Origin of the sequence: Pseudomonas sp. FG-3G, assembly GCF_901007645.1 — a bacterium.
Classification (GTDB): Bacteria; Pseudomonadota; Gammaproteobacteria; order Pseudomonadales; family Pseudomonadaceae; genus Aquipseudomonas; species Aquipseudomonas rhizophila.
Genome location: NZ_CAAKGZ010000008.1, coordinates 55,834 through 166,613, shown reverse-complemented (window position 1 = coordinate 166,613; position 110,780 = coordinate 55,834). Strand labels below are relative to the sequence as shown.

At 60.3% G+C, this 110,780-nt stretch carries 111 protein-coding genes and 1 pseudogene (2 of these 112 only partly in view); 69 read left to right on the top strand and 43 right to left on the bottom strand.

Going from position 1 to position 110,780, the window contains the following annotated elements; genetic code table 11:
* From PSEUDOMOFG3G_RS04670 to acs, 5 genes are all read right to left on the bottom strand, one after another.
* Positions 1–577 carry the 5' portion of an ABC transporter ATP-binding protein gene (locus tag PSEUDOMOFG3G_RS04670; RefSeq protein ID WP_047228787.1) on the bottom strand. It extends 188 nt beyond the left edge of the window, so only the first 577 of its 765 coding nucleotides appear in the window; its start codon is at positions 575–577; its stop codon lies off the left edge, out of view.
* A gap of 56 nt (positions 578–633) precedes the next feature.
* On the bottom strand, positions 634–1,332 hold the full coding sequence (locus PSEUDOMOFG3G_RS04665) for an ABC transporter permease (protein ID WP_047228788.1): 699 nt from the start codon (positions 1,330–1,332) through the stop codon (positions 634–636).
* Positions 1,329–2,018: an ABC transporter permease gene (locus tag PSEUDOMOFG3G_RS04660; RefSeq protein ID WP_047228789.1), complete on the bottom strand. Its 690-nt coding sequence runs from the start codon at positions 2,016–2,018 to the stop codon at positions 1,329–1,331. The genes PSEUDOMOFG3G_RS04665 and PSEUDOMOFG3G_RS04660 overlap by 4 nt, the downstream gene beginning before the upstream one ends.
* A gap of 90 nt (positions 2,019–2,108) precedes the next feature.
* On the bottom strand, positions 2,109–2,882 hold the full coding sequence (locus PSEUDOMOFG3G_RS04655; RefSeq protein WP_047228790.1) for an ABC transporter substrate-binding protein: 774 nt from the start codon (positions 2,880–2,882) through the stop codon (positions 2,109–2,111).
* A gap of 711 nt (positions 2,883–3,593) precedes the next feature.
* Positions 3,594–5,549, bottom strand: coding sequence for an acetate--CoA ligase (gene acs / locus PSEUDOMOFG3G_RS04650; protein WP_047228791.1), 1,956 nt, complete (start codon positions 5,547–5,549; stop codon positions 3,594–3,596).
* A 563-nt stretch (positions 5,550–6,112) separates the two neighbouring features.
* On the opposite strand from acs, the gene PSEUDOMOFG3G_RS04645 reads away from it, so the two are divergent.
* The 4 genes from PSEUDOMOFG3G_RS04645 to PSEUDOMOFG3G_RS04630 all read left to right on the top strand — a co-directional run bounded on the left by PSEUDOMOFG3G_RS04645 (position 6,113) and on the right by PSEUDOMOFG3G_RS04630 (position 9,799).
* Positions 6,113–6,376: a DUF2790 domain-containing protein gene (locus PSEUDOMOFG3G_RS04645; RefSeq protein WP_047228792.1), complete on the top strand. Its 264-nt coding sequence runs from the start codon at positions 6,113–6,115 to the stop codon at positions 6,374–6,376.
* Between the two features lie 29 nt (positions 6,377–6,405).
* Entirely contained in the window at positions 6,406–6,621 is a 216-nt protein-coding gene (locus PSEUDOMOFG3G_RS04640; RefSeq protein ID WP_047228793.1) for a hypothetical protein, read from the top strand.
* 489 nt (positions 6,622–7,110) lie between these two features.
* On the top strand, positions 7,111–8,358 hold the full coding sequence (locus PSEUDOMOFG3G_RS04635) for a ribonucleotide-diphosphate reductase subunit beta (RefSeq protein ID WP_025215114.1): 1,248 nt from the start codon (positions 7,111–7,113) through the stop codon (positions 8,356–8,358).
* A gap of 454 nt (positions 8,359–8,812) precedes the next feature.
* Positions 8,813–9,799: a hypothetical protein gene (locus PSEUDOMOFG3G_RS04630; RefSeq protein WP_139049344.1), complete on the top strand. Its 987-nt coding sequence runs from the start codon at positions 8,813–8,815 to the stop codon at positions 9,797–9,799.
* A 5-nt stretch (positions 9,800–9,804) separates the two neighbouring features.
* On the opposite strand, the gene PSEUDOMOFG3G_RS04625 is transcribed toward PSEUDOMOFG3G_RS04630, so the two are convergent.
* On the bottom strand, positions 9,805–10,617 hold the full coding sequence (locus tag PSEUDOMOFG3G_RS04625; RefSeq protein WP_139049343.1) for a sulfite exporter TauE/SafE family protein: 813 nt from the start codon (positions 10,615–10,617) through the stop codon (positions 9,805–9,807).
* 113 nt (positions 10,618–10,730) lie between these two features.
* Here PSEUDOMOFG3G_RS04625 and PSEUDOMOFG3G_RS04620 point away from each other — a divergent pair, with 113 nt between their 5' ends.
* Both PSEUDOMOFG3G_RS04620 and PSEUDOMOFG3G_RS04615 read left to right on the top strand, forming a co-directional pair.
* Positions 10,731–11,507, top strand: coding sequence for a helix-turn-helix transcriptional regulator (locus PSEUDOMOFG3G_RS04620; RefSeq protein ID WP_047228796.1), 777 nt, complete (start codon positions 10,731–10,733; stop codon positions 11,505–11,507).
* An 83-nt stretch (positions 11,508–11,590) separates the two neighbouring features.
* Positions 11,591–11,908 (top strand): helix-turn-helix transcriptional regulator, encoded by a 318-nt coding sequence (locus PSEUDOMOFG3G_RS04615; RefSeq protein WP_047228797.1) that lies wholly within the window; start codon positions 11,591–11,593, stop codon positions 11,906–11,908.
* Positions 11,909–11,923: 15 nt separating this feature from the next.
* Here the strand turns inward: PSEUDOMOFG3G_RS04615 and PSEUDOMOFG3G_RS04610 are convergent, their stop codons facing one another.
* A complete protein-coding gene (locus tag PSEUDOMOFG3G_RS04610) occupies positions 11,924–12,979 on the bottom strand; it encodes an MBL fold metallo-hydrolase (RefSeq protein ID WP_139049342.1) in 1,056 nt (351 codons plus the stop codon).
* Between the two features lie 186 nt (positions 12,980–13,165).
* Between PSEUDOMOFG3G_RS04610 and PSEUDOMOFG3G_RS04605 the strand changes: the two genes are divergently transcribed.
* Positions 13,166–13,777, top strand: coding sequence for a TetR/AcrR family transcriptional regulator (locus tag PSEUDOMOFG3G_RS04605; protein ID WP_047228799.1), 612 nt, complete (start codon positions 13,166–13,168; stop codon positions 13,775–13,777).
* A 25-nt stretch (positions 13,778–13,802) separates the two neighbouring features.
* Here the strand turns inward: PSEUDOMOFG3G_RS04605 and PSEUDOMOFG3G_RS04600 are convergent, their stop codons facing one another.
* Positions 13,803–14,336 carry a DUF1003 domain-containing protein gene (locus PSEUDOMOFG3G_RS04600; protein WP_047228806.1) on the bottom strand — a complete coding sequence of 178 codons (534 nt, stop codon included), beginning with the start codon at positions 14,334–14,336 and terminating at the stop codon, positions 13,803–13,805.
* Positions 14,337–14,428: 92 nt separating this feature from the next.
* Positions 14,429–15,376: a LysR family transcriptional regulator gene (locus PSEUDOMOFG3G_RS04595; RefSeq protein WP_139049341.1), complete on the bottom strand. Its 948-nt coding sequence runs from the start codon at positions 15,374–15,376 to the stop codon at positions 14,429–14,431.
* A 14-nt stretch (positions 15,377–15,390) separates the two neighbouring features.
* Here PSEUDOMOFG3G_RS04595 and PSEUDOMOFG3G_RS04590 point away from each other — a divergent pair, with 14 nt between their 5' ends.
* Positions 15,391–16,101: a CTP synthase gene (locus PSEUDOMOFG3G_RS04590; RefSeq protein ID WP_139049340.1), complete on the top strand. Its 711-nt coding sequence runs from the start codon at positions 15,391–15,393 to the stop codon at positions 16,099–16,101.
* Positions 16,098–16,412, top strand: a complete 315-nt coding sequence (locus tag PSEUDOMOFG3G_RS04585) for an antibiotic biosynthesis monooxygenase (protein WP_076383730.1) — start codon at positions 16,098–16,100, stop codon at positions 16,410–16,412. The genes PSEUDOMOFG3G_RS04590 and PSEUDOMOFG3G_RS04585 overlap by 4 nt, the downstream gene beginning before the upstream one ends.
* Before the next feature lie 942 nt (positions 16,413–17,354).
* Here the strand turns inward: PSEUDOMOFG3G_RS04585 and PSEUDOMOFG3G_RS04580 are convergent.
* The gene (locus tag PSEUDOMOFG3G_RS04580) at positions 17,355–17,681 is read right to left on the bottom strand and encodes a DUF2025 family protein (protein WP_076383729.1); all 327 of its coding nucleotides are present in this window, start codon (positions 17,679–17,681) and stop codon (positions 17,355–17,357) included.
* A gap of 244 nt (positions 17,682–17,925) precedes the next feature.
* Between PSEUDOMOFG3G_RS04580 and PSEUDOMOFG3G_RS04575 the strand changes: the two genes are divergently transcribed.
* Both PSEUDOMOFG3G_RS04575 and PSEUDOMOFG3G_RS04570 read left to right on the top strand, forming a co-directional pair.
* Positions 17,926–19,053: a glycerophosphodiester phosphodiesterase gene (locus tag PSEUDOMOFG3G_RS04575; RefSeq protein WP_139049339.1), complete on the top strand. Its 1,128-nt coding sequence runs from the start codon at positions 17,926–17,928 to the stop codon at positions 19,051–19,053.
* Positions 19,054–19,134: 81 nt separating this feature from the next.
* Entirely contained in the window at positions 19,135–19,440 is a 306-nt protein-coding gene (locus tag PSEUDOMOFG3G_RS04570; protein ID WP_139049338.1) for a PepSY domain-containing protein, read from the top strand.
* Between the two features lie 77 nt (positions 19,441–19,517).
* Here PSEUDOMOFG3G_RS04570 and PSEUDOMOFG3G_RS04565 read toward each other — a convergent pair whose 3' ends face one another.
* Positions 19,518–21,143 carry a methyl-accepting chemotaxis protein gene (locus tag PSEUDOMOFG3G_RS04565; protein WP_139049337.1) on the bottom strand — a complete coding sequence of 542 codons (1,626 nt, stop codon included), beginning with the start codon at positions 21,141–21,143 and terminating at the stop codon, positions 19,518–19,520.
* A 306-nt stretch (positions 21,144–21,449) separates the two neighbouring features.
* Between PSEUDOMOFG3G_RS04565 and PSEUDOMOFG3G_RS04560 the strand changes: the two genes are divergently transcribed.
* The 3 genes from PSEUDOMOFG3G_RS04560 (at position 21,450) to PSEUDOMOFG3G_RS04550 (ending at position 23,159) form a co-directional block, all read left to right on the top strand.
* Positions 21,450–21,593 carry a hypothetical protein gene (locus PSEUDOMOFG3G_RS04560; RefSeq protein WP_171061326.1) on the top strand — a complete coding sequence of 48 codons (144 nt, stop codon included), beginning with the start codon at positions 21,450–21,452 and terminating at the stop codon, positions 21,591–21,593.
* Between the two features lie 37 nt (positions 21,594–21,630).
* A complete protein-coding gene (locus PSEUDOMOFG3G_RS04555; RefSeq protein WP_076383727.1) occupies positions 21,631–21,876 on the top strand; it encodes a hypothetical protein in 246 nt (81 codons plus the stop codon).
* Between the two features lie 83 nt (positions 21,877–21,959).
* Positions 21,960–23,159 (top strand): MFS transporter, encoded by a 1,200-nt coding sequence (locus PSEUDOMOFG3G_RS04550; protein WP_139049336.1) that lies wholly within the window; start codon positions 21,960–21,962, stop codon positions 23,157–23,159.
* Here PSEUDOMOFG3G_RS04550 and arfB read toward each other — a convergent pair.
* Both arfB and PSEUDOMOFG3G_RS04540 read right to left on the bottom strand, forming a co-directional pair.
* On the bottom strand, positions 23,156–23,569 hold the full coding sequence (arfB, locus tag PSEUDOMOFG3G_RS04545; RefSeq protein WP_047226974.1) for an alternative ribosome rescue aminoacyl-tRNA hydrolase ArfB: 414 nt from the start codon (positions 23,567–23,569) through the stop codon (positions 23,156–23,158). The two genes, PSEUDOMOFG3G_RS04550 and arfB, sit on opposite strands and share 4 nt — an antisense overlap.
* A 222-nt stretch (positions 23,570–23,791) precedes the next feature.
* A complete protein-coding gene (locus PSEUDOMOFG3G_RS04540) occupies positions 23,792–25,213 on the bottom strand; it encodes an amino acid permease (protein ID WP_139049335.1) in 1,422 nt (473 codons plus the stop codon).
* Positions 25,214–25,860: 647 nt separating this feature from the next.
* Here PSEUDOMOFG3G_RS04540 and PSEUDOMOFG3G_RS04535 point away from each other — a divergent pair.
* A complete protein-coding gene (locus tag PSEUDOMOFG3G_RS04535; RefSeq protein WP_003178782.1) occupies positions 25,861–25,998 on the top strand; it encodes a hypothetical protein in 138 nt (45 codons plus the stop codon).
* 90 nt (positions 25,999–26,088) lie between these two features.
* Positions 26,089–27,054 carry a leucyl aminopeptidase gene (locus PSEUDOMOFG3G_RS04530; protein WP_139049334.1) on the top strand — a complete coding sequence of 322 codons (966 nt, stop codon included), beginning with the start codon at positions 26,089–26,091 and terminating at the stop codon, positions 27,052–27,054.
* A gap of 220 nt (positions 27,055–27,274) precedes the next feature.
* Here the strand turns inward: PSEUDOMOFG3G_RS04530 and rluB are convergent, their stop codons facing one another.
* The 6 genes from rluB to PSEUDOMOFG3G_RS04500 all read right to left on the bottom strand — a co-directional run bounded on the left by rluB (position 27,275) and on the right by PSEUDOMOFG3G_RS04500 (position 32,288).
* Complete coding sequence (rluB, locus tag PSEUDOMOFG3G_RS04525) at positions 27,275–28,510, bottom strand: 23S rRNA pseudouridine(2605) synthase RluB (protein WP_047226977.1); 1,236 nt, start codon at positions 28,508–28,510, stop codon at positions 27,275–27,277.
* 142 nt (positions 28,511–28,652) lie between these two features.
* On the bottom strand, positions 28,653–28,844 hold the full coding sequence (locus tag PSEUDOMOFG3G_RS04520; protein ID WP_047226978.1) for a DUF1289 domain-containing protein: 192 nt from the start codon (positions 28,842–28,844) through the stop codon (positions 28,653–28,655).
* Positions 28,845–28,979: 135 nt separating this feature from the next.
* Positions 28,980–29,939: an SMC-Scp complex subunit ScpB gene (gene scpB, locus PSEUDOMOFG3G_RS04515; RefSeq protein ID WP_139049333.1), complete on the bottom strand. Its 960-nt coding sequence runs from the start codon at positions 29,937–29,939 to the stop codon at positions 28,980–28,982.
* An 11-nt stretch (positions 29,940–29,950) separates the two neighbouring features.
* Entirely contained in the window at positions 29,951–30,649 is a 699-nt protein-coding gene (locus PSEUDOMOFG3G_RS04510; protein ID WP_160893268.1) for a ScpA family protein, read from the bottom strand.
* 132 nt (positions 30,650–30,781) lie between these two features.
* Positions 30,782–31,411, bottom strand: a complete 630-nt coding sequence (locus tag PSEUDOMOFG3G_RS04505) for an L-threonylcarbamoyladenylate synthase (RefSeq protein ID WP_047226981.1) — start codon at positions 31,409–31,411, stop codon at positions 30,782–30,784.
* 13 nt (positions 31,412–31,424) lie between these two features.
* Positions 31,425–32,288: a PHP domain-containing protein gene (locus PSEUDOMOFG3G_RS04500; protein WP_139049332.1), complete on the bottom strand. Its 864-nt coding sequence runs from the start codon at positions 32,286–32,288 to the stop codon at positions 31,425–31,427.
* An 87-nt stretch (positions 32,289–32,375) separates the two neighbouring features.
* Here PSEUDOMOFG3G_RS04500 and PSEUDOMOFG3G_RS04495 point away from each other — a divergent pair, with 87 nt between their 5' ends.
* The 11 genes from PSEUDOMOFG3G_RS04495 (at position 32,376) to PSEUDOMOFG3G_RS04445 (ending at position 44,729) form a co-directional block, all read left to right on the top strand.
* Positions 32,376–32,972: a septation protein A gene (locus PSEUDOMOFG3G_RS04495; protein ID WP_047227122.1), complete on the top strand. Its 597-nt coding sequence runs from the start codon at positions 32,376–32,378 to the stop codon at positions 32,970–32,972.
* Position 32,973: 1 nt separating this feature from the next.
* Positions 32,974–33,273 (top strand): YciI family protein, encoded by a 300-nt coding sequence (locus PSEUDOMOFG3G_RS04490; protein ID WP_092393095.1) that lies wholly within the window; start codon positions 32,974–32,976, stop codon positions 33,271–33,273.
* 107 nt (positions 33,274–33,380) lie between these two features.
* On the top strand, positions 33,381–33,791 hold the full coding sequence (locus tag PSEUDOMOFG3G_RS04485; RefSeq protein WP_139049331.1) for a translation initiation factor 2: 411 nt from the start codon (positions 33,381–33,383) through the stop codon (positions 33,789–33,791).
* A gap of 7 nt (positions 33,792–33,798) precedes the next feature.
* A complete protein-coding gene (locus PSEUDOMOFG3G_RS04480) occupies positions 33,799–34,476 on the top strand; it encodes a response regulator transcription factor (RefSeq protein ID WP_047226985.1) in 678 nt (225 codons plus the stop codon).
* Positions 34,477–34,729: 253 nt separating this feature from the next.
* Positions 34,730–35,176 (top strand): Spy/CpxP family protein refolding chaperone, encoded by a 447-nt coding sequence (locus PSEUDOMOFG3G_RS04475; RefSeq protein ID WP_047226986.1) that lies wholly within the window; start codon positions 34,730–34,732, stop codon positions 35,174–35,176.
* A gap of 66 nt (positions 35,177–35,242) precedes the next feature.
* Complete coding sequence (locus PSEUDOMOFG3G_RS04470) at positions 35,243–36,583, top strand: HAMP domain-containing sensor histidine kinase (RefSeq protein WP_139049330.1); 1,341 nt, start codon at positions 35,243–35,245, stop codon at positions 36,581–36,583.
* 202 nt (positions 36,584–36,785) lie between these two features.
* Positions 36,786–38,213, top strand: a complete 1,428-nt coding sequence (locus PSEUDOMOFG3G_RS04465; protein ID WP_139049329.1) for a di-heme oxidoredictase family protein — start codon at positions 36,786–36,788, stop codon at positions 38,211–38,213.
* A 29-nt stretch (positions 38,214–38,242) separates the two neighbouring features.
* Positions 38,243–39,307 carry an imelysin family protein gene (locus tag PSEUDOMOFG3G_RS04460; protein ID WP_047226990.1) on the top strand — a complete coding sequence of 355 codons (1,065 nt, stop codon included), beginning with the start codon at positions 38,243–38,245 and terminating at the stop codon, positions 39,305–39,307.
* A 2-nt stretch (positions 39,308–39,309) separates the two neighbouring features.
* Entirely contained in the window at positions 39,310–40,407 is a 1,098-nt protein-coding gene (locus PSEUDOMOFG3G_RS04455) for a DUF1513 domain-containing protein (RefSeq protein ID WP_047226991.1), read from the top strand.
* 133 nt (positions 40,408–40,540) lie between these two features.
* Positions 40,541–41,689 carry an efflux RND transporter periplasmic adaptor subunit gene (locus tag PSEUDOMOFG3G_RS04450; RefSeq protein ID WP_139049328.1) on the top strand — a complete coding sequence of 383 codons (1,149 nt, stop codon included), beginning with the start codon at positions 40,541–40,543 and terminating at the stop codon, positions 41,687–41,689.
* A 13-nt stretch (positions 41,690–41,702) separates the two neighbouring features.
* Positions 41,703–44,729: a multidrug efflux RND transporter permease subunit gene (locus tag PSEUDOMOFG3G_RS04445; protein WP_139049327.1), complete on the top strand. Its 3,027-nt coding sequence runs from the start codon at positions 41,703–41,705 to the stop codon at positions 44,727–44,729.
* 96 nt (positions 44,730–44,825) lie between these two features.
* Here PSEUDOMOFG3G_RS04445 and PSEUDOMOFG3G_RS04440 read toward each other — a convergent pair whose 3' ends face one another.
* The 5 genes from PSEUDOMOFG3G_RS04440 to colR form a co-directional block, all read right to left on the bottom strand.
* Positions 44,826–45,053: a hypothetical protein gene (locus PSEUDOMOFG3G_RS04440; protein ID WP_076383717.1), complete on the bottom strand. Its 228-nt coding sequence runs from the start codon at positions 45,051–45,053 to the stop codon at positions 44,826–44,828.
* A gap of 2 nt (positions 45,054–45,055) precedes the next feature.
* Entirely contained in the window at positions 45,056–45,760 is a 705-nt protein-coding gene (locus PSEUDOMOFG3G_RS04435) for a lipopolysaccharide kinase InaA family protein (protein WP_139049389.1), read from the bottom strand.
* A gap of 4 nt (positions 45,761–45,764) precedes the next feature.
* On the bottom strand, positions 45,765–46,433 hold the full coding sequence (locus PSEUDOMOFG3G_RS04430) for a class I SAM-dependent methyltransferase (protein WP_139049326.1): 669 nt from the start codon (positions 46,431–46,433) through the stop codon (positions 45,765–45,767).
* A 141-nt stretch (positions 46,434–46,574) separates the two neighbouring features.
* Complete coding sequence (locus tag PSEUDOMOFG3G_RS04425; RefSeq protein ID WP_139049325.1) at positions 46,575–47,852, bottom strand: HAMP domain-containing sensor histidine kinase; 1,278 nt, start codon at positions 47,850–47,852, stop codon at positions 46,575–46,577.
* Positions 47,842–48,525 carry a two-component system response regulator ColR gene (gene colR, locus PSEUDOMOFG3G_RS04420; RefSeq protein ID WP_047226998.1) on the bottom strand — a complete coding sequence of 228 codons (684 nt, stop codon included), beginning with the start codon at positions 48,523–48,525 and terminating at the stop codon, positions 47,842–47,844. The genes PSEUDOMOFG3G_RS04425 and colR overlap by 11 nt, the downstream gene beginning before the upstream one ends.
* A 238-nt stretch (positions 48,526–48,763) precedes the next feature.
* Here colR and PSEUDOMOFG3G_RS04415 point away from each other — a divergent pair, with 238 nt between their 5' ends.
* A complete protein-coding gene (locus PSEUDOMOFG3G_RS04415; RefSeq protein WP_139049324.1) occupies positions 48,764–49,504 on the top strand; it encodes a phosphatase PAP2 family protein in 741 nt (246 codons plus the stop codon).
* 201 nt (positions 49,505–49,705) lie between these two features.
* On the opposite strand, the gene groL is transcribed toward PSEUDOMOFG3G_RS04415, so the two are convergent.
* From groL to PSEUDOMOFG3G_RS04395, 4 genes are all read right to left on the bottom strand, one after another.
* Complete coding sequence (gene groL, locus PSEUDOMOFG3G_RS04410) at positions 49,706–51,349, bottom strand: chaperonin GroEL (RefSeq protein WP_047227000.1); 1,644 nt, start codon at positions 51,347–51,349, stop codon at positions 49,706–49,708.
* 50 nt (positions 51,350–51,399) lie between these two features.
* Entirely contained in the window at positions 51,400–51,693 is a 294-nt protein-coding gene (locus PSEUDOMOFG3G_RS04405; RefSeq protein WP_047227001.1) for a co-chaperone GroES, read from the bottom strand.
* 244 nt (positions 51,694–51,937) lie between these two features.
* Positions 51,938–52,414 (bottom strand): FxsA family protein, encoded by a 477-nt coding sequence (locus tag PSEUDOMOFG3G_RS04400; protein WP_092393136.1) that lies wholly within the window; start codon positions 52,412–52,414, stop codon positions 51,938–51,940.
* 66 nt (positions 52,415–52,480) lie between these two features.
* A complete protein-coding gene (locus PSEUDOMOFG3G_RS04395) occupies positions 52,481–53,212 on the bottom strand; it encodes a HugZ family protein (RefSeq protein WP_076383714.1) in 732 nt (243 codons plus the stop codon).
* A gap of 163 nt (positions 53,213–53,375) precedes the next feature.
* Here PSEUDOMOFG3G_RS04395 and PSEUDOMOFG3G_RS04390 point away from each other — a divergent pair, with 163 nt between their 5' ends.
* Positions 53,376–54,134, top strand: a complete 759-nt coding sequence (locus PSEUDOMOFG3G_RS04390) for an SDR family oxidoreductase (protein WP_047227004.1) — start codon at positions 53,376–53,378, stop codon at positions 54,132–54,134.
* A 128-nt stretch (positions 54,135–54,262) separates the two neighbouring features.
* Here PSEUDOMOFG3G_RS04390 and apbC read toward each other — a convergent pair whose 3' ends face one another.
* Positions 54,263–55,357, bottom strand: coding sequence for an iron-sulfur cluster carrier protein ApbC (gene apbC / locus PSEUDOMOFG3G_RS04385; RefSeq protein WP_139049323.1), 1,095 nt, complete (start codon positions 55,355–55,357; stop codon positions 54,263–54,265).
* A gap of 329 nt (positions 55,358–55,686) precedes the next feature.
* Here apbC and metG point away from each other — a divergent pair, with 329 nt between their 5' ends.
* The 8 genes from metG (at position 55,687) to PSEUDOMOFG3G_RS04345 (ending at position 62,471) form a co-directional block, all read left to right on the top strand.
* The gene (gene metG / locus PSEUDOMOFG3G_RS04380; protein WP_047227006.1) at positions 55,687–57,732 is read left to right on the top strand and encodes a methionine--tRNA ligase; all 2,046 of its coding nucleotides are present in this window, start codon (positions 55,687–55,689) and stop codon (positions 57,730–57,732) included.
* A 130-nt stretch (positions 57,733–57,862) separates the two neighbouring features.
* Positions 57,863–58,435 (top strand): Rnf-Nqr domain containing protein, encoded by a 573-nt coding sequence (locus tag PSEUDOMOFG3G_RS04375; protein ID WP_139049319.1) that lies wholly within the window; start codon positions 57,863–57,865, stop codon positions 58,433–58,435.
* Positions 58,432–59,439 (top strand): electron transport complex subunit RsxB, encoded by a 1,008-nt coding sequence (gene rsxB / locus PSEUDOMOFG3G_RS04370; RefSeq protein WP_139049317.1) that lies wholly within the window; start codon positions 58,432–58,434, stop codon positions 59,437–59,439. Before PSEUDOMOFG3G_RS04375 ends, rsxB begins: the two co-directional genes overlap by 4 nt.
* A complete protein-coding gene (locus PSEUDOMOFG3G_RS04365) occupies positions 59,426–60,412 on the top strand; it encodes an RnfABCDGE type electron transport complex subunit D (protein ID WP_139049315.1) in 987 nt (328 codons plus the stop codon). The genes rsxB and PSEUDOMOFG3G_RS04365 overlap by 14 nt, the downstream gene beginning before the upstream one ends.
* On the top strand, positions 60,409–61,020 hold the full coding sequence (locus PSEUDOMOFG3G_RS04360) for an RnfABCDGE type electron transport complex subunit G (RefSeq protein WP_139049313.1): 612 nt from the start codon (positions 60,409–60,411) through the stop codon (positions 61,018–61,020). Before PSEUDOMOFG3G_RS04365 ends, PSEUDOMOFG3G_RS04360 begins: the two co-directional genes overlap by 4 nt.
* Positions 61,013–61,546: an Rnf-Nqr domain containing protein gene (locus tag PSEUDOMOFG3G_RS04355; protein ID WP_139049311.1), complete on the top strand. Its 534-nt coding sequence runs from the start codon at positions 61,013–61,015 to the stop codon at positions 61,544–61,546. Before PSEUDOMOFG3G_RS04360 ends, PSEUDOMOFG3G_RS04355 begins: the two co-directional genes overlap by 8 nt.
* Positions 61,543–62,181, top strand: a complete 639-nt coding sequence (nth, locus tag PSEUDOMOFG3G_RS04350) for an endonuclease III (protein ID WP_139049309.1) — start codon at positions 61,543–61,545, stop codon at positions 62,179–62,181. Before PSEUDOMOFG3G_RS04355 ends, nth begins: the two co-directional genes overlap by 4 nt.
* 107 nt (positions 62,182–62,288) lie before the next feature.
* Positions 62,289–62,471: a PA3496 family putative envelope integrity protein gene (locus PSEUDOMOFG3G_RS04345; RefSeq protein WP_047227013.1), complete on the top strand. Its 183-nt coding sequence runs from the start codon at positions 62,289–62,291 to the stop codon at positions 62,469–62,471.
* 56 nt (positions 62,472–62,527) lie between these two features.
* Here PSEUDOMOFG3G_RS04345 and PSEUDOMOFG3G_RS04340 read toward each other — a convergent pair whose 3' ends face one another.
* Positions 62,528–63,154, bottom strand: coding sequence for a response regulator transcription factor (locus PSEUDOMOFG3G_RS04340; RefSeq protein ID WP_047227014.1), 627 nt, complete (start codon positions 63,152–63,154; stop codon positions 62,528–62,530).
* 468 nt (positions 63,155–63,622) lie between these two features.
* Between PSEUDOMOFG3G_RS04340 and PSEUDOMOFG3G_RS04335 the strand changes: the two are divergent.
* A pseudogene (locus tag PSEUDOMOFG3G_RS04335) lies at positions 63,623–63,880 on the top strand (hypothetical protein); the annotation flags it as partial.
* Positions 63,881–64,124: 244 nt separating this feature from the next.
* Here PSEUDOMOFG3G_RS04335 and PSEUDOMOFG3G_RS04330 read toward each other — a convergent pair.
* Positions 64,125–65,342, bottom strand: coding sequence for an argininosuccinate synthase (locus tag PSEUDOMOFG3G_RS04330; protein ID WP_139049307.1), 1,218 nt, complete (start codon positions 65,340–65,342; stop codon positions 64,125–64,127).
* A gap of 127 nt (positions 65,343–65,469) precedes the next feature.
* Complete coding sequence (locus PSEUDOMOFG3G_RS04325) at positions 65,470–66,432, bottom strand: OmpA family protein (RefSeq protein WP_047227015.1); 963 nt, start codon at positions 66,430–66,432, stop codon at positions 65,470–65,472.
* A 191-nt stretch (positions 66,433–66,623) separates the two neighbouring features.
* Between PSEUDOMOFG3G_RS04325 and pyrC the strand changes: the two genes are divergently transcribed.
* Together pyrC and rnt are read left to right on the top strand one after the other, a co-directional pair.
* Positions 66,624–67,670 (top strand): dihydroorotase, encoded by a 1,047-nt coding sequence (gene pyrC / locus PSEUDOMOFG3G_RS04320; RefSeq protein ID WP_047227016.1) that lies wholly within the window; start codon positions 66,624–66,626, stop codon positions 67,668–67,670.
* The gene (rnt, locus tag PSEUDOMOFG3G_RS04315) at positions 67,667–68,344 is read left to right on the top strand and encodes a ribonuclease T (RefSeq protein ID WP_047227017.1); all 678 of its coding nucleotides are present in this window, start codon (positions 67,667–67,669) and stop codon (positions 68,342–68,344) included. Before pyrC ends, rnt begins: the two co-directional genes overlap by 4 nt.
* 225 nt (positions 68,345–68,569) lie before the next feature.
* Here rnt and PSEUDOMOFG3G_RS04310 read toward each other — a convergent pair whose 3' ends face one another.
* A complete protein-coding gene (locus PSEUDOMOFG3G_RS04310) occupies positions 68,570–69,172 on the bottom strand; it encodes a peroxiredoxin (protein WP_003204949.1) in 603 nt (200 codons plus the stop codon).
* A 303-nt stretch (positions 69,173–69,475) separates the two neighbouring features.
* Between PSEUDOMOFG3G_RS04310 and PSEUDOMOFG3G_RS04305 the strand changes: the two genes are divergently transcribed.
* Both PSEUDOMOFG3G_RS04305 and bfr read left to right on the top strand, forming a co-directional pair.
* Positions 69,476–69,694, top strand: coding sequence for a bacterioferritin-associated ferredoxin (locus PSEUDOMOFG3G_RS04305; protein WP_047227019.1), 219 nt, complete (start codon positions 69,476–69,478; stop codon positions 69,692–69,694).
* Between the two features lie 199 nt (positions 69,695–69,893).
* Positions 69,894–70,367, top strand: coding sequence for a bacterioferritin (bfr, locus tag PSEUDOMOFG3G_RS04300; RefSeq protein WP_047227020.1), 474 nt, complete (start codon positions 69,894–69,896; stop codon positions 70,365–70,367).
* Between the two features lie 197 nt (positions 70,368–70,564).
* On the opposite strand, the gene grxD is transcribed toward bfr, so the two are convergent.
* The 4 genes from grxD to PSEUDOMOFG3G_RS27980 form a co-directional block, all read right to left on the bottom strand.
* Positions 70,565–70,906: a Grx4 family monothiol glutaredoxin gene (gene grxD, locus PSEUDOMOFG3G_RS04295; protein WP_047227021.1), complete on the bottom strand. Its 342-nt coding sequence runs from the start codon at positions 70,904–70,906 to the stop codon at positions 70,565–70,567.
* A 99-nt stretch (positions 70,907–71,005) separates the two neighbouring features.
* Positions 71,006–73,114: a molybdopterin oxidoreductase family protein gene (locus PSEUDOMOFG3G_RS04290; protein WP_139049305.1), complete on the bottom strand. Its 2,109-nt coding sequence runs from the start codon at positions 73,112–73,114 to the stop codon at positions 71,006–71,008.
* Between the two features lie 131 nt (positions 73,115–73,245).
* Positions 73,246–73,533, bottom strand: a complete 288-nt coding sequence (locus tag PSEUDOMOFG3G_RS04285; protein WP_047227023.1) for a hypothetical protein — start codon at positions 73,531–73,533, stop codon at positions 73,246–73,248.
* Between the two features lie 47 nt (positions 73,534–73,580).
* Entirely contained in the window at positions 73,581–73,706 is a 126-nt protein-coding gene (locus PSEUDOMOFG3G_RS27980; protein ID WP_257220644.1) for a hypothetical protein, read from the bottom strand.
* 194 nt (positions 73,707–73,900) lie between these two features.
* Between PSEUDOMOFG3G_RS27980 and argF the strand changes: the two genes are divergently transcribed.
* Both argF and PSEUDOMOFG3G_RS04275 read left to right on the top strand, forming a co-directional pair.
* A complete protein-coding gene (argF, locus tag PSEUDOMOFG3G_RS04280; protein ID WP_047227024.1) occupies positions 73,901–74,821 on the top strand; it encodes an ornithine carbamoyltransferase in 921 nt (306 codons plus the stop codon).
* The gene (locus PSEUDOMOFG3G_RS04275; RefSeq protein ID WP_047227025.1) at positions 74,818–75,927 is read left to right on the top strand and encodes an ABC transporter ATP-binding protein; all 1,110 of its coding nucleotides are present in this window, start codon (positions 74,818–74,820) and stop codon (positions 75,925–75,927) included. The genes argF and PSEUDOMOFG3G_RS04275 overlap by 4 nt, the downstream gene beginning before the upstream one ends.
* A gap of 105 nt (positions 75,928–76,032) precedes the next feature.
* Here PSEUDOMOFG3G_RS04275 and PSEUDOMOFG3G_RS04270 read toward each other — a convergent pair whose 3' ends face one another.
* Positions 76,033–76,842: a PhzF family phenazine biosynthesis protein gene (locus tag PSEUDOMOFG3G_RS04270; RefSeq protein WP_047227026.1), complete on the bottom strand. Its 810-nt coding sequence runs from the start codon at positions 76,840–76,842 to the stop codon at positions 76,033–76,035.
* 171 nt (positions 76,843–77,013) lie between these two features.
* A complete protein-coding gene (ybaK, locus tag PSEUDOMOFG3G_RS04265; protein ID WP_076383708.1) occupies positions 77,014–77,484 on the bottom strand; it encodes a Cys-tRNA(Pro) deacylase in 471 nt (156 codons plus the stop codon).
* A 320-nt stretch (positions 77,485–77,804) separates the two neighbouring features.
* Between ybaK and PSEUDOMOFG3G_RS04260 the strand changes: the two genes are divergently transcribed.
* The 11 genes from PSEUDOMOFG3G_RS04260 (at position 77,805) to PSEUDOMOFG3G_RS04210 (ending at position 90,404) form a co-directional block, all read left to right on the top strand.
* Complete coding sequence (locus tag PSEUDOMOFG3G_RS04260) at positions 77,805–78,656, top strand: MIP/aquaporin family protein (RefSeq protein ID WP_139049303.1); 852 nt, start codon at positions 77,805–77,807, stop codon at positions 78,654–78,656.
* Positions 78,657–78,732: 76 nt separating this feature from the next.
* Positions 78,733–80,238 (top strand): glycerol kinase GlpK, encoded by a 1,506-nt coding sequence (gene glpK, locus PSEUDOMOFG3G_RS04255; protein ID WP_139049301.1) that lies wholly within the window; start codon positions 78,733–78,735, stop codon positions 80,236–80,238.
* A gap of 96 nt (positions 80,239–80,334) precedes the next feature.
* Positions 80,335–81,090: a DeoR/GlpR family transcriptional regulator gene (locus PSEUDOMOFG3G_RS04250; protein ID WP_139049299.1), complete on the top strand. Its 756-nt coding sequence runs from the start codon at positions 80,335–80,337 to the stop codon at positions 81,088–81,090.
* 329 nt (positions 81,091–81,419) lie between these two features.
* On the top strand, positions 81,420–82,958 hold the full coding sequence (gene glpD / locus PSEUDOMOFG3G_RS04245) for a glycerol-3-phosphate dehydrogenase (RefSeq protein WP_139049298.1): 1,539 nt from the start codon (positions 81,420–81,422) through the stop codon (positions 82,956–82,958).
* 446 nt (positions 82,959–83,404) lie between these two features.
* Complete coding sequence (locus tag PSEUDOMOFG3G_RS04240; protein ID WP_047227033.1) at positions 83,405–84,319, top strand: glutamate/aspartate ABC transporter substrate-binding protein; 915 nt, start codon at positions 83,405–83,407, stop codon at positions 84,317–84,319.
* 193 nt (positions 84,320–84,512) lie between these two features.
* On the top strand, positions 84,513–85,259 hold the full coding sequence (locus tag PSEUDOMOFG3G_RS04235; RefSeq protein WP_047227034.1) for an amino acid ABC transporter permease: 747 nt from the start codon (positions 84,513–84,515) through the stop codon (positions 85,257–85,259).
* Positions 85,259–85,930 (top strand): amino acid ABC transporter permease, encoded by a 672-nt coding sequence (locus PSEUDOMOFG3G_RS04230; protein WP_047227035.1) that lies wholly within the window; start codon positions 85,259–85,261, stop codon positions 85,928–85,930. Before PSEUDOMOFG3G_RS04235 ends, PSEUDOMOFG3G_RS04230 begins: the two co-directional genes overlap by 1 nt.
* Positions 85,927–86,661 carry an amino acid ABC transporter ATP-binding protein gene (locus tag PSEUDOMOFG3G_RS04225; RefSeq protein WP_047227036.1) on the top strand — a complete coding sequence of 245 codons (735 nt, stop codon included), beginning with the start codon at positions 85,927–85,929 and terminating at the stop codon, positions 86,659–86,661. The genes PSEUDOMOFG3G_RS04230 and PSEUDOMOFG3G_RS04225 overlap by 4 nt, the downstream gene beginning before the upstream one ends.
* A 160-nt stretch (positions 86,662–86,821) precedes the next feature.
* Entirely contained in the window at positions 86,822–88,723 is a 1,902-nt protein-coding gene (locus PSEUDOMOFG3G_RS04220) for a sensor histidine kinase (RefSeq protein WP_047227037.1), read from the top strand.
* Positions 88,720–90,048 carry a sigma-54 dependent transcriptional regulator gene (locus tag PSEUDOMOFG3G_RS04215; RefSeq protein WP_047227038.1) on the top strand — a complete coding sequence of 443 codons (1,329 nt, stop codon included), beginning with the start codon at positions 88,720–88,722 and terminating at the stop codon, positions 90,046–90,048. Before PSEUDOMOFG3G_RS04220 ends, PSEUDOMOFG3G_RS04215 begins: the two co-directional genes overlap by 4 nt.
* Before the next feature lie 26 nt (positions 90,049–90,074).
* Positions 90,075–90,404, top strand: a complete 330-nt coding sequence (locus tag PSEUDOMOFG3G_RS04210; RefSeq protein ID WP_171061330.1) for a GlpM family protein — start codon at positions 90,075–90,077, stop codon at positions 90,402–90,404.
* Positions 90,405–90,435: 31 nt separating this feature from the next.
* Here PSEUDOMOFG3G_RS04210 and PSEUDOMOFG3G_RS04205 read toward each other — a convergent pair whose 3' ends face one another.
* Positions 90,436–91,050, bottom strand: coding sequence for an NAD(P)-dependent oxidoreductase (locus tag PSEUDOMOFG3G_RS04205; RefSeq protein WP_047227040.1), 615 nt, complete (start codon positions 91,048–91,050; stop codon positions 90,436–90,438).
* A 96-nt stretch (positions 91,051–91,146) separates the two neighbouring features.
* A complete protein-coding gene (locus PSEUDOMOFG3G_RS04200; RefSeq protein WP_076383705.1) occupies positions 91,147–92,025 on the bottom strand; it encodes an MBL fold metallo-hydrolase in 879 nt (292 codons plus the stop codon).
* A gap of 112 nt (positions 92,026–92,137) precedes the next feature.
* On the opposite strand from PSEUDOMOFG3G_RS04200, the gene PSEUDOMOFG3G_RS04195 reads away from it, so the two are divergent.
* The 8 genes from PSEUDOMOFG3G_RS04195 to PSEUDOMOFG3G_RS04160 all read left to right on the top strand — a co-directional run bounded on the left by PSEUDOMOFG3G_RS04195 (position 92,138) and on the right by PSEUDOMOFG3G_RS04160 (position 102,368).
* Positions 92,138–93,043 carry a LysR family transcriptional regulator gene (locus PSEUDOMOFG3G_RS04195; RefSeq protein ID WP_139049296.1) on the top strand — a complete coding sequence of 302 codons (906 nt, stop codon included), beginning with the start codon at positions 92,138–92,140 and terminating at the stop codon, positions 93,041–93,043.
* A gap of 220 nt (positions 93,044–93,263) precedes the next feature.
* A complete protein-coding gene (locus PSEUDOMOFG3G_RS04190) occupies positions 93,264–94,772 on the top strand; it encodes a sigma-54-dependent transcriptional regulator (protein ID WP_047227043.1) in 1,509 nt (502 codons plus the stop codon).
* 431 nt (positions 94,773–95,203) lie between these two features.
* Complete coding sequence (gene gcvH / locus PSEUDOMOFG3G_RS04185) at positions 95,204–95,587, top strand: glycine cleavage system protein GcvH (RefSeq protein ID WP_139049293.1); 384 nt, start codon at positions 95,204–95,206, stop codon at positions 95,585–95,587.
* Between the two features lie 10 nt (positions 95,588–95,597).
* Positions 95,598–98,447 carry an aminomethyl-transferring glycine dehydrogenase gene (gene gcvP / locus PSEUDOMOFG3G_RS04180; protein ID WP_139049291.1) on the top strand — a complete coding sequence of 950 codons (2,850 nt, stop codon included), beginning with the start codon at positions 95,598–95,600 and terminating at the stop codon, positions 98,445–98,447.
* Positions 98,448–98,633: 186 nt separating this feature from the next.
* Positions 98,634–100,010, top strand: a complete 1,377-nt coding sequence (locus PSEUDOMOFG3G_RS04175) for an L-serine ammonia-lyase (RefSeq protein ID WP_047227046.1) — start codon at positions 98,634–98,636, stop codon at positions 100,008–100,010.
* A gap of 39 nt (positions 100,011–100,049) precedes the next feature.
* Positions 100,050–101,174 carry a glycine cleavage system aminomethyltransferase GcvT gene (gene gcvT / locus PSEUDOMOFG3G_RS04170; RefSeq protein ID WP_139049290.1) on the top strand — a complete coding sequence of 375 codons (1,125 nt, stop codon included), beginning with the start codon at positions 100,050–100,052 and terminating at the stop codon, positions 101,172–101,174.
* Between the two features lie 393 nt (positions 101,175–101,567).
* Entirely contained in the window at positions 101,568–101,780 is a 213-nt protein-coding gene (locus PSEUDOMOFG3G_RS04165) for a cold-shock protein (RefSeq protein WP_139049289.1), read from the top strand.
* A gap of 99 nt (positions 101,781–101,879) precedes the next feature.
* Entirely contained in the window at positions 101,880–102,368 is a 489-nt protein-coding gene (locus PSEUDOMOFG3G_RS04160; protein ID WP_139049288.1) for an RDD family protein, read from the top strand.
* A 49-nt stretch (positions 102,369–102,417) separates the two neighbouring features.
* On the opposite strand, the gene nadA is transcribed toward PSEUDOMOFG3G_RS04160, so the two are convergent.
* Entirely contained in the window at positions 102,418–103,476 is a 1,059-nt protein-coding gene (gene nadA, locus PSEUDOMOFG3G_RS04155; protein WP_047227049.1) for a quinolinate synthase NadA, read from the bottom strand.
* Positions 103,477–103,869: 393 nt separating this feature from the next.
* Here nadA and PSEUDOMOFG3G_RS04150 point away from each other — a divergent pair, with 393 nt between their 5' ends.
* From PSEUDOMOFG3G_RS04150 to PSEUDOMOFG3G_RS04125, 6 genes are all read left to right on the top strand, one after another.
* Positions 103,870–105,603 (top strand): copper resistance system multicopper oxidase, encoded by a 1,734-nt coding sequence (locus tag PSEUDOMOFG3G_RS04150; protein ID WP_139049286.1) that lies wholly within the window; start codon positions 103,870–103,872, stop codon positions 105,601–105,603.
* Between the two features lie 10 nt (positions 105,604–105,613).
* Positions 105,614–106,516 (top strand): copper resistance protein B, encoded by a 903-nt coding sequence (locus tag PSEUDOMOFG3G_RS04145; RefSeq protein WP_139049285.1) that lies wholly within the window; start codon positions 105,614–105,616, stop codon positions 106,514–106,516.
* 59 nt (positions 106,517–106,575) lie between these two features.
* Complete coding sequence (gene copC, locus PSEUDOMOFG3G_RS04140) at positions 106,576–106,962, top strand: copper homeostasis periplasmic binding protein CopC (protein ID WP_047227052.1); 387 nt, start codon at positions 106,576–106,578, stop codon at positions 106,960–106,962.
* 1 nt (position 106,963) lies between these two features.
* On the top strand, positions 106,964–107,890 hold the full coding sequence (gene copD, locus PSEUDOMOFG3G_RS04135) for a copper homeostasis membrane protein CopD (RefSeq protein WP_257220643.1): 927 nt from the start codon (positions 106,964–106,966) through the stop codon (positions 107,888–107,890).
* A gap of 126 nt (positions 107,891–108,016) precedes the next feature.
* A complete protein-coding gene (locus PSEUDOMOFG3G_RS04130; protein ID WP_047227053.1) occupies positions 108,017–109,204 on the top strand; it encodes a cyanate transporter in 1,188 nt (395 codons plus the stop codon).
* A 112-nt stretch (positions 109,205–109,316) separates the two neighbouring features.
* Positions 109,317–110,228, top strand: coding sequence for a DMT family transporter (locus PSEUDOMOFG3G_RS04125; protein WP_139049283.1), 912 nt, complete (start codon positions 109,317–109,319; stop codon positions 110,226–110,228).
* Positions 110,229–110,234: 6 nt separating this feature from the next.
* On the opposite strand, the gene PSEUDOMOFG3G_RS04120 is transcribed toward PSEUDOMOFG3G_RS04125, so the two are convergent.
* A protein-coding gene (locus PSEUDOMOFG3G_RS04120; protein WP_171061325.1) for an amidase crosses the window boundary here: on the bottom strand, positions 110,235–110,780 show its 3' end. It continues 876 nt past the right edge of the window; only the last 546 of its 1,422 coding nucleotides appear in the window; the start codon falls outside the window, past its right edge — the gene reads right to left on this strand; the stop codon is at positions 110,235–110,237.

Genomic DNA, 110,780 nt, shown 5'->3' with positions numbered 1-110,780 from the left:
GCATCACTTTGAGCACATCGCCCACCAGTTCCGGATCAAGGGCCGAAGTCGGCTCGTCGAACAGCATGACTTCCGGTTCCATCGCCAGCGCCCGGGCAATCGCCACGCGCTGCTGTTCGCCGCCGGACATGTGGCCCGGGTAGGCGTCCTTGCGATGCGCCACGCCGACCTTGTTCAGGTAGTGCTCGGCCTTTTCGCGCGCCTCGGCCTTGGCTACGCCCAGCACATGCACCGGCGCTTCCATGATGTTTTCCAGCGCGGTCATGTGGGACCACAGGTTGAAATGCTGGAACACCATCGACAGCCGCGAACGCATGCGCTGCAGTTGCTTGGGGTCGGCGGCCTTCAAGGCGCCATCCTTGCCAGCCACCAGTTTCAGCTCTTCGTTGTTGAGCAGAATCTTGCCGGCATGGGGCTGCTCAAGCAGGTTGATGCAACGCAGGAAGGTACTTTTGCCCGAGCCACTGGAGCCGATGATGCTGATCACATCGCCGGCGGCGGCCTTGAGGGACACACCCTTGAGCACCTCGTGACTGCCATAGCGTTTATGCAGGTCTTGGACTTCGAGCTTGTACATGCGGTCGGTTCTCACAAAACGTCAGTCGTTGAGCAGTCGATCGGATCGATGCGTTATCAGTGCTTGCGCGGGGCCAGGTAACCCAGCCAGCGGCGCTCGGCCAGCTTGAACAGGCGCACCAGGATAAAAGTCAGGCACAGGTAGAAAACGCCGGCCGTGATGTAAGCCTCGAACGGCAAGTAGTACTGCGCATTCACCGTGCGCGCGGCACCGGTGATGTCGATCAGGGTCACGATGGAGGCCAGGCTGGTGGTCTGCAACATCATGATCACTTCGTTGCTGTACTGCGGCAGTGCCCGGCGCAGGGCCGATGGCAGCAGGATCCGGCGATACAACTTGTAGCGTGACATGCCCATGGCCTTGGCCGCCTCGATCTCACCGTTAGGCGTGGCGCGCAGGCTGCCGGCGATGATTTCGGCGGTGTAGGCGCTGGTATTGATGGCAAAGGCCAGGCAGGCACAGAAGGTCGCGCTGGACAGCCACGGCCAGAGGAAGCTCTCGCGTACGGCTTCGAACTGCGCCAATCCGTAGTAGATCAAAAACAGCTGCACCAGCATCGGCGTGCCGCGAATCACATAGGTATAGAGCCAGGCGGTCATGTTGATGACCGGCTGCTTGGACACCCGCATCAGCCCCAGGGGCAACGCCGCCAGCAGACCGAAGAACAGCGACAGGGCCAGCAGCTTCAAGGTGGTCAGCAGGCCGCTGAAGTACAGCGGCAAGGCTTCGTAGATGACGTTGTAGTCGAAGATCATAGATCAGCCGCCCTTATGCCTACCGAGTAGCGCTTCTCGAGTTGACGCAATGCCAGCAGCGAGACACTGGTAATCACCAGATACATTGCCGCCACTGCCAGGAAGAAGGTGAAAGGCTCGCGGGTGGCATCAGCCGCCTGCTTGGCCTTGAACATCATGTCTTGCAGGCCCACCACCGAAATCAGCGCCGTGGCCTTGGTCAACACCAGCCAGTTGTTGGTGAACCCCGGGATCGCCAGGCGAATCATCTGCGGCACCATCACCCGGAAAAACACCTGGAACCCACTCATGCCATACGCCATGCCCGCCTCGGCCTGCCCCTTGGGGATGGCCATGAACGCGCCGCGAAAGGTTTCCGACAGGTACGCACCGAAAATAAACCCCAGGGTACCGATGCCGGCCGCCAGCGGGTTCAGGTCGATGTAATCGTCATAACCGAGCATCGGCGCCACGCGATTGAGCAGGTCCTGGCCGCCATAGAAAATCAGCAGGATCAGCACAAGGTCGGGAATGCCGCGAATGACCGTGGAATACAGGTCACCCAGCCACGCCAGCCAGCGCACTGGCGAGAGGCGCAACGCGACGCCGATCAGCCCCAGGACAATGGCCAGGGCCATGGACGACAAGGCGAGCTCAAGCGTCAACCATGCGCCATCGAGGATGACAGCCCCGTAGCCTTTCAACATGATTCAGGTCCTCGAGAGTGGGATGAAAAAATGGCGCAAACCGCAGAGATCCTGTTGCTTGCGCCATTTCGCACGAGTGGCGGGACGTTGTTACTGGCCGTAGATATCGAAGGCGAAGTACTTGTCCTGGATTTGCTTGTATTTGCCGTTCTCGCGAATGGCGGCAATCGCGCCGTTGATCTTGTCCTTGAGGGCATCACCCTTGCGAACCGCGATGCCTACGCCGTCACCGAAGTATTTGACGTCGGTGAAGGCCGGGCCCACGAACGCAAAGCCCTTGCCGGCGTCGGTCTTGAGGAAACCGTCATCCAACAGGGTAGCGTCTGCCACGGTGCCGTCGAGACGGCCGGCGGACAGGTCCAGGTAGATTTCATTCTGCGAACCGTACGGCTTGATCTCGGCACCCAGCGGGGCCAGGACTTCACGGGCGAAGCGCTCGTGGATCGAACCGCGCTGCACGCCGACGTTCTTGCCCTTGAGCTCGGTCAGGCCCTCGCTGATCTGAGTGCCGGCCTTCATCACCAGACGAGCCGGGGTGTTGTAATACTTGTTGGTGAAATCAACAGACTTCTTGCGATCTTCAGTGATCGACATGGACGACAGAATCGCGTCGATCTTGCGCACCTTGAGCGCCGGGATCAGGCCGTCGAATTCCTGCTCGACCCACACGCACTTGACCTTCATCTCTTCGCACAGTGCATTGCCGATGTCGTAGTCGAAACCGACGATACTGCCGTCCGGGGCCTTCGAGGCGAACGGAGGGTAAGCCGCTTCGATACCGATTTTCAGGGGCTTTTCTGCGGCGAATGTCGACAGGGACAGCACGGACAGTGCCAGGGCGCCAAGCAGCACAAGTTTCTTCATCTTGGGACTCCATCGGGAAAGGGCAAAAACGGCAGAGTGAGCAACAGCCCAATATGCGAATGGGTGGAACGAACTTTAGTGCTGCGTCCTAAGAAAGCGTGCGTCAATTCAACGCAGCTCACGACGAGCGAGTGATCGGCATTCTAACGACAGGCCCGAAGCCGATATTTCTTCAATGCGACAACAAATTACAGAAGCACAGAAAACGCGACCTGAGCGCATTGACAGCCCCGCAAATTCATGCAAGAGCAAAAGAAAGGAAACCGATCTATGCTGCAAATTGCGGGCCCATTATTCGCAAACCCTTCTAATCCGGCAAGCACAGCGTGTCGCCTTGTTTTCCAAGACGCCTGGAACCGCCCTATAACGGGGCTTCGCGTTTCACATCGCCCCGTTGTGGCGCCTTTGGTTACACATTCCGAAACACCGGTAACGTTCAGCCCCCTCCTACTTTAAACGCCGATATTTATTCATCCATCGAACCCGTGGCGAGGGAGCTTGCTCCCGCTGGGCTGCGCAGCAGCCCCAAAGCCAGGCACAGCGGTCGTTCAGTCATACCGCATTGGCCGGTTTACGACTGCTGCGCAGCCGAGCGGGAGCAAGCTCCCTCGCCACAAAGGCACCACACGTCAAACTCTTCTGGCGTTAGCGACCATAAAAAAACCCCGCTCGGCAAAACCGGGCGGGGCTTTTCGGTGTTACGGGCTACCGTCAGGCGACGTTCATGGTCTTGTGCGTCTCGATCAGATGCGCCACCACACCCGGATCAGCCAAGGTAGAGATATCACCCAACCCATCGTATTCCGCCGTGGCGATCTTGCGCAGGATGCGGCGCATGATCTTGCCGGAACGGGTTTTCGGCAGGCCCGGGGCCCACTGGATCACGTCTGGCGAGGCAATCGGACCGATCTCCTTGCGCACCCAGTTCTTCAGTTCCAGACGCAAGGCCTCGCTGGTTTCTTCGCCGGCATTGAGGGTCACGTAGACATAAATGCCCTGTCCCTTGATGTCGTGCGGCACACCCACCACCGCCGCTTCGGCGACTTTCGGGTGGGCAACCATGGCGCTTTCGATCTCGGCCGTGCCCATGCGGTGGCCGGACACGTTGAGCACGTCATCCACCCGACCGGTGATCCAGTAGTAGCCGTCCTCGTCACGACGCGCACCGTCGCCGGTGAAGTACATGCCGCTGAAGGTCTTGAAGTAGGTGTCGACAAAGCGGTCGTGGTCGCCGTACAGCGTGCGCGCCTGGCCTGGCCACGAATCGAGGATCACCAGGTTGCCTTCGGCCGCGCCTTCCACCAGGTTGCCAAGGTTGTCCACCAACGCTGGCACCACGCCGAAGAACGGACGCGTGGCCGAACCCGGCTTCAACGCCGTGGCACCCGGCAATGGGCTGATCAGCACGCCACCGGTTTCGGTCTGCCACCAGGTGTCGACGATCGGGCAACGTTCCTTGCCGACATTCTTGTAGTACCAGTCCCAGGCTTCCGGGTTGATCGGCTCACCCACCGAACCCAGCAGGCGCAGGCTGCTGCCATCGGCACCTTCGACGGCGGCGGTGCCCGAGGCCATCATCGCGCGGATGGCGGTCGGCGCGGTGTAGAGAATATTGACCTTGTGCTTGTCGATGACCTGGGCCACACGGGTGATGTCCGGGTAGTTCGGCACGCCTTCGAACAGCAGCGTGGTCGCGCCATTGGCCAACGGGCCGTAGACGATGTAGCTGTGGCCGGTGACCCAGCCGACGTCGGCGGTGCACCAGTAGACTTCGCCCGGCTTGTAGTCGAACACGCGCTCATGGGTCAGGGCCGCATAGAGCAGGTAGCCGGCGGTGGTGTGCTGCACGCCCTTTGGCTTGCCGGTGGAACCGGAGGTGTAGAGGATGAACAGCGCCTCTTCAGCGCCCATTTCCTTCGGCGCACAAACGGTACCGGCCACTTTCATCAGGTCTTCGTACCAGATGTCACGGTGCTGGTTCCACTTGATGTTGCCAGCCGTGCGCTTGCACACGATGACTTTCTGGATGCTGCTGGTTTCCGGGTTGGTCAACGCATCATCGACGTTGGCCTTGAGCGGGATCTTCTTGCCTGCACGAATACCTTCGTCAGCAGTGATCACCACTTTGGATTTGCAGTCGATAATCCGACCGGCCAGTGCTTCCGGCGAGAAACCGCCGAACACTACCGAGTGAATCGCGCCGATCCGGGTGCAGGCCAGCATGGCGACCACGGCTTCGGGGATCATCGGCATGTAGATCGTCACCACGTCGCCGCGATGCACGTCCTGGCCGCGCAGGGCGTTGGCGAACTTGCAGACTTCTTCATGCAGCTCGCGATAGGTAATATTGCGGCTCTCGGCAGGGTCATCGCCCTCCCAGATGATCGCAATCTGATCGCCGCGCTCGGCCAGATGACGGTCGAGGCAGTTGTAGGAAACGTTCAAGGTGCCATCGGCAAACCACTTGATGTCGACATGGTGATCGTCGAAGGACGTCTGCTTCACCGTGGTGAAAGGCTTGATCCAGTCGAGGCGCTTGGCCTGCTCGCGCCAGAAACCATCCGGGTTGACCACCGACTGCTGGTACATGGCCTTGTAGGTCGCCTCGTCAGTCAGCGTGTTAGCCGCTACCTCGGGACGAACGGGATACAGAGAAGCCGCACTCATCTTTCTTACCTCGGTGACATAGTTGTTTTTGTATGTACCCGTTGTAGCCGGGGCGAGCCTATAGAACCATTCGACGATGGTAGTAACAAGTCCCTACAAAATGTCGGTACTAACATGCAAACCCCTGCCAGCAGGCCTTTTCCTGTGGGAGTGAGCCTGCTAGCGATAGCAGTGTGTCAATCAACAGTGCTACTGGCTGATCTGACGCCATCGCGAGCAAGCTCGCTCCCACAAGGATCTCCAATAAAACGAAAATCCCATACACACCACAGACCCATTGTGGGAGCGAGCTTGCTCGCGATGGCGGCGGCAAATCCAACATAGATGCAACAGACAACACCCGCCACCTGCCGCGATTATTACCAGATCAACCAACAGTGTTTATCAAAACCCGGTCTTTTTGCGATTAACCCCACCCCCTAAAATCCACCTCGCCAACCGGCAAACACGATTAACGCAACACAGCCCCCACGAAGGCCGTTAATCCAACTCCCAAAACCTGTTCCACACGCAGCCCCAAAAAGGTTGCGTGACCCCACTCGACCTCAAAAAAGGTGAAACAGATGAAAGCTTTATGGGTTCTGGTCCTCGCTGGCCTTAGCGTCACCGCGATGGCAGATGAGGCCCCGACCGACGTTGCACAGCAAAAACCAGCCATTGAGGAGTACACCTACTCCACCCACCTGGACATCGCCAAAGTCATCTCCATGAGCGACATCCCGAACGTCTGCGAAGTGGTCCCGGCCAAGATGGAATACGACGACTCCAAAGGCCAGCGCCACATCCTGCGCTACAGCGTCATGGGCACCGGCTGCTCCAACGGCTGATCAACTTAAACGAACCAGGAGCAACCTCCATGAAAACCAAACTGATCCTCGCCTTGACCCTGTCCGTCCTGGCCGCCCAGACCTTTGCCGCCGACGGTTATGACCGCACCGGCTCCGCTGTCGCTGAAGACGGTTACGACCGAACCGGTTCGGCCACCGTTGCCGAGGATGGCTACGACCGCACCGGCTCCGCTACTGTCGCTGAAGATGGCTATGACCACACCGGTTCGGCACATATCGGTTGATCATAAATGGCATTTTCCATAGCCCGATTTTGATCGGGCTTGGTTGTGTCTGTAACCATCAAAAAGCCCTTGCAAACACAACATGTAGTGCAAAACCTCAAAAAACGCTCGTTTTTTGATCAAAAAATACCGTCACCCGACCCATGCAAAAAAAATCTTCAGCGGCCAAAGCCTTGTAAACCCTTGCTCCCACGCGGATATACCGCCCGCGACCTCCTCCGTGGGCTATTTCGCCGCAGCACGTAGGCAAAAAAGTCCTTATAATGCCGCCTTAAACGGGCCTGCAATATTCCCTTACAGGGAGTCAAACCAGCCTGAAGCCCACGCAGAGGCCCATTGCCTCCTCGCGCTCACAGCCGCTTCAGAACGACCCGTACATTTTTCTGTTTATTGCCTGCGTCAGCTGCTGCAACAAACGATTTTCCAAGATCCACCGCGGCCAGTAGGCCTTCAACGGGCATCTGGCCCTCACGCAGGAGACAACACGTCATGCTGAGCTGGGACGAATTCGACAAAGAAGACGGCGAAGTCGCTGTAAAAGGCGCCAACGCCGGCCACGCTTCTGAAGCCAACATGGACCGCCTCGACAGCGCCGGCGGTGCCGCCGCCCTCGAAGCCCGGGCCGTGACGGCCAGCGACTCGGCCGCGATCATTCGCGCCAAGGCCGCCCTCGACAAACTCGACGTCGCCGAAGGCCTCGCCGAACTCGAAGGCGCCTCCGCCCGTGTCGCCGTCGATGAAAAGCGCATGATCAACTGCCGCGCCGACCTCAACCAGCTCGTGCCATTCAAATACGACTGGGCCTGGCAGAAGTACCTGGACGGCTGCGCAAACCACTGGATGCCGCAAGAAGTCAACATGACCGCCGACATCGCCCTCTGGAAAACCCCGGAAGGCCTGACCGACGACGAGCGCCGCATCGTGATGCGCAACCTGGGCTTCTTCTCCACCGCCGACTCCCTGGTTGCCAACAACCTGGTCCTGGCCGTGTACCGCCTGATCACCAACCCCGAATGCCGCCAGTACATCCTGCGCCAGGCGTTCGAAGAGGCGATCCACACCCACGCCTACCAGTACTGCATCGAATCGCTGGCCATGGATGAAGGCGAAATCTTCAACATGTACCACGAGATCCCATCGGTCGCGAAAAAAGCCGCCTGGGGCCTGAAATACACCCGTTCGATCTCCGATCCGAAGTTCGAAACCGGCACCCCGGACACCGACAAAGAGTTGCTGCGCAACCTGATCGCCTACTACTGCGTTCTGGAAGGCATCTTCTTCTACTGCGGCTTCACCCAGATCCTCTCCATGGGCCGCCGCAACAAAATGACCGGCGTCGCCGAGCAGTTCCAATACATCCTGCGCGACGAATCCATGCACCTGAACTTCGGCATCGACGTGATCAACCAGATCAAAATCGAAAACCCGCACTTGTGGGATGCCGAGATGAAGGAAGAAGCGACCCAGATGATCCTGCAAGGGACTCAGCTGGAGATCGAATACGCGCGCGACACCATGCCTCGCGGCGTGCTGGGCATGAACGCGGCGATGATGGAGGACTACCTCAAGTTCATCGCTAACCGTCGCCTGTCGCAGATTGGTCTGAAGGAAGAGTATCCAGGGACGACGAACCCGTTCCCTTGGATGAGCGAGATCATGGACTTGAAGAAAGAGAAGAACTTCTTTGAGACTCGGGTGATTGAGTATCAAACGGGTGGGGCGCTTAGCTGGGATTGATTCGAAAGAAAAATCTTAGGCTGCACGCTTAAATAAAAACCCCGTGAAAACGGGGTTTTTTGTTTTCTATAAGAGCCGATATCGCGTTTAACTTCAGGGCAGCCAAGCAACCTTTGCTCTACGAAAAACTCAGAATCGTTGCGCATTGGTGGCGGAAAGCTTCTCGGATTTTGCGAGGGTTTTGAGATTCCATCAGAAGCCGTCGTCCGTTGTTCAGGCGGCGGTTTTTTGTTGGTGATATGGAATTGGGGCTGCTACGCAGCCAGCGGGAGCAAGCTCCCTCGCCACGGGTTGGTGTCAGGTCACAGGTTATCGGCAGGCTTGATGGCCGGGGGATTTTGGGCATCGCGAGCAGGCTCGCTCCCACAGTTTTTGGTGGTGTGCTGAAACTTTGAGTGCAACCGGCCCTGCCCTTCGCTATTAATACATTTCCCCCTCCTGGACCCGAGCCCCGATGAAATTCGACCTCGCCTACTGCCTCAGCCTCGACGACAAGCTGTCGATCTATGACGTGCGCGATTTGAATTTCGACGAGACAGTGGCGTTCGATTCCGCGAAGGAACAGTTTCAATGCCCCAACGATGCCTGTCGGGCGGCGTTTGATGCGGCGAATGTGTTGGGGACGTTCAACGCCAAGAACGTGAATTACGTGCGCACGCCGCACTTCAAGAACATCCCCAGCACGCGGCATATCGAGGGTTGTCCTTATGTCAGCCTGAAGACTCCGGCGTCAGGCCTGGAGACGGAGGGCGGGGAAACGGATGACGGTCCGGAGGAGCATTTTCCGTCGGAATTATTGCTGACTCGGCGTGAGTATGTGCGCAAGCCATCCAGCCCGACGGTGGTGGCGGACGTTCTGCGCGATGAGCGAGAGCCTTCAGCCGCCAGTCATGTCGAGCACCCGAGCCGTGATTCAGCGCCGGACAAGACCAGCGTCTTCGCCCATCCGGTGGAGTGTTTTGTGTCGAACTTCGCGGACAAGGATCTGCTCAAGCGCATGCCGCTGAAGATTGGCGAGCACACGGCGCCCTATGGATCGTTCTTCAAGAAGATCGAGTACCTGCTGGACAACAAGGGGCTGATTTACTGGGGCAAGATCAAGCAGATCAAGGATTACACCCAGAGCTTTCGCATCGACTTCGAAGCAAAGGTCTGGTTCAAGCAACCGGACGAGGCGAAGAAGAAGCCTTACTCGGTGAACGTTTACCTGAGCAAGAAGCTGATCGACAACTACCGCAAACGCAAAGCGTTTCTGGAAGAGATCAAGCACGCCATCGAGAGTGACGCGCCGTTGTATTGCTTCTTTTATGGCGTGACGCCGGAGCTGAAACAAGTGCCGAGCAAGAAAAACCCCGAGCAGACGTTCGGGGTGTTCAGCGCCAATATCGAGAACCTGGATCACTTCATTATTCGGGAAGCGCCGGGGTTGGCTGGTCAATAGCTACCCTACCCCAGCCACATCCCAACCATCACAAACATCAACAACCCTACATACACCCGCGCATGCAGCCGATCCGGTATCCGCCCGATCCATGGTGTTGCCAGACGGATGCCCAGTAGCGCGCCGAGTGTGAGCACAACAAAGGCCAGCAAGTCTACGAAACCGACAAACCACGGGCCGAAGTCTGTCCCGGTGAAGCAGGCCAAGGCCATGTAGGTGATGGTGCCGGCCAACGCGACGGGCACGCTCAGTGGATTGGCCATCGACGTGGCCTGGGACATGCTCAGGCCACAACGGCGCAGCAGTGGCACGGTCATGACGCTGCCGCCGACGCCCAGCATTGTGGCGATGATTCCGATGGTTGTACCGCCCAATGCGGTCTCCATTGGCGCCAAAGGGCGTAGGACGGCATCGCTGGCGCGTGTCAGAAAACCTCGCCGCAGCAGGCAGTCCAGGATGGTCAGGCCCAGGTAAGCCATGAAGGCGTAGCGGATAATCTCGCCATTGAGCCAAGTGGCGGCCGCTGCGCCGAAGACCGCCCCCAGCGCAATGAAACCGCCGAACGGCCACAGGTAATGACGAATCAGTTGACCGGCACGCTGGTGTTTTCCGGTGGCGACCAGGGCGTTGACGATCATGACGCAGGTCGAGGTGGCGACGGCAATGTGCATGGCCGATTCACCGATGGCGTCACCCGAGTGATGGGCCATCAGCATGCGATACATCAAAGGCACCACGACGAAACCGCCGCCAAAGCCGAACAACACCGCCGTTACGCCACTCAGGCAGCCGAAGCACGCAAGCAATACATAGAACATCGAGGCGAATCCGTGAAATGGGAGGCGCCCCACGTTAGATAAGCGAAGCTTGGCCCGCTCTAGCAAGCAGGCCAATAATGTTTGCGTTTACGCCAATGATGAGTAGCCCCTCGATGCGCAACACTTCGATCGATTTATTGGATGCGATCCCCAGGGCTGTCGTCGCCATTGGCACCGACTACCCCCACGGACATTTACTGCCCTCGCACCATCATCGCCGGGCGCAGTTGCTGTATGGCGCCACTGGTGTGATGCACGTCCGCACCGAAGACGGTAATTGGGTGGTGCCGCCGCAACGGGCGGTATGGATCCCGCCCGGGGTTGCCCATGAGGTGCTGATGCTGGGGGTCAGCACGCGCAGCGTGTACATCGAACCGGCCGCGGTGACGGCCATGGACGCCCGTTGCCAGGTCATCAGCGTGTCGCCCCTGATGCGCCAGTTGCTGCTGGAAGCCGTGGAGCTTGCGCCGGAATACGACGAGGCCGGACGCGACGGCGCGCTGATCAATCTGTTGCTGCACGAACTGTTGCGCAGCACTCATTTGCCGTTGCACCTGCCACTGCCCAAGGACCCACGCCTGCTCGGCCTGTGCCAGGAGTTTCTGAAACGCCCCAACGCCCACGTCTCACCTGTGCAATGGGTGGCGCAGTTGCCTATCAGCCTGCGCTCGTTCAATCGGCTGTTCAGCCGGGAAACCGGGTTGAGTTTCAGCCAATGGCGACAACAGGCCTGTGTGATGTCGGCGCTGTCTCGATTGGTCGTAGGCGATTCGGTAACCCGTATTGCCCTGGATCTGGGCTACGACAGCCCTGCGGCGTTCTCCACCATGTTTCGCCGGGTGCTGGGTCACGCACCGAGTGCCTGGCTGGAAAAGACCACCGGTCATTGATCAAAAAAATGAGATTGATCAGGATTCAAAACAACTGTACAAAAACACAGTATTTTTTGAATCCACAGCTTTGGAGAACTCCCATGGCCTCGCTCGCAATCAAAACCACCCTGGAACGCATCGCTGTCTATCAATTCACCCCTGCCCACAGCGCGCAGGCTCGAGCCATGCTGGGCTGGAGTGTCGAGGAATTGTCACGGCAGTCTGGAGTCTCGACCCAGGCCATCCGGCGCTTCGAAGCGGGGGGCGAGCTACTTGATGTCACCCGCCTGGCCCTGGCCTTTCGGCTGGAAGCCGAAGGCCTGGTGTTCTTCCCGGGCTTTGCGCCTGGGCGCGGCATGAATATCAAAGGCGCCACGCCGGATCCGATGGGGCGGCCAGACTACGCAATGATCGAATGATCGATGCGTCGAGGGTCAGGCCATATCGGGCTGGTCTTGATAAGCCGAGGGTTCCACGTCCAGCCACCAGGCGCGGCCACGTTGCGGTTGCGCGAGGCTGAAGGCTTCACCCATTTGCGGGGTGGCAATGCAGACGTTGCGCTCCCAGGCCAGGGCCAGGATGCGATCGAAGGGTTCGTACCAGGCATGCATCGACAAATCGAACGTGCCGTTGTGGATCGGCAGCAACCAGCGGCCCTTGAGGTCGATATGCGCCTGCAGGGTTTGCTCCGGTTGCATGTGGATGTGCGGCCATTCGACGTTGTAGGCGCCGGTTTCCATCAGCGTCAGGTCGAATGGGCCGTATTGCTGGCCGATGCGTTTGAAACCGTCGAAATAGCCCGTGTCGCCGCTGAAGAAGATTCGGGTGGCGCCATCGATCATCACCCACGAAGCCCATAAAGTGCTGTTGCCGTCGAACAGCCCGCGACCGGAAAAGTGCTGGGAGGGTGTGGCGATGAATTCAATGCCGTCCACTTCGGTGCTCTGCCACCAGTCCAACTGACGCACCTTGCTGGCGTCGATGCCCCATTTGATCAGGGTGTCGCCCACCCCGAGAGGGGCCAGGAAATGCCGTGTCTTGGCGGCAAGTTGGAGGATGGCCTGATGATCGAGATGGTCGTAGTGATCATGGGAAAGAATCACCGCTTCAATTGGCGGCAGCTCTTCCAGGCTGATGGGCGGCTGATGGAAGCGCTTGGGGCCAGCCCATTGCAGGGGGGAAGCGCGCTCGGAAAAAACCGGGTCGGTCAGCCAGAACTTGTCTCGCAGCTTGAGCAGCACCGTGGAATGCCCGAGGCGGAAGACGCTGTTGTTCGGCGCGGCCAGCAGGTCGGCGCGCGTCAGCGGTTGTACCTCGATGGTGCCCGCAGGACGGGTGTTGCGCGGTTTGTGGAAGATCATGTTCCACATGATGCGTAGCATCTGGCCGAGCCCTTGGCGCGGTGTAGGGGCGTGGTTACGGTACTTTCCTTGCTCCTGCTGGGATGAAGGAAGCACCGCAGGGCTGTCAGTCGAAGAAAAAATGGTCATGATGCGAAAACTCCAAGGACGTCGTCGCAATTGCGCTTCGCCGTTGTGGGACGCTAATGGCCGTTGCATGCACGCTCAGCCGCCTGATTGAAAACTACACTACTCGGTGTAGTTTGTAGATTGCAGCAATCCCGAGAGCAAGTAAACTGCCAAGTGTAACTTCCCTTCTCCAGATGATGATTAACCATGACCGTACCGCCGCAGCGCCTCACCGAGCGAAAACGCGAATCCATCCTCCAGGCCGCGATTGCCGAATTCCGTAGCAGCGGTTTCGAGATCACCAGCATGGACAAGATCGCGGCGACGGCGGGTGTGTCAAAGCGCACGGTGTATAACCACTTCCCCAGCAAAGAGGAGTTGTTTGCGGAAATTCTGAATCGATTGTGGAACAGCATTACCGCCGAACAGGACATGGCCTACAGCCCGGAGCAGCCCCTGCGTGAGCAGCTTCGAAAGCTGCTGCAAGCCAAATTGCACATGCTGGCAGACGATAATTTTCTCGATCTGGCGCGCATCGCCATTGCCGCGACGATTCATTCGCCCGAGCGAGCCCAGGATATGGTTGCGCGCATGGGTCAGCGCGAAGAAGGTTTGACCGTGTGGATTCGCCAGGCCCAGGCCGACGGTCGGTTGAAAGCCGTGGAGCCGGCGTTTGCGGCGCAACAGATGCACGGGCTGATCAAGACGTTCGCCTTCTGGCCTCAAATTTCCATGGGCCAGCCGTGCCTGACCCAGGATGAACAGACTCAGGTGGTTGAATCGGCCCTCGACATGTTCCTGGCCCGCTATCAGGTCTGAGTGTCGCTACCACCGCAGAAACGGATTACGGCATCGATGGCTTGCTCACGAATTTCTCGTGCATCTCGGTAGTCAGGCAGTCGATGCGCTCGGTCAATGCCTTGGTCATTTCCGTCAGGCGGGTGTTCTGCTCCAACAACTCGAGCAATTGCGCCGTGTTCTGTGCTGCCTGGGCCTGGCGCTCACTGTTGGCAATGGCCAGTGCTTCGCGATGTTGAGCATCCGCTTCGGCTTGGGCCTTGTCCCGCGCGGCCTGGCGTGTCTGCGCCAGCAGGATCAGCGGGGCGGCGTAGGCCGACTGTAGGCTGAACGCCAGATTCAGCAAGATGAACGGGTAAGCATCGAAATGAACCACACCCAACATGTTCAGGCTTATCCAGATCAACACGATCAAGGTCTGCGCCCCCAGGAACATGGGTGTCCCGAAAAAACGCGCGAATGCCTCCGCGCGTAGCGCAAAGCGGTCATTACCAAAGGTCGGCCCCAAATGCGCGTGGGGACGATGAAAACGCAAGTGATCAACAGGTGCTGTGGAAGTGGGCTGCGACGATTCTGTCATCATGATGTTCTCTGCCTGAGGCTGGGGCTCAAGTCACTATACCGCCGGGAGATCATCCTCGATTGAGCCATCAACGCCCTGTTGGACAAAAGTCAGTGCAAGCGCAGATTGCACCTGAGTTCATCGAACAATGTCACCACTGAGCGCAAGGCGCGACAGTCGGGCCGGGTCAGCAGCCAAAGGGCCGTGTCATACCCCGCCAGCGGTTCGCCAATGGGCGCAAGGCCCTTGTTTTCGCCGATCAGAAAGTCCGGCAACGCCGCCACGCCCAGCCCGGCTCGAACCAACTCGGTGACCGAAAGCATGCTGTTGCAGCGATAGGCCGGCACCACGCCAGGAAGATGCTGACGGCGCCAAGCCACAGTGGGGTGATCGGGGAGAAAGTCATCCGGCGCGATCCAGGTCATGGCGGCCAGATCATCCGTATTTACCGAACGCAGATAGCGGGTGTCGGCACATACCCGATAAACCACATTACCCAGATGCCGCCCGACCAGATGTTCCGGCGGCGTACGGGTCAGTCGCAAGGCGATGTCGGCGTCGCGGCGGCTCAGGTTGGCAAAGTCGTTCGAGGTGCTCAGTTCAAGGGACAGCGCCGGGTAAGCAGGCATGAACCGCGCCAGGGCCGGCAGCAACAATGCTTGCAGGACCGAGTCAGTGCAGGTCAGGCGCACCGTGCCGCTGACGACCTCACCGCCCTGCTCCACCCCGATACGCGCCGCCTCCAACGCCTGTTCGGCGCGCTCGGCCTGCTCAGCCAGCGCCTGGGCCAGGCTCGTGGGCAAATACCCTGCACGGCTTTTTTCGAACAAGGGTTGGCCCAGGGCGGCCTCCAGCCGCCGTACCGAGCGGAAGACCGTGGACACATCCACGTGCAGCAAGCGCGCGGCTCGGGCCAGCGAACCGCCACGGACCAACGCCAGGATCAGGGACAGATCGGGATAGTCCAGACGATAGTGCATCGGTGCATTGATCACTTGGGCAAACGCCAATATTGATTGCGTGAACGCCAATCTATAGTGGCGACCAGGAATCAACAAGCGGCGAGCCTCTCATGGAAAACCAGCGTTCTTTGCACATCGCCCTGGTCGGCGACTATGACCCTCAAATAACGGCCCATCGGGCCATCCCCATCGCACTCGAACTGGCCAGCAAGCAAACCGGTCATCACATTGGTTTTCAATGGCTGGCCACCGATCTCATCACCGACAGCGCCGTCCTGAATGATTTCGACGGAGTCTGGTGCGTGCCAGGCAGCCCTTACCGAAACGAAAATGGCGCGCTGCAAGCCATTCGTTTTGCCCGCGAACAGCGTCGCCCTTTCCTCGGCACCTGCGGCGGTTTTCAGCATGCCGTGCTGGAATACGCGCGCAATGTGATGGGCTGGGCCGACGCAGCCCATGGCGAAACAGCTCCCGAGGCTGAACGGGCACTGCTGACGCCGTTAAGCTGTGCGCTGATCGAAACCATCGACTGTCTTGAGCTTGACGCCGATTCGTTGATTGCCAAGGCCTATGGTCGCCTTAAGGTTTTCGAAGGATATCGGTGCAGCTTTGGGGTCAATCCACAGTTTGAGCGGGACTTGCTGAGTGACCGCTTGCACGCCGTGGCCCGGGATTCGGCTGGCGATTTACGGGCCGTGGAGCTGGCTGATCATCCTTTTTTTGTCGCGACCCTGTTCCAGCCTGAGCGCGCAGCGTTGGAAGGACGTGTGCCGCCGCTGGTCAGTGCGTTTGTCGAGGCTTGCCGGAGGACAGCATCATGAGCGCCCCGTATTACGCGGTGATTTTCACCTCCCTGCGCACTGAGGGGGACCAGGGTTACGCCCAAGCCGCTGAGCGCATGCTGACTCTGGTTCAAGAGCAGCCGGGCTTCCTCGGCGTCGAGTCGGCCCGTGGCGCAGACGGCTTGGGCATCACCGTGTCCTACTGGAGCAGCGAAGCGGCGATCCTGGCCTGGAAACAGCACCCCGAACACCGCGCAATCCGCGAACGCGGTCGCTCGACCTGGTACGCCCATTGCCACACGCGGGTGTGCAAGGTCGAACGGGACTATGCCTTCCAGCGCCAAACCTGATGCCAGCCTACAAAACCTGCTCGCGAAAGCGCTGGGCCAGCTTGCATCCATGCTGAATGTGCCGCCGCCATCGCGGGCAAGCCTTGCTCCCACAGTGGTTTTTCAGGGCTAACCGATTCGGTGTTCACCGCAAATCCCTTGTGGGAGCGAGCCTGCTCGCGATTGCGCTGGGTCAGCTTGCATCCATGCTGAAGGTGCCGCCGTCATCGCGAGCAGGCTCGCTCCCACATTAGTTTTTCAGGGCTACCCGATTCGGTGTCCACTTCAAATCCCTTGTGGGAGCGAGCCTGCTCGCGATTGCGGCAGGTCAGCTTGCATCAGTGTTGAATGTGCCGTCGCCATCGCGGGCAAACCTTGCTCCCACAGTGATTTTTCGTGGCTACCCGATTCGGTGCTCACCGCAAATCCCTTGTGGGAGCGAGCCTGCTAGCGATAGCGGCAGATCAGCTTGCATCAGTGTTGAATGTGCCGCCGCCATCGCGGGCAAGCCTTGCTCCCACAGTGGTTTTTCAGGGCTACCCAATTCGGTGTTCACCGCAAATCCCTTGTGGGAGCGAGCCTGCTCGCGATTGCGGCAGATCAGCTTGCATCAGTGTTGAATGTGCTGCCGCCATCGCGGGCAAGCCTTGCTCCCACAGTGGTTTTTCAGGGTTAACCGATTCGGTGTCCACCTCAGACCCCTTGTGGGAGCGAGCCTGCTCGCGATTGCGGCAGATCAGCTTGCATCAGTGTTGAATGTGCCGCCGCCATCGCGGGCAAGCCTTGCTCCCACAGTGGTTTTTCAGGGCTAACCGATTCGGTGCGCACCGCAAATCCCTTGTGGGAGCGAGCCTGCTCGCGATAGCGCTGGGTCAGCTTGCATCAGTGCTGAATGTGCCGCCGCCATCGCGGGCAAGCCTTGCTCCCACAGTTTTTTTCAGCCCATTCATAGTCGGCGTGGCTTTAGCCTTCCACCAACTGACGCACGGCAACAATCTCCGGCAGGTCGCTACGAGCCATGTAAACCCGCAACGGTTCGGTGAGGTTGATCCGGTCGTCGATGTTCTGGTCCAGCAGCAGCTGGATGCGCTGGCGACTCAGGGCCATGGTGCCGTCTGCCACCGGAGTCCAGACAAATTCGCAGGTGGGGATGATGCCGTCGTCGGCCACGTCCATGCCAAAGGCATCTTCGCTGAAGCGCACGATGTACTGGCCGGTTTTGCGGTTCAGGCCGACAAAACCCTTGAGCTGGTCGGCGGCCTGGCAGATGAATGTCGAAGTGGTGCGCATGGTAAACCTCATGGATGCGTCCCGCAGGACGTCTGATCGATGGTTTACACGCAGGGCAATTGGATGCTGTCTTCGGGTTTCCCTCTGCCGGGGAAACTGGTGCGGCCAAGCGTACTGCAAAGCGACCTGGAAAAGCGTGGGAAAAATCTGCTTTGCGCATTTTTATGTCGGTATAGCGATAGCGCCAGGAACGTTCAGTTGTTAAAAGATAGGTCTTTGCGAAACCCACGAAAGGATCTCGAGCATGCCTGTCACCTTCACCCGTAGTGCCCTGATGCTGAGCCTGCTGCTTGGCTTCGGCCAGACACAGGCCGGCGAAGCCCCGCCCCCCAAGTCCCTAGCGGCCCTTCAGGGCATTCCTCACCCAGCGGTGATCGCCCACCGCGGCGCCTCGTTTGACGCGCCGGAAACCACCGCCGCGGCCTACAAACTGGCCCGCGACCTGGGCGCCGATTACCTGGAGCTGGACCTGCAACGCAGCAAGGACGGCGTACTGTTCGTGCTGCACGACGACAGCCTGCTGCGCACCACCGATGTCGCGACCAAATTCCCCGAGCGCAAGGACAGCACCGCCAACGAATTCACCATGGCGGAACTCAAAGCCCTCGATGCCGGCAGTTGGTTCAACACCGCCTACCCGGACCGCGCCCGCCCATCGTTCGTGGGCCTGAAAATCCTCACCCTCGATGAAGTCATCAACATCGCCGAAGGCAACCCGCTGCACAAACCGGGGCTGTACATCGAAACCAAGGAGCCGAAGCTGTTCCCCGGCATCGAGCGCGACCTGAAGGATAAATTGCAGGACCGCGGCTGGTTGAGCCCGTCGGGCTCCAAGCTCGCCAAACGCGCCACCGGTGTAGGTCAGGGCAAAGGTAAAGTGGTGTTGCAAACCTTCGAAAAGAGCAGCCTCGAACTGCTGCAAAAAGAAATGCCGAACGTGCCAAAAGTCCTGCTGTTGTGGGTGGGCGATGGCTACATTGAGGCCAAGTCGAAGGTGACGTTTGCCGAGTCCGGCGAAACGGACAAGGCGGCCTATTACGCCAAACAGCAGCCCAAGGACAACGCCGAGTTTGAACAATGGGTCCAATTTGCCAAGGCACAAGGCGCTATCGGCACCGGGCCGTCCGCCGCGTTGACTCAAGGCGGCAGCCAGAGTTATTCGGACTTGGTGCAGCCGTGGATGAACCAATACACCCATGACCAGGGTTTGTTGGTGCACGTTTATACGGTGGATGAAGCGGTGGACTTCAAAAAAGTGCTGGAGGCCGGAGTGGATGGCATCTTTACCAACCGCGCCAGCGAACTGCTCAAATACTTGAAGCGTCCCGAAACAGGCAGCGTGGCGCAGGTGCTGGAGAACAACGGTTACTGAATTAAGGGTGAATTAAGTTGCCACAGTTAATCTGAAGCCACTTAAACGACACACCCCTTAATCACAGCAAGGAAAGAACACATGAAAACTTTGACTGCCCTTTTCACCGCCGCAGCCCTGACCCTCACCGCTGGCCTGGCCCAGGCTGATGTTCGAGTCGACCAGATTCCTGAGTTGGTCAAGAACGAAAAAATCAAGCCGCTGGAAGAGATGAACCAAGCAGCCCTGAAGTTGCACCCAGGCGCAACCATCACCGACACCGACCTGGACAACCACTTCAACGGTTACGAATATGAAGTTGAACTGAAAACCACCGATGGCAAAGAGTTTGATGTTGACTTCGACGCCACTACCGGCAAAGTTCTGTCCAACAAACAGGACACTTGATTGAACAACAAAAAAGCCGCGCAACCTTAAGGTTGCGCGGCTTTTTTACGTCTTCGAACAACTGACTCTCACAGTGATCAGGCACTCAACCGCGCCGTCACTTCATTCAACTGCCCCGACAAACCGTGCAGGTTCCGACTCGCGGCTTCGGTGCGCTGCACATTGTCCAGGTTAGTGCTGGCGATGCAGGTGATTTCGGTCAGGTTGCGCGAGATGTCTTCAGCCACCGAGGTCTGCTCTTCTGCGGCAGTGGCGATCTGACGATTCATGTCGCGAATCGCTTCCACGGCCTGGGTAATGCGTTCGAGCATCACACCGGCCTGAGTCACCTGCTCCACGCTCTCTTCACTGCGCGACTGACCGCTCTCGATGGCCTGGGCTGCGTCCACCGCACCGGTTTGCACGGTCTGGATAATGTGGTTGATCTCGATGATGGACGAGGCGGTGCGCTGGGCCAGATTGCGCACCTCATCGGCAACCACCGCGAAACCGCGTCCAGCCTCGCCAGCCCGCGCCGCTTCGATGGCAGCGTTGAGGGCCAACAGATTGGTCTGCTCGGCGATACCGCGGATGACTTCCAGCACCTTGCCAATGCGCCCGCTATCGGTTTCCAACTGGCGGATGACCGTGGCCGTGTTGGCGATTTCACCGCGCATGCGGGTGATGGTGTGAATGGTCCCTTGCATGACCTTCTCGCCCTGCTGCGCCGAGTGATCGGCGTCATCGGCGGCCTGTGCCGCGTCGGCGGCATGGCGGGCGACTTCCTGGGCGGTGGCGGACATTTCGTTCATCGCCGTCGCCACCTGGTCGGTGCGTTCGAATTGCTCGCTGGTGCCTTGGCTCATCAGGCTGGCGATGGCATTAAGCTCGCCACTGGCACTGTCCAGTTCCGTGGCACTGCGCTGCAGACGCGAGAAGGTTTCGGCGAGAAAGTCGCGCAGGGTATTGGCGGCCAGCGCCAGGTCACCCAATTCGTCCTGCCGATTGCTGACTACCCGCTCAGCGAAACGCCCGCGACTCAGTTGGGTCACGTATTCGATCAGGTTGCGGATCGGCTGCACCAGGTTGCGATTGACCAGCCACAGGCTGAACAGCCCGATCAGCAGGCCGGAAACCAGCATGATCACGGTGCCCAGCATAATCGTGCGATCGGCACCGGCACTGATCTGCGCCGATTGTTCGCTGGCAAGCTTGCGCAACTCCACCACCAGCGCACTCATTTGCTCGCTGGCCGCGCGGTCCACACCTTTGACCGCCGCATCACCCGCCGCCGCATCGCCGCCCGCCGTCACAAACGCATCACGGCCCTTCTGGTAGGCCGCACCCAATTGACGGTGTTCGTCTCGCAGACCCTCGATCCGAGTCTTGATGGGTGTCGCAACCCCTTCAAGGGCGATCAACTGGCCAAGAATGCCCTGGACATCATGCTGGCGATCTTCGAACTGCTTCCAGTATTTAGCCAGGTCTGCCGGCTGCTTGCCGCGCAGTAGAACGTTCTTCCATTCCTGGACCTGCACCTTGAATTGCAGGTTGGCCTCATCGATCAACTGCGACGCACGCAACGGGCCATCGATCAGGTTGCGATAGTTCTGGACGCCGTTGGAGAGGAAATGGAAAGACGCCAGGGCAATCAGCAACATCGCCAGCAGGCTGCCACTGAGCAAGGCGAGAATCTGCGCTCTCAGGGATTTTTGTAGAAACATGGAGGGAAATCTCTTGAAAAGAAGAAAGAGCCAAGCTCACGGACGACACGTCCCGACCTCCATGTTCGTGGTTTGCAATGTCGCAACCGAATGCGGGATATGTACAAGCCATCGACCCGCCGGGCGTATTCTTGAGCCTTCGCGACGACCGGTAGCAGGTGTTTGATGATTGGACATGTCCTGTCCAGACAAGCCCTTTTGTCGCCGCAACGGAACTTAAAAGTCTTTTTGTCATTTCTTCTGCTGTATCCTGCCCAAGCTTTGTAAAAGCGCGGATCTACCAACAGACTTTGCGAGGAGCGCGATATGCACGAGATTCCTAATCTCCCCTTCCCTAGCCTGCACGAAACTGAGCAGACGACCCCGCTACAAGCCGGAGGGCAACCAGACGCCCAGCAACCCGAGCCCAAAGAAGCCACTGAACGCCGCCAGGCCGACAGCGAAGACTGATTCACCCGCACGACCAGACCGTGTGGAAAGCGCTAAGATGCGCTTTCCACACTGCCTGAATCCTGAGCCCCCCATGACCGATGACCCTACCTTCAGCGAAGCCCAAGCCAGCGTCCTGATCGGCACCGCCGAAAAGATGGTCGATATCTGGACGCGCCTTTCCCCGGAGAAACAAGCCGCCCTGCTGGCACGTTTCGGCACGGAGGAAAACGCCCTTGCTGCATTGGTCACCACACACCTGGTGGCTGGACAAGACGACACCCCAGCGCCATCCGGCAAATAGTTTTACTTTTCCACGCTTCACGGTCGCAGGCACCGCTATCATAAGCAGCCTATCTATCCTGCTGCTCCGTGGACCCTTTACCCATGCCAGATACACAGCGCCCCTTGGCGGTCACGCTGCAAGTCGTTTCCATCGTTCTGTTCACTTTCATTGGCTACCTGAATATCGGCATTCCCCTCGCCGTGTTGCCCGGGTTCGTCCACGGCGAACTGGGTTTCGGCGCGGTGATCGCCGGGTTGGTAATCAGCGTCCAGTACCTGGCAACCCTCCTCAGTCGTCCTTATGCCGGACGGATCATCGACAACCTGGGGAGCAAGCGCGCGGTCATGTTCGGCCTCGCCGGTTGCGGGCTGAGCGGTGTGTTCATGCTGGCGTCTGCCTGGACGTCAAACCTACCGACGCTGAGCCTGATCAGCCTGCTGATTGGCCGCCTGGTGCTGGGCAGCGCCGAAAGCCTGGTAGGCTCGGGATCGATTGGCTGGGGCATCGGCCGGGTCGGCGCGGCGAATACCGCCAAGGTGATTTCCTGGAACGGTATCGCCAGCTACGGCGCGCTGGCGATTGGCGCGCCGTTGGGGGTGTGGCTGGTGAAATCCCTGGGGCTGTGGAGCATGGGCGTCAGCATTATTTTGCTGGCGTTGCTGGGGCTGGCGCTGGCCTGGCCGAAAACGGCGGCGCCCATTGTCACCGGCGAACGGCTGCCATTCATGCACGTTCTCGGACGCGTCCTGCCCCATGGCTGCGGCCTGGCCCTGGGCTCCATCGGTTTTGGCACCATCGCCACGTTCATCACCCTGTATTACGCTACACAGCAGTGGGACAACGCAGTGCTGTGCCTGAGCCTGTTCGGCGCCAGCTTCATCGGCGCGCGCTTGCTGTTCGGTAATTTGATCAACCGCCTGGGCGGCTTCCGGGTGGCGATTGCCTGCCTGTCGGTGGAAACCCTGGGTTTGTTGTTGCTCTGGCTGGCGCCTGATGCGCACTGGGCCTTGGCCGGCGCGGCATTGAGCGGCTTCGGTTTTTCCCTGGTGTTCCCGGCGCTGGGGGTGGAAGCGGTCAACCTGGTACCCGCCTCCAGCCGTGGCGCGGCGGTGGGCGCCTACTCGTTGTTTATTGACTTGTCCTTGGGGATTACCGGGCCGTTGGCCGGTGCGATTGCCGCAGGTTTCGGTTTTGCTTCGATCTTTTTGTTCGCCGCGCTGGCGGCCTTGGGCGGGTTGTTGCTGAGTCTCTACCTGTACCGCCAGGCGCCGAAGCATCGTCAGGAGCGGGAGAAAAACTAGAAGTCCACCTTGCCGCGCCCGGCCTTGATCGAACCGCGCTTGGTCTTGGATTCCAGGCGACGTTTCTTCGAGCCCAGGGTCGGTTTGGTCGGACGGCGCTTCTTTTCGACCTTGGTGGCGTTGAGGATCAGTTCGGTCAGGCGTTCCAGGGCATCGGCCCGGTTCTGTTCCTGGGTGCGGTATTGCTGGGCCTTGATGATCAACACGCCGTCGCTGGTGATGCGACTGTCGCGCAGCGCCAGCAACCGCTCCTTGTAGAAATCGGGCAAGGACGAGGCCGCAATGTCGAAGCGCAAGTGCACGGCGCTGGACACCTTGTTGACGTTCTGCCCGCCGGCGCCTTGGGCACGGATGGCCGTCAGCTCGATCTCGGCGTCCGGGATGTGCACAGTGTTGGAAATTGCCAGCATGGAAAAAGAGGTCCGGTATCAGGACCCACAGAATACCGCGAATCCCCAAGACAGCGACCAACCCTTGTGGGAGCGAGCCTGCTCGCGATGACGGTGGGTCAGCTTGCATCAATGCTGAATGTGCTGGCGCCATCGCGAGCAGGCTCGCTCCCACAGGGATCAGCATGAGTCTGAATACAACAAACCCGGCCAAGTGCCGGGTTTGTTGTATTTCAAGGATGCTTACTTGGCAGCAGCGGCCACAGCCATGTCCTGCCGGGCACTGCGCTTGTTCTTGATCAGGTAGCACACCCACATGAACACCACCCACACCGGAATCGCGTAGACCGATATCTGGATGCCGGGAATCAGCAGCATTACCCCAAGAATGAACACCACGAACGCCAGGCAGACATAGTTGCCGTACGGATACCACAGCGCCTTGAACAGCGGTTTCTGGCGGGTCTGGTTCATGTGCTGACGGAACTTGAAGTGCGAATAGCTGATCATCGCCCAGTTGATCACCAGGGTCGCGACCACCAGCGACATCAACAACTCCAGCGCATGCTGCGGGATCAGGTAGTTAAGCAGCACCGCCACCAGCGTGACCGCAGCAGAAGCCAGGATCGAACGCACCGGCACGCCACGCTTGTCGATCTTGGCCAGGGCCTTGGGCGCATCGCCCTGTTCGGCCATGCCCAGCAGCATGCGGCTGTTGCAGTAGGTGCCGCTGTTGTACACCGACAGCGCGGCGGTCAGCACTACGAAGTTGAGGATGTGCGCCGCCGTATTACTACCCAGCATCGAGAACACCTGCACGAACGGGCTGCCGCTATAGGCATCGCCGGAGGCATTGAGTGTGTTCAGCAGGCTGTCCCATGGGGTCAGGGACAACAGCACCACCAGGGCACCGATGTAGAAAATCAGGATCCGGTAGATCACCTGGTTGATGGCCTTGGGGATCACGGTTTTCGGTTTGTCGGCCTCGGCAGCGGTGAAGCCGAGCATTTCCAGGCCACCGAAGGAGAACATGATGATCGCCATCGCCATCACCAGACCGCTCACGCCGTTGGGGAAGAATCCACCGTGGGCCCACAGGTTGGTCACCGAAGCTTGTGGGCCACCGTGGCCGCTGACCAGCAGATAGCTACCCAGGGCAATCATGCCGACAATTGCCACGACCTTGATGATCGCGAACCAGAACTCGGCCTCGCCAAAGACTTTGACGTTGGCCAGGTTAATGACGTTGATCAGGACGAAGAATGCTGCCGCCGAAGCCCAGGTCGGGATGTCCGGCGCCCAGTAGTGGATGTACTTGCCGACCGCGGTCAGTTCCGACATGCCCACCAGGATGTAGAGAATCCAGCAGTTCCAGCCCGACAGGAAGCCGGCGAAACCGCCCCAATACTTGTGGGCAAAGTGACTGAAGGAGCCGGCCACTGGCTCTTCGACAATCATCTCGCCCAACTGGCGCATGATCATGAAGGCAATGAAGCCGCAAATGGCGTAACCGAGGATCATCGACGGGCCGGCTGACTTCAGCACCCCCGCCGAGCCGAGGAACAGGCCTGTACCGATCGCGCCGCCGAGGGCGATCAGTTGAATGTGTCGATTTTTCAGGCCGCGTTTCAGCTCGCCTGAATGCGTATTTTCTACAACGGTCATGCGTCACCTATTTGTTTTTATCTGTGACGAAATCGAACCCGACACGCTCGTGGCGTGGCGGAGTGAACAAGGCGGATAACCTTGAAAATGCGTGGGTACGCGAAGGGTCACAGTAAAACGCGGCGCATTGTACACCGCTGCCCCCCTGCGACCAGACACCCGCGCACCCCATACTTCAGGTCTGCCGCGCATCTGACCCGTCCCGCCGGTTTGAAACAAGCGCTGCGAAGTGTCGGAAAACCCGTCAAACCGACCTCTTCGGCAGCTTTTTCTTACAGCGCAGCCAAACACCGGTACCCACCGGCCTGACAGGCAAAAATCGTCAATATTTCTTTACATACCGTAACGCAAACTTTCCATGTAGGAATTTTCTGTAAGCCGACTGCAAATTGACGGTAGCTAGCTACCTAAGCAAAAAACTCCACAGCCAACTGTTTTTGAATAAGTAATTTCCTCGGCAAAAATGGAATAAAAAGTTCAAACAAAAAAATAAAATTATTATTTTGCAATCCAAAAAACCCTCGACTAGGTTTTCAGCGACTTGCCAAGGCGTCGTGCTGGCAAGTTGTGCGGAGCCGATTCCGGTCAGTTTTCATTCGCGGAATCGACCCCGCAGCTTTCCGTAAAAGTCATCTAGGAGATTCACTATGCAAGCACTGGACAAAGACTTGGAAACCGAACTGCAACTGGACGAATGGTTTGAAGCACCGACCCACGAAGCCGCAGTTGAAATGATGCAAGCCGACGCCGTTGTTCCGTTCGGCACGGCGATGTGGCCTCTGTAAGCATCGCCCGGCGGAGGCGATCCGGCCGGTCGGCTCCGCCACTTTGCAGATTTCAGGGAAGCCAAACACCACTGTCAGGGAAGAATAAGCATGGACACGCAACGAGCCATCTCACATTTCCTTTACTACCTTGAACATCATCCCGCCCTGGCCGGCATCCAGCCAGCCAAGGTGTTGCTCGGCCATACCGCCGACTACGAAGCACTGACCGGGGCCATTGCCGAACAGGCTGGCAGCGGTTCACCCTTCCGGTTCAGCACCATGCGCCTGGACCTTGAATCCACGGAGCGACTGTCCAAGGCGATTGCCGACAGCGATCTGTACATTTTCTTCTACGACTCTTCCACCCTGCCCACCCCACGCCCCGACGGCCCGGACTTTGTTCGCGCGCTGCAAGGCGTGATGGCGGACAACTGGAAGAAATCGCTGCTGTTCAAGGACTACGGCGACTATTTCTACGACACCTTCAGCGTGATTCCCCAGCGCATCGCCGGGCTCAACAGTCACCTGATCCGGCGCATGTCCCAAGCAACGACGTTGAGTTTTCAGGATGACCACGGTTCGTATTTCGATACGGCCCTCAACAGCGTCAAGAAATGGACCGACATCAACGGTGTTGGCAACTACGACCTGGCACCCGGCGAAATCGCTACCCACAGCGACACCATTAACGGTCAGGTGAAGTTCGTCGGCACTTTCCTGAGCACCATCCCGTTCGCCCGCAAATACGGCGTACTGCAATCGCCGCTGGAGTTGTGGATCGAAGACTCCACCATTCAGAAAATCGCCAGCGATGTGCCGGGCCTGGAACACGACTTCAATAAATACCTGGACGCCAACCCGTCCAACCGGCGTATCGAGGAACTGGGCATCGGCACCAACGAAGGGGTCAAGAGCCTCTATGCCCGCAATGCCGGTTTCGAGGAGCGCCATTGCGGCCTGCACCTGGGGCTGGGTGGCGGGGCCAAGGGCAGCCATCATCTGGATCTGATTTTCGAGAGCGGTGTGTTGGCGTTGGATAACGAGCCGATGTTTGATGGGCGGTTTGTGCTTTAGGTTGGGATTTCTGTAAGGCTGATGCCGCCATCGCGAGCAAGCTCGCTCCCACGGTTGAGCTTCAGCGAATGGAAGATCTGCGACCGACACCGTCCCAGTGTGGGAGCGAGCTTGCTCGCGATGGCGGACTATCTGTACCGCATCACTAAAACCAAGCCAAAAAGAACGCCAACCACAAGGGGTTGGCGTTTTTTCTTGCAGCTAGAACCTCACAACTGCCTCACTCCGGCTTACGACGCCCAAACCCCGGACGCTGCCCCGAACCCGCTGGGGCACCGCGACGTTTGCCCGATGGCGTGTCGCGGTCGACCAGGACGATGCCCGGGCGCTTTTTCGCTGCGGGTTTGGCCGGACGCTTGGTGTCGGCCGGGCGATCCGCTACCGGCGTACCACGACCGGCCGGAGCACCGCGACCTTCGCCGCGCTCGGTACGACCGTTGGCCGGGCGTGGCGTGCGCGGGCCGCGTTCGCCGTCCTGACGTGGCGCAGGCTTGCGGGCCGGGCGTTCGCCTTCGATCTGCGGCTCGCGCGACGGACGCGGACCTGCGGCCGGGCCATCAGCGGCAGGACGCAGCGTACGCACGCGCTCGGTCTTGCCCATCGGACGCGAGGATTTACGCTGCATGCGCTCCAGCTTGTCCTTGCTCTTGGCGGTCATCTGCGGCATCGCTACCGGCTTGAGGCCGACTTCGGCCGCCAGGATGTCGACTTCGTACTGGCTCATTTCGCGCCAGCGACCCATCGGCAGGTCGGAGTTGAGGAACACCGGGCCGAAACGCACGCGCTTGAGGCGGCTGACCACCAGCCCCTGGGATTCCCACAAGCGCCGTACTTCACGGTTACGGCCTTCCATCACCACGCAGTGGTACCAATGGTTGAAGCCTTCACCACCGGGCGCCTGCTTGATGTCGGTGAAACGCGCCGGGCCGTCTTCCAGCACAACGCCGGCCTTCAGGCGCTCGATCATTTCGTCGTCGACTTCACCACGTACACGCACGGCGTATTCGCGGTCCATCTCGTAGGACGGGTGCATCAAGCGGTTGGCCAGCTCACCGTCGGTGGTGAACATCAGCAAACCGGTGGTGTTGATGTCCAGGCGACCGATGTTGATCCAGCGGCCTTCTTTCGGACGCGGCATTTTGTCGAACACGGTCGGACGGCCTTCCGGGTCGTCACGGGTGCAGATCTCGCCGTCGGGTTTGTTGTACATGATCACGCGGCGCACCGTTTCGGCGGCCTCTTCGCGCTTGATCACCTTGCCATCGATGGTGATGGCGTCATGCATGTCGACACGCAGGCCCAAGGTGGCATCTTTGCCGTTGACCTTGATCCGGCCCTGGGTGATCCAGGTTTCCACGTCGCGGCGCGAGCCGACGCCGATACGGGCGAGGACTTTTTGCAGTTTCTCGCCTGCTGGGCCGATTTCCTGGCTGTCGTTCTGGTCTTGGTCTTTCATTCTGGGCACCTCCCGGTGTGGTCGGGTCAGGCGTGGCCTGACACTTTGAAAACGGGTCTATGACGAAGGGATCGCCAAAGGGTCGCGAATCATACGCTCGTTAAGGCATTTGCGCATCAGAGACTAGCTGATCGACGAACCTTCAGCGCTTTTTCCGCCGACCGGTGGCGCCCAGTTTGATCAGGCGCAAGGCCGCTTCGGCCAACACCGTGCGCTTGTCATCCTTGTCGAGTTTCTTCCAGGCCTTGATCTCGCGCTTGCTGCGGCCACAGCCGATGCAGATGTCGTCGTCGAACTTGCAGAGGCTGATGCAGGGGTCTTTGGTGGAACTCATGGTGCACCGCATGACTTAATGTTGGAGCGAGCCTGCTCGCGATAGCGATTTCACCTTCAAAAATGATGTTGGCTGACAGACCGCCATCGCGAGCAGGCTCGCTCCCACAATGGGGCGGCGCTGTGTCAGCCGTGATCAATCATCGAACTGGCGTCGTTCGTTTTCAATCGCTTCGGCCAGGGCGCGGGCTTCGGCTTCTTCATCGCTGAGCTCAGGCTCGGGTTCGCGTGGTTCGAGGGCGGCGACGGCGGCCAGCAGTTTTTCCCGGGCCGCGGCTACGCCAAGAATGTCTTCTTCTGGTTCGGGGTCAGGTTCGGCCTGAAGTTCAACTTCGCTGCCCGGTTGCGCGGGCTCATCCGTTTCGCCGTCAAGCTCCGTTGCCTCACGCAGCAGATCGTCGAAATCGGTCTTGAGCCCCTCTTCCATGGTGTCCAGTTCCAGCAACAACGAATGGAAACTGGTTTCTTCCTTGGGTTCCTCCGGCTCGGCGCTGGCGTCGGCCAGCTCCTGCAAGCTTTGGGGCACGGGGGCGTCGTCGAACTCCAGCATCGGCTCGGGTTCCAGCTCCCGCAGTTCGGCCAACGGCGGCAGGTCGTCAAGGTTCTTGAGGTTGAAGTGATCGAGAAAGGCCTTGGTGGTGGCAAACATCGCCGGTTTACCCGGCACGTCGCGATAGCCGACGACCCGGATCCACTCGCGCTCAAGCAGCGTCTTGACGATGTGGCTGTTGACCGCCACGCCCCGCACATCTTCGATTTCACCTCGGGTGATCGGTTGGCGATAAGCGATCAATGCCATGGTTTCGAGCATGGCACGGGAATAGCGCTGAGGCCGCTCTTCCCACAGACGCCCGACCCAGGGCGAAAATTTCTCGCGGATCTGCAGGCGGTAGCCGGAAGCCACTTCCTTGAGTTCGAACGCCCGCCCCTCGCAGGACTTACCCAGCAGCACCAGGGCTTTCTTGAACACGGCCGGCTCGGGCCGCTCGCCTTCTTCGAAGAGTTCGAACAAGCGCTCCATCGATTGCGGTTTTCCTGAGGCCAACAGGAAAGCTTCAAGCAACGGCGCCAGCTCGCGGGGTTCAGTCAGATTCATTGATTTGCTCGTTATTCGGCTCGTGCCCGCACGTGGATCGCTGCGAACGGCTCATTCTGCACCAGCTCGACCAAGGATTCCTTGACCAATTCCAGGACCGCCATAAACGTCACCACCACGCCTAGCCGCCCTTCCTCGGCGGTGAACAGCTCGACGAAGGGCACAAAGCCGCCGCCCTTGAGCCGCTCCAGCACATCGCTCATGCGCTCGCGGGTGGACAGTGCTTCGCGGCTGACCTGGTGACTTTCAAACATGTCGCCCCGGCGCAGCACCTCGGCCATGGACATCAGCAACTCTTCGAGGCTGACATCCGGGAGCAATTTACGTGCTCGCGCCTCGGGCGCATCGAGCTTGGGCACCACCACATCGCGCCCGACCCGGCTCAAGCCATCGATGCCTTCGGCCGCCACCTTGAAGCGTTCGTATTCCTGCAGGCGGCGGATCAGTTCGGCGCGCGGATCGTCTTCCTCCTCCTCGATCTCTGCCGAGCGTGGCAGCAGCATTCGCGACTTGATCTCGGCGAGCATGGCCGCCATTACCAGGTATTCGGCCGCCAGTTCCAGGCGCACCGACTGCATCAGCTCGACGTAGCCCATGTACTGGCGGGTGATTTCCGCCACGGGGATGTCGAGGATGTTGATGTTCTGTTTGCGGATCAGGTACAGCAGCAGGTCCAGCGGGCCTTCGAAGGCTTCAAGGAATACCTCCAGCGCATCCGGCGGAATGTACAGGTCCAGGGGCATTTCCATGACCGCCTGGCCATAGACCATGGCGAACGGCAGCTCTTGCTGAGCGCCGGCCTGGCTGTCGGCACTCTTAACGGCGGCTTCCACTGCGGACACTCAGGCCTCGACCAGGAACGGGGCTGGATCGCCGCAACCGATACGCACCACTTGCGGCTCGCCATCGGCCAGGTTGATCACCGTGGACGCCTTCATCCCGCCGAAACCGCCGTCGATGATCAGGTCGACCTGATGCTCGAGCAATTGGCGCATCTCGTAAGGGTCATTCATCGGCTCCGTCTCGCCGGGCATGATCAAGGTCACGCTCATCAGCGGTTCACCCAGCTCGGCCAGCAACGCCAGGGCAATGGGGTGGCTGGGCACCCGCAGGCCGATGGTGCGTTTTTTCGGGTGCAACAACAGCCGCGGGACTTCCCGGGTGGCGTTGAGAATAAAGGTGTAAGGCCCAGGGAGGTGGGCTTTGAGCAGGCGGAAGGTGCCGGTGTCGATCTTGGCGAACAGGCCCAACTGCGACAGGTCGCTGCAGATCAGCGCAAAGTTGTGCTTGTCATCCAGCTGACGCAGGCGTCTTACCCGCTCTACAGCGTTCTTGTCGCCGATCTGACAGCCGATGGCGTAGGAGGAATCGGTGGGATAGACCACCACACCACCGCCCCGAATGATTTCCACCGCCTGTTTGATCAGGCGCGCTTGCGGGTTTTCCGGATGAATCTGGAAAAATTGACTCACGTGTTCTACCTGTTCAGACGGTGGCGGTAACGGGATCATGTTTGAATCTACACCATAGTGGTGGCAGATCTTCCGGCAACGGGCGATATTCGCCTATCTCGGACCAGCCTCCAGGGCCATGAAAATCACTGCCGGCGGTCACCAGCAGGCCGAACTCACGGGCCAGAATCGCCAGGCTGCCGACCTGCTCGGCAGGCTGATGGCCATTGACCACTTCGATGGCGTGGCCCCCTGCTTGAATATAGTCGGCCACCAGGCGGCGGCGCTTGCTGCGGGTGAAATCATAGTGCCACGGATGCGCCAGGCTGACCCAGGCTCCGGCGGATCGCAGGGTTTGGACGGTCTCTTCCAGGGTCGGCCAGTGTTGCTTGACGTCCCCGAGCTTGCCGGCTCCCAGCCATTTGCGAAACGCTTCGGCGCGGTCCTTGACGAAACCTTCGCGCACCATCCAGTCCGCGAAGTGCGGACGGGCCGGGGCGTTGCCACTGTCGCCCAGTTCCTGCTGGATCTGCCGGGCGCCCTCAAGCGCACCAGGCATGCCCTTTAGCGCAAGCTTGCGGCTGATCTCTTCGGCACGCAGCCAGCGGCCGTCGTGCAGTTGCGCAATGGCCTGGACCAGTGACGGCGCATTTACATCAAAACCGTAACCCAGCACGTGAATAGTCGCGCCGCCCCAGGTGCAGGACAACTCGACCCCGTTGACCAGTTGCATGCCCAGCGTCGTCGCCGCGCTACGGGCCTCGTCCAGGCCTTCGAGGGTGTCATGATCGGTCAGGGCCAGGACTCGCACGCCGTGCTCGAACGCCCGCGCCACCAGAACCGCAGGCGCCAGGGCGCCATCGGAGGCCGTGCTATGGCAGTGCAAATCAACATTCACGAGAGTTTGTTACCTCAAATCAGCTGGCCCTATCGCGGCCAAGGATGTTTGTTATTATGCCGCCACATCCTGCTTCTGGCTGCCACTGTGAAACAATTCATCGACTTCATCCCGCTTCTGCTGTTTTTCATCGTCTACAAACTTGACCCACGGACCGTCGACATTGCCGGTCACTCCTTGACTGTAGGCGGTATCTACAGCGCCACCGCGATGCTGATCATCAGTTCGCTGGTGGTCTATGGCGCCCTGTTCGTGGCCCAACGCAAGCTGGAGAAAAGCCAGTGGCTGACCCTGATCGCCTGCCTCGTCTTCGGCAGCCTGACCCTGGCCTTCCACAGCGAAACTTTCCTTAAGTGGAAAGCCCCGGTGGTCAACTGGCTGTTCGCCCTGGCGTTCATCGGCAGTCACTTCGTCGGCGATCGCCTGCTGATCAAGCGCATCATGGGCCACGCCTTGAACCTGCCGGACGTCATCTGGACCCGGCTCAACATCGCCTGGATCGGCTTTTTCCTGTTCTGCGGCGCCGCCAACCTGTTCGTCGCGTTCACCTTCCAGAGCTACTGGGTCGACTTCAAGGTCTTCGGCAGCCTGGGCATGACGCTGCTGTTCCTGATTGGCCAGGGCATCTACCTGTCCCGTCATCTGCACGATGCCGATACCACCACGCCAAAAACCGAGGACTGACATGCTCTACGCAATCATTGCCACCGACGTCGCCAATTCCCTGGAAAAACGCCTGGCCGCTCGCCCTGAACACCTTGAGCGCCTGCAACAGCTCAAGGCCCAAGGCCGCGTCGTACTGGCGGGCCCGCACCCGGCGGTGGACAGCAACGACCCCGGCGCGGCGGGTTTCTCCGGCAGCCTGATCGTCGCCGAATTCGATTCCCTGGCCGCGGCGCAAGCCTGGGCCGAAGCCGATCCGTTCGTGGCCGCCGGTGTCTACGCCAATGTCGTGGTCAAGCCGTTCAAGCAAGTCCTGCCTTAACATCCCGATGCGTGATGAGCCTTCGCGGCTCATTGCGCTCAATCGCTCATTGTTCTCGTTTACCTGCCGACAACCTGTCTAATCTCGATTGGAATTCAGGAGTTGCAATGCGCAAAGGTCCGCTGTGCCTGTTAGGGGTCATGATGGTGATCGGGGCTCCCGCCCATGGGGAAGAAAGCACCGACGGCAGTCATTCGACGCCCTTGTCCTTGAGCGCAGGCAGTCAGATCACCGAATTGCAGCAACGCTTGAAAAACAGCGAACGCATGCGCGAGGAACTGACCCAGCAACTGCAAAACGCCAACAGCGAACGCGAGAGCGCGCTGGTGAGTCGATTGCGCCAGGAGAACCAGCGTCTGAAGCTGCAACTCAAGGAAGCCCAGGCCAGCCCCCTGCCACGCCTGCTGACCGATCAGCAGCAGTGGTTCGTCATTGGTGCCGGGGTAGCGCTATTGGCCCTGCTCTGCGGTATCTTTGCCAGCGGTGGACGTAGACAACGTCGGCAATGGCTAAATTGAGTGAGTCATGAGCGAGCTGTTACTGATTGATGATGACCAGGAGCTGTGTGAGCTCCTCGGCAGTTGGCTGGGTCAGGAAGGTTTTCTGGTCCGGGCCTGTCACGATGGCCATAGCGCCCGCAAGGCCTTGGCCGAAACCGCCCCGGCGGCGGTGGTGCTGGATGTGATGCTGCCCGACGGCAGCGGCCTGGAACTGCTCAAGCAGTTGCGCAACGATCATCCGGAGCTGCCGGTGCTGATGCTCTCGGCCCGTGGCGAACCGCTGGATCGCATCCTGGGCCTGGAACTGGGGGCCGACGATTACCTGGCAAAACCCTGCGATCCACGGGAACTGACCGCCCGCCTGCGCGCGGTCTTGCGCCGCAGTCATCCGACGGCGGTGTCCAGCCAGATCGAACTGGGCGACCTGACCTTCAGCCCGGTGCGAGGCGTGGTCAGCATCGATGAGCAGGAGCAGACCCTCACTGTTTCCGAAAGCCGCCTGCTCGAAGCGCTGCTCAAGCAGCCGGGCGAGCCACTGGACAAGCAGGAACTGGCGCAGATCGCCCTGGGACGCAAGCTGACCCTGTACGACCGTAGCCTCGATATGCACGTAAGCAACCTGCGCAAGAAAATCGGCCCGCACGCCGACGGTCGCCCACGCATCGTGGCTCTGCGTAGCCGGGGTTATTACTACAGCCTTTAAGCGCTGCGCCGCTGGGCTGTGGGCGCAAAGCATCGCTCGCGATGCAGGCGCCTCGGTTCCCTTAGAGACCGCGTTATCTTCATGGCGGGCAAGCCTTGCCCCCACAGGGCTTTGCGCTCGGTCCTGCAGATTTGTCAGGCCTGCATCAAAACGTCTTTACCCAAGCTTTACCCACCCCTGACCGCCGCTGACCTTGATCTGCGTAACCTGCACTCATCCGGAACTGACCGGGAACGAGACAAGGAGATACACCATGCGCAAGACCCTCATCGCTCTGATGTTCGCTGCTGCCCTGCCTACCGTCGCGATGGCCATGCCTGAAGGCGCCGGCCCGATGGGACCAATGGGCCCGATGGATGGCCCGCGTCATGGCGGCCAGATGCACGACAAAGGTCCGTACAGCCAATTGGACCTGAGCCGCGAACAACGCCAGCAGATCCGCAAGATCATGGGCGAACAGCGCCACGAGCGCCGCGAACTGGTAGAAAAGTACCTGGCCAAACTGTCGCCAGCCGATCAGAAAGCCATGAAAGATGAAATGGCGGCCCGGCACGAAAAAGTCGACGCCCAGATCCGTGGGTTGTTGAAGCCTGAGCAGCAAAAAGAGTTTGACGCCATTCAGAAGAAGCAGGCCGAGCGTCGGGCCGAGTGGGCCGAGTTCAAGGCCTGGAAAGCGCAACAACCGCAAAAGGCGCAATAATGCGCTGAAGCACCCCAGCCCAACGGCCAATCGCCGTTGGGCTTTCTTTGTTTTCGAGGATTGATCGTGCGTTCACTGTTTTGGCGCATCCTGGCCAGTTTCTGGCTGGCCATCGCCCTGGTTGCAGGGCTTTCGATTCTGCTGGGCCACATGCTGAACCAGGACGCCTGGATCCTCAGCCGCCATCCGGGCCTCAACACCCTGGCCGAAGAGTGGACGCAAACCTTCGAAAGCCAGGGCGAAGACGCCGCCGAACAGATCCTGCAACAGCGCAAGCATCAGTATCACATCAACGTCCAGGTGCTTAACGAGAGCGGTGCCCCAGTGGTACGCGGCACTTTCCCGCGTCGAGCACAGGCCTTCGAAGCGCGACAGAACGACAACGACCGACGCCTGCCCTGGCGGCGCTTGACCGACGAGTTCACCAGCGCCAAAACCGGCGACACTTACCTGTTCATCTACCGCATACCCCACCCCGAACTGGATGCCTGGCATCGCGGCAGCCTGCTCTGGCCTCTGAGTGCGCTGGGGATCGCGTTGGTGGTGCTGACGTTGTTCAGCCTGTTGGTGACCCTGTCCATTACCCGTCCGTTGAGCCGCCTGCGCGGTGCAGTGCATGATTTGGGGCAGACCACCTACCAGCAAAACAGCCTCGCCAAACTGGCCAATCGCCGGGATGAATTTGGTGTGCTGGCCACCGACTTCAACCGCATGGGCGCGCGCCTGCAAAGCCTGATCGCCAGCCAGCGCCAATTACTGCGGGATGTGTCCCACGAATTGCGCTCGCCCTTGGCCCGACTGCGCATTGCCCTGGCGCTGGCGGAACGGGCCAGCCCCGAGGAGCGGGAAAAGCTCTGGCCGCGCCTGACCCGCGAATGTGATCGCCTGGAAGCGCTGATCAGCGAAATCCTGGTGTTGGCCCGGGTCGATGCCGACAACGCCAGCGCTGAAGAGGTGGACCTCAACGATCTGCTGGTTACCCTGCAAAAAGACACACAGCTGGCCTCTCCAGAACAAAGCGTGCAATTGGACGTTGAACCGAACCTGACCCTCAAAGGTTGGCCGACCATGATTGAACGGGCCCTGGATAACCTGCTGCGCAACGCCCAGCGTTTCAATCCGGTCGGTCAACCGATCGAAGTCCGCGCGCTGCGCCAAGGAGAGCGGATCATGGTCAGCGTGCGCGATCACGGACCGGGGGTGGAGGCCGAACACCTGGGCCAGTTGGGCGAACCGTTCTACCGCGCCCCCGGCCAGACCGCCGCCGGCCATGGCCTGGGCCTGGCCATCGCCCGCCGCGCCGCCGAGCGTCATGGCGGCGCGCTGGTGTTGGCCAATCACCCCGAGGGCGGGTTCATCGCGAGTCTGGAACTGCCGTTGGTGCCGGGGGCGGTCGTTCAGCCCTAAGCCTGCGCATGGTGGGAGCAAGGCTTGCCCGCGATGGACGCGACGCGATGTTTCAGAAATCGACGCGCCTCTATCGCAAGCAAGCTTTGCTCCCACAGACCGAACTGCCCCCGCATCAAACCAAACGATAATTCCTCTTATTCAAACCCCTGCGCCCTGTTAGACTTTGCGCCCTCGTTTCACTCCTCTTCCAGGAAGTCCGATGCCGTCGTTGCCTCTTCGCTTATGCGCTCTGTTCATGGCCCTGGGCCTGAGTGCCTGCGATGACGCCCCGCGTTTTACCCAGGCCGAACCCGGCGAAGCCCGGTCCGGTGGCGCTGCGACGGTACGCAAGAGTGATCAGAACGCCTTTTCCCTGCCCTCGGCCAACCTGCCACCTTCGCGGCGCGTGGACTTCGCCGTGGGCAACAGTTTTTTCCGTAGCCCCTGGGTGATCGCGCCCTCGACCACCACCGCACGGGACGGTCTGGGGCCATTGTTCAATACCAACGCCTGCCAGAACTGTCACGTCAAGGACGGTCGCGGCCATCCGCCGGCACCGGACGCGGCCAGCGCGGTGTCGATGCTGGTGCGCCTGTCGATTCCCGATGCCCCGGCCTACGCCAAGGTCATTGAACAACTGGGGGTGGTGCCGGAGCCGACCTATGGCGGGCAATTGCAGGACATGTCCGTGCCCGGCGTTGTCCCCGAAGGCAAGGTGCGGGTCGATTACACGCCAGTCCCGGTGCGCTTCGACGACGGCACCGTCGTAGAACTGCGCAAGCCGCAACTGCAGATCACCCAACTGGGCTATGGCCCGATGCACCCCGACACACGCTTTTCGGCCCGCGTCGCACCGCCGATGATCGGCCTGGGGCTGCTCGAAGCGATTCCCGATGAAGCTATCCTGGCCAACGCCCAAGCCCAGGCGCGGGAGAACAACGGTATCGTCGGCCGGCCGAACCAGGTCTGGGACGATGTCCAGCAAAAGACCGTATTGGGGCGTTTCGGCTGGAAGGCCGGCCAGCCGAACCTCAATCAGCAGAACGTCCACGCCTTTTCCGGTGACATGGGCCTGACGACAAGCCTGCGCCCCTTCGACGATTGCACCCAGGCCCAGGTCGACTGCAAGCGCGCCCCGAACGGCAACGGCGCCGATGGCGAGCCGGAAGTCAGCGACAACATTCTGCGCCTGGTGCTGTTCTACAGCCGCAACCTCGCCGTACCGGCCCGTCGCGAGGTGAACTCGCCCCAGGTGCTGGCCGGCAAGAATCTGTTTTTCCAGGCCGGCTGCCAGTCGTGCCACACCCCGAAGTACACCACGTCCGCCAACGCTGCCGAACCGGAACTGGCGAATCAGGTCATTCGCCCCTACACCGATCTGCTGTTGCACGACATGGGCGAAGGCCTGGCCGACAACCGCAGCGAATTCAAGGCCAGCGGCCGCGACTGGCGGACCCCACCGCTGTGGGGCATCGGTCTGACCGAAGCCGTCGGTGGTCACACCCAGTTCTTGCACGACGGTCGCGCGCGCAACCTGCTCGAAGCCGTGCTATGGCATGGCGGCGAAGCGCAAGCGGCGCAGCGACAAGTTCTAGCGTTCAATGCCGAGCAACGCGCTGCGTTGCTGGCGTTCCTGAATTCCCTTTAATCGCATTCTCCGAAAAACGGGAGCCCGACATGTTCCGTCCCAAGTTGTTGTTTACCAGCCTCGCCGCCATCGTCCTCGGCGCGTGCTCGCCCCAGGATCCGCAAGCGGTCACCTCAGCGGCCATCGCCAAGCAAGTGATCCTGCCCACCTACAGCCGCTGGGTCGAAGCTGACCGGCAACTGGCAACCAGCGCCCTGGCCTTCTGCCAGGGCAAGGAAAACCTGGAGACCGCCCGCGCCGACTTTCTCAAGGCACAAAAAGCCTGGGCCGAGTTGCAACCACTGCTGATCGGCCCGTTGGCCGAGGGCAATCGCGCCTGGCAGGTGCAGTTCTGGCCGGACAAGAAAAACCTGGTGGGCCGTCAGGTCGAGCAACTGGTCAATAACCAGCCGCAGATCGACGTTGCCGGTCTGGCCAAGTCCAGCGTTGTGGTCCAAGGCCTCTCCGCCTATGAGTACCTGCTGTTCGACGCCAGGATCGACATGGCCGACAGCGCGCAAAAAGCCAAGTACTGCCCGCTGCTGATCGCCATTGGCGAACGTCAGAAGCAATTGGCCGAAGATATCCTGTCGCGCTGGAATACCAACGACGGCATGCTCGCCCAGATGAGCAAGTTTCCGAACGAGCGCTACGCCGATTCCCACGAAGCGATCGCCGATTTGCTGCGGGTCCAGGTCACCGCCCTGGACACCTTGAAAAAGAAACTCGGCACGCCGATGGGCCGCCAGAGCAAGGGCGTACCACAACCGTTCCAGGCCGATGCCTGGCGCAGCCAGTCGTCGCTGCAAGGCCTGCAAGCCAGCCTGAGCGCGGCCAGGACCGTCTGGGTCGGCGTGGACAACAAGGGCCTGCGCAGCCTGTTGCCAAGCGAGCAGAAACCCTTGGCCGACAAGATCGACGCGGCCTACGACACCTCGTTGAAACTGTTCGCCGACAGCCAGCGCTCGCTGGTCGAAATGCTCGCTGACGACGCCGGACGCCAGCAACTCAACGAACTGTACGACAGCCTCAACGTTGTCCATCGCCTGCACGAAGGCGAACTGGCCAAGGCGCTGGGCATTCAATTGGGCTTCAATGCCAACGACGGTGACTGATCATGTTTCGACGTCAGGCTCTGGCACTGGGCAGCCTGCTGCTCGGCGCCGTTACCCTGGGCGGCTGGACGCTGTTCAAGCAACAGGACAAGCATCCGCTCCTGCTTTCGGCACGGGACGATAGCGACGGCAAGCACTACGCCGTGGGCTATCGACTGGACGGCAGCCGGGTGTTCGCCACCCAAGTCAAGCAGCGCTGCCACGACATCATTGACCATCCGACAAAACCGATTGCGCTGTTCGTCGCTCGTCGCCCAGGCACCGAAAGCTACCTGATCGACCTGCGCGACGGTTCGCTGCTGCAGACCCTCACCTCGTTGCCGAACCGGCATTTCTACGGGCACGCGGTGATTCATAAAAGCGGCGAATGGCTGTACGCCACCGAGAACGACACGACCGATCCAGGCCGCGGCCTGCTGGGCGTGTACCGTTTTGAAGGCGAACGGTTGGTGCACAGCGGCGAACTGTCGACTCACGGCATCGGCCCTCACCAAGTGTCGTGGATGCCCGACGGCGAAACGCTGGTGGTCGCCAACGGCGGCATTCGCACCGAGGCCGAAAGCCGCGTCGAGATGAACCTCAATGCCATGGAGCCGAGCCTGGTGCTGATGCAGCGCGATGGCACACTGCTGAGCAAGGAAACCCTCGCCCAATCGATGAACAGCGTGCGCCACATGGGCATCGCCAGCGACGGCACCATCGTTTGCGGCCAGCAATTCATGGGCGATGCCCACGAATCCTCCGAGCTGCTGGCAATCAAGCGTCCGGGCCAGCCGTTCCAGGCATTCCCGGTGGCCGAGCATCAATTGCAGGCCATGGGTCATTACACCGCCAGCGTTGCCGTACACAGCGACCTGCGCCTGGTGGCCCTGACAGCGCCCCGTGGCAACCGCTTTTTTATCTGGGACCTGGACAGCGGCGAAGTACGCCTGGATGCGCCTCTGCCGGACTGCGCCGGTGTGGGTGCGGTGGCCGACGGTTTCGTCGTGACATCGGGTCAGGGCCGTTGCCGCTTTTACGATTGCCGGCAGGCACAACTGGTTGCAAAACCACTGGATCTGCCCGCAGGGCTCTGGGACAACCATTTGCATTTGATCTGACAAGCGGGCGGCGGGCCTTCAGGAAAAATCCTTACACATTACCGATGAACATCGTTTTGAATCGGTCGCGTACTCGGAGTAATGTGCCCGCCTGTCTGTATTTTCTCTCGGCTTATTTCCAAGGAAGTGGAACATGCTGCGACGCCGCATGCTGATCATGTTGGGTGTTGTCCTGCTGGTGGTATTGCTACTGGCCGGCTACAAGGGTTTCTCCGTTTACCAGCAGATCCAGATGTTTTCTGCCCCCAAACCGCCGGTCAGCGTCGCCGTGGCCACGGCTGTCGAGCAGCCTTGGCAAACCCGCCTGCCCACCGTCGGCAGCCTCACCGCACTGCAAGGCGTAGACCTGAGCCTGGAAATTGCCGGGACGGTGCAGAAGGTGCAGTTCCAGTCGGGGCAAAAGGTCAAGGCCGGCCAGCCACTGGTGCAACTGGACAGTGACGTCGAAAGCGCGCTGCTGGAAACCGCCGTGGCCGACCTTAACCTGTCGCAACTGGATTTTGGCCGGGGTCGGCAACTGGTGGGCAGCCAGGCGATCTCCAAGGGCGAATTCGACCGGCTCGCGGCGCAGTTGAAAAAGAACCAGGCCACAGTCAACCAGCTCAAGGCTTCGCTGGCCAAGAAACACATCGTTGCGCCGTTCAGCGGCACCATCGGCATTCGCCAGGTGGACGTCGGCGACTATCTGGCCAGCGGCACGGTGATCGCCACCCTGCAGGACCTGAGCAGCCTGTATGTGGATTTCTACCTCCCCGAGCAAGCGGTACCCAAGCTCGCGGTCGGCCAGGCAGTCAACGTCAGTGTCTCGGCCTATCCCGGCCAGACCTTCGTCGGCGCCATCAGCGCGATCAACCCCAAGATCGAAGACAGCACTCGCAACGTGCTGGTACGCGCTACCCTGGGCAACCCCGACGGCAGGCTGTTGCCCGGCATGTTCGCCAGCCTGCAGGTGATCTTGCCGGACAAGGCCAACGCCATCGTCGTGCCGGAAAGCGCCGTGACCTACACCCTCTACGGCAACTCCATGTACGTCGTGACGCAGAAGAAAGCCGACGACGGCACCGTCGAGAAAGATGACAAGGGCCAGCCGATCCTCATCGCCGAACGGCGATCCGTCGAAACCGGTGAGCGACGCGACGGGCTCGTGCTGGTTTCCAAAGGCGTGCAGAGCGGCGAACAGGTCGTGATCGCCGGCCAGATCAAACTGGATAACGGCACGCCCATCGCCATCAGCGACGACAAGACCCTGACCGAACAGAACAGCCCGCCCCCTGCGGACTGATCAAGGAACCCTCATGGCTTTTACTGATCCGTTCATCCGCCGTCCGGTGCTCGCCACCGTGGTCAGCCTGTTGATCGTGCTGCTGGGTTTCCAGGCCTGGAGCAAGCTGCCCCTGCGCCAGTACCCGCAGATGGAGAACGCCCTGATCACGGTGACCACCGCCTACCCCGGGGCCAACGCCGAGACCATCCAGGGCTATATCACCCAGCCGATGCAACAGAGTCTGGCCAGCGCCGAGGGCATCGACTACATGACCTCGGTCAGCCGTCAGAATTTCTCGGTGATATCGGTCTACGCCCGCATCGGTTCCAACAGCGACCGACTTTTTACCGAGCTGCTGGCCAAGGCCAACGAAGTCAAAAACCAGCTACCCCAAGATGCTGAAGACCCGGTGCTCAGCCGCGAGGCCGCCGATGCCTCGGCACTGATGTACATCAGTTTTTTCAGTAAGGAACTGAACAACCCGCAGATCACCGACTACCTGTCACGGGTGGTCCAGCCCAAGCTGGCGACATTGCCGGGCATGGCCGAAGCGGAGATCCTCGGCAACCAGGTCTTCGCCATGCGCCTGTGGCTGGATCCGGTCAAGCTTGCCGGTTTCGGCCTCACCGCCGCCGACGTGACCGATGCCGTGCGCCAGTACAACTTCCTCTCGGCCGCCGGTGAGGTGAAAGGCGAATACGTGGTCACCAGTATCAACGCCAACACCGAACTCAAGTCCGCCGAGGCCTTCGCGGCGATTCCGCTCAAGACCGATGGCGACAGCCGCGTGCTGTTGCGCGATGTGGCCCGGGTGGAGATGGGCGCCGAGAACTACGACACCATCAGCTCTTTCGGTGGCACGCCCTCGGTGTACATCGGCATCAAGGCCACCCCCGGCGCGAACCCGCTGGACGTGATCAAGGAAGTGCGCAGGATCATGCCGGATCTGGAGGCCCAACTGCCGGCCAACCTCAAGGCCGAGATCGCCTACGACGCCACCCTGTTCATCCAGGCTTCCATCGACGAGGTGGTCAAAACCCTCTTCGAGGCGGTGCTGATTGTCATCGTCGTGGTGTTCCTGTTCTTGGGCGCCCTGCGTTCGGTGGCCATCCCGGTGGTGACCATCCCACTGTCGATGATTGGCGTGATGTTCTTCATGCAGTTGATGGGCTACTCGATGAATCTGCTGACCCTGCTCGCCATGGTGCTGGCAATTGGTCTGGTGGTGGACGACGCGATCGTGGTGGTGGAAAACATCCACCGGCACATCGAGGAAGGCAAAAGCCCATTCGACGCTGCAATTGAAGGTGCCCGGGAGATCGCTATGCCGGTGATCTCGATGACCATCACGCTGGCGGCGGTGTACGCGCCGATCGGTCTGTTGAAGGGGCTCACGGGGGCGCTGTTCAAGGAGTTCGCGCTGACGCTCGCCGGCGCGGTGGTCATTTCCGGGATCGTCGCACTGACCCTCTCGCCCATGATGTGCGCCTTGCTGTTGCGTCACGAAGAGAACCCCTCGGGACTGGCGCATAGACTGGACGTGGTTTTCGAACGTCTTAAAAACCGCTACCAGCGCATGCTTCACGGCATGCTCAATACCCGGCCTGTGGTGCTGGTGTTCGCGGTAATCGTGCTGCTGCTGATTCCGGTGCTGATCATGTTCACCAAGTCCGAGCTGGCCCCCGATGAAGACCAGGGCATCATCTTCATGATGGCCAATGCCCCGCAGCCGACCAACCTCGACTACCTGAACACCTACACCGATCATTTCATCACCATCTTCAAGGAGTTCCCGGAGTACTACTCCTCGTTCCAGATCAACGGATACAACGGCGTGCAATCGGGCATCGGCGGCTTCCTGCTCAAACCCTGGAACGAACGCAGCCGCACCCAGATGGAAATCCTGCCTGAAGTCCAGGCCAAGCTGGAGAACATCCCCGGCCTGCAAATATTCGGTTTCAACCTGCCCTCCCTGCCTGGCACCGGCGAAGGCTTGCCATTTGCGTTCGTCATCAACTCGCCCAAGGACTACGCAACGCTGTTGCAGATTGCCGAGCGGGTCAAAAAGCGCGCACTGGAATCCGGCAAGTTCGCTTTCATGGACGTTGACCTGGCTTTCGACAAACCCGAAGTCGTCGTGGACATCGATCGTGCCAAGGCCGCCCAGATGGGCGTCTCGATGCAAGACCTGGGCGGCACACTCGCCACCCTGCTGGGTGAAGCCGAGATCAACCGTTTTACCATCGAAGGGCGCAGCTACAAGGTCATCGCCCAGGTCGAACGGCCGTTCCGGGACAATCCGGACTGGTTGAACAACTACTACGTAAAAAATACCCAGGGTGAATTGCTGCCGCTGTCGACGCTGATCAAAGTCAGCGATCGGGCGCGACCACGGCAGTTGAATCAGTTCCAGCAACTCAACGCGGTGACGATCTCGGGTTTTCCCATCGTGAGTATGGGCGAGGCCATCGAGACGGTCCGCCAGATTGCCCAAGAAGAGGCTCCGGTAGGGTTCGCTTTCGACTACGCAGGGGCGTCGCGACAGTTCGTTCAGGAAGGCAGCGCGCTGTGGGTCACCTTTGCCCTGGCGCTGGCGATCATCTTCCTGGTGTTGGCCGCCCAGTTCGAAAGCTTCCGGGACCCGCTGGTGATTCTGGTGACGGTACCGCTGTCGATTTGCGGCGCCTTGATTCCGCTGTTCCTCGGCTGGTCGAGCATGAACATTTACACCCAGGTAGGACTGGTGACGCTGATCGGCCTGATCAGCAAGCACGGGATCCTGATCGTTGAGTTCACCAACCAGCTGCGCAGGGAACAGGGGCTAACCCCACGGGAGGCCGTGGAGCAAGCCGCATCGATTCGCTTGCGTCCCGTACTGATGACCACCGCGGCGACGGTATTTGGCATGGTGCCATTGATCCTCGCTACCGGGGCCGGGGCGGTGAGCCGCTTCGACATCGGCTTGGTGATCGCCACCGGGATGTCGATTGGCACGTTGTTCACACTGTTCGTATTGCCCTGCGTGTATACGTTGCTGGCCAAGCCGGACAAAACCTAACGCGCGACCACTGGCCCTGTAGGCGCTGCCGAAGGCTGCAATCGCCAAAAACAAAGGCCTCGCATATGCGAGGCCTTTGTTTGGGCTCTCTGTCCATCAACTCTGGGGCCTCATGCCTTGGGAAAGACTGAACATGAACAGCAACAGATCGTCGTCCGGCCGGATCGCCTCGCTGGCCTTGGCCACACGTGGCAAAGGGCAATGCGCGTCCGGGTGGGAAGCACTGAGGATCTGCGAACGGGGCTGCTCCCATACCGCCACCGCCATAGAGGTAACTGCCAGGGCTCCTACGAGAAATAAACCTCTAGCAATTTCTAATTTCATCGCTATAAACCTTTGATAGCGCTGCCAAACGCCGCTTTGTAAAAGTAGACGAGTTTTTCCCATTCTGAATCGCTGAACGACGAATGGCGTCGCAGTTGTTTCATGTCATGGGACGCTGCGGTCCAGGAAGTCAGACGTTGACGGGACTTTTCCAAATCCAGCAAGGCCACTTCGGCTCGAGCGGACTCACCCTCTCCAGTCACGCGCACAAATACATGCTTGATATAGAGGCAGCCATGCTGCCAACGCCCCTTATGCATGCGAGCCAGGTTCTCTGCCAATGCCTGGAGAATTCGGTCATGCCCCGCTTCGCCATGACGCTCGCGCCCGCCTGCGGCATACCAGTGACCCAACTCCACGAAACCGTCCAGCGCATGAGTCACAAGCAGCGCACGCCACTTGTGAATCGGGTCCCGCTGTGCGCCACAGAAGATGACCTTTGGAACGCTGACGTCGAGTCGGCTCAATGCCAGCAGGGCATCTTGCTCACGTAACACGGTTGGGCGGCCAAACGGATGCAACCAGCTACGGTAAATATGCCCTGTCTGACGCTTGGCATAGAGCAGATCGCCGCCGTTGTTGATCCGCTGCACTCCGCTTTCACCACCACGACGCACATTGGGTTGTTCCACCCATTCACCCTGCTGATTCCAGAAGTGTTCGAAGCCGCAGCGGGGAAACGCAGTTGTCTCTAGTGCCACAACCATGCTGTTACCTCTTGCGTAATACATAAACTCGCCACATGGCATAGAGCGGCAGGAAGTCCAGTCGTTCCTGAATGCGGAAACCAGCCTGTCGAAATTCACCCTCGACTGTAGCGGCCGGTAACACAAATCGATTCTGGTAGCCTTTCTGCCCACGCGTGTGCTCCAGACGCTTACGTCTCCAGGCCTTGAAATTTCCATCGACCCACAATGAAACGATCACGCTATCACGAGTGACACGTTCGAATTCCCGCAGAATCGCCAGTCGATGCGCAGGTTCACCGATGTGGTGGAGCAGGCGCATGCAAAAAATGCTGTCGACGGCGTTATCAGGCAAGGCAATGTCGAACGCAGAAGCGTGCAAGGGTTGTACCCGTTTTACGACATCGGCGGGTTGAGCGTTCAACGCAGTCTTGAGCATGGCTGTGGAATTGTCCGCACCGATGATCACCCGGTTCGGTTTTTCGGCCAGCACAGGCCATAAACGCCCGGCACCACACGGCAAGTCCAGCACCAGGCCAGGGTCACCTGCCAACGCCAAAGCCATGCGTGCCAGTTGTTCATCACGGCGGTGGGAAAGACGCCGGCTCAGACCGGCCTGGTGTTTATGCAGGTATTGGTGGGCGTGCTTTTCGTCATATTTTTCGGAAAAGTCGAGCTTGATAGGGTTGGACATTGACGGGAGCCTCCATGAGGTAATGGCTCCCACGTTAGGGATGGACATGTGCACGCCAAGTCATCCCTTTGTGAAAACTTCATCATGCAGGCACTCGAGGGTTTTCAGGATATGTCCAACATGCAGGCCTTAGCGCCGTGCTCAGTTGCGAGGATGCAACTCAACCTCAAAATGACAGCCATTGGGCTCCATGGTGCTGAGGCTCACGGTCCAGCCCTGGTTCTCGCAAATCCGCTGGACCAATGAAAGCCCCAACCCAAGCCCTTCGCCGCGCTTTTCGTTACCTCGCACGAACGGTTCGAACATCGCCTCGCGTTTTTCTTCGGGAATGCCCACGCCACTGTCCTCGACCACGAAGCCGGTCGGGGACAGCGTGAGGCGAATGAAGCCCTGATCGGTGTAGTGCAAGGCGTTGCGCAGCAAGTTGCCCATGACGGCGGTCAGGAACGTGGCGTTATACGGGGTGTCGGCGGTTTGCCCCGGCTCGAAGATCAGGGTCAGGCCCTTGGCTTCGATCGGCGCACGCCACAGCCCAACGAGGTCCTCGGCCACCTGCCCTAGCGTCAACCGGGGCGACATGCCGCTGTCTTCGCGCTGGGTCCTGGCGAGCATCAGGAAGGTTTGCACCAGCTCGCGCATTTCTTCACTGGCCCGACTGATCCGCTCGACCTGTTTGCGACCGCGCTGATCCAGGGCCGGGTTCTCCAGCAACAGCTCACAGGAGCTGGCCAGGACCATCAACGGCGTGCGTAACTCATGGCTTACGTCGCTGGTGAACAACCGTTCACGCGTCAGGGCCTGGCGCAGTCGCCCCAGCGTAGCGTCGAACGCCACAGCCAGCTCACCCACTTCATCGGCGGCATAGTCAGGGGCCAGCGGCGGGGCCAGCCCGAGGAGCTGGTCGCGATGGCGCACTTGCCGGGCCAGACGCACGACCGGCGCCATCACCCGGCGAGCCAGGACCCAACCCAGGAACACCGCCAGCGCCAGGCTGAGCACGAAACCCACCAGCACCACGGCGAACAGCACCCGTTCGCGCTCTTCGAAATCGCTCTGGTCCTGCAGTAGCACGTAGTGTCGACCGTCAACAATCTCGACCATGGCGTGATACGACAATTGCGCGCGAAAGACCTCGTGGAAACCACGATCCAGGTGACGCAGATCCTTGGGCAAATCGAAGTCACCCGGGCCGCCACTGAAATAGAACAACTGATCAGGTTCCGGACGATGACTCCAGTCCGAAACGCTGTCCATCAGCAGCAGGCGTTGCAGGTCACCCCCAAGCCCGGCGGAAATCAGCCTTTCTTCCACCAAGTGAACCGTCGCCACGATGCCCATGGCGAATGCCCCGGCGACCAACGCGCTCATCAGCGCAAAGGCGATGATGATCCGTTGGGCAAGGCTTTGCTTAAACTCCATCTCGGCCCTCGGCCAGGCGATAACCCACGCCATGCACGGTGTGCAACAGCGGTTTGTCGAACGGTTTGTCGATCACCTGACGTAATTGGTGAACATGGCTGCGCAGACTGTCGCTGTCCGGGCAATCATCGCCCCACAAGGCTTCTTCGAGGATTTCCCGGCGCAGCACGTGGGGGCTTTTCTGCATCAAGACCGCCAGCAGCTTCAGGCCTACAGGGTTGAGCTTCAGCAGTTTGCCTTCGCGGGTGACTTCCAGGGTATCGAGGTCGTAACTCAGGTCACCGACCTGCAAGGCGCGCCGCCCGCCGCCCTGGGCCCGACGCATGACCGCTTCGATCCGCGCCGCCAGCTCCGACAAGGCAAAAGGTTTGACCAGGTAATCATCGGCGCCGGACTTGAACCCTTGCAGGCGATCGTCCAGTTGATCCCGGGCGGTGAGCATGATCACCGGTGTATCACGTCGGGCGTCCTCGCGCAGGCGCTTGCACAAGGTGTAGCCGTCGATGCCCGGCAGCATGATGTCGAGCACGATCAGGTCATAGTGCTCGGTCGCGGCCAGGTGTAACCCCGACAAACCATCCTGGGCACAATCGACGGTATAGCCTTTGAGCCCCAGGTAATCGGCCAGATTGGCCAGGATGTCACGGTTGTCTTCAACCAACAGAATTCGCATGGGCATCTCCTCTGCGCACGTGGACGGTCATCGTGGCCCGCGCAGCTTAAGGCCAAGTGTGAATCACGGCTAGGGTTGTATCGGCGGTCGTAGCGAGCAAGCCCGCTCCCGCAAGGGTCGCGCGTGGATTGCCCGGACATTGACGAGTTTTTCACCCGGCATTCACGCCTCACCCACGGTGCCCGGACCAGACTGCGCGCAACGCGCTGCTCAAGAACACTCCACCAAAGGTACTGCCATGGTTTCCACCACCACCCGTCCCGCCTCCAGGCCGCTGAATTTCCGGGTCGCCCTGGGCCTGCCCGCTGCAATCGCGGTGATCCTGGTGCTGCTGGAACTGACCACGCTGGACATGGATCTGGCCAGGCTGTTCTACGACCCAGCCGACGGGTTCATCGGTCGGCACAGTTTTTTTCTGGAAGACATTCTGCATGACCGGGCCAAACAGGTGGTCATCGCGTTTTCTGTGCTGTCGATTCTCGGGTTCATCTGCACGTTCTTCCTCACCCGACTCAAACCGTTCAAACGCGAACTGGGTTGCCTGGTGCTCTCCCTGGCGCTGGCTACTTCATTCGTCACGCCGATGAAAGCCGTAACGGCAGTGCAATGCCCCTGGAGCCTGAAGGAGTTCGGAGGCAAGCAAACCTACAGCGAACTACTGAGCCCACGCCCGGCAACTGACAAACCCGGCCGATGCTGGCCCGGTGGTCACGCTGCCACCGGGTTTACGCTGTTCGCGTTGTTCTTCGTACTGCGCGACCGCCGCCCTCGCCTGGCCCGCCTGGCCTTCATATTCGCTGCCTCTCTGGGAACGCTGTTCTCCGTGAGCCGCATGATGCAAGGGGCGCATTTCTTTTCCCATAATGCGTGGACAGCGGTGTTCTGTTGGCTGATTTGCCTGGGGTGTTATTACTACGTGCTGTACCGGCCGGCCTCTACAGCGAAGCGAGCGGCGACAACCCAACCCGTCAATGCTTGAACACCAATCTGAATGTGGGAGCGAGCCTGCTCGCGATAGCGTCGGATCAGCAACATTGAGGGTGACTGTTACACCGCTATCGCGAGCAGGCTCGCTCCCACAGGGATTGGTGCAATTTCAATGAGCGGGGTAAACCCGAGGCATTAAAAAACCCCGCCTGCTTTCGCAGACGGGGTTTTTCAGTACAGGGGTAAGGCTGGCTTACATCATGCCGCCCATGCCACCCATGCCGCCCATGTCTGGCATACCGCCGCCAGCTGGAGCGTCTTCCTTGATTTCAGCGATCATCGCCTCGGTGGTGATCATCAGGCTGGCAATCGACGAAGCCGCTTGCAGAGCCGAACGAGTCACTTTGGCTGGGTCCAGGATACCCATTTCGATCATGTCGCCGTATTCGCCGGTCGCAGCGTTGTAACCGTAGTTACCCGAACCCTGCTTGACCTTGTCGACCACAACGCTTGGCTCGTCACCGGAGTTGGCAACGATCTGGCGCAGTGGAGCTTCAACAGCGCGACGCAGCAACTGGATGCCCACGTTCTGGTCATCGTTGTCGCCTTTGAGCTCGCTGATGGCCTGCAGGGCACGAACCAGTGCCACGCCGCCGCCAGGTACCACGCCTTCTTCGACGGCTGCGCGGGTTGCGTGCAGGGCGTCTTCAACGCGGGCTTTCTTCTCTTTCATTTCAACTTCGGAACCGGCGCCAACCTTGATCACTGCAACGCCGCCCGACAGCTTGGCCAGACGCTCTTGCAGTTTTTCACGGTCGTAGTCGGACGAAGTGTCGGCCACTTGTGCGCGGATCTGAGTAACGCGAGCCTGGATATCAGCCTCGACGCCGGCACCGTCGATCACGGTGGTGTTTTCCTTGGACAGGATCACGCGCTTGGCGTTACCCAGGTGCTCCAGGGTGGTGCTTTCCAGGCTCAGGCCGATCTCTTCGGAGATAACGGTACCGCCGGTCAGTACGGCGATGTCCTGCAGCATGGCCTTGCGACGGTCGCCGAAGCCAGGTGCCTTGACGGCAGCGACTTTAACGATACCGCGCATGTTGTTCACAACCAGAGTCGCCAGGGCTTCGCCTTCAACGTCTTCAGCCACGATCAGCAGTGGGCGGCCGGCTTTGGCAACGGCTTCCAGCACTGGCAGCATTTCGCGGATGTTGGAGATTTTCTTGTCGACCAGCAGGATCAGCGGGCTCTCAAGCTCGGCAACCATGGTGTCCGGCTTGTTGACGAAGTACGGCGACAGGTAGCCACGATCGAACTGCATGCCTTCAACAACCGACAGTTCGTTTTCCAGGCCCGAGCCTTCTTCAACGGTGATCACGCCTTCTTTACCGACTTTTTCCATGGCTTCGGCAATGATGTCGCCGATGGAGTTGTCGGAGTTGGCCGAGATGGTGCCGACCTGAGCGATAGCCTTGGTATCAGCGCATGGCTTGGACAGAGCTTTAAGCTCTTTGACGATGGCGATGGTCGCCTTGTCGATGCCGCGCTTGAGGTCCATCGGGTTCATGCCGGCAGCGACAGCCTTGAGGCCTTCGTTGACGATCGATTGAGCCAGTACGGTCGCGGTGGTGGTGCCGTCACCAGCATCATCGTTGGCACGGGAGGCAACGTCTTTGACCAGTTGCGCGCCCATGTTTTCAAAGCGGTCTTTGAGCTCGATTTCCTTGGCTACGGAAACGCCGTCCTTGGTGATGGTCGGAGCGCCGAAGCTCTTCTCGATGATCACGTTACGGCCTTTAGGGCCCAGGGTCGCTTTTACTGCGTCAGCCAGGACGTTGACACCGGCGAGCATTTTCTTGCGGGCGGAATCGCCGAATTTAACTTCTTTAGCAGCCATGATCGATATTCCTTAAATACTTTGTAGTAACGGGAAAATGAGCGGGGGAATCAGTCTTCCAGGACAGCGAGGATTTCGTTCTCGCTCATCACCAGCAGGTCTTCGCCGTCGACTTTCACTGTGTTGCTGCCGGAGTAAGGGCCGAACACAACCTTGTCACCCACTTTCACGGCCAGCGCACGTACTTCACCGTTTTCCAGAGCCTTGCCTGGGCCTACAGCGAGAACTTCACCGTGGTTGGCTTTTTCAGCAGCCGAACCTGGCAGGACGATACCGCCAGCGGTTTTCTTCTCTTCTTCGCTGCGACGGATGACGACGCGGTCATGCAGAGGACGAAGCTTCATTGTCGATCTCTCCTAATTTTGGTTTTCATCGGCCGGTGTAGTCCCGGCGGGTTTAACAAAAGCCGGCGGAGCCGGATGCGGTTCGTCAAGCGAACCGCGGAAGTCTGTCCAGTGTCGCCACCGGAAACCTTGCGGTGACCCATACATAAGGGCGTACAAGCCGATTTCAAGGGTCGGGTAGAAAATTTTTTACTTCACGAAGCCGAAAACGAACACGGCACCCGAAGGTGCCGTGTCGCTGGTTTTACTTGGGATCGCGGTGCTCGAACTCGCCTTCGATCACATCCGGTTCGCGGCCCACAGGTTCTCGTGGAGTCGGCCCGCCACGGGGCTGAAGGTCGTCGGCGAAGGCTCGCTGGCGAATCGCCTGTTCTTCGGCACGCTGGCGCATTTTATTGGCCAGCAACCGACGGGTGAACGGCAGCAGCATGACCAGGCCCAGCACATCGCTGATGAAGCCAGGCAGGATCAACAGACCGCCACCCAAGGCCAGCATCAGGCCTTCGAGCATGGTCTGGGCAGGCAGCTCGCCACGGTTCAGGCTTTCACGGGCACGCAGAGCCGTGGCAAGGCCGGCGATGCGCAGCACGAACACGCCGAGCATCGAGCCGAGAATGACCAGCAGCAGCGCCGGGAAAAACCCGATCGCCCCGCTGACCTTGACGAATACGAACAGCTCCAACACCGGGAACAGCAGAAAGAGCAACAAAAAAGGGCGCATCAAAAGGTTCCTCAACGCAAGAATGCCTTGCTATCAAACCCTAAATGACGTCGCCCTTTCGTGAATTCAAGCGTCAGCCTCAGCATTTTTTGGCCATTGCTCGGCGTGAGCCAGATAAACCAAGGCTTCGCGCACTTGTGTCGGCGTATTGCAAGGCGCTGGAAACGCCAGCCAGTAAAGGGCCTGACCGATCCGCAAGTGCATGCCTTCGCTGTCGATACCGGCCAGTTGCGCAGGTTCGGTGGCGGGCAGACCGGCCAGCTCGACGTAATGCGCGATGGCCTTGGCATGGTCGGCATTCATGTGGTCGATCATGCTGGCTTCGGCCTTGCCGGCGAAGGGGTTGGCCAGGGTGATCTGGTCGATCCAGTGAATGGCCCCAAAGCCACCGATGTAACGATGACGCACCGGGTTGAGCACCCAGAAATCGAAGTCATGGGCCTTGTGGTAGTTCTGCGACTCCGGGAAATAACGGTAGTAACGCTCAGCGGCGGCGTCGATGGCGAGGTTGTCTTCCAGCTTGCGCGCCTCGGCCAGATAAGTCAGGCGCCCTACGGCCTGCACATCCTCGGCCCCCCGCTCACCTACGAGCATTGAACACTTGGGGTCTTTTTGCAGGTTGTGGGTGTGTTGGGCGATACGGCTGATCAGGATCAGTGGACGGCCTTGGTCGTCCAGGCAATATGGCACCACGGAGCCGAACGGGAAACCGGGCATGGATTTGGAATGGGTGGAGAGCACTCCACGGTATTCCTTGAGCAGCAATTCTCGTGCATGCTTGGCAGCTTCAACGCTCAATTTATGACTCCTTTGATCAAATCCGTCTGGAAACGGTCAGGCGACTGGAGCAAAGTACCAGCGCGCCTTTAGGCAGTTCTCGTGTGCAACCGGGCTACGCCGTCGCAGATCGAGAGGCCAGTAAAAGGACATCCTCCAACCGCTCTGCAATCTGGACATGCCAATGCAACTCACCGACAAAGTAATCATTATCACCGGCGGTTGCCAGGGTCTGGGCCGCTCCATGGCCGAGTATTTCGCCGGCAAAGGCGCCAAGCTCGCCCTGGTGGACCTCAATCAGGAAAAACTCGACCAGGCGGTTGCCGCCTGCGTGGCCAAGGGTGTCGAGGCCCGGGCTTATCTGTGCAACGTCGCCAATGAGGAGCAAGTGAGCGACATGGTCGCCCGGGTCGCCGAGGACTTCGGCGCGATCCACGGCTTGATCAACAACGCCGGGATCCTGCGCGACGGCTTGCTGCTCAAGGTCAAGGACGGCGAAATGAGCAAAATGAGCCTGGCCCAGTGGCAGGCGGTGATTGACGTCAACCTAACGGGTGTCTTCCTGTGTACCCGCGAAGTGGCAGCGAAAATGGTCGAGCTGAAGAACAGCGGCGCGATCATCAACATTTCGTCGATCTCGCGTGCCGGCAACGTCGGCCAGACCAACTATTCGGCGGCCAAGGCCGGCGTGGCGGCCGCCACCGTGACCTGGGCCAAGGAACTGGCACGCTACGGCATCCGTGTCGCCGGCATCGCGCCGGGCTTCATCGAAACCGAAATGACCCTGGGCATGAAACCCGAAGCCCTGGAAAAAATGACCTCTGGCATCCCGCTCAAGCGCATGGGCAAACCCGAGGAGATCGCCCATTCGGCGGCGTACATCTTCGAGAACGACTATTACACCGGCCGGATCCTGGAGATGGATGGCGGGTTGCGGATCTAAAAACCGACACACAACCACTGTGGGAGCGAGCCTGCTCGCGATGGCGCCGGGTCAGTCAACTTTGATGTGACTGATACACCGCTATCGCGAGCAGGCTCGCTCCCACAATGGATTGTGTTACGGCTTATTCAATCGTCGCTCATGGTGATGTTCGGCATCGCCGGTGACGCAGCCTCTTGCAGCACGATCCGCGCGCCGACGTGGCGAGCCAGTTCCTGATAGACCATGGCGATCTGGCTATCCGGCTCGGCAATGACCGTGGGTTTGCCGCCGTCGGCCTGCTCGCGAATCAGCATCGACAGCGGCAGCGAGGCCAGCAGTTCGACGCCGTACTGGCTCGCCAGTTTTTCTCCGCCGCCTTCACCGAACAGATGCTCGGCATGTCCGCAGTTCGAGCAGATGTGCACGGCCATGTTTTCCACCACACCCAGTACCGGGATGTTCACTTTGCGGAACATCTCCACACCCTTGCGGGCGTCCAGCAGGGCCAGATCCTGCGGCGTGGTGACGATCACCGCACCGGCCACCGGGACTTTCTGCGCCAAGGTCAGTTGGATATCCCCGGTGCCTGGTGGCATGTCGATCACCAGGTAATCCAGATCGCCCCAGGCGGTCTGCGTCACCAGTTGCAGCAAGGCGCCGGAAACCATCGGCCCGCGCCAGACCATCGGCGTGTTGTCATCGGTCAGGAAGGCCATGGACATGACTTCCACGCCATGAGACTGGATCGGCACGAACCACTTCTGATCCTTGACCTGCGGCCGGGTGCCCTCGGCAACGCCGAACATGATGCCCTGACTCGGGCCGTATATGTCCGCGTCGAGAATCCCGACCTTCGCGCCTTCACGGGCCAGGGCCAGGGCCAGGTTGGCGGCGGTGGTGGACTTACCCACGCCGCCCTTGCCCGAGGCCACGGCGATCACGTTCTTGACGTTCGCCAGCCCCGGCACTTGCGCCTGGGCCTTGTGGGCAGCGATCACGCTGGTGACGTCGACTTTGGCGCTGGCTACACCGTCCAGGGACTCGATCGCCATTTGCAGCATCTGCGCCCAACCGTTCTTGAACAGATCGGCGGCGTAGCCGATTTCCAGCTGGACGCTGACGCGATCGCCCTGGATGTCGATGGTGCGCACGCATCCGGCGCTGACCGGGTCCTGATTCAGGTAAGGGTCGGTGTACTGGCGAAGAACGGCTTCCACCGCTGCGCGATTGACGGCGCTCATGGGCAACTCCGATAGCAAGACTTGAAAAACAGGCCGCTATCCTACGCCCCACGCTGCCGCGTGGCGACTTGATTACTGTCGCGCTAACACCTTTGTGGCGAGGGGATTTATCCCCGTTGGGGCGCGCAGCGGCCCTAAAACCTGCTGCTACAGTGTGTCAGAGTGCTCTATTTTGGACTGCTGCGCAGTCCAGCGGGGATAAATCCCCTCGCCACAGGTTGTGTCCATACCGCCCCCAGCAATGCATCCGGAAACAGGCCAGTGGGGTGAAATATATTTCCCAGCGCTTTATAGTGGCCGACCTCCGTTTCATCAAGTAGCCGAGCCCCATGTCCGAGCCACGCAAGATCCTCGTCACCAGCGCCCTGCCCTATGCCAATGGTTCAATTCACCTCGGCCATATGCTGGAATACATCCAGACCGATATGTGGACGCGCTTCCAGAAACATCGCGGCAACCAGTGCATCTATGTCTGCGCCGACGACGCCCACGGTTCGGCCATCATGCTGCGCGCGGAAAAGGAAGGCATCACCCCGGAGCAACTGATCGCCAACGTCCAGGCCGAACACAGCGCCGACTTTGCCGATTTCCTGGTGGACTTCGACAACTTCCACTCCACTCACGCCGAAGAAAACCGTGAGCTGTCGAGCCAGATCTACCTGAAGCTGCGTGACGCCGGGCACATCGCGACCCGTTCGATCACCCAGTATTTCGACCCGGAAAAGAAAATGTTCCTGGCCGACCGCTTCATCAAAGGCACTTGCCCGAAATGTGGCACCGAGGACCAGTACGGCGATAACTGCGAAAAATGCGGCGCCACCTACGCACCGACCGACCTGAAGGACCCGAAATCGGCGATTTCCGGGGCGACGCCAGTGCTCAAGGACTCCCAGCACTTCTTCTTCAAGCTGCCGGATTTCCAAGAGATGCTGCAAACCTGGACCCGCAGCGGCACGTTGCACGACGCGGTGGCCAATAAGCTCGCCGAATGGCTCGACTCCGGCCTGCAAGAGTGGGACATTTCCCGCGATGCGCCGTACTTCGGCTTCGAAATCCCCGGCGAGCCCGGCAAGTATTTCTACGTATGGCTGGACGCGCCCATCGGCTACATGGCGAGCTTCAAGAACCTTTGCGACCGTACGCCGGAGCTGGACTTCGACGCGTTCTGGGGCAAGGACTCCACGGCCGAGGTGTATCACTTCATCGGCAAGGACATCGTGAACTTCCACGCGCTGTTCTGGCCCGCCATGCTCGAAGGCGCCGGTTTCCGTAAACCGACCGGTATCAACGTCCACGGTTACCTGACCGTCAACGGCCAGAAAATGTCCAAGTCCCGCGGCACCTTCATCAAGGCCCGGACCTACCTGGACCATCTGTCGCCGGAATACCTGCGCTACTACTACGCGGCGAAGCTCGGCCGTGGCGTGGACGACCTGGACCTGAACCTTGAAGACTTCGTGCAGAAGGTCAACTCCGACCTGGTGGGCAAGGTAGTCAACATCGCCAGCCGTTGCGCCGGCTTCATCCACAAAGGCAACGCCGGTGTACTGGTGGCCGGTAACGCCGCGCCGGAACTGACCGAGGCCTTTCTGGCGGCGGCCCCGAGCATCGCCGAAGCCTACGAGGCCCGTGACTTTGCTCGGGCGATGCGCGAGATCATGGCCCTGGCCGACCGCGCCAATGCCTGGATCGCCGACAAGGCGCCGTGGTCACTGAACAAACAGGAAGGCAAGCAGGACGAAGTCCAGGCGATCTGCGCCCTGGGTATCAATCTGTTCCGCCAACTGGTGATCTTCCTCAAGCCGGTGCTGCCGTTGCTGGCCGCCGATGCCGAAGCTTTCCTGAACGTCGCACCGCTGACCTGGGACGATCACCAGACGCTGCTGAGCAACCATCAACTGAACGAGTTCAAGCCGCTGATGACTCGCATCGACGCCACCAAGGTGCAAGCCATGACCGACGCCTCGAAAGAAGACCTGGCCGCCAGCCAGACCGACACCGGTGCCCCGGCCGGCAATGGCGAGCTGACCAAGGACCCGTTGTCGCCGGAGATCGATTTCGACGCCTTTGCCGCCATCGACCTGCGCGTAGCCCTGATCGTCAAGGCTGAAGCCGTGGAAGGCGCCGACAAGCTACTGCGCCTGACGCTGGACATCGGTGATGAGCAGCGCAACGTGTTCTCCGGCATCAAGAGCGCCTATCCAGACCCGGCCAAGCTCGAAGGCCGGCTGACGATGATGATCGCCAACCTCAAGCCGCGCAAAATGCGTTTCGGCATCTCCGAAGGCATGGTGATGGCGGCAGGTCCCGGCGGTGAAGAAATCTACCTGCTGAGCCCCGATAGCGGCGCCAAGCCGGGTCAGCGGATCAAATAACGCGACCACGCGCGGTACCGATCCCACAGTCGCCCGGCAGGCGACTGTGGGATTTTCATATCTGGCCCACCCTGACGGTGTGCCGGATAATGCCTAACCTCTAACGACAGGTTCTCGTTCCAGCACGCCCATGACCGAAATCGTTCTTACACTGTTCAGCGCCGCCCTGATCAACAACCTTGTGTTGCATTGGCCGCTGGGCGTCAATCCGCTGCTGGCGGCCAATGGAAGAAGGCAAGTCCACGCCCTGGGCCTGGCGACGACATGCCTGATGCTGATGGTCGGCACCTTGGGTTATCTGATCGATCGCTGGCTGCTGGTTCCGGCCAATCTGACCTCGCTGCGCCTGTTGGCATGGCTGTCCTTGAGTGTGTTGCTGATTGCACCGTTGCTGCACTGGCTGGGGCGCTGGCTGCCGACGCTGCCGTTCGATGGTTTGTGGCCACTGCTGCTGGGCAATGCCGGCATACTGGGCATCACGCTGATCAACAGCCGGAATGACCACGGCCTGGGCCTCGCCGTCGCCGCGAGCCTGGGCGCCGGCCTGGGTTTCTGGCTGGTGTTGAGCCTGTTCGATGATTTGCGTCAGCGCACCTTCGATAACGATATCCCCAGGCCCTTTCGTGGTCTGCCGATCCAGTTGATCGGCGCAGGGCTCATGGCGGTGGCATTTCTTGGATTGCGCGGGCTGGTCAAAGCATGAGTCTGATTCAACGTATCGACGCCCTGCTGCCGCAGACCCAATGCGGCAAGTGCGGCCACCCCGGGTGCAAGCCCTACGCCGAAGGCATCGCCCAGGGCGAACCGATCAACAAATGTCCGCCCGGTGGCCGTGAAACCATCGCCGCCCTGGCCGAGCTGATGAAAGTGCCCGTGCTTGAGCTCGATACCAGCCGTGGTTCAGCCCCGGCGCAGATCGCCTTTATTCGCGAAGCCGAATGCATCGGCTGCACCAAGTGCATCCAGGCCTGCCCGGTAGACGCGATTGTCGGTGCGGCGAAGTTGATGCACACCGTCCTGGTCGACGAATGCACAGGCTGCGATCTATGCGTGGCGCCCTGCCCGGTCGACTGCATCGAAATGCACCCATTGCCCACGGCAACCGTGGTGCCGGTGGTCGGTGGCCTGGCCTTCAGCGTCGAAGAGCAGCAAGCGCGCACCGCCAAGCGCGACCATGCCCGGCGGCGCTTCGAACAGCGCAACGCACGTCTGCGCCGCGAAGAGGAGCAGCGTCTCGCCGAGCGTCTGGCCCGTACACAGCGCGCCTCACAGCCCCAAATCCAGTCCGTCGACCCCGTGCAAGCGGCACTGGAGCGGGTACGGGCGCAAAAAGCCGCCAACGCCGATGCGGCCTTGAAAAAAGCCAAGGTCGACCTGGCCATGAGCCGGGCGCAGTTGAACAAATCCTTGAAAGCATTCGGCCACCCGCCGACCTTCGAACAACAGTCGCAATTGATCGTGCTACAGCGCCAGTTCGAAGCGGCGCAACAAACCTTGACGCAATTGGAAGGGACGGTCCAGCCCACTGTTTCAACCCCCGCCCCCCCTCAAAGTGCCGAGCTGAAACGGGCCAAGATCCAATTGGCGATGCGTCGCGCCGAACTCAGCAAGGCCAGGGCCGCAGGGGCGTCGGATGAACAAATAGAGCCCCTGGAGCAAGCGGTGAAAGACGCCGAACGCCAGGTGGATGCTCATGTCGCTCCCTGAGCCCATGGACGAACGGCTGCGGCAGGCGATGCTGCGGGTGCTACTGGCGACACTGCCCGGCATTCTGGCGTTGACGTGGTTTTATGGCTGGGGCGTGGTGTTCAACCTGTTGCTGGCGGGCCTTAGCGCACTGGCCGTCGAAGCACTGGCGCTGCGCTTACGGCGCCGGCCGCTCAAACCGGCACTCAACGATGGCAGCGCGCTGGTGAGCGCCACGCTGTTGGCGCTGGCCTTGCCAGCGTATTGCCTCTGGTGGCTGACCGTCACAGCCACGGCTTGCGCCTTGCTGTTCGGCAAGCACCTGTGGGGCGGTGTCGGCAATAACCCGTTCAACCCGGCAATGCTCGGCTACGCCCTGGTGCTGATCGCGTTTCCCCAGCAACTCAATCAATGGCCGGCGCTCCACGGCATGAGCCTGTCCGACGGCCTGCAACAGGTGTTCGCGGTTCACCCTGGGCCTGATGGGTGGGCAGGAGCAACGGCCCTGGACAGCCTGCGAATCAACAAAAGCCTGACCATCGATGAGCTGTTCGCCGCCAACCCGGCGTTCGGACGCTGGGGTGGGCGCGGCGTCGAGTGGGTCAACCTGGCGTTTCTGGCCGGAGGACTGTTCCTGCTGCACCAACGAGTGTTCAGCTGGCACGCGCCGGTGGGCATGCTCGCCGGCCTGTTCATCATCAGCTTGTTGTGCTGGAACGGATCGGGCTCCGACTCCAATGGCTCGCCGTTGTTTCATCTGCTCACGGGCGCGACGCTGCTCGGTGCGTTTTTTATCGTGACCGAACCGGTCTCGGGCGCCAAAGCGCCCCTCGCTCGCCTGCTGTTTGGCGCAAGCGTGGGACTGCTGACTTACCTGATCCGGACTTGGGGTGGTTACCCGGACGGCGTGGCGTTTGCGGTGCTGCTGATGAACCTCGGCGTGCCCGCACTGGAGCGCTTCGCCGAGGCGCGACACAGGTCGCAGCCCCTATGAAAAACTACCGTGGCGTTGCCATCCTGGCTTTGCTGATCGGTCTCGGCATTGGGGCCACTTACCTGACTCAGCTCAGCACCGCAGGGCGCATCAAGGGTCAGCAACAAGACCTTGCGAACAGAACCTTGCTCGACGTGCTGCCGACCGACCGATACGACAATCAGCCATTGGCACAACCTGTCGTAATGGCCCCCGTGACCTTGGCCCATAGCACGCTGCTGGGCGGATACCTGGCGACTCGCGCCGGCCTGCCCAGCGCAGTGTTGTTACGCAGTCAGGTACTGGGCTATGAAGGCAGCATCCAATTGCTGGTCGCTATCGACCCGCAAGGGCGGTTGCTGGGCGTGAAAACTCTGCGCCAGTCGGAAACGCCCGGCCTGGGCGCGGCCATCGCTGACTGGCCAAACCCCTGGCTGCAATCCTTCAGCGGCAAGTCCCTCCAGGCGCCCACCGACAGCGGCTGGGCGTTGAAAAAGGATCAGGGGCAGTTCGATCAACTGGCTGGCGCGACCGTCACCTCCCGATCGGTCCTGCAGGCTGTTCACGATGCACTGCGTTACTTCGACGAGCATCAGGCTCAACTGACCGGAGTGATCATTGATGAATAAGCCATTGCTCCTGACCCGCGGCCTGCTGCTCGTGCCCTTGGTCGGCGCCAGCGATTCGCTGGCAAACGCGCTGGGCTTATGGCTGGCCTGGGTACTGATCAGTGCCGGCCATGGCTTGGCCATGGGGCTGGTACGGTCCTACCTGACAGCGCCTCAGCGACTGCTCGCATCCATTGTGCTGGCCGCCACCCTGACGGCTTGCGCAGGCCTGGTGGCGCAGGCCTGGATGCTGGAAATGTATCAGCCGCTGAGCCTTTACATTGGCTGGATCGCTTTGAGCTGTGTGGCGCTGGAGCATGACGACATCTTCGTCGGCTCACGCCTGCCCGAACATCTCAGGCTGGCAGGCGTGTTCGGCCTGCTGATGATCGGCTTGGGCGCCCTGCGCGAGCTGATTGGCAACGCAATATCACTGGCCTTGCTCGCCCCTGGCGGGTTTATTCTGCTCGGTCTGTTGCTGGCAGCGCACCAGGCCTGGACGGGCGCCAGCCCCCCTTCAACGATCGAGGAAACGCCGCGCCCATGAACGCCGCAAAACGCCTGGAAATATTCCGTCGCTTGCACGAAGACAACCCGGAACCGAAGACCGAACTGGCCTACAGCTCGCCGTTCGAACTGTTGATCGCGGTGATTCTGTCGGCCCAATCCACCGACGTCGGCGTCAACAAGGCCACGGCCAAGCTGTTCCCGGTGGCCAACACGCCGCAGGCGATTCACGCGCTGGGTGTCGAAGGGCTGTCCGAGTACATCAAGACCATCGGCCTGTTCAACAGCAAGGCAAAAAACGTGATCGAGACATGCCGCCTGCTGATCGAGCGCCACAACGGCGAAGTCCCACAGACTCGCGAAGCGCTGGAAGCGCTTCCAGGGGTCGGTCGCAAAACCGCCAATGTGGTGCTCAACACCGCATTTCGCCAACTGACCATGGCCGTCGACACTCACATTTTCCGCGTCAGCAACCGCACCGGGCTGGCGCCGGGCAAAAACGTGGTGGAGGTGGAGAAAAAGCTGATGAAATTCGTACCCAAGGCATTTCTACTCGATTCCCATCACTGGCTCATCCTTCACGGACGTTACGTCTGCCTGGCGCGCAAGCCCCGCTGTGGCAGCTGCCGGATCGAGGACTTATGCGAATACAAGCACAAGACCTCCGACGATTGAGGCGCTATTGCTTTTATTGATTTGTCGATTGAAAAAATCTTTTTTACCCGCCCGTGGTTTATCGATATAAGGAGCGCCAATGGCAGTTTAAGCCTGGAGTCGATCCCATGAGTGCTGACAAAGAACAACTGGATGTAGAAGACGATTTCATCGCCGTTGAGGCCGACGATGTGGAACCTGTGGTCGTCGAAACAGCGAAAACCAATCTGAGCAAACGTCGCACGATTGATAATCTGCTGGAAGAGCGCCGCTTGCAGAAACAACTGGCCGATTACGACTTTGACCTCTGACACGTAAAAGCCTCCCGAATGGAGGCTTTTTACTGAGTACGCGCGGCCGGAAAAACTCACACTAACCCGTTACGCTGCGCCAGTTCGATCAGATCAACCAGCGAGCGGGCATTGAGCTTCAACAACAAGCGTGTCTTGTATGTACTGACGGTCTTGTTGCTCAAGAACATCCCATCGGCAATTTCCTTGTTGGTCTTTCCGCGAGCCAGTTGCTGCAAGACCATCATCTCTCGCCCGGACAGTCGATCGACCATATCGGACTCGCTTGCGTTACCCAGACTCGAACGCACCGTATGCAGCGCCTGATTGGGGAAATAACTGTACCCCGACAGCACCGCCTTGATTGCACTGAGTAACTCGGTGAGGTCCTGCTGCTTGCACACATAACCGGCTGCCCCCGTCTGCATGCAGCGCATCGAAAAATGCCCAGGTGCCTGGGAAGTCAGCACCAGAACTTTCAAAGGTGAAGGGTTGGCGGTCAGGCGTGCGATGACCTCCAGTCCATCCAGTTTCGGAATGCCGATATCCAGAATAACGATATCAGGCATAAGTTCACGGGAAAGTTGCAACGCATCGACGCCATTATCGGTTTCGGCAATAACTTCATATCCATGACGCTCCATTAGCAAACGTACAGCAAGACGAATGACGGGATGATCATCCACGATCAGCACTTTATTCATGGGCAAATCCAACTTCGCTGTTCGAATTTTTAGAGCACGCACAATAGCCTAGTCAATTCTACCTTGGCATGCCGCCCCCCCTGACCGCTCGCACCGAGAGACGCAACCTACAAGCGATACAGAAAAATCCTACAAATCCCCTTGGAAATAATGCGCCATAAATTTGTTTACAGAGGCAAATGGATGCATCAGGGGATCCGCGCCCCTCTAAACAAGCGCCTTTTTCTGCATCCACCCCCGTCCCCCAATAGCAAAAAAACACTCGTCTCATAAAAAGTAACTGAATTATTTACCAACACAACCACATTGGTTTTATTTAAATAAAATTGAATTCACATAAGGAATAAGCGAAATTTATTCAATCCCATTTATGAGGAGACACCACAATCAATACCCTCACCGCAAACTTTAATGACTCACACCTTCCTAATGCAATCACCGAGCCTGAATATGTTATGAGCATCCACCATGAACAAACCGTCGAAAATCATCACCAACCCCATGACGCTAATCGCTATATTCGCAACTTTGTCCGAGACTTCGGCAGCCATCTCCCTGCCTTTCCTCGACGATCAGGACCGTGAGTACTATCTTTGGTTTCTGATCAGCTTTCCGTTCTATCTATTATTTCTTTTTTTCATCACCCTGAACTTTAACTATCGCTCGTTATATTCACCCTCGGATTTTCGCAAGAGCAAACACTTCATGAAAATCATGGATGATTCGAGCTGTCGGCGCGAACGGCTTTTCCGCCGGGCGACCAAGGGCAAAGGATGGCTGATCACTGTTCATCCACAAAAAAAACAGCAACGACTGTTCATTTTGGTTATCCCCCGGCCACCGGAAGGCCTGGCCGAGGCCGATCGATCCAAACGCGCAAAACAGCGCCACAACGAATGAGCAGCACAGGGGAAAGGGTCCCCCAAAAAAAACGGCCTGCACATGGCAGGCCGTTTTCATGGAGCCAGGATCAGAACAGCTTGCGACCCTTGTTCGCCGCGATGCGCATGCGCAGGGCGTTGAGCTTGATGAAGCCAGCAGCGTCGGCCTGGTTGTAAGCGCCGCCGTCCTCTTCGAAAGTCGCGATGTTGGCATCGAACAGGGAGTCGTCAGACTTGCGCCCAGTGACGATGACATTGCCCTTGTACAGTTTCAGGCGCACGACGCCATTCACGTTGACCTGGGAGGCGTCGATCATCTGTTGCAGCATCAGGCGCTCCGGACTCCACCAGTAACCGGTGTAGATCAGGCTGGCGTACTTGGGCATCAACTCGTCTTTGAGGTGAGCCACTTCGCGGTCCAGGGTGATCGACTCGATCGCGCGGTGAGCACGCAGCATGATGGTGCCGCCCGGGGTCTCGTAGCAGCCGCGGGACTTCATGCCGACATAACGGTTCTCGACGATGTCCAGACGACCGATGCCGTGTTCGCCACCAATACGGTTCAGGGTCGCCAGCACGGTGGTCGGGCTCATTTCCACGCCGTCCAGCGCGACGATATCGCCGTTGCGATAGGTCAGCTCCAGGTATTGCGGGGTGTCAGGAGCCTTCTCCGGGGAGACGGTCCAGCGCCACATGTCTTCTTCGTGCTCGGTCCAGGTGTCTTCCAGCACGCCGCCTTCATAGGAGATGTGCAGCAGGTTGGCATCCATCGAGTACGGGGATTTCTTCTTGCCGTGGCGTTCGATCGGGATGGCGTGCTTCTCGGCGTAGTCCATCAGCTTTTCACGGGACAGCAAGTCCCACTCGCGCCACGGCGCGATGACTTTCACGCCGGGCTTGAGGGCATAGGCACCGAGTTCGAAACGCACCTGATCGTTGCCCTTGCCGGTGGCACCGTGGGAAATGGCGTCGGCACCGGTTTCGTTGGCGATTTCGATCAGGCGCTTGGCGATCAACGGACGGGCGATGGAGGTACCCAGCAGGTACTCGCCTTCGTAAACAGTGTTGGCGCGGAACATCGGGAACACGAAGTCACGGACGAACTCTTCGCGCAGGTCATCGATGTAGATCTCTTTGACGCCCATGGCCTGAGCCTTGGCGCGTGCAGGCTCGACTTCTTCGCCCTGCCCCAGGTCAGCGGTGAAGGTCACCACTTCACAGTTATAAGTGTCCTGCAGCCACTTGAGGATCACCGAAGTGTCCAGGCCGCCGGAATACGCCAGAACGACCTTGTTTACGTCCGCCATGCCATCACTCCACGGGTTGTACGGAAAGCCGGGAAGTTTAACGTCCAGCGCGGATAATTTACAGGGGCGCGACAGCTTATGACGACGAAGCGACAGATTATGTCGAGCGCGCGACGATCCTCACGGGTCAGGATGTCCGCGCGGCGGTGGCTGCAGTGGGCTGGGCCGGTGTCGCGGTCGGCGTCGGAGCCTTGGCAGGGGGCGCGGCGGGTGTAGCCTGCGGTGCCGGCGCTTCAGGCACCGCCACACGCTCCAGGCGCACGGCCACACGACGGTTCTTGGCGCGGTTGGCGGCACTGGTGTTGGGCACCAGGGGGTAACGTTCGCCGTGGAACCGCACGGTGATCTGCGACTCTTGAAAGCCGTTGGCCTTGAAGAAGTCCTGGACCGCCAGGGCACGGCGACGAGACAGCTCACGATTGGTCAATCGATTGCCGCTATTGTCGGAGTGACCGTCGAGTTCGACATGGTTGACGGTCGGGTCGGCTTTGATGAAGTCGATCATCACCTGCAACTGAGCCTTGGCCCGGGCATCGAGCTCAACGCCTTCGCCGGGAAAGCCGATCTGGGATTGCTTCACCTGCTCGAAATTCTTCGGCAACAGTTTTGCCACGCAGCCCTGGTAATCACTGAAGGCCTTGTTAAAGCGCACGGGCAGCAGCCGGACTTCCGAAACCCGCCCGTCCCCCGTGTTACGCCGTACCACCGGGCTGCGCCCTTCCATCAGCCCGCTGATCAAGCGGCCCGCCTGGACCTGAGAGCTGTTGAACAGCACATCGCCGCTGCCGAGCCTGACCGAGCCCAGGTTGATGTCGCCCCGTCCCGGCTGCCAAGGCGCGGCGGCCGCCAGCAGGATGGCCGACCCACCACCGAGCATCGGGTTATGGGACTTGAGCCGGAAGATCGCCTGCTCGCCGGCCCGGCGCACGAATTCGCCGCTGCCGAAATCGGTGACCGGCTGACTCAGCCGGCACTCGAACTTGTCGCCTTCGACCGTCCACTCAATGCTCTCCAGACGGGTCTGGAAAGTGAGCGCCATGGCGGGAAGGCTGGCAAACACACTGAGCAAGGCTAAATAACGCTGGCGCACGGGCGGCTCCAATGGCTTTTATACAAAGATCGACACACGTTGAGAGTATGACGCCTGTCCGGGGCGCCTTACGGATTCGTGGCACACCTGTAGGAGCTATCGGTAACTTGCGCCAGAACTTGATAGCGGGTGCCTGAATCGGTCTTTTCCGGTAGCATTCCCCAGAGTTTGACCCGCCTGGAAGCCCCCCAATGTCCGACCGCCTGACCCTGCTGCGTCCCGACGACTGGCATATTCATCTTCGCGATGGTGCTGTGTTGACCCATACCGTCGCCGATGTCGCGCGCACCTTCGGGCGCGCAATCATCATGCCGAACCTGGTTCCGCCAGTGCGCAACGCCATCGAGGCCGACGGCTATCGCCAGCGAATCCTGGCCGCACGCCCGGCCGGCAGCCGTTTCGAACCGCTGATGGTGCTTTACCTCACCGACCGTACGCAGCCCGAAGAAATACGCGAGGCCAAGGCCAGCGGCTTCGTCCATGCCGCCAAGCTGTACCCCGCCGGCGCCACCACCAACTCGGACTCCGGCGTCACCAGCATCGACAAGATTTTCCCGGCGCTGGAGGCCATGGCCGAAGTCGGGATGCCGTTGCTGATCCACGGTGAAGTCACTCGTGGCGACGTCGACGTGTTCGACCGCGAAAAAATCTTCATCGATGAGCACATGCGTCGCGTCGTGGAACGCTTCCCGACGCTCAAGGTGGTGTTCGAACACATCACCACCGGTGATGCCGTGCAGTTCGTCAACGAAGCCCCGGCGAACGTTGGCGCGACCATTACCGCACATCACCTGCTGTACAACCGCAACCATATGCTGGTGGGCGGGATCCGGCCGCACTTCTATTGCCTGCCGATCCTCAAGCGCAACACCCATCAAGAAGCCTTGCTCGACGCTGCCACCAGCGGCAGCGCCAAGTTCTTCCTCGGCACGGACTCGGCGCCCCATGCCCGGCACGCCAAGGAAGCGGCCTGCGGTTGCGCTGGCTGCTACACCGCCTATGCCGCCATCGAGATGTATGCCGAGGCGTTCGAGCAGCGCAATGCGCTGGACAAACTCGAAGGCTTCGCCAGCCTCCACGGCCCGCGCTTCTATGGCCTGCCGGTGAACACTGATCGTATTACCCTGGTTCGCGACGAGTGGACCGCCCCCGCCAGCCTGCCTTTTGGCGAGCTGACTGTTATCCCGCTGCGCGCCGGTGAAAAACTGCGCTGGCGCCTGCTGGAGGAAAGTGTGTGAGTGAAGATCATTTCGACGACGAGCTGGACGGCAACGGTGGTTCGGGCGCTGCCCGTCACCCCATGGCAGCCCGCTTCCGGGGCTACCTGCCGGTCGTGGTCGACGTAGAAACCGGCGGTTTCAACTCCGCCACCGATGCGCTGCTGGAAATCGCTGCGACCACCATTGGCATGGACGAAAAAGGTTTTGTGTTCCCTGATCACACCTATTTCTTCCGCGTCGAACCGTTCGAAGGCGCCAACATCGAGGCGGCAGCCCTGGAGTTCACCGGGATCAAGCTTGATCACCCATTGCGCATGGCGGTGAGTGAAGAGACGGCCCTGACGGACATTTTCCGAGGCGTGCGCAAGGCTTTGAAGGCCAACGGCTGCAAACGGGCGATCCTGGTCGGCCACAACAGCAGCTTCGACCTGGGCTTTCTCAATGCGGCGGTGGCGCGCCTGGACATGAAGCGCAACCCGTTCCATCCGTTTTCCAGCTTCGACACCGCGACCCTTGCCGGCCTGGCATACGGCCAGACCGTGTTGGCCAAGGCCTGCCAGGCGGCCGACATCGACTTTGATGGCCGTGAAGCCCACTCGGCCCGCTACGACACCGAGAAGACCGCCGAGCTGTTCTGCGGCATCGTCAATCGCTGGAAAGAAATGGGTGGCTGGCAGGATTTCGACGACTGACATAAACCAAACTGGCCTCTGTGGCCTCTGTGGCCTCTGTGGCCTCTGTGGCCTCTGTGGCGAGGGAGCTTGCTCCCGCTTGAGTGCGAAGCGCTCACAAAATGTTGGGGGCGGCTGCGCCACCCAGCGGGAGCAAGCTCCCTCGCCACAGGGTCTGTGCTCTGTCTAGAAACGACCATAAAAAAACCGGCCCATCGAGGGCCGGTTTTTTTGTGCCTGTTGCGCTTACAGCTTGTCGCTGTGCTCGCCCAGGTAGGCGGCAACGCCTTCAGGGGATGCGGTCATGCCCTTGTCGCCTTTTTTCCAGTTGGCTGGGCACACTTCGCCGTGCTCTTCGTGGAACTGCAGCGCGTCGACCAGACGGATCAGCTCTTCCATATTACGGCCCAGTGGCAGGTCGTTGATGATCTGCGAACGGACAACGCCCTTGTCGTCGATCAGGAACGCGCCACGGAAGGCCACGCCGCCTTCGGACTCAACGTCATAGGCCTTGGCGATTTCGTGCTTCATGTCGGCAGCCATGGTGTATTTCACCTGGCCGATGCCGCCATTGTTGATCGGGGTGTTGCGCCAGGCGTTGTGGGTGAAGTGCGAGTCGATCGAAACAGCAACCACTTCAACGTTGCGGGCCTTGAAGTCGTCCATGCGGTGATCCAGCGCGATCAGCTCGGATGGGCAGACGAAGGTGAAGTCCAGCGGGTAGAAGAACACCAGGCCGTATTTGCCTTTGATGGCCGAGGACAGGGTGAAGCTGTCGACGATTTCGCCGTTGCCGAGCACGGCCGGGACGGTGAAGTCAGGGGCTTGTTTGCCTACGAGTACGCTCATTGGATATCTCCTGGTGAATAACGTGAAAACAAGGTCCGGGCCAGCCTGCCACCCTCAGGCGACAGCCCTGTGACACGAACCCGCTTGCAAGGGCCGATCATCATACACCGCGAATTTGGACTGTCTTCAACGGTTTTTCGGCGAGTCCAAAAATCCTTTCCCTTGGCATGCCCCCTCATTGGCCCTGGATAAAAAACCGTTCGTCAGCTCTGGCCCAAGGGCTTCAGAAACCACTTTGACAATCATTCTCGTTAACATTAAGATCCATCTCAATTGAGTCACAACCAGCGACGGTTCTTACTTATGTATGTTTGCCTCTGCACTGGCGTCACCGACGGACAAATCCGCGAAGCGATCTATGAAGGCTGCTGCAGCTACCGCGAAGTCCGCCAAGCCACCGGCGTAGCCAGCCAATGCGGCAAATGTGCGTGCCTGGCCAAGGAAGTGGTTCGCGAAACCCTTGCCAAAATGCAAACGGCCCAGGCCTCGATTCCCTATCCGGTAGAATTTACTGCCGCTTAAATCCAGCTTCTTGAAGAACCGGGCTCAATGCCCGGTTTTTTTATGCCTTTAAATCAAGCGCTTAGCCTCTAGACGCGGAACACAAACATTCTTATTCCGATTAATTTTCATTTATTATTCAATAACTTAGGTTTGACACTCGTCAGTGCGCGGCTCAAACTCAGCCCTATACACAGCTATTACAGGGCAGGCCCTCACCATGAAAGGCGACGTTACAGTCATCCAGCATCTCAACAAGATCCTCGCCAATGAGCTGGTCGCGATCAACCAATACTTCCTGCATGCGCGCATGTATGAGGATTGGGGCCTGAACAAGCTGGGCAAGCACGAGTACCACGAGTCCATCGACGAGATGAAACACGCGGACAAGCTGATCAAGCGCATCCTGTTCCTCGAAGGTCTACCGAACGTCCAGGACCTGGGCAAGCTGCACATCGGCGAACACACTCAGGAAATGCTCAAGTGCGATCTGACGATCGAGCGTGCCGGCCACGCCGACCTGAAAGTCGCCATCGCCCATTGCGAGAGCGTTGGCGACTTCGGCAGCCGCGAACTGCTTGAAGACATCCTCGAGTCCGAGGAAGAACACATCGACTGGCTGGAAACCCAACTGGGCCTGATCGACAAAGTGGGTCTTGAGAACTACCTGCAATCGCAGATGGGCGAAGAGTAACTTCCCCAAAAGCAAGCCAATAAAAAGCCCCGCCCTCTTTCCAGAGGCGGGGCTTTTTACTGCCTGGATTTCCAGGCCACAGCGCAAAACCTTTGTGGGAGCGAGCCTGCTCGCGATAGCGGCCTATCAGTCACCAACACGTTGACTGACACGCCCTCATCGCGAGCAGGCTCGCTCCCACATTGTTTGTCCGTGAATCAGGCTTCTGTCTTGTTCGCAGCCGCTTTTTCGGCAGCAGCCTTGATCGTGGCCTGCAAAGAGCCGTCGGCCGCCATCTCGGTCATGATATCGCTACCGCCGATCAGCTCACCGGCCACCCACAGTTGCGGGAAAGTTGGCCAGTTGGCGTACTTGGGCAGGTTGGCGCGGATTTCCGGGTTCTGCAGGATGTCCACGTAGGCAAACTTCTCGCCACACGCCATCACAGCCTGAGCAGCCTTGGCCGAGAAGCCGCACTGTGGCGCATTCGGCGAGCCTTTCATGTAAAGCAGGATGGTGTTGTTGGCAATCTGGTCTTTAATCGTTTCGATGATATCCACGGAGCACCTCGGCTTAAACTTTGCGACTTCAGTTGTCGACACGGTGGCGCATTGTAACGGAAAGCCGAGCACGCTGCTCGGTCTCCCCGAGAGACAAATTCACGCAGCCACCACCTTCACCGGAACCCCATTGAGCGCTGCATTGCCAGACAACTCATCCAGCTGACAGTCATCGGTCAGGTCATTGGCGCTCGAACCGGGCTGGGCGCTGGCAATGGTCATCTGCACGCCTGGCCGGGCATGGCCCCAACCGTGGGGCAGGCTGACCACGCCTTTCATCATGTCCAGGCTACCCTGCACCTCGACTTCAAGCATACCCACCCGCGAACTGACTTTCACCCGCTGCCCGTCGCTCAACCCGCGACTGCTCAGATCCTCCGGGTGCATCAGCAATTGATGACGCGGCTTGCCCTTCACCAGGCGGTGGAAATTGTGCATCCAGGAGTTATTGCTGCGCACATGACGTCGGCCAATCATCAGCAACTCATCCGCCTGTGGTGCCTGCAACCCGGCAAAGCGCGTGAGGTCGGCAAGAATGACCGCCGGTGCAGCCTGCACTCGCTGGTTTTCGGTTTTCAAGCGTGGCGCCAGGTTGGGCTTGAGGGCGCCCAGGTCGATGCCATGGGGATGGTCGAACAACGTCGCCAGGGACAGCTTATGCGGCGAGGCGTCGCCATAGGCGCCGGCACGAAGGCCGAAATCGATCATTTGCGCCGGCGGCATGGTCGGCTTGAGTTCCTTGCCGGTTCTGGCAGCGAAAGCCTTGGCCAGTCCGACGAAAATTTCCCAGTCGTGCAGCGCCCCTTCGGGCTTGGGCAGGATCGCCCGGTTGAAACGGGTCACGTTGCGCACCGCGAACAGGTTGAACGTGGTGTCGTAATGGTCGTTTTCCAGGGCCGAGGTGGATGGCAGGATCAGGTCGGCGTAGCGCGTGGTTTCGTTGATGTACAGATCGACGCTGACCATGAACTCCAACCCGTCCAGCGCCTGCTCCAGTTGCCGTCCGTTGGGAGTGGACAGCACCGGGTTGCCCGCCACGGTGACCAGCGCACGAATCTGGCCTTCGCCCTCGGTGAGCATTTCCTCGGCCAGAGCCGAAACCGGCAACTCGCCCGCGTACTCGGGACGCCCGGACACCCGGCTTTGCCAGCGATTGAAATGCCCTCCCGAGGTGGTCGCAACCAGGTCCACCGCAGGCTCGGTACACAGGGCCCCACCGACCCGGTCAAGATTGCCGGTCACCAGGTTGATCAGCTGAATCAGCCAGTGACACAGCGTGCCGAACGCCTGGGTCGAGACGCCCATCCGTCCATAACAGACCGCTGAAGGCGCGGCAGCGAAGTCCCGGGCCAACTGCCGGATCTGCGTAGCCGGCACAGCACAGAGCGGGCTCATCGCTTCAGCCGTGAAGGTCGCGACGGCCTGGCGCACGTCTTCCAGGCCATCCACCGGCAGGTGGCTGTCACGGGTCAAGCCCTCGCTGAACAGGGTATTGAGCACACCAGACAACAAAGCGGCATCGCCACCCGGGCGCACGAACACATGCTGGTCGGCAATAGCCGCCGTTTCGCTGCGACGCGGATCGACCACCACCACTTTACCGCCACGGGCCTGGATCGCCTTGAGGCGTTTTTCCACGTCCGGCACGGTCATGATGCTGCCATTGGAGGCCAGCGGGTTGCCGCCCAGGATCAACATGAAGTCGGTGTGATCGATGTCCGGTATCGGCAACAACAGGCCGTGACCGTACATCAGGTGACTGGTCAGGTGGTGAGGCAGTTGGTCCACCGAAGTCGCCGAAAACCGGCTGCGCGTCTTCAGCAGGCCCAAAAAATAGTTGCTGTGGGTCATCAGCCCATAGTTATGCACACTGGGATTGCCCTGGTAGACCGCTACCGCGTTCTGACCGTGGCGTTCCTGGATGCCCGCCAGACGTTCGGCCACCAGCGCGAAGGCATCGTCCCAGGCAATAGGCTGCCACTCGCTACCGACCCGCCGCATGGGCTGGCGCAGGCGATCCGGATCGTTCTGGATATCCTGCAGCGCTACCCCCTTGGGGCAGATGTGGCCGCGACTGAAGCTGTCCAGTGGATCGCCCTTGATCGAGGTGATCGCCAGGCCCTGGCCTTCGGTCTCGGTGGTTTCAAGGGTCAAGCCACAGATGGCTTCGCACAGATGGCACGCACGGTGGTGGAGAGTCTTGGTCATGGCCAGCCTCTATTTTATTCGTAACGGGCGCTTTCGGCCGCGGGAACAAAACTATGGCGCGTGATCCCCCCCTGCGCCAGCGACGTTCGTCCTGTGAATTGCCGTGCATCAGGCCCGCCGATGCAGTGAGCTCAAGGCTGCTCGGAAGGCGGCGCCAGCAACTGGATTTCCTCGATGGTTTCCACTTGCTCGTGAGCAATGGGCACGCCCGTCAACTCTCCGATCAATCGCCAATGCTCGTCGAGCCCGCTGCTGATGGTGGCCATGCGATCGATCATGCGTCGACCGGCTGCCTTGGTCACCTCGTCATCGCTGCGCAGCAACTCGAATGACATGGACGTCACCGAGGCGGTCAGGTGAGTCAGGGAGCGCGCTGTCAGCCCCAGTAGTTCCATCAGTTGTTGCTCTTTCGAATCCATTTCGGGGCTCCTGCGTCTGAGGTTCATTTATAACCCAGGCCCTGGCATTAGGAAATATTCACGCCCAGGAACAGGCCGGCCAAATCATTCAATAACGCCCCGGTTTGATTGCCAAGCTGCGCAAGGCCGGTGTACAAATGGGTGGCTGCTGTCAGGAAACCGGCTTCATACATGTCTTCGCCAACCTGCTATGACCTCGCTGAAATCCCCTAAAACTGTAGCCCTATTGGTAAGACGCGACATTTCCTTATAAGATCGCGCCTTCCCCTATTTCGTCGCCCCGTGCGGCTTTTGCCGCAGGTCTCGCCCGTTTTTTCATGAAACAAGGCTTTGAGCATCTGCGATCAGTGACAAAAGGTAGTCAATCATGAGCGCAAGGCACTTTCTCTCCCTGATGGATTTCACGCCCGACGAGTTGCTCGGCGTGATCCGTCGAGGCGTGGAGCTCAAGGACCTGCGTAATCGCGGCGTACTGTTCGAGCCCCTGAAAAACCGTGTGCTGGGGATGATCTTTGAGAAGTCATCGACCCGCACCCGTATTTCTTTCGAAGCCGGCATGATCCAGCTCGGCGGCCAGGCAATCTTCCTGTCGCCCCGCGACACCCAGCTCGGCCGTGGCGAACCGATCGGCGACTGCGCCATCGTCATGTCGAGCATGCTTGATGCGGTGATGATCCGTACCTTCGCCCACAGCACGCTGACTGAGTTTGCGGCGCACTCGCGCGTACCGGTGATCAATGGTCTGTCCGATGACTTGCACCCCTGCCAGTTGCTGGCCGACATGCAGACGTTCCTCGAACACCGCGGCTCGATCCAGGGCAAGACCGTGGCCTGGGTCGGCGATGGCAACAACATGTGCAACAGCTATATAGAAGCCGCGATCCAGTTCGACTTCCAGCTGCGCATCGCCTGTCCGGAAGGCTACGACCCCAGTGCCGAACTGGTGGCCAAGGCCGGGAGCCGGGTGACCATCGTCCGTGATCCGAAACAGGCCGTGGCCGGCGCGCACCTGGTGAGCACTGATGTCTGGACCTCGATGGGCCAGGAAGAAGAAACCGCCAAGCGTCTGAAACTGTTCGCGCCACTTCAGGTCAACCGCGCCCTGCTCGACCTGGCGGACGCTGACGTGCTGTTCATGCACTGCCTGCCGGCCCATCGCGGCGAGGAGATCAGCGTCGACCTGCTGGACGATCCACGCTCCGTGGCATGGGATCAGGCAGAAAATCGCCTTCACGCACAAAAGGCCTTGCTCGAGTTTCTGGTCGAGCCGGCGTACCACCACGCATGAGCCATACCCTGCTACTGAACCTGCAGAACCTGACTTGCGGTTATCAAAACCAGCGCGTCGTCCAGAACCTCAACCTGCACCTCAATGCCGGGGATATCGGTTGCCTGCTCGGCTCGTCCGGGTGTGGCAAGACCACGACGCTGCGAGCCATCGCCGGTTTCGAACCGGTACAGGAAGGTGAGATCCAGCTGGCGGGGGAAACCATCTCCCGCGCCGGTTTCACCCTCGCCCCGGAAAAACGCCGCATCGGCATGGTATTTCAGGACTATGCGCTGTTCCCTCACCTGAGCGTGGCGGAGAACATTGCGTTTGGCATTCGCAAGCATCCGGACAAGGACCGCGTGGTCGAGGAACTGCTGGAGCTGGTCAACCTGAAGAGCCTGGGCAAGCGCTTTCCCCATGAACTGTCCGGGGGTCAGCAACAACGTGTGGCCCTGGCTCGCGCCCTGGCGCCGGAACCGCAATTGCTGCTGCTCGACGAACCGTTCTCCAATCTCGATGGTGAGCTCAGACGCAAGCTCAGCCATGAAGTGCGGGACATCCTCAAGGTCCGCGGCACCAGCGCGATTCTGGTAACCCACGATCAGGAAGAAGCCTTCGCGGTGAGCGACCATGTCGGGGTATTCAAGGAGGGTCGGCTGGAACAGTGGGATACGCCCTACAATCTGTACCATGAACCGCTGACGCCATTTGTCGCCAGCTTCATTGGCCAGGGTTACTTCATTCGCGGCCAGCTCGACAGCCCGGAATCGGTGCAAACCGAGCTGGGTATCCTGCGCGGCAATCGGGCCTACACCTGGCCCATCGGTGGTGCGGTGGATGTGCTGCTGCGCCCGGACGATATCGTCTACGCACCGGACAGTCCGCTCACAGGCAGGATTGTCGGCAAGACGTTCCTGGGGGCTTCAACCCTGTATCGCCTGCAATTGCCGACCGGAGCGCAGCTGGAATCCATTTTCCCGAGCCATGCCGACCATCTGGTGGGGGACAACGTCGGCATCCGCGTAGCGGCTGAACACTTGGTGCTGTTCCAGGCGTCAGGGAGCACGGCGGCCCATATACCCCCCGTGGAAAGCGGCGTGCGGCGCTACAGTACTGCCAGCTAGAAGCAATTGTGGGAGCGAGCCTGCTCGCGATGGCGTAGGCATATTCAGCATCGATGCAAGCTGAACCAACGCTATCGCGAGCAGGCTCGCTCCCACATTTTGACCTCAGAGATTTGAGATGAGGTTACCGGCTCCCCCTAACATCAACGTCCCACTGGCCACCAACGTCGCATTCCCGCCAATCTTCACCCGCTCTCCCTCAAGTCGGCAGAACAGTTCGCCGCCCCTGGCCGAGCACTGATAAGCCGTCAGCCCCAGCTTGCCCAAGCGCCGAGACCAGTAAGGAATCAGGCTGCAATGGGTCGAGCCCGTGACCGGATCTTCATTGATGCCAATCGCCGGGGCGAAATAACGCGAGACAAAATCATGCCGGCTTCCCGGCGCAGTCACGATTGCGCCCGGCCACGGCAGCTTCGCCAGGGCCGCCATGTCCGGCTTGCAATCGAGCACCGCCTGCTCCGACTCCAGCACGACGAACAGTTCGTTGGAGCTCAACACGTCCACCGCTTCCACGCCCAGGGCAGCCTGGACCACCAGGGATGCACCCAACTCGCTGGGGACGATGGCTGGAAAATCCAGCCATAGCCGATCACCTTCGCGAGTGACGCTCAACGCCCCGGATCGACAGATGAAGTCCAGTCGCTCGACGGTTTCGTGATAGACCTCGAACAGCACATGGGCGCTGGCCAAGGTGGCATGCCCGCACAACGGTACCTCAGTGGTGGGCGTGAACCAGCGGATATGCCAATGCTGGCCTTCACGCACCAGAAAGGCCGTTTCAGCCAGGTTATGTTCGGCGGCGATCCTTTGCATCAAGTCATCGGCCAGCCAGGCGTCGAGCCGATAGACCATCGCCGGATTGCCGCCAAACGGCCGATCACTGAACGCATCGACTTGATGAAACGCAAGCTGCATGGCACTTCTCCTTGTTATTGATGCATGAGCATGAGTGCCCAGCTACTGCTTTTCCAGTGACAGATCCGACGAATTTTCACCCTACAGCCCAGGACGAAGGCCCCGGCAGCCACCCAAGCCTAAGCCCGACACCATGATGACAAAGGTACTTGCTCACGCCCTGCGCCGGTTTCAAGCACGCCCGATATCCGCAAACGCCGCCCCGGTATGCTCGGCCAGTACCGCAGGCGCCAGCTCTACCTCCAGCCCGCGCCTTCCGGCACTGACAAAGATGCTGGCGAACGGCTGGGCAGAACTGTCGATAAAGGTGCGAAGACGTTTTTTCTGCCCCAATGGACTGATACCACCGAGCAGATAACCGGTCGAACGCTGGGCGGCCGCGGGGTCGGCCATCTCGACTTTCTTTACGCCGGCGGCATGGGCCAGGGCTTTCAAATCCAGGCTGCCGACCACGGGCACCACCGCCACCAACAACTCGTGTTTTTCGCTGGCCGCCAACAACGTCTTGAAGACCTGCGCCGGATCCAGTCCAAGCTTTTCTGCCGCTTCCAAACCATAGGAGGCTGCCTTGGGATCGTGTTCATAACTGTGAATGCGATGCTCGGCGCGCACCTTTTTAAGCAGATCCAATGCCGGGGTCATGATCGCTCCTGAGGAAATTCGAATAAGCGTGGCCGGATTCTAAGTCATCGTCGGCCAAAAGGCGCTGGAACTGGGCTGCCAACCCCAGTGACTTAGCGTGAGCGAAACAGTCATTCACACCACGAATAGTTTAAATGTGACCAATGGTTCACTTTCGACCTTTGACACCAGCGTTTCTTGTCTATATTTTTTCGAAACTGAAAACAGAAATGCAGGTCTCAACCAACACCCCGAGTTCAGGATGAGGATCCTGCCTCGGCGCTGAACGCGCGATCGGGCTTTACCGGACGCGCCAGACAACAACAAAAACCGAGGTTTGAATGACAATTGCTTTACAACAGCCACCCCTTTCCAGCCAATGCCTGGCCGAATTCCTGGGGACTGCCCTGCTGATTTTCTTCGGCACTGGCTGCGTTGCAGCGCTCAAGGTCGCGGGTGCGAGTTTCGGTCTTTGGGAAATCAGTATCATCTGGGGTGTCGGTGTCAGCATGGCGATCTACCTCAGCGCCGGCGTTTCCGGCGCACACCTGAACCCCGCCGTCAGCATCGCGCTGTGTATTTTCACCGACTTTGAAAAGCGTAAGTTGCCCTTCTACATTATTTGCCAGGTGGCCGGCGCCTTTTGTGGCGCGCTGCTGGTCTACACGCTGTACAGCAATCTATTCTTCGATTTCGAACAGTCCCGGCAAATGATTCGTGGCTCAGAAGCCAGCCTTGAACTGGCCTCGGTGTTTTCCACTTATCCACACCCGGCGCTGTCCACTGGCCAGGCCTTTCTGGTGGAGGTGATCATCACCGCCATTCTGATGGGCGTGATCATGTCCCTGACCGATGACAACAATGGGCTGCCCCGCGGCCCGCTGGCGCCACTGCTGATCGGCCTGCTGATCGCGGTGATTGGCAGCTCGATGGGGCCACTGACGGGCTTCGCGATGAACCCGGCGCGAGACTTCGGCCCTAAACTGATGACTTTCTTCACCGGGTGGGGTGAAATTTCCCTCACGGGTGGACGCGACATCCCGTATTTCCTGGTTCCGATTTTTGCACCGATCGTGGGTGCATGCCTGGGCGCTGCGGCCTATCGCGGGTTGATTGCCCGCCATCTGCCCAGCGCCGCGGCTGTTACAAAGGATGCAAAACCGGCCATTGACGGCAAACCCAGAACATCCTGAAACCATCGGCGCACACTTCTGCCCGCTCAAGCGTGCGCCAGGCCTCACCCCTTATTCACGTCCCAAGGCAATCGACATGACCGACATTCAGAACAAGAACTACATCATTGCCCTCGACCAGGGTACGACCAGCTCGCGGGCGATCATTTTCGACCGCGACGCCAATGTGGTCTGCACCGCCCAGCGCGAATTCGCCCAGCATTACCCCCAGGCCGGCTGGGTCGAACACGACCCGATGGAAATCTTCGCCACCCAGAGCGCGGTGATGGTCGAAGCCCTGGCCCAGGCTGGCCTGCATCATGACCAGGTCGCCGCGATCGGCATCACCAACCAGCGCGAAACCACCGTGGTCTGGGACAAGACCACCGGCCGGCCGATCTATAACGCCATTGTCTGGCAGTGCCGACGTAGCACCGAGATCTGCCAGCAACTCAAGCGTGACGGCCACGAACCGTACATCAGCGAAACCACCGGCCTGGTCACCGACCCGTATTTCTCCGGCACCAAGCTCAAGTGGATCCTGGACAACGTCGAAGGCAGCCGCGAACGCGCACGTAACGGCGAACTGTTGTTTGGCACCGTGGACAGCTGGCTGATCTGGAAATTTACCGGCGGCAAAGTCCACGTCACCGACTACACCAACGCCTCGCGCACCATGCTCTTCAATATTCACTCGCTGGAGTGGGACGCGAAGATGCTCGAGATTCTCGACATCCCTCGCGAAATGTTGCCGCAAGTGAAGTCGTCCTCGGAAATCTATGGCCGCACCAAGAGCGGCATCGCCATCGGTGGCATCGCCGGCGACCAGCAGGCCGCCCTGTTCGGCCAGATGTGCGTGGAGCCAGGTCAGGCGAAAAACACCTATGGCACCGGCTGCTTCCTGTTGATGAACACCGGCGACAAAGCCGTCAAATCCAATCATGGCATGCTCACCACCATCGCCTGCGGTCCCCGCGGCGAAGTGGCCTATGCTCTGGAAGGCGCGGTATTCAACGGTGGTTCCACCGTGCAGTGGCTGCGCGATGAGTTGAAAATCATCAATGACGCCCTCGATACCGAATACTTCGCCAACAAGGTCAAGGACAGCAACGGCGTGTACTTGGTACCGGCCTTCACCGGCCTGGGCGCCCCCTACTGGGACCCCTATGCCCGTGGCGCGCTGTTCGGCCTGACCCGCGGCGTGCGGGTCGACCACATCATTCGTGCAGCGCTGGAGTCGATTGCCTACCAGACCCGCGACGTACTCGACGCCATGCAACAGGATTCGGGCGAACGCCTCAAGGCCCTGCGCGTGGACGGCGGCGCGGTAGCGAACAACTTCCTGATGCAGTTCCAGGCGGACATTCTCGGCACCCGGGTCGAACGCCCTAAAATGCGGGAAACCACGGCTTTGGGCGCCGCGTATCTGGCCGGCCTGGCGTGTGGTTTCTGGGGCAGCCTGGAAGAACTGCGCGGCAAGGCCGTGATCGAGCGCGAATTCGAACCGCAACTGGACGAGCAGGCCAAGGAAAAACTCTACGCCGGGTGGCAGAAAGCGGTCAGCCGCACCCGCGACTGGGAACCTCACGAAGACGCTGAATAAGCCGAAGCTGGGTACGACGAGGGTCGTGAAACTGGTCGGGAGGGGATTCCTGCGGCATCATGGGCAAATTTTGTATGGCAGCCCAAAGGAAGCCCCATGAATCTGCCTCCCCGTCAGCAGCAAATCCTCGAACTGGTCCGCGAACGCGGCTACGTCAGCATCGAGGAAATGGCGCAGCTATTCGTTGTCACCCCGCAGACCATCCGCCGCGACATCAATCAATTGGCGGAACTGAACCTGCTGCGTCGCTACCACGGCGGCGCGGCCTATGATTCGAGCGTTGAAAACACCGCCTACGCCATGCGCGCCGATCAGATGCGCGACGAGAAGCAACGCATCGCCGAAGCCATTGCCGCCCAGATCCCTGACCATGCCTCGCTGTTCATCAACATCGGCACCACCACCGAATCCATCGCCCGGGCGCTGCTCAATCACAACCACCTGAAGGTCATCACCAACAATCTGCACGTAGCTTCGATCCTCAGCACCAAGGACGACTTCGAAGTCCTGATCGCGGGGGGAAATGTCAGACGCGACGGAGGCGTGGTAGGCCAGGCCAGCGTCGACTTCATCAACCAGTTCAAGGTCGACTTCGCCCTGGTGGGCATCAGCGGGATCGATGAAGACGGCAGCCTGCTGGATTTTGACTACCAGGAAGTGCGGGTCTCCCAGGCGATCATCGCCAACGCCCGGCAGGTGCTGCTGGCGGCGGACTCCAGCAAATTCGGGCGCAACGCCATGGTCAGGCTGGGACCGATCAGCCTGATCGATTGCCTGGTGACCGATCAGCAACCCGTGCCGGCCCTGGCGCAATTGCTGAGCCAGCACAAGATTCGGTTGGAAGTGGTCTGAGCTCCCCCCGAAACCCTGTGGCGAGGGGATTTATCCCCGCTTGGGCTGCGCAGCAGCCCCAATACAGTCAACTCAATTTGCCTCATATACCGAGTCGCCTGGCTTTAGGGCTGCTGTGAGCCCAGCGGGGATAAATCCCCTCGCCACAAAAGCATCTCCGACCATATCAGCGACCCGCTTCATGTTCGAAAATTTTCCTTTCAGCTTCCTTTGATCAGTATTTTCAATCGAAGTCTGCTGGCTGTTGCCGAGTTTATGGGCTAGTATTTTCGCAAATGAACATTAATGTTCGAATTCAAATATTTCGAAAAAAAGCCCGAGGCCAGCCGATGCCCACTTCTACCTTGCCTACGCCCCCTCTCGCTGAGGTTTACGACGTCGCCGTCATTGGCGGCGGGATCAACGGCGTGGGGATTGCCGCAGACGCAGCGGGTCGCGGCCTCTCGGTGTTCCTTTGCGAAAAGGACGACCTGGCCAGCCACACCTCCTCGGCCAGCAGCAAGCTGATCCATGGCGGCCTGCGCTACCTCGAACATTACGAATTCCGTCTGGTGCGCGAAGCGCTGGCCGAGCGCGAAGTGCTGTTGACCAAGGCTCCGCACATCGTCAAGCAGATGCGCTTCGTCTTGCCCCACCGCCCGCACTTGCGCCCCGCCTGGATGATTCGCGCCGGCCTGTTCCTCTACGATCACCTGGGCAAGCGCGAACAACTTGCCGGTTCCAAAAGCCTGAAATTCGGCGTCGACAGCGCGCTGAAAAGCGAGATCACCAAAGGCTTTGAATACTCCGACTGCTGGGTCGACGATGCGCGCTTGGTGGTGCTCAACGCCATGGCCGCCCGGGAAAAAGGCGCCCATGTCCACACTCGCACACGCTGCGTGAATGCCCGTCGTAGTAAAGGCTTGTGGCATTTGCATCTGGAACGCGCCGACGGCAGCCTGTGTTCGATCCGCGCCAAGGCGCTGGTGAACGCGGCCGGTCCATGGGTTGCCAAGTTCATTCGCGACGACCTGAAGCTGGAGTCGCCTTACGGCATTCGTCTGATCCAGGGCAGCCACCTGATCGTGCCGAAACTCTACGAAGGCGAGCACGCGCACATTCTTCAGAATGAAGACCAGCGCATCGTCTTCACCATTCCGTATCTGAACCAGTTCACCTTGATCGGCACGACCGACCGCGAATACACCGGCGACCCGGCCAAAGTGGCGATCACCGAGGGCGAAACCGATTATTTGCTCAAAGTGGTCAACGCGCACTTCAAGAAGCAGATCAGCCGCGACGATATCCTGCACAGCTATTCCGGTGTTCGGCCGTTGTGCAACGATGAATCCGACAACCCATCGGCCGTCACCCGGGACTACACCCTGGCGCTGTCGGGCAGTGCGGACGAAGCCCCGCTGCTGTCGGTGTTCGGCGGCAAGCTGACCACCTACCGCAAACTGGCCGAATCGGCCATGGCGCAGTTGGCCCCGTATTTTACCCAGATGCGCCCCAGCTGGACTGCCGTGGCTACCCTCCCCGGCGGCGAAAACATGACCACCCCGCAAGCGCTGTGCTCGGCGATTCGTGACAAATTCGACTGGGTGCCGACCGAGCTTGCCCGTCGCTGGGCCACCACCTATGGCAGCCGCACCTGGCGCATGCTTGAAGGCGTGCACAACCTCGGTGACATGGGCGAATACATCGGCGCGGGCCTCTACACCCGGGAAGTCGACTACCTGTGCAGCGATGAATGGGCCATCGATGCCCACGATATCCTGTGGCGCCGCAGCAAACTTGGCTTGTTCACCACCGCGGCCGAACAGCAGAAGCTGCAGCAATACCTGGACAAGGTGGAGCACAACCGTCGCAAGATCGAAGCGGCCTGATCGGTTAACCGCTTATACGAAAGCCCCTGAATCTGGCGATTCAGGGGCTTTTTGCTATCTGGCATACACCGCCGCCCTCTGTGGGAGCGAGCCTGCTCGCGATGAGGCCATCAACTTCAGCATAAGTCTCGCCAGGCAGACCGCTATCGCGAGCAGGCTCGCTCTCACAAGACATGGAGAGGCCGAAGTGCATTCGGTTTTCCGAACAAGACTCACCAGTCAATTCGGCCAACCGGATAAACAGCCTGTGGAAAAAATCAGAAAAAAGATTAATTACGTTTAAAAACAAATAGTTAATGTTAGCCCACTGGTCTGGCACGACTCATGCTCTACACTCCTTCGAGACGAATGCCTGCATGCCAACACAACAGGAGCTGCCAGGTACTTCGAAGCACTCAGGGCCGACGAACCGGCTGAATAAGAAAAACAATGTCGAGGAAATATCGATGCGCATCGTTCCCCATCTCCTGGGCGCAGCCATTGCTGCCGCTCTGATCAGCACCCCGGTTTTCGCTGCCGAACTGACCGGTACGCTGAAAAAGATCAAAGAGTCCGGCGTCATCACGCTCGGGCATCGCGACGCTTCCATTCCGTTTTCCTATATCGCGGACGCCTCCGGCAAACCGGTCGGCTATTCCCACGACATTCAGCTGAAAGTCGTCGAAGCCCTGAAAAAAGAACTGGACGTGCCGAACCTGCAGGTCAAGTACAACCTGGTGACCTCGCAAACCCGTATCCCACTGGTGCAAAACGGCACCGTCGACCTGGAATGCGGTTCCACCACCAACAACGTCGAGCGTCAACAGCAGGTTGATTTCTCCGTTGGCATCTTCGAGATCGGCACCAAGCTGCTGTCCAAGAAGGACTCCAAGTACAAGGACTTCGACGACCTCAAGGGCAAAAACGTCGTGACCACCGCCGGCACCACGTCCGAGCGCATCCTCAAGTCCATGAATGCCGACAAGCAGATGGGCATGAACGTGATCTCGGCCAAGGACCACGGCGAATCGTTCAACATGCTCGAAGGCGGTCGTGCCGTTGCCTTCATGATGGACGACGCCTTGCTGGCCGGTGAAATGGCCAAGGCCAAGAAACCAGGCGACTGGGCCGTGACCGGCACCCCGCAGTCCTTCGAAATCTACGGTTGCATGATGCGCAAGGGCGACGAGCCGTTCAAAAAAGCCGTCGATGACGCCATCAAGGCCACCTACGCTTCTGGTGAAATCAACAAGATCTACGAAAAATGGTTCATGCAGCCAATTCCGCCAAAAGGCCTGAACCTGAACTTCCCGATGAGCGAAGAGCTCAAGAAACTGATCGCCGAACCGACCGACAAAGCGGCCGACGAAAAGAAATCCTGATTCCTGACTAACCTTGTCCCCTGGAAGTGCTTTTGCGCTTTCAGGGGATGGTCACTCCCTGCTGGCATATCTGGAAACACTCGAACCGGTGGCTGTCGAGCCGATCGTGTGTGCCTGCCCTTCAAGGGTCAGGTGGGAATGGAGCTTCCCCAGGCGGGTATTTGCATATCGATCGATCTGAGGGGAGACCCTAATGAATTACAACTGGGACTGGGGCGTGTTCTTCAAGTCCACCGGCATCGGCAGCGAGATTTATCTCGACTGGTACGTGGCCGGCCTGGGCTGGACCATCGCCATCGCCGTCGCGGCCTGGATCATCGCCCTACTGCTGGGTTCGGTTCTGGGCGTGATGCGCACCGTGCCGAACCGGCTGGTGTCGGGTATCGCCACCGGCTACGTGGAGCTCTTTCGTAACGTACCGCTGCTGGTTCAGCTGTTCATCTGGTACTTCCTGGTGCCCGACTTGCTGCCTGCGGACCTGCAGGAGTGGTACAAGCAGGACCTGAACCCCACGACCTCGGCCTACCTGAGCGTCGTCGTGTGCCTGGGCCTGTTTACCGCCGCGCGGGTCTGCGAACAGGTTCGCACTGGTATTCAGGCGCTGCCGCGCGGCCAGGAATCCGCCGCCCGGGCCATGGGCTTCAAGCTGCCGCAAATCTACTGGAACGTGCTGCTGCCCCAGGCCTACCGGATCATCATTCCGCCGCTTACCTCGGAATTCTTGAACGTCTTCAAGAACTCCTCCGTGGCCTCGCTGATCGGCCTGATGGAATTGCTTGCACAGACCAAACAGACCGCCGAGTTCTCCGCCAACCTGTTCGAAGCCTTCACCCTGGCGACACTGATCTACTTCACCCTGAACATGAGCCTGATGCTGCTCATGCGCATGGTCGAGAAGAAAGTCGCGGTGCCCGGCCTGATTTCCGTGGGGGGTAAATAATGGAACTCGACTTCACTGGCATCATCCCGGCCATTCCCGGTTTGTGGAACGGCATGGTGATGACGCTCAAGCTGATGGCCCTGGGCGTCGTTGGCGGGATCATCCTGGGGACTATCCTGGCGCTGATGCGCCTGTCCCACAACAAGCTGATCTCCAGCATTGCCGGCGCCTACGTCAACTATTTCCGCTCGATCCCGCTGCTGCTGGTCATCACCTGGTTCTATCTGGCGGTGCCGTTCGTTCTGCGCTGGATCACCGGCGAAGACACCCCTATCGGTGCGTTTGGCTCCTGCGTCGTGGCGTTCATGATGTTCGAGGCGGCCTACTTCTGCGAAATCGTGCGGGCCGGCGTGCAGTCGATCCCCAAGGGTCAGATGGGCGCCGCCCAGGCGCTGGGCATGAATTATGGCCAGACCATGCGCCTGATCATCCTGCCCCAGGCGTTTCGCAAGATGACCCCGCTGTTGTTGCAACAAAGCATCATCCTGTTTCAGGACACCTCGCTGGTCTACACCGTCGGTCTGGTGGATTTCCTCAATGCTTCGCGGGCCAATGGCGACATCATCGGCCGCTCCCATGAGTTCCTGATCATCGCAGGTCTCGTGTACTTCACAATCAGCTTTGCCGCCTCGCTGCTGGTCAAGCGTCTGCAAAAAAGGTTCGCCGTATGATCTCTATCAAGAACATCAACAAGTGGTATGGGGACTTCCAGGTACTGACCAATTGCAGCACCGAGGTCAGCAAGGGTGAAGTTGTGGTGGTGTGCGGCCCGTCGGGTTCGGGCAAGTCCACGCTGATCAAATGCGTGAACGCCCTGGAGCCGTTCCAGAAAGGCGACATCGTGGTCGACGGTACGTCCATCGCCGACCCGAAGACCAACCTGCCGAAACTGCGCTCGCGCGTTGGCATGGTGTTCCAGCACTTCGAGCTGTTCCCGCACCTGACCATCACCGAAAACCTGACCATCGCCCAGATCAAGGTACTGGGCCGCAGCAAGGAAGAAGCCACCCAGAAAGGCCTGCAACTGCTTGAGCGGGTCGGTCTGTCGGCCCATGCCCACAAGCACCCGGGCCAGCTCTCCGGCGGCCAACAGCAGCGCGTGGCGATTGCCCGTGCCCTGGCGATGGACCCGATCGTGATGCTGTTCGACGAACCGACCTCGGCCCTTGACCCGGAAATGGTCAACGAAGTGCTCGACGTGATGGTGCAACTGGCCCACGAAGGCATGACCATGATGTGCGTGACCCACGAAATGGGCTTTGCCCGCAAAGTGGCGAACCGGGTGATCTTCATGGACCAGGGCCAGATCATCGAAGACTGCGAGAAGGAAGAGTTCTTCGGCGACATCAGCGCCCGCTCCGAACGTGCGCAGCATTTCCTTGAGAAAATCCTGCAGCACTAAACAACACCGCTCCCCACTGTGGGAGCGAGCTTGCTCGCGATAGCGGACTGCCAGTCACCTTATTGTCGACTGATCAGCAGTCATCGCGAGCAAGCTCGCTCCCACAAGGGAGCAGTGTTGGTTTGTCGATTTGTGTTGTGGTTGACCCAAGGCTTCTGTGATGAAATGCGACCCCACTCTCTATCGCGCCGCGCCGCCATCACTCGCCGTGAAGCCTCGTCTGATTCGCCATCTGTTCCTGCCGCCGCTGATCATTGCCCTGATGATCGGCCTGGGTTACCTCGGCTTCTGGATCAGTGAGCACTACGGCATTCGCAGTCTGGGCGAGAACGGCGAGCGCCAGTTGGAGCTGCACGCCCGTGCGGTCGAGAGCGAGATCAGCAAATACACCTACCTGCCCAGCCTGCTGGAGCTTGAATCCAGCGTATCGCAACTGCTCGACGACCCCACGCCCGAGCATCGCAAGACCGTCAACGAATACCTCGAAGGCCTGAACCGGCGCAGCCGCAGTCGGGCCATTTATGTGATGGACACCACAGGCCGGGTCATGGCGACCAGCAACTGGCGCGACGTCGACAGTTACCTGGGTGAAGACCTGTCCTTTCGCGCCTATTTCCAGAACGCCGTACGCGGTCAGCCCGGGCGCTTCTATGGCATCGGCAGCACCAGCGGCGAGCCTGGTTATTACCTGGCCCATGGCCTGGAACAACAGGGCAAAATTATCGGCGTGGCGGTGGTCAAAGTGCGCCTGGAAGCCATGGAAGAGCGCTGGCAGCGCGCGCGCCTGGAAGCCTTCGTCAGCGACGAGAATGGCATCATCATTTTGTCCAGCGATCCGGCGCGGCGGCTCAAGTCCGTGCGACCGCTGAGCGACGAAACCAAAGAGCGCCTGGCCCGCAGCCTGCAATATTACTGGTTCCCACTGAACGAGCTGGTTCCCCTGGCTCGGGAACGGCTGGCCGAAGGCATGGAAAAACTGACCTTCCCGGCCAATGCCGAACTGGTGTCCGACGAGCGGCCCATCAGCTATCTGTCACAGACCCGCCCCCTGAGCGACACACCCTGGAATTTCACCCTGCTGACGCCACTTGAAGACCTGCGTCGCCAGGCAATCAACCAGGGCATCCTGGTGGCCGTGGCCTTCGCCCTGGTGGCTTTCCTGCTGATCGCCTGGAACGAGCGGCGCAAGGTCATCGCCACTCGCCTCGCTGCCCGGGAGGCCCTGCAGGAAGCCAACAACCAGCTCGAACGTCGGATTACCGAACGCACCACCGACCTGCGGGCCAGCAATGAACGGCTCAAGGGTCAGATCCGCGAACGGCGGCAGGCCGAAGAGACGTTGCGCCGGGCCCAGGACGAACTGGTGCAGGCTGGCAAACTCGCCGCCATTGGCCAGATGTCCACCAGCATCGCCCATGAACTCAACCAGCCGCTGGCCGCGCTGCGTACCCTGTCCGGCAACACCGTGCGCTTTCTTGAGCGGGGCCAGCTGGATATCGCCAGCGCCAACCTCAAGACCATCAACGACCTCATCGACCGCATGGGCCGGATCACCGCCAGCCTGCGCTCCTTCGCCCGGCGCGGGGACGATCAGGGCCGGGCCAGCCTCGGCAAGGCGGTCGAAGCCGCGCTGCAACTGCTGGGCGGCCGCCTCGAAAGCCTGAAGATCCAGGTGCATGCCGGTTACGATGACGTGCAGGTACAGATCGACCAGACGCGTCTTGAACAAATCCTGGTGAACCTGATCGGCAACGCCCTGGACGCCATGCAGAGCCAACCCGAGCCGCGGCTGTGGCTTGAAGGCACTGCCTCGGATGGCAAATATCGCCTGCGGGTGCGGGACAACGGCCATGGCATCGATCCCGAGGCGCGCAAACATTTGTTCGAACCCTTCTTCACCACCAAACCTGGCGAACAGGGCCTGGGCCTGGGCCTGACCCTTTCGGCGAGCCTGGCCGCCGCCGCGGGCGGGCATCTGGAGGTCGAACACCCGGCCGAAGGTGGAACCACGTTTGCCCTCAGTTTACCGTTGGTAAGCCCTTTACCTGCCGAGCAGCCATGAATAACGACCTGAGCGTACTGATCGTCGAAGACGACCCCCATGTCCTGCTGGGTTGCCAGCAGGCCCTGTCCCTGGAAGACATTCCCTGCATCGGCGTGGGCAGCGCCGAAGAGGCCCTGGAGCGGGTCGGCGATGACTTTGCCGGCATCGTCATCAGCGACATTCGCCTGCCGGGCATCGATGGCCTGGAGCTGCTGACCCGCCTCAAGGCCCGGGACCGCAGCCTGCCGGTGGTGCTGATCACCGGCCACGGCGACATCTCCATGGCCGTCGGCGCCATGCAAAAAGGCGCCTATGACTTCATGGAGAAACCCTTCTCCCCCGAACGCCTGGTGGACGTCGCCCGCCGCGCCCTGGAGCAACGCAGCCTGGCCCGGGAGGTTTCATCGCTGCGCCGGCAACTGGCCGAACGCGACTCCCTGGAAGGCCGGATCATCGGCCGTTCACCGGCCATGCAGCACCTGCGAGAACTGATCGCCAACGTAGCCGACACCTCGGCCAACGTGCTGATCGAAGGTGAAACCGGCACCGGCAAGGAACTGGTCGCGCGCTGCCTGCACGACTTCAGCCGACGTCACAGCAAACAATTCGTCGCGCTCAACTGCGGCGGCCTGCCGGAGAACCTGTTCGAAAGCGAGATTTTCGGCCACGAAGCCAACGCCTTTACCGGCGCCGGCAAACGACGGATCGGCAAGATCGAGCACGCCGACGGCGGCACGCTGTTTCTCGATGAAGTGGAAAGCATGCCCCTGCCCTTGCAGATCAAGTTGCTGCGGGTGTTGCAGGAACGCACCCTCGAGCGGCTGGGTTCGAACCAGAGTGTGGCCGTGGATTGCCGGGTCATCGCCGCCACCAAGTCCGACCTGGATGAACTGGGCCGGGCCGGGCAGTTTCGCAGCGACTTGTATTACCGCCTCAACGTGGTGACCCTGGAACTGCCGCCCCTGCGCGAGCGCCGCGAAGACATTCTGCAACTGTTCGAGCATTTCCTGCAGCAGTCGTCCCTGCGTTTCGACCGCACGGTGCCGGAGCTGGACAACCAGACGCTGTCCAACCTGATGAGCCACGACTGGCCGGGCAACGTGCGGGAACTGCGCAACGTCGCCGAGCGCTATGCACTCGGCCTGCCGGCCTTCAAGAAGTCGGGTGCCAGCGGCGCCAGCCAGGGCCTGGCCTTCGCCGAAGCGGTGGAAGCCTTCGAACGCAACCTGCTGGTGGACGCCCTGCAACGCAGCGGTGGCAACCTGACCCAGGCCAGTCTCGAACTGGGCATGGCCAAGACCACGCTGTTCGACAAAGTCAAAAAATATGGCCTGAGCCATTAACCTGGGACAGTAAACCTGTGGACCTGATTTTCAAAGCAACGCTCGGTGCCGCCGTGGTGGTCATTCTGGCGATGCTCGCCAAGACCAAGAACTATTACATCGCCGGGCTGGTGCCACTGTTTCCCACCTTCGCCCTGATCGCCCACTACATTGTCGGCAAGGGCCGCTCGGTGGACGATCTGAAAACCACCATCGTGTTTGGCATGTGGTCGATCATCCCCTACTTCGTCTACCTGGCGACGCTGTATGTGATGGTCGACCGGATGCGCCTGGAGGCTTCGCTGGCCGTGGCGGCGGTGGCGTGGCTGATGGCGGCGACGGTGCTGGTCAGCGTGTGGATGAGACTCCACAGCTGACCCCGTAGGAGCGCCTGTCCTAACCAGTGGCTCAATAACCGACGGTAAAGCGCTGCCGTGAAAACTGCGGCGTCTCCACTTCATCGATCATTGCAATGGCGTAATCGGCAAAGCTGATCCAGCTGCGCCCGGCGGCGTCGAACAGCAGGTGATCCTTGCCGATACGGAACTGACCGGTGCGCTCGGTCTCGACGAACTCCGCCGAGGGCGAGAGGAAGGTCCAGTCCAGGTCCTGTTCCTTGAGCAGCACGTCCAGGAACAATGCTCCGGCGCTGGCTTCGGCGAGGTATTCTTCAGGGAAGCCTTCGCTGTCGATCACACGGCTATTGTCCGGCAGCAGCAACGAACCGGCCCCGCCCACCACCAGCAAGCGCTTGACCCCGGCAGCCTTGATTGGGGCGATGACCTTGTCGGCCGGCACGGTGGCGAAATGGGCGGCGCAGATCACCACATCATGACCGGCTACCGCTGCGATTAAGGCCTCGCTGTCCAATACATCCAACTGCTGGCTGACCACACCGGCCCTCTTACCGATCTTGGCCGTGTTACGGGCAATGGCCGTCACGCTGTGGCCACGACGCAGGGCTTCTTCCAACAACTGGCTGCCGGCCCGACCGGTGGCGCCGATGATTGCGATTTTGCTCATGATGTTCTCCATTGGTTAGCGATGTTGAAATACAGGCTCTTGTGGCGAGGGGATTTATCCCCTCGCCACAACGGTGCTCTGATCAAAGATCGGTATTCACCACTTCATCTCACCCTTGGCCACCTTGGCACTGAGCTCCAGGGAGCTGTCTTCCCCCAGATCGGGGTAGCGCTGCTTCATGGCGGCGATCAGGGCGGCGGAGCCCTTGGCTTTGGCGGTTTCTTCGTCGAAGGCCTTGATGTACTCGGCGGTGAATTTCACCGGAGCCAGAGACCGGGCACTATCACCCAGGTAATGGCCGGGAATCACAGTGTTCGGTTGCAGTTTTTCAATGCCCTCCAGCGTCGCCAGCCAATCCTTGTGGGACTGCGGTGTCTGCGTGTCGGCCATCCAGACGTGAATGTTCTCGGCCACCACGACGCCGCCGACCACCGCCTTGATCGACGGGATCCACACGAAGCTGCGGTCCGGTTGCGGGCCATCAAGACCGATGATCTGCAAGCGCTTGCCCTCCAGGGTCAGGCTGTCGCCCTTGAGTACCTGGGGTACGATCGCTTTGCTCGGCGCATCGCCCTTGAGGATCGGCCCCCAATATTTCAACTTGCCGTCCATGGTGTGCTTGATGTGTTCGACGGTCGGCGCAGAGGCCAGCACCTTGGCATCCGGGAACGCGGCGGTCAGGGTCTCCAGACCAAAATAGTAGTCGGGATCACCGTGGCTGATGTAGATCGTGGTCAATTGCTTGCCGCTGGCGCGGATTTTCTGCACCACCTGTTCGGCCTGGGACTTGCCGAACTGGGCGTCCACCAACACCACTTCTTTTTCCCCACTGACCAATACCGAGGTCACCGGGAAAACGGCCGCCGCGCCAGGGTTGTAGACCTCCAGGGCAAGATCGGCTGCCCAGGTGTTGGCCGCAAAAATCATCGAAGCGCTGGTCAGCAGCAGACGCTTGAATAAGGTGGATCCGGTCATGTTGTGCTCCGTTGTGCATAAGCCCGATTGGGAATGAGCGCAGCTTAGGGACCTGACTCGTTTCAAAAAATGCGATGCTTGGACATAGTTTGTTTCTGAAATCGGGCAAATCATGGATCGTCTACAAGCAATGAAGGTGTTCGTCGCCGTGGTGGAACTGGGCAGTCAGTCGGCGGCAGCCGAACATCTGGACCTGTCACGACCGGTGGTGTCACGGTATCTGGCGGAACTGGAAGACTGGGTTGGTGCCCGACTGATGCACCGCACCACTCGCAAATTGAGCCTGACGGCCGCGGGTTTGGAGATCCTGCCGCGCTGTCGGCAGATGCTGGATCTGTCCGGCGACATGCAGGCCGCCGTCAGTACGTCGGACGACGCGCCACGGGGCATGCTGCGCATCAGCGCCAGCACCTCGTTCGGCCAGGCCCAATTGGCGGCAGCCATGACCGAGTTCGTCGTGCGCTACCCAGGGGTCAGCGTCGACCTGCAAATGCTCGACCGCACCGTGAACCTGGTGGACGAGCGCATCGACCTGGCGATCCGCATGAGCAACGACCTGGACCCGAACCTGATTGCCCGGCGCCTCACAGTCTGTCGCTCGGTGATCTGCGCCTCGCCCGGCTACCTGCGTGAACACCCAACGCCCCAACGGGTCGAGGATTTGAGCCGGCACAACTGCCTGACCCACTCCTACGTCGGCAAGAGCCTGTGGCATTTCGAGCAGGACGGCGAGCAGGTCTCGGTGCCGGTGCAGGGCAACATCAGCGCCAACGAGGCCAGCACATTGCTGCAGGCCACGATAGCCGGTGGGGGCGTGGCGATGCTGCCCAGCTACCAGGCCGGCACGCACATTCAAAGCGGCGAGCTTATCCGCCTGTTGCCCCACGCCGAACCCCGCCGGATGAACATGTACGCGGTGTATGCCTCACGCAAGCACATGCCGTCGGCGCTGCGCAGCTTGCTGGATTTTTTGGTACTCAAATTTCCCGAGAGGCCGGAGTGGGATGTTGGGTTGTAAACGATAGCCGCCTCACCGCCAACCTCCTGTGGGAGCGAGCCTGCTCGCGATAGCGGTGCAACAGCCAATGGAGATGTGGACTGACCCTGCGCTATCGCGAGCAGGCTCGCTCCCACAATAGAGATCGGTGTATATCCTTGACCCTGCACCAGGATTTCACCAATAGCCCGCCCCAAGGCATACTTGCCACCCTCCGTATTCCAGAACCCAGAACCGCCCCATGCGTATCCACGTCAGTTTCATCGACCGCGTCGGCATTACCCAGGAAGTCCTGGCGCTGCTCGGTGGGCGCAATCTCAATCTGGATGCGGTGGAGATGGTGCCGCCCAACGTCTACATCGATGCCCCGACCCTCAGCCCGCAGGTGCTGGACGAATTACGCGAGGCGCTGTTCAGCGTGCGGGGCGTGCAGGCGGTCACCGTGGTGGACATCCTGCCCGGCCAGCGTCGGCATTTGCAGCTCGACGCCCTGCTCGCGGCCATGACCGACCCGGTACTGGCCCTCGACAGCGCCGGCCACGTATTGCTGGCCAACCCGGCGTTGATCGCCCTGTACGGGCGTGAACCGGCCGGGGAAAGCGTTGCCGAGCTGTTCGGTGACGAAGCCCTGTTGGTCGCTCTGCTGGAGAATGGTTTCCGCCTGCCGCTGCGGGAAATCACCCTTAACGGCCAGACCTTACTGCTGGACGCCACGCCCATTACAAACGCCGGTGCGTTGCTGACCCTCTATCAGCCAAACCGCATCGGCGAACGCCTGTCGGCGCTGCACCACGACCACGCCGAAGGGTTTGACGCGTTGCTGGGCGAATCCCCGGCGATCCGCACCCTCAAGGCCCGGGCCCAGCGGGTAGCGGCGTTGGATGCACCGTTGCTGATCCAGGGCGAAACCGGCACGGGCAAAGAGCTGGTGGCCCGGGCCTGCCATGCCATCAGTGCCCGCCACGGCGCGCCGTTCCTGGCCCTGAACTGTGCGGCGCTGCCGGAGAATCTGGCCGAAAGTGAACTGTTCGGCTACGCCCCCGGCGCCTTCACCGGCGCGCAACGGGGTGGCAAGCCGGGGCTGATGGAACTGGCGAACCAGGGCACGGTATTTCTCGATGAAATCGGCGAGATGTCGCCCTACCTGCAAGCCAAGCTGCTGCGGTTCTTGAACGATGGCAGCTTCCGTCGGGTCGGCGGCGACCGGGAAATCAAGGTCAACGTGCGCATTCTTAGCGCGACCCACCGCAACCTGGAAAAAATGGTCAGCGAAGGTTCGTTCCGCGAAGACCTGTTCTATCGCCTGAACGTGCTCAACGTCGAAGTGCCGCCGCTGCGTGAGCGTGGCCAGGACATCTTGCTGCTGGCGCGCTACTTCATGCAGCAGGCCTGTGCGCAAATCCAGCGCCCGGTCTGCCGCTTGGCCCCCGGCACCTACCCGGCGCTGCTGGGCAACCGCTGGCCGGGCAATGTGCGGCAATTGCAGAACGTGATCTTCCGCGCCGCCGCCATTTGTGAAAGCAGCCTGGTGGACATTGGCGACCTGGACATTGCCGGCACGTCCGTGGCGCGCCAGGGTGACGTGGAAGTCGAGAGCCTTGAGCAAGCGGTGGAAGCCTTCGAAAAACACCTGCTCGAAAGCCTCTACGTCAACTACCCCTCGACCCGCCAGCTCGCCAGCCGCCTGCAAACCTCCCATACAGCGATTGCCCATCGATTGCGTAAATACGGGATTTCCGGCAAGCCGTAAGCACGCTGCTGCCCTCTGTGGGAGCGAGCCTGCTCGCGATAGCGATGTATCAGTCAATATCCGTGCTGGCTGACCCACCGCTATCGCGAGCAGGCTCGCTCCCACATTGGGACCTGCGGCGTATCTGGAACCTGGCTCAAAAACGACCTCCACCTGTACTGAAAGCGCTACAGCGGAACGATATCGATACACTTGGCGCTAAGCTGCGCCGCGCAAGGCTTTGATCCCACAACGATTTTTTCCAGGCGTATAGCTGTAGCGTTTTCGCTACAGCCCAATACAATCTGTGTTCGAAAAAACCAAATAAGCCATTGATATATAAGCATTTATTATCATTGGCCGCATTCTTGCTAAGGATATAACCATTCGGCCGGGCCAAGCCCCGCGCCTTTCTTCGCGTCCACCAGACGAATCTGGCCCCAGGAGTTTCCATGAGCGAGTTGCGTTTCACTGAAGATCACGAATGGCTGCGCACTGAAGCCGACGGCAGCGTTACCGTTGGTATTACCGCGTTTGCCCAGAACGCCTTGGGCGATGTGGTCTATGTTCAGTTACCGGAACTGCAAAGCTACGCCAAGGGTGACGAAGCCTCTACCGTGGAATCGGTGAAAGCCGCCAGCGGTGTGTACATGCCGCTGGACGGAGAAGTGCAGGAAGTGAACCCGGCCCTGGAAAGCAATCCGGAACTGGTCAACGAAGATCCGCTGGGCGAAGGCTGGTTTTTCCGATTCAAGCCCGCCGACGCCACCCAAGTTGACCAACTGCTGAATCAGGACGCCTATGACCGCCTGATCAAAGCCAACGCCGAAGCCTGAGGAGCGCAACATGACCGTTAATCTCGGCACCGCCAACGAATTCATCGCCCGCCACATCGGCCCGCGAGCCAGCGACGAGCAAGCCATGCTCGAGCGCCTGGGCTACGACTCCCTGGAAGCGTTGAGCGCCAGCGTCATTCCGGAAAGCATCAAGGGCACCAGCGTGCTGGACATGGGCGACGGCCAGAGCGAAGCCGATGCACTGGCCTCGATCAAGGCCATCGCCAGCAAGAACCAACTGTTCAAGACCTACATCGGCCAGGGCTACTACAACTGCCACACGCCAGCGCCGATCCTGCGCAACCTGCTGGAAAACCCGGCCTGGTACACCGCCTATACCCCCTACCAGCCGGAAATTTCCCAGGGCCGTCTCGAGGCACTGCTGAACTTCCAGACCTTGATCAGCGACCTGACCGGCCTGCCGATCGCCAACGCCTCGTTGCTGGACGAAGCCACCGCCGCCGCCGAGGCCATGACCTTCTGCAAGCGCCTGAGCAAGAACAAGGGCAGCAATGCCTTCTTCGCTTCCCGCCATTGCCACCCGCAAACCCTCGATGTGCTGCGCACCCGTGCCGAGCCCTTGGGCATCGACGTGGTCGTGGGCGACGAACGCGAACTGACCGATGTCGGCAGTTTCTTCGGCGCGCTGTTGCAATACCCAGCCAGCAACGGTGACCTGTTCGATTACCGTGAACTGACCGAACGCTTCCATGCCGCCAACGCCCTGGTCGCTGTCGCCGCAGACCTGCTGGCCCTGACCCTGCTGACGGCACCGGGTGAGTTCGGCGCCGACGTGGCCATCGGCAGCGCCCAGCGCTTCGGCGTGCCATTGGGCTTTGGCGGCCCACACGCGGCGTATTTCTCTACCAAGGATGCCTTCAAGCGCGATATGCCGGGCCGCCTTGTGGGTGTTTCCGTGGACCGTTTCGGCAAGCCGGCCTTGCGCCTGGCGATGCAGACCCGCGAACAACACATCCGTCGCGAGAAAGCCACGAGCAACATTTGCACCGCCCAGGTCTTGCTGGCCAACATCGCCAGCATGTACGCCGTGTATCACGGCCCTAAAGGCCTGACTCAGATCGCCAACCGCATCCATCACCTCACCGCGATCCTCGCCAAGGGCTTGGGCGCATTGGGTCTGGCTGTCGAGCAGGACAGCTTTTTCGACACCCTGACCCTGCGCACCGGCGCGCAAACCACCGCCCTGCACGACAAAGCGCGTGCCCAGCGCATCAACCTGCGCGTGGTGGACGCTGAACGCCTGGGCTTGTCCCTGGACGAAACCACCTGCCAGGCGGACGTCGAAACGCTGTGGAGCCTGTTGGCCGACGGCAAGGCCCTGCCGGACTTCGCCGCCCTGGCCGCCACCGTGCACAGCCGTATCCCGGCCGAGCTGGTGCGCCAGTCGGCGGTCCTCAGCCACCCGGTGTTCAACCGCTATCACTCCGAAACCGAGCTGATGCGCTACCTGCGCAAGCTCGCCGACAAGGACTTGGCCCTGGATCGCACCATGATCCCGCTGGGTTCCTGCACCATGAAACTCAACGCCGCCAGCGAAATGATCCCGGTGACTTGGGCCGAGTTCGGCGCCCTGCACCCGTTCGCCCCCGCCGAACAGAGCGCCGGCTACCAGCAACTGACCGACGAACTGGAAGCCATGCTCTGCGCTGCCACCGGTTACGACGCGGTGTCGTTGCAACCAAACGCCGGTTCCCAGGGTGAATACGCCGGTCTGCTGGCGATCCGCGCCTATCACCAGAGCCGTGGCGAAGACCGTCGCGATATCTGCCTGATCCCATCGTCGGCCCACGGCACCAACCCGGCCACCGCCAACATGGCCGGCATGCGTGTGGTCGTGACCGCCTGCGATGCTCGCGGCAACGTCGACATCGAAGACCTGCGGGCCAAGGCCACCGAGCACCGCGAACACCTCGCGGCGCTGATGATCACCTACCCGTCCACCCACGGTGTGTTCGAGGAAGGCATCCGCGAAATCTGCGGGATCATTCATGACAACGGCGGCCAGGTGTACATCGACGGCGCCAACATGAACGCCATGGTCGGCCTCTGCGCCCCGGGCAAGTTCGGCGGCGACGTGTCGCACCTGAACCTGCACAAGACCTTTTGCATTCCTCACGGCGGTGGCGGCCCGGGTGTCGGCCCGATCGGCGTCAAGTCCCACCTGGCACCGTTCCTGCCGGGCCACGCCAACATGGCGCGCAAGGAAGGCGCGGTGTGCGCGGCGCCATTTGGCAGCGCAAGCATCCTGCCGATCACCTGGATGTACATCCGCATGATGGGCGGCGCGGGCCTCAAGCGTGCCTCGCAGTTGGCAATCCTCAACGCCAACTACATTGCCCGCCGTCTGGAAGAGCATTACCCGGTGCTCTACTCCGGCAGCAACGGCCTGGTGGCCCACGAATGCATCCTCGACCTGCGCCCGCTCAAGGACAGCAGCGGCATCAGCGTCGATGACGTGGCCAAGCGCCTGATCGACTTCGGCTTCCACGCCCCGACCATGTCGTTCCCAGTGGCCGGTACGCTGATGATCGAGCCGACCGAAAGCGAATCCAAGGAAGAACTGGACCGCTTCTGCGACGCCATGATCTGCATCCGCGAAGAAATCCGCGCGGTGGAAAACGGCAGCCTGGACAAAGACGACAACCCACTGAAAAACGCCCCCCACACCGCCGCGGAAATCGTCGGCGAGTGGACCCACCCCTATAGCCGCGAACAAGCGGTGTACCCGGTGGCGTCGTTGATCGACGGCAAATACTGGCCGCCGGTGGGCCGGGTCGACAACGTGTTCGGCGACCGCAACCTGGTCTGCGCCTGCCCGTCGATCGAAAGCTACGCTTGACCTGAGCGGAGGGCGATCTACCAGCCCTCCGAATCCTCTGTGGGAGCGAGCCTGCTCGCGATAGCGGCGTAACAGCCAATAGAGATGTTGCCTGACACTCCGCTATCGCGAGCAGGCTCGCTCCCACAAGGATCTATGCCAGACCTTAAACCGTCGATCCTCATAAAAAGAAACCGGAGAAACACCATGTCGTTAAGCGTGTTCGACCTGTTCAAAATCGGCATCGGCCCCTCCAGTTCCCACACGGTCGGCCCGATGCGTGCCGCTGCCCGTTTCGTCGAAGGGCTGCGTCGTGATGACCTGCTCAACACCACCGCCAGCGTCAAGGTCGAGCTCTACGGCTCACTCGGCGCCACCGGCAAAGGCCACGGCAGTGACAAGGCCGTGCTGCTGGGTCTGGAAGGCGAACACCCGGATACCGTGGACACTGAAACGGTCGACGCCCGCTTGCGAGAGATTCGCAGCAACGGGCGCCTGAACCTGCTGGGTGAACACTGCATTGAATTCAACGAAAAACTGCACCTGGCGATGATTCGCAAGCCGCTGCCTTTTCATCCCAACGGCATGATCTTCCGCGCCTTCGATGCGGCGGGCCTGCAGGTGCGCAGCCGCGAGTATTACTCGGTAGGCGGTGGTTTTGTCGTCGACGAAAGCGCTGCCGGCGCCGACCGTATCGTCGAAGATGCTACCCCCCTGACCTTCCCGTTCAAAAGCGCCAAGGACTTGTTGAGCCACTGCACCACCTATGGCTTGTCCATCAGCCAGGTGATGCTGACCAACGAAAGTGCCTGGCGCCCCGAAGCCGAAACCCGCGCCGGCCTGCTGAAGATCTGGCAGGTGATGCAGGATTGCGTGGCGGCCGGCTGCCGCAACGAAGGCATTCTGCCGGGCGGGCTGAAGGTCAAGCGCCGGGCGGCGGCGCTGCACCGTCAGTTGTGCAAGAACCCGGAAGCTGCCCTGCGCGACCCGCTGTCGGTGCTGGACTGGGTCAACCTGTATGCCCTGGCCGTCAACGAAGAAAACGCCTACGGCGGCCGCGTCGTCACCGCGCCGACCAACGGCGCGGCGGGAATCATCCCGGCCGTACTGCATTACTACATGCGCTTCATCCCTGGGGCCAATGAAGACGGCGTGGTGCGGTTCCTGCTGACCGCCGCCGCCATCGGCATCCTGTACAAGGAAAACGCCTCCATCTCCGGCGCCGAAGTCGGTTGCCAGGGTGAAGTCGGCGTGGCCTGTTCCATGGCCGCCGGCGCCCTGTGCGAAGTGCTCGGCGGCAGCGTGCAGCAAGTGGAAAACGCCGCCGAGATCGGCATGGAACACAACCTCGGCCTGACCTGCGACCCCATCGGCGGCCTGGTGCAAGTGCCGTGCATCGAGCGCAACGCCATGGGCTCCGTGAAAGCCATCAATGCGGTGCGCATGGCCATGCGCGGCGACGGGCATCACTTCGTTTCCCTCGACAAAGTCATCCGCACCATGCGCCAGACCGGCGCCGACATGAAAAGCAAATACAAGGAGACCGCCCGCGGCGGTCTGGCGGTCAACATCATCGAATGCTGATGCGCTTGCCTCACTTCTACATTTTTTCCAGGAGCTGATATGTCCACCGAACCATTGCTGAAGACCCCGTTGCACGCCCTGCACCTCGAACTCGGCGCCCGCATGGTGCCGTTCGCCGGCTATGACATGCCGGTGCAATACCCATTGGGCGTGATGAAAGAACATCAGCACACCCGCGATCAGGCCGGGCTGTTCGACGTGTCCCACATGGGCCAGATCCGCCTGAGCGGCGCAAACGCCGCCAAAGCCTTGGAAACCCTGGTGCCGGTGGACATCATCGACCTGCCGGTGGGCATGCAGCGCTATGCCATGTTCACCAACGAAAACGGCGGCATCCTCGACGACTTGATGGTCGCCAACCTGGGCAACGACGAGCTGTTCCTAGTGGTCAACGCGGCCTGCAAGGAGCAGGACCTGGCCCACCTGCGCGCCCATATCGGCGACCAGTGCAGCATCGAGCCACTGTTCGAAGCCCGCGCCCTGCTCGCCCTGCAAGGCCCGGCCGCCGTCACCGTGCTTGCACGACTGGCGCCAGACGTGGCAAAGATGACCTTCATGCAGTTCCAGCGCGTCACGCTGCTGGGTATGGACTGCTTTGTCAGCCGTTCGGGCTACACCGGTGAAGACGGTTTCGAGATCTCGGTGCCCGCCGCCGAGGCCGAAAAACTGGCCCGCGCCCTACTGGCCGAACCGGAAGTGGCCGCCATCGGTCTGGGCGCTCGCGACTCCCTGCGCCTGGAAGCCGGCCTGTGCCTTTATGGCCACGACATGAACACTGAAACGACCCCGATCGAAGCCAGCCTGCTGTGGGCGATCTCTAAAGCCCGCCGCGCCGATGGCGCCAGGGCCGGTGGTTTCCCGGGCGCTGAAACCGTGTTCGCCCAGCAACAGGGCGGCGTGAAGCGCAAACGCGTCGGCCTGCTGCCCCAGGAACGCACACCCGTGCGCGAAGGTGCAGAGATCGTCGACGAAGCGGGCGAGATTATCGGTACGGTGTGCAGCGGCGGTTTCGGCCCGACCCTGGGCGCTCCGTTGGCGATGGGTTACCTGGACAGCGCCTATGTCGCACTGGATACGCCAGTCTGGGCCATCGTGCGTGGGAAAAAAGTGCCTTTGCTTGTAAGCAAAATGCCATTTGTTCCACAACGCTACTACCGCGGTTGATTGACTGTTTCTATACGTAACGCGGTTGCGTTATACGTGCACTAATGTGTAACGCAACCGCCATAAAAAGGTGCATCTACTCGATATTGAAATTGCACCTATAACGTTGAAAACAATTGAACTAGCCTATCGAATAAGCCCCAGCCCGCAGCCCCTGTAAATACGAGAATGCTGAGCAAATACGGGGCTTTCAGAGGGGGTTGTTTTTTTGTTCATAGTTGGCGTAGAGTTTGGTCACTGTGTTTGCATGGGTCGCTTGGAACCGTGACCTGGGCAGTAGCCTATGAAGTTCGCTACATCCCGCTCGACGTCTCTTACTTTCCTGCAACCCAGCCCCAGTACTCTTTCATGTGAAAGAGGCTGTCATTAATTTAGCGTCAAGGAAATAAGAAAATGTCTGATCGTCAGAGCGGTACCGTCAAGTGGTTCAACGACGAAAAAGGTTTTGGTTTTATCACTCCTGAAAACGGTCCGGATCTGTTCGTGCACTTCCGCGCCATCCAGGGCACCGGCTTCAAAAGCCTGAAGGAAGGCCAGAAAGTCACTTTCGTCGCAGTGCAGGGCCAAAAAGGCATGCAGGCCGACCAAGTGGAACCCCTCCCATAGGTTGTAGCTTTTGCGCATTAAAAAAGCCCCTGATTGATATCAGGGGCTTTTTTATGGGCGTAAATCCGTAAAATGGCCTCTTTTTCGTCCGAGGCCGTCATGCCCAAACACCTGCTCATCCCCCAAGGCGAGTTCCCTCCCGCCACCCTGGGCCGTCGCCTGGCCGCGATGTTCTATGACTTTTTGCTGTGCACGGCCCTGCTGATCGTCACTGGCGGCGTCTACAAGATGATTCAGATGGCGATCATCGGCGAAGAAAAAATGCGCGCCCTCACCGACGCCGGCGCACTGGACGGCGACCCGCTACTGTCCACCGTGCTGCTTTTCGTGCTGTTCGGCTTCTTCGCCAAGTTCTGGACCCACAACGGCCAGACCCTGGGCATGCAGGTGTGGTGCATTCGCGTGCAGAACGCCGATGGCACGGCGATCAGCCTGTGGCAGGCCCTGTTGCGATTTGTCGTGTCGATCGCCTCATTGCTGCCGGGGGGACTGGGCTTCATCTGGTCGCTGTTCGACAAGCGCAAGCGCACCTGGCATGACATCTACTCGGATACGCAGCTGGTGCGAATTCCCAAGAAAAAGAAATAGGTCGCAAGCTGCAAGCTTTGGACTTGCAGCTTGCAACTTGGAGCTACCTTCAGGCATTGCCCGCCAGCTTCATCCGCGCCGCCTGGGTGAAGTCCAGCATGCGCTTGAGCGGGCGAATGGCCTGGGGGATCAGCGCCGGGTCGACGAATATCTCGTTGGTGCCTTCCTGCAGGCTCTTGAGCGTGCGCTCCAGGGTGTTCATCGCCATCCACGGGCAGTGCGCGCAACTGCGGCATGCCGCGCCGTTGCCGGCGGTGGGGGCTTCGATGAAGACCTTGTCGGGGCACAACTGCTGCATCTTGTAGAAGATGCCACGGTCAGTGGCGACGATCAGTGTTTTGTTTGGCAGGCTTTGGGCTGCGGCGATCAACTGGCTGGTGGAGCCCACCGCGTCGGCCAGTTCAATCACCGAAGTTGGCGACTCGGGGTGCACCAGGATCGCGGCGTCCGGGTACAGCGCCTTCATGTCCTCCAACTGCTTGGACTTGAACTCTTCGTGGACGATGCAGGCGCCGTCCCAGAGCAGCATGTCGGCGCCGGTCTTGCGCTGGATATAAGTGCCCAGGTGCTTGTCGGGGCCCCAGATGATCGTCTCGCCGTTGTCCATCAGGCTCTCGACGATTTCCAGTGCGCAACTGGACGTCACCACCCAGTCGGCCCGGGCTTTGACCGCTGCCGACGTGTTGGCGTACACCACCACGGTGCGTTCCGGATGCTGGTCGCAGAACGCCGAGAACTCCTCCACCGGGCAACCCAGGTCCAGGGAGCACGTGGCTTCCAGGGTCGGCATCAATACGCGTTTTTCGGGGTTGAGGATCTTGGCGGTCTCGCCCATGAACTTGACCCCGGCCACCACCACGGTCTTGGCCGGATGGGCGTTGCCGAAGCGGGCCATTTCCAGAGAGTCGGACACACAGCCCCCGGTCTCTTCGGCCAGGGCCTGGATGATCGGGTCGCAGTAGAAGTGCGCGACCAGCACCGCATCCTGAGCCTTGAGCTCGGCGGCGATGGCGGCGCGGTACCAGGCCTCTTGCTCGGCGGTCAGCGGCTTGGGCTGTTTGGCGTCGAGATGGGCCTGAACCAGAAGGCGTTCGGAAATTTGCGTCATGTTCGCAAGACCTGCAGGCGCGTTTTGCGCGAAAGTCGAGTATACACCCGGCTCCGGACCACTCGGGTACCGCCGGGAAAGTGGGTATCAATCAGGCACGGTATAGCGTGAAGCCGGCAAGGCTACAGAATAACCCGCCGTTGCAAAAGATCATTCTGACCTGTGCCCTGTGGCCAGCGCTCTATCTGTGGGAGCAAGGCTTGCCCGCGAAGCTGGCGCCTCGATTTCTGAAAAACCGCATGGCCTTCATCGCGAGCAAGCCTTGCTCTCACAGCCGCGTCAACCTGACTGAAATGTAATCACTTCGCGTTCCCGCCTGTGTCATCTTTCTTTCAACCCTGCACACGGACGCCCCTGTGCTCGCTGCAAATCGACTGACGGACTTCAAACGGCATGCAATCAAATACTTCCCGGCGAACCTTCGTAAAAGGCCTGACTGCCGGCGGCATCCTGGCTGGCCTGGGCTTGTGGCGCGCGCCCGTCTGGGCGGTCACCAGCCCCGGCCAACCCAATGTACTGACGGGCACCGAGTTCGACCTGTTCATCGGTGAAAGCCCGGTCAACTTCACCGGCAATCCGCGCACCGCCCAGACCATCAACGGCGGCATCCCCGGCCCGCTGCTGCGCTGGCGTGAGGGTGACACCGTGACCCTGCGGGTGCGCAACCGTTTGAAAGATCCAACCTCCATCCACTGGCACGGCATTCTGCTGCCGGCCAACATGGACGGCGTGCCGGGGTTGAGCTTCAAGGGCATCGAGCCCGATGGCATGTACGTCTATCAATTCAAGGTCCGGCAAAACGGTACTTACTGGTACCACAGTCATTCCGGCTTCCAGGAACAGTCCGGGGTCTACGGCCCACTGGTGATCGACGCCAAGGAGCCCGAGCCCTTCCAGTACGAGCGCGACTACGTGGTGATGCTCACCGACTGGACCGACGAAGACCCCGCCGATGTCATCCGCAAGCTCAAGAAGCAATCGGACTACTACAACTACAACAAACGCACGGTCGGTGATTTCATTGACGATGTCGGCAAGAACGGCTGGGCCGCCACCGTGGCCGATCGCAAGATGTGGGCCGAAATGAAGATGAACCCCACCGACCTGGCCGACATCAGTGGCGCCACCTACACCTACCTCATGAACGGCCAGACGCCGGACATGAACTGGACCGGTCTGTTCAAACCCGGCGAACGCCTTCGCCTGCGCTTGATCAATGGCTCGTCCATGACCTATTTCGACGTGCGCATCCCCGGCCTGAAAATGACCGTGGTGGCGTCCGACGGACAGTACGTCAAACCGGTGAGCGTCGATGAGCTGCGCATCGCCGTGGCCGAAACCTATGACGTTATCGTCGAGCCAAGCGAGGAAGCCTATACGCTGTTTGCCCAATCGATGGATCGTACCGGCTACGCCTGCGGCACCCTGGCGACCCGTTCCGGTCTTTCGGCAACGGTGCCGCCGCTGGATCCACGGCCACTGGTCACCATGGACGACATGGGCATGGGTGGTATGGATCACGGATCGATGCAAGGCATGGCGGGCATGGATCACAGCCAGATGGCGGGGATGGACCACGGTTCCATGCAAGGCATGGACGCCGGGCTGTCCCATCCAGACTCCGAAAAAGACAATCCGCTGGTGGACATGCAGGCCATGAGCGTCAGCCCCAAGCTCGACGACCCGGGCATGGGCCTGCGCAACAACGGTCGCAAGGTCCTCACCTACTCGGACCTGCGCAGCACGTTCCCCGACCCCGACGGGCGTGAACCGGGCCGCACCCTCGAACTGCACCTGACCGGCCACATGGAGAAATTCAGCTGGTCGTTCAACGGCGTGAAGTTCTCCGATGCCGCACCGCTGCTGCTCAAGTACGGCGAGCGCCTGCGCATCGTGCTGATCAACGACACCATGATGACTCACCCCATCCACCTGCACGGTATGTGGAGCGATCTGGAGGACGAGAATGGCCAGTTCATGGTGCGTAAACACACCATCGATGTGCCGCCGGGCTCCAAACGCAGTTACCGGGTCACCGCCGACGCCCTCGGACGCTGGGCATATCACTGCCACTTGCTGTTCCACATGGAGATGGGGATGTTCCGTGAAGTTCGGGTGCAGGAATGAGGAGCCGACCATGACCACTATTTTTCACTACCCCCTGGCACTTTTTGCCAGCCTCACCCTGGGCGCCACTGGCTCGGCCTGGGCCGCGAGCGATGCCATGCAAGGCATGGATCACAGCCAGATGCAGGGGATGGACCATAGCCAGATGCAAGGCATGGACTCGATGCAGGGTATGGAACCGATGCAATCGGCCCCCACCAGCAGCCGCACGCCGATTCCCGAGCTGACCGACGCCGACCGCGCCGCCGTCTACGAAGACCATGGCGGCCATGCCGTGCATGACAGCGCCATCCATTCATTCTTGCTCATCGACCAATTGGAATGGCAAGACGCCGATGATGGCAGTGCCCTGAGCTGGGACGCCTCGGGCTGGATCGGCGGCGACATCGATCGCTTGTGGCTGCGCTCCGAAGGCGAACGCACCAACGGCAAGACCGAGGAAGCCGAACTCCAGGCCCTGTGGGGGCATGCCGTCAGCCCCTGGTGGGACGTGGTCGCCGGCGTGCGCCAGGATTTCAAGCCGGGCGACCCGCAAACCTGGGCCGCCTTCGGTGTACAGGGCATGGCGCTGTATAACTTTGAAGCCGAGGCCACCGCGTTCATCGGCGAAGGCGGTCAGAGTGCGGTGCGCCTGGAAGGCGACTACGACATCCTGCTGACCAATCGTCTGATCCTGCAACCCACCGCCGAAGCCAACTTTTACGGCAGGAACGATCCCGATCGCGGTGTCGGCTCCGGGCTGTCGGACACTGAAGTGGGTGTGCGGCTGCGCTACGAAATCCGCCGTGAGTTCGCCCCTTATATCGGCGTCACCTGGAACCGCGTCTACGGCAACACTGCCGACTACGCCCGGGAAGAGAACGAAGACCGCAGCGAGGCACGCCTGGTGCTGGGCGTGCGCATGTGGTTCTGAGGGTGTTTGTAATCGCAGTCAACTAAAAAACTAGAAACCTGAGCTGTAGGAGTCCTTGCATGTCATTTATCAGAACCGCTGTAGTCACCGTCGCGCTGTCCACAGGCCTGTTGATCAGTGGCCTGGCCCAAGCGCACCCAAAGCTGCTTTCCTCCACGCCCGCCGAAGGTGCTGAAGGTGCGGCGCCGGCAAAGATCGAACTGCATTTTTCCGAGAACCTGATGACCAAGTTCTCCGGCGCCAAGCTGGTCATGACCGGGATGCCCGGCATGTCGGCGCACTCGCCCATGCCTATGAAGGCCAAGGTCTCCGGCAGCGATGACCCCAAAACCATGGTCATTACCCCGAACGCTCCGCTCACCACCGGCACCTACCAGGTCCAGTGGCGCGCGGTGTCGTCCGATACTCACCCGATCACCGGCAATGTCACGTTCAAGGTGAAGTGACTTGAGCGCCTCGATCAACATTGACCTGCTCAACATTGTTCTGCGCTTGGCCCTGTACCTGGATCTGATGGTGTTGTTCGGCCTGGCCGCGTTCGGTCTGTATAGCTTGCGCGGTCCAGAGCGGATCTCGGGCGTGGTGGTGCACTTCAAAGCACTTGTGCTGACCACAGCGCTGTTTGGCGTGCTGTTGTCGGTGGCCGCCATGCTGTGCATGGCCTGGGCCATGAGCGGCGTCACCGACTGGAACGAGCTGTTGCCGCACATTGAAATGATGGTGTTCGAGACCGACGTGGGTGTGAGCTGGCGTGTTCGGATCGCGGCGCTGTTGCTGGCGACAATTGCTGTGGCCCTGAACCACCCGGCACCGACCGCCAGCTTGTGGCTGGTCACCCTCAGCGGTGCCGTGGCCCTGGCGACACTGGCCTGGGCCGGGCATGGCGCCATGGACGAAGGCCTGCGCCGTAACTGGCACTTCATCACCGATTTTCTGCACCTGTGGGCGGCGGGCGGCTGGGTGGGCGCCCTGACTGCGTTTGCCCTGCTGCTTCGCCAGGCTGAACACCGGCTGCCGGTCCTGGCGCGAACCCTGACCGGGTTTGAAACAGCCGGAGCGGTGATTGTGGTGGTGATCAGTGTGACAGGGGTGGTGAACTATCTGTTCATCGTCGGTCCTCGCGTCGACGGGCTGCTGGATAGCACCTATGGTCAATTGCTGGCGCTGAAAGTCGTGTTGTTCGCGGCGATGCTGGTGTTTGCCGCGCTGAATCGTTTTCATCTGAGCCCGTTGCTGGAACAGGCTCGGCAGACCGGGGAGCACAGCGTGGCGGTCAATTCCCTGCGGCGCAGCATGGCTCTGGAGTTGTCCGTGGCGGTGGTAATACTGGCGTTGGTGGCATGGCTCGGGACGTTGAGTCCGGCGATGGAATAGCACGACTGACTCCGCTGAACAGGGGTTTGGAGTGCACCTGATTTTTAAATACCCTCCACCAGATTTCAGTTTGCCCCACCCCTCACATCCCAGCCTAAATGGAGCTTTATCCAGCAAGGCTCTGTTATGGAAAACGTTCGAACTTCAAGCACCCACGCCGTCTGGCTGATGGTCAGCGTGGTGTTGGTGGCACTGAACCTGCGCCCCTCTATGGCGGCTGTCGGGCCATTGTTATCAGCCATTCGCGGCGAGGTGCCGCTGAGTTTCAGTACCGCTTCGTTACTGACCATGTTGCCGGTCATGGCCATGGGTCTGGCGATGTTCTTGGGCATGCGCATTGCCCTGCGCATCGGTGAGCACCGCACCATCGTGCTGTCGCTGCTGATCATCGGCATCGCCACGGCATCGCGCCTGTACCTGGACAGCGCCGTCGAGCTGATTATCAGCGCGGTGCTGGCGGGGATCGGTATCGCCCTGATCCAAGCCGTGATGCCGGCACTGATCAAATCGCGCTTCGCCGACAATGTCTCGTTGTTCATGGGCCTGTACGTCACATCCATCATGGGCGGCGCGGCGATTGCGGCGTCGTTTTCTCCGTTCGTCCTGGCGCAGACCGGCAGCTGGCGTATCGGCCTGGCGATCTGGGCACTGCTGGCGTTGATCGCCCTGGGCTGCTGGTACGCCCAGCGCGCGGCCGTCACGCCCTTGCCCGCAGCCCCGGCACAGCGCCAGGAATCGTTTTTCAGCAACTCGCGGGCCTGGCTGCTGGCGATCTTCTTCGGCCTCGGCACCGCCTCCTACACTTGCGTGCTGGCGTGGCTGGCGCCGTATTACGTGGAGAAAGGCTGGAGCGAACAGCACGCCGGCCTGCTGCTGGGGTTCCTCACCGCGATGGAAGTATTGTCCGGCCTCGTCACCCCGGCGATTGCCAACCGCAGCCAGGATAAGCGCCTGGTCCTGGCGGTTTTGCTGGCCCTGATCATCGCGGGGTTCTGCGGCCTGATCCTCAGCCCGGACCGCTTCAGCCTGCTGTGGCCTTGCCTGCTGGGGCTGGGCATTGGCGGTCTGTTCCCGATGAGCCTGATCGTATCCCTCGATCACTTGGACAACCCACGTCGGGCCGGTGGTCTGACGGCGTTCGTGCAAGGTATCGGCTACCTGATCGCCGGCCTCTCGCCGTTGATTGCCGGGATGATCCGCGATCAGTTGGGCAGCTTCGAATGGGCCTGGTGGTCGCTCACCGCGGTCATGGCGCTGATGATCGTGATGGTCCTGCGCTTCAATCCCAAACACTACGCGCGACATATCAGCTAGTGACGTCAAAGGGCTGCAGTTGACTGCGGCCCTGTTTTTCACACTCACCATGACAGCCGGCCAATTTGTCCCTCATGACGTTCCGGTATTTGAAAGCAGGAATAGAACCTTGATGAAAAACGTCGGTTTCGCAGCCGCTCACTGGGGCATGCTCATCTGGGCAATCCTGATCGCAGCGTCGTTCTTTGCCGCGGCGCAGGTCAGTCAGTCAATCGATCCGATCCTGCTCACCGGCTTGCGACTGCTGTTTTCCGCCCTGATGTTCCTGCCGCTGTTACTGCTGAAAAACACCTCGCCTGTCTCCGGCAAAGGCCTGCTGGCCCATGCCGTACTTGGCCTGTTGCTGGCAATGTACTTCGGTTCGTTGTTCGAAGCGTTGCGCTACACCTCGGCGGTCAATACCGCGACGCTGTACACGCTGGTGCCGTTGATGACCTTGTTGTTCGAGGTATTTCTGCTGCCCAACCCAAGCCTCAAGACCCGCCTGCTGCCGATGTCGACCGCAGCGATCGGCGCAGTGTTGCTGACCCTCAAGGGGTCGGCTCCGGGACAATTGCCGGCGCTCTATCCCGTGCTGGTTTTCGGCGCCGGTTGCCTGGCGATGGCGCTGTATTCCCCCCTCAGCCAACGGTTCAAGGTCCGCGCGCTGAAAAGCCGCGACCCGGTGACGATGACGTTCTGGAACATGCTGTTCGGGGCGCTGTTTCTGCTGGTGTTTTGCCTGTTCAGCGGCGGCTGGCGCAGCGCTCTGCAGTTGTCGACGCTGGACATCGGCTGGCTGATGTACCTGGCCGTGTTCGGCACCCTCGCCACTTTCTGGCTGTTGCACCGGGCAATTGGGGTAATCGCGCCGTCCACGGTGGTTTCCTATGTCTACCTCAGCACCCTGTTCGTGACCGTACTGCACTGGTTCTGGCTCAGGCAGCAACCGCTGATGATCGAGATCCTCGGTGCTGCCCTGGTGGGTATCGGCATGCTGGCACTGGTGCTCAGCAGCCGAAACACCAGAACCGTCACGGCTTGAGGGCGGTCAGTACGTCGATGCCGGACGGGGCGTAACCGGACTCCAGCGCTCCAGCTCACGCTCCAGGAAAGCAGCCACTGCCAACAACCGTTCTTCCTGCCAATGAGGCCCGACAATCTGGATGCCGATGGGCATCCCGGTAGCCGGGTCCGTTCCGGCGCGGATCACTACTGCCGGGGAACCGCTGAGGCTGAACGGGAACACGAAGGCATACCGGTCGCGATCCTCCAGGGACTCCCCGTGACGGAACGCCACGTCCGGAAATACCGGGCAGATGAACAGGTCATGCTGCTTGAAGAATTTCGCCAACTCATAGCGAAACGTATCGATCATGATCCAGTCGCGTTTGACCTCATCCACGGTCAACTCCACCGCCTCGCTCATGTCCAGCAATTGAGCGATGGCCGGGGTAAAACGTCGCTTGTTCATGGACTCGAACAATTGCCGCCAACCGCGACCGGCGTCAGCGCCGGTGATGAACACCCGCCACAGCACATCACAGGCCTCATCGAGCATCGGCGGCGCGACCGTGCTCACCTCGGCCACCACCGG

Excerpts from the sequence above, each read along its gene's own strand:
- PSEUDOMOFG3G_RS04275 (WP_047227025.1), top strand. The coding sequence starts at position 74,818 with ATGAGCCATACCCTGCTACTGAACCTGCAGAACCTGACTTGCGGTTAT.
- PSEUDOMOFG3G_RS04490 (WP_092393095.1), top strand. The coding sequence starts at position 32,974 with ATGCTCTACGCAATCATTGCCACCGACGTCGCCAATTCCCTGGAAAAA.
- PSEUDOMOFG3G_RS04530 (WP_139049334.1), top strand. The coding sequence starts at position 26,089 with ATGGACACGCAACGAGCCATCTCACATTTCCTTTACTACCTTGAACAT.
- PSEUDOMOFG3G_RS04425 (WP_139049325.1), bottom strand. The coding sequence starts at position 47,852 with ATGGAGTTTAAGCAAAGCCTTGCCCAACGGATCATCATCGCCTTTGCG.
- PSEUDOMOFG3G_RS04225 (WP_047227036.1), top strand. The coding sequence starts at position 85,927 with ATGATCTCTATCAAGAACATCAACAAGTGGTATGGGGACTTCCAGGTA.
- PSEUDOMOFG3G_RS04535 (WP_003178782.1), top strand. The coding sequence starts at position 25,861 with ATGCAAGCACTGGACAAAGACTTGGAAACCGAACTGCAACTGGACGAA.
- PSEUDOMOFG3G_RS04460 (WP_047226990.1), top strand. The coding sequence starts at position 38,243 with ATGTTCCGTCCCAAGTTGTTGTTTACCAGCCTCGCCGCCATCGTCCTC.
- PSEUDOMOFG3G_RS04305 (WP_047227019.1), top strand. The coding sequence starts at position 69,476 with ATGTATGTTTGCCTCTGCACTGGCGTCACCGACGGACAAATCCGCGAA.
- PSEUDOMOFG3G_RS04430 (WP_139049326.1), bottom strand. The coding sequence starts at position 46,433 with ATGTCCAACCCTATCAAGCTCGACTTTTCCGAAAAATATGACGAAAAG.
- PSEUDOMOFG3G_RS04290 (WP_139049305.1), bottom strand. The coding sequence starts at position 73,114 with ATGACCAAGACTCTCCACCACCGTGCGTGCCATCTGTGCGAAGCCATC.
- rluB (WP_047226977.1), bottom strand. The coding sequence starts at position 28,510 with ATGAAAGACCAAGACCAGAACGACAGCCAGGAAATCGGCCCAGCAGGC.
- PSEUDOMOFG3G_RS04440 (WP_076383717.1), bottom strand. The coding sequence starts at position 45,053 with ATGAAATTAGAAATTGCTAGAGGTTTATTTCTCGTAGGAGCCCTGGCA.
- PSEUDOMOFG3G_RS04645 (WP_047228792.1), top strand. The coding sequence starts at position 6,113 with ATGAAAGCTTTATGGGTTCTGGTCCTCGCTGGCCTTAGCGTCACCGCG.
- PSEUDOMOFG3G_RS04175 (WP_047227046.1), top strand. The coding sequence starts at position 98,634 with ATGTCGTTAAGCGTGTTCGACCTGTTCAAAATCGGCATCGGCCCCTCC.
- PSEUDOMOFG3G_RS27980 (WP_257220644.1), bottom strand. The coding sequence starts at position 73,706 with ATGTATGAAGCCGGTTTCCTGACAGCAGCCACCCATTTGTACACCGGC.
- metG (WP_047227006.1), top strand. The coding sequence starts at position 55,687 with ATGTCCGAGCCACGCAAGATCCTCGTCACCAGCGCCCTGCCCTATGCC.
- PSEUDOMOFG3G_RS04630 (WP_139049344.1), top strand. The coding sequence starts at position 8,813 with ATGAAATTCGACCTCGCCTACTGCCTCAGCCTCGACGACAAGCTGTCG.
- argF (WP_047227024.1), top strand. The coding sequence starts at position 73,901 with ATGAGCGCAAGGCACTTTCTCTCCCTGATGGATTTCACGCCCGACGAG.
- PSEUDOMOFG3G_RS04565 (WP_139049337.1), bottom strand. The coding sequence starts at position 21,143 with ATGTTTCTACAAAAATCCCTGAGAGCGCAGATTCTCGCCTTGCTCAGT.
- PSEUDOMOFG3G_RS04450 (WP_139049328.1), top strand. The coding sequence starts at position 40,541 with ATGCTGCGACGCCGCATGCTGATCATGTTGGGTGTTGTCCTGCTGGTG.
- PSEUDOMOFG3G_RS04665 (WP_047228788.1), bottom strand. The coding sequence starts at position 1,332 with ATGATCTTCGACTACAACGTCATCTACGAAGCCTTGCCGCTGTACTTC.
- PSEUDOMOFG3G_RS04435 (WP_139049389.1), bottom strand. The coding sequence starts at position 45,760 with ATGGTTGTGGCACTAGAGACAACTGCGTTTCCCCGCTGCGGCTTCGAA.
- arfB (WP_047226974.1), bottom strand. The coding sequence starts at position 23,569 with ATGCTGGCAATTTCCAACACTGTGCACATCCCGGACGCCGAGATCGAG.
- PSEUDOMOFG3G_RS04145 (WP_139049285.1), top strand. The coding sequence starts at position 105,614 with ATGACCACTATTTTTCACTACCCCCTGGCACTTTTTGCCAGCCTCACC.
- PSEUDOMOFG3G_RS04585 (WP_076383730.1), top strand. The coding sequence starts at position 16,098 with ATGAGCGCCCCGTATTACGCGGTGATTTTCACCTCCCTGCGCACTGAG.
- PSEUDOMOFG3G_RS04285 (WP_047227023.1), bottom strand. The coding sequence starts at position 73,533 with ATGGATTCGAAAGAGCAACAACTGATGGAACTACTGGGGCTGACAGCG.
- PSEUDOMOFG3G_RS04260 (WP_139049303.1), top strand. The coding sequence starts at position 77,805 with ATGACAATTGCTTTACAACAGCCACCCCTTTCCAGCCAATGCCTGGCC.
- PSEUDOMOFG3G_RS04220 (WP_047227037.1), top strand. The coding sequence starts at position 86,822 with ATGAAATGCGACCCCACTCTCTATCGCGCCGCGCCGCCATCACTCGCC.
- bfr (WP_047227020.1), top strand. The coding sequence starts at position 69,894 with ATGAAAGGCGACGTTACAGTCATCCAGCATCTCAACAAGATCCTCGCC.
- gcvP (WP_139049291.1), top strand. The coding sequence starts at position 95,598 with ATGACCGTTAATCTCGGCACCGCCAACGAATTCATCGCCCGCCACATC.
- PSEUDOMOFG3G_RS04575 (WP_139049339.1), top strand. The coding sequence starts at position 17,926 with ATGCCTGTCACCTTCACCCGTAGTGCCCTGATGCTGAGCCTGCTGCTT.
- PSEUDOMOFG3G_RS04620 (WP_047228796.1), top strand. The coding sequence starts at position 10,731 with ATGCGCAACACTTCGATCGATTTATTGGATGCGATCCCCAGGGCTGTC.
- groL (WP_047227000.1), bottom strand. The coding sequence starts at position 51,349 with ATGGCTGCTAAAGAAGTTAAATTCGGCGATTCCGCCCGCAAGAAAATG.
- PSEUDOMOFG3G_RS04590 (WP_139049340.1), top strand. The coding sequence starts at position 15,391 with ATGGAAAACCAGCGTTCTTTGCACATCGCCCTGGTCGGCGACTATGAC.
- PSEUDOMOFG3G_RS04635 (WP_025215114.1), top strand. The coding sequence starts at position 7,111 with ATGCTGAGCTGGGACGAATTCGACAAAGAAGACGGCGAAGTCGCTGTA.
- PSEUDOMOFG3G_RS04330 (WP_139049307.1), bottom strand. The coding sequence starts at position 65,342 with ATGGCGGACGTAAACAAGGTCGTTCTGGCGTATTCCGGCGGCCTGGAC.
- PSEUDOMOFG3G_RS04270 (WP_047227026.1), bottom strand. The coding sequence starts at position 76,842 with ATGCAGCTTGCGTTTCATCAAGTCGATGCGTTCAGTGATCGGCCGTTT.
- gcvT (WP_139049290.1), top strand. The coding sequence starts at position 100,050 with ATGTCCACCGAACCATTGCTGAAGACCCCGTTGCACGCCCTGCACCTC.
- PSEUDOMOFG3G_RS04205 (WP_047227040.1), bottom strand. The coding sequence starts at position 91,050 with ATGAGCAAAATCGCAATCATCGGCGCCACCGGTCGGGCCGGCAGCCAG.
- PSEUDOMOFG3G_RS04600 (WP_047228806.1), bottom strand. The coding sequence starts at position 14,336 with ATGACAGAATCGTCGCAGCCCACTTCCACAGCACCTGTTGATCACTTG.
- PSEUDOMOFG3G_RS04190 (WP_047227043.1), top strand. The coding sequence starts at position 93,264 with ATGCGTATCCACGTCAGTTTCATCGACCGCGTCGGCATTACCCAGGAA.
- PSEUDOMOFG3G_RS04400 (WP_092393136.1), bottom strand. The coding sequence starts at position 52,414 with ATGCGCCCTTTTTTGTTGCTCTTTCTGCTGTTCCCGGTGTTGGAGCTG.
- PSEUDOMOFG3G_RS04340 (WP_047227014.1), bottom strand. The coding sequence starts at position 63,154 with ATGAATAAAGTGCTGATCGTGGATGATCATCCCGTCATTCGTCTTGCT.
- glpK (WP_139049301.1), top strand. The coding sequence starts at position 78,733 with ATGACCGACATTCAGAACAAGAACTACATCATTGCCCTCGACCAGGGT.
- scpB (WP_139049333.1), bottom strand. The coding sequence starts at position 29,939 with ATGAATCTGACTGAACCCCGCGAGCTGGCGCCGTTGCTTGAAGCTTTC.
- PSEUDOMOFG3G_RS04445 (WP_139049327.1), top strand. The coding sequence starts at position 41,703 with ATGGCTTTTACTGATCCGTTCATCCGCCGTCCGGTGCTCGCCACCGTG.
- PSEUDOMOFG3G_RS04125 (WP_139049283.1), top strand. The coding sequence starts at position 109,317 with ATGAAAAACGTCGGTTTCGCAGCCGCTCACTGGGGCATGCTCATCTGG.
- PSEUDOMOFG3G_RS04195 (WP_139049296.1), top strand. The coding sequence starts at position 92,138 with ATGGATCGTCTACAAGCAATGAAGGTGTTCGTCGCCGTGGTGGAACTG.
- PSEUDOMOFG3G_RS04310 (WP_003204949.1), bottom strand. The coding sequence starts at position 69,172 with ATGAGCGTACTCGTAGGCAAACAAGCCCCTGACTTCACCGTCCCGGCC.
- nadA (WP_047227049.1), bottom strand. The coding sequence starts at position 103,476 with ATGACGCAAATTTCCGAACGCCTTCTGGTTCAGGCCCATCTCGACGCC.
- PSEUDOMOFG3G_RS04160 (WP_139049288.1), top strand. The coding sequence starts at position 101,880 with ATGCCCAAACACCTGCTCATCCCCCAAGGCGAGTTCCCTCCCGCCACC.
- gcvH (WP_139049293.1), top strand. The coding sequence starts at position 95,204 with ATGAGCGAGTTGCGTTTCACTGAAGATCACGAATGGCTGCGCACTGAA.
- PSEUDOMOFG3G_RS04655 (WP_047228790.1), bottom strand. The coding sequence starts at position 2,882 with ATGAAGAAACTTGTGCTGCTTGGCGCCCTGGCACTGTCCGTGCTGTCC.
- PSEUDOMOFG3G_RS04240 (WP_047227033.1), top strand. The coding sequence starts at position 83,405 with ATGCGCATCGTTCCCCATCTCCTGGGCGCAGCCATTGCTGCCGCTCTG.
- PSEUDOMOFG3G_RS04365 (WP_139049315.1), top strand. The coding sequence starts at position 59,426 with ATGTCGCTCCCTGAGCCCATGGACGAACGGCTGCGGCAGGCGATGCTG.
- PSEUDOMOFG3G_RS04605 (WP_047228799.1), top strand. The coding sequence starts at position 13,166 with ATGACCGTACCGCCGCAGCGCCTCACCGAGCGAAAACGCGAATCCATC.
- apbC (WP_139049323.1), bottom strand. The coding sequence starts at position 55,357 with ATGAGCGCCGTCAATCGCGCAGCGGTGGAAGCCGTTCTTCGCCAGTAC.
- PSEUDOMOFG3G_RS04455 (WP_047226991.1), top strand. The coding sequence starts at position 39,310 with ATGTTTCGACGTCAGGCTCTGGCACTGGGCAGCCTGCTGCTCGGCGCC.
- PSEUDOMOFG3G_RS04215 (WP_047227038.1), top strand. The coding sequence starts at position 88,720 with ATGAATAACGACCTGAGCGTACTGATCGTCGAAGACGACCCCCATGTC.
- PSEUDOMOFG3G_RS04390 (WP_047227004.1), top strand. The coding sequence starts at position 53,376 with ATGCAACTCACCGACAAAGTAATCATTATCACCGGCGGTTGCCAGGGT.
- PSEUDOMOFG3G_RS04560 (WP_171061326.1), top strand. The coding sequence starts at position 21,450 with ATGCACGAGATTCCTAATCTCCCCTTCCCTAGCCTGCACGAAACTGAG.
- nth (WP_139049309.1), top strand. The coding sequence starts at position 61,543 with ATGAACGCCGCAAAACGCCTGGAAATATTCCGTCGCTTGCACGAAGAC.
- PSEUDOMOFG3G_RS04610 (WP_139049342.1), bottom strand. The coding sequence starts at position 12,979 with ATGACCATTTTTTCTTCGACTGACAGCCCTGCGGTGCTTCCTTCATCC.
- PSEUDOMOFG3G_RS04570 (WP_139049338.1), top strand. The coding sequence starts at position 19,135 with ATGAAAACTTTGACTGCCCTTTTCACCGCCGCAGCCCTGACCCTCACC.
- PSEUDOMOFG3G_RS04375 (WP_139049319.1), top strand. The coding sequence starts at position 57,863 with ATGACCGAAATCGTTCTTACACTGTTCAGCGCCGCCCTGATCAACAAC.
- pyrC (WP_047227016.1), top strand. The coding sequence starts at position 66,624 with ATGTCCGACCGCCTGACCCTGCTGCGTCCCGACGACTGGCATATTCAT.
- copC (WP_047227052.1), top strand. The coding sequence starts at position 106,576 with ATGTCATTTATCAGAACCGCTGTAGTCACCGTCGCGCTGTCCACAGGC.
- PSEUDOMOFG3G_RS04520 (WP_047226978.1), bottom strand. The coding sequence starts at position 28,844 with ATGAGTTCCACCAAAGACCCCTGCATCAGCCTCTGCAAGTTCGACGAC.
- glpD (WP_139049298.1), top strand. The coding sequence starts at position 81,420 with ATGCCCACTTCTACCTTGCCTACGCCCCCTCTCGCTGAGGTTTACGAC.
- PSEUDOMOFG3G_RS04465 (WP_139049329.1), top strand. The coding sequence starts at position 36,786 with ATGCCGTCGTTGCCTCTTCGCTTATGCGCTCTGTTCATGGCCCTGGGC.
- PSEUDOMOFG3G_RS04480 (WP_047226985.1), top strand. The coding sequence starts at position 33,799 with ATGAGCGAGCTGTTACTGATTGATGATGACCAGGAGCTGTGTGAGCTC.
- ybaK (WP_076383708.1), bottom strand. The coding sequence starts at position 77,484 with ATGACCCCGGCATTGGATCTGCTTAAAAAGGTGCGCGCCGAGCATCGC.
- PSEUDOMOFG3G_RS04475 (WP_047226986.1), top strand. The coding sequence starts at position 34,730 with ATGCGCAAGACCCTCATCGCTCTGATGTTCGCTGCTGCCCTGCCTACC.
- PSEUDOMOFG3G_RS04550 (WP_139049336.1), top strand. The coding sequence starts at position 21,960 with ATGCCAGATACACAGCGCCCCTTGGCGGTCACGCTGCAAGTCGTTTCC.
- PSEUDOMOFG3G_RS04660 (WP_047228789.1), bottom strand. The coding sequence starts at position 2,018 with ATGTTGAAAGGCTACGGGGCTGTCATCCTCGATGGCGCATGGTTGACG.
- PSEUDOMOFG3G_RS04615 (WP_047228797.1), top strand. The coding sequence starts at position 11,591 with ATGGCCTCGCTCGCAATCAAAACCACCCTGGAACGCATCGCTGTCTAT.
- PSEUDOMOFG3G_RS04540 (WP_139049335.1), bottom strand. The coding sequence starts at position 25,213 with ATGACCGTTGTAGAAAATACGCATTCAGGCGAGCTGAAACGCGGCCTG.
- PSEUDOMOFG3G_RS04250 (WP_139049299.1), top strand. The coding sequence starts at position 80,335 with ATGAATCTGCCTCCCCGTCAGCAGCAAATCCTCGAACTGGTCCGCGAA.
- PSEUDOMOFG3G_RS04150 (WP_139049286.1), top strand. The coding sequence starts at position 103,870 with ATGCAATCAAATACTTCCCGGCGAACCTTCGTAAAAGGCCTGACTGCC.
- PSEUDOMOFG3G_RS04415 (WP_139049324.1), top strand. The coding sequence starts at position 48,764 with ATGGTTTCCACCACCACCCGTCCCGCCTCCAGGCCGCTGAATTTCCGG.
- PSEUDOMOFG3G_RS04345 (WP_047227013.1), top strand. The coding sequence starts at position 62,289 with ATGAGTGCTGACAAAGAACAACTGGATGTAGAAGACGATTTCATCGCC.
- PSEUDOMOFG3G_RS04485 (WP_139049331.1), top strand. The coding sequence starts at position 33,381 with ATGCGCAAAGGTCCGCTGTGCCTGTTAGGGGTCATGATGGTGATCGGG.
- PSEUDOMOFG3G_RS04580 (WP_076383729.1), bottom strand. The coding sequence starts at position 17,681 with ATGCGCACCACTTCGACATTCATCTGCCAGGCCGCCGACCAGCTCAAG.
- PSEUDOMOFG3G_RS04130 (WP_047227053.1), top strand. The coding sequence starts at position 108,017 with ATGGAAAACGTTCGAACTTCAAGCACCCACGCCGTCTGGCTGATGGTC.
- PSEUDOMOFG3G_RS04235 (WP_047227034.1), top strand. The coding sequence starts at position 84,513 with ATGAATTACAACTGGGACTGGGGCGTGTTCTTCAAGTCCACCGGCATC.
- colR (WP_047226998.1), bottom strand. The coding sequence starts at position 48,525 with ATGCGAATTCTGTTGGTTGAAGACAACCGTGACATCCTGGCCAATCTG.
- PSEUDOMOFG3G_RS04405 (WP_047227001.1), bottom strand. The coding sequence starts at position 51,693 with ATGAAGCTTCGTCCTCTGCATGACCGCGTCGTCATCCGTCGCAGCGAA.
- PSEUDOMOFG3G_RS04355 (WP_139049311.1), top strand. The coding sequence starts at position 61,013 with ATGAATAAGCCATTGCTCCTGACCCGCGGCCTGCTGCTCGTGCCCTTG.
- PSEUDOMOFG3G_RS04640 (WP_047228793.1), top strand. The coding sequence starts at position 6,406 with ATGAAAACCAAACTGATCCTCGCCTTGACCCTGTCCGTCCTGGCCGCC.
- PSEUDOMOFG3G_RS04555 (WP_076383727.1), top strand. The coding sequence starts at position 21,631 with ATGCGCTTTCCACACTGCCTGAATCCTGAGCCCCCCATGACCGATGAC.
- acs (WP_047228791.1), bottom strand. The coding sequence starts at position 5,549 with ATGAGTGCGGCTTCTCTGTATCCCGTTCGTCCCGAGGTAGCGGCTAAC.
- PSEUDOMOFG3G_RS04625 (WP_139049343.1), bottom strand. The coding sequence starts at position 10,617 with ATGTTCTATGTATTGCTTGCGTGCTTCGGCTGCCTGAGTGGCGTAACG.
- PSEUDOMOFG3G_RS04360 (WP_139049313.1), top strand. The coding sequence starts at position 60,409 with ATGAAAAACTACCGTGGCGTTGCCATCCTGGCTTTGCTGATCGGTCTC.
- rsxB (WP_139049317.1), top strand. The coding sequence starts at position 58,432 with ATGAGTCTGATTCAACGTATCGACGCCCTGCTGCCGCAGACCCAATGC.
- PSEUDOMOFG3G_RS04165 (WP_139049289.1), top strand. The coding sequence starts at position 101,568 with ATGTCTGATCGTCAGAGCGGTACCGTCAAGTGGTTCAACGACGAAAAA.
- PSEUDOMOFG3G_RS04200 (WP_076383705.1), bottom strand. The coding sequence starts at position 92,025 with ATGACCGGATCCACCTTATTCAAGCGTCTGCTGCTGACCAGCGCTTCG.
- PSEUDOMOFG3G_RS04230 (WP_047227035.1), top strand. The coding sequence starts at position 85,259 with ATGGAACTCGACTTCACTGGCATCATCCCGGCCATTCCCGGTTTGTGG.